Here is a 113,729-nt window from a genome sequence, read left to right as displayed (position 1 = left end):
CAAACGGTACGTCTGCAAATAATTACGTTTCAGTGTTAGGTCATTCGTGTTGATGCGCATAACTTTTTAGCTTTGTTACGTAAAGCTAATCTGTTACCGAATTATCTAACCTTTACAATTGCGAGGAACGAAGCAATCTCCCGATTGGCAGAGCGGCTTGCAACGTGTCTTTTCATGCGTAGAGATTGCTTCGTTCCTCGCAATGACGTGGTGGCTAACAGAAAAGGCTTCACGATTAATCGCGAAGCCTTTTCTGTTGAAATTTATTTTACTCCCGCTACAAGGGGGAGTGAGGGCAACTATAATCCCTCCGTGCCTGGCTCATGCCCTACCATGCGGCCTGTTGTGCGGCCATGCGGGCGGCTTTCAAAATCTGCACGGGCAGGACCTTCTGATGGGAACTCGTGCTGATTTGGCGGCGTTACATCATTCTGTTCGCTGTATGATGCATCGTTACCATCCTGCTGTTGTTCCTGCTCGTTTTGCTGGCTGTAGCCCGAGCCTTCCTCGCGGCTTTGGCCTTCTTCAGGTGTTTCGTTCGGATTAAATGCTGGATCGTATTCCGGGTTTCTTTCGTTAGTTTCCATGGTTTTAGTTTTTAATTGTTACCTAATAAGTACCAAAAACAGTACCAATCTTTCAGATAATTTAATTATTGGTCAGATTCCGCACCTTAACGGTTTCGTAATCTGACCAATAACTGGTTAAATTACACTTGGCCTTGCCGAATCGCCGCCTTCTGTGTCGTCGAGTAAATTTTCATCCTCTTCGTCAGCCAGGTCGCTATCACCGCTTGCAAGATCATCGTCGTCTTCTACCAGGTCAACATCGTCGCTGATAAGATCGTCGTCATCTTCCGTGATTTCGTCTCCCGTAGCTAAAGAGCCATCGGTATCCACATCATCTTCGGTTTCCAGGCCATCTTCTTCGTCTGTAGCAATTGATGAAGTGTTGCTGTTTTCCTGCGTGGAGGGTGCAGAGCCGGACCCGTAATTTTGGGTTTCATCCTGGGCATCCCAGGCATTTTCATTGTTAATGTTCATTGGATTTTTAGTTTGTTTTGTTACCTAAATAACCCAATAATTAACCTTATGTTTTGAAATTTATCTTAATAAGAAATAAATTATTGTTGCAGAATTTACCATCCTCGTTCGCAATCGTTGGAAAGCCGAGGAAAACAGCGGTAAGGACAACGCATGATAAGCGGTTGAGGTTGAATTGCGTTATGCGCTCACCATACAAAGTTCCTTCAGCTTAGCTACCGTATAGTCCACCTCATCCTTAGTGTTATATTTTGAGAAGGAGAACCTAACCGATGGCCTATCGGCACTGGCACCTATGGCGGTAAGTACGTGCGAGCCGATATCCGAGCCGGAACTGCAGGCACTGCCGCCCGAAGCCGAAATGCCGGCAATATCCAGGTTAAACAGCAGCATATCAGCCATCTCCATTTCGGGGAAGGAAGTGTTCAGTACAGTATACAGGCTTTTTGAGGGATCGGTTTCGCCGTTGAAGGCTACACCGGCAATTTCCTGCTGCAGCCTGGCCATCATATAGCTTTTCATATCTTGTATATAAGTCTGGTGAGCGTCCATTTCGCTATAGGCCAGCTCCAGCGCTTTTGCAAGGCCGGCTATGCCGTAAACGTTTTCGGTGCCACCGCGCATGTTGCGTTCCTGTGCGCCGCCGTATATCATCGGGTTAATTTTCACTTTGTGGTTCACGTGCAAAAAGCCCACGCCTTTTGGGCCATGCAGCTTGTGGGCCGCGCATACCATAAAGTGCAATTTAAGCTTGCTCAGGTCATGTTTATAGTGACCCATAGTCTGAACCGTGTCACTGTGGTAAATAGCGTTATATGCTTCGCACAGGTCGCCTACGCGCTCTATATCGGTAATAGTGCCCAACTCGTTATTGGCATGCATCAGGGATACAAAGCTGCGCTCGTTATCCTTCAGCAAAGTTTCCAGGTGATCGTAATCAACGTTGCCTTTACAATCTACATCCACATAGCTCAGCTTGATGATGCCCGACTTTTCCATCGACTGCAGGGTGTGGATCACCGCGTGGTGCTCCAGCTTGGTAGTAATGGCGTGGGTAAGCTTATGATCGATAATACCACAACGGATGGCAGTGTTATCCGCCTCGGTGCCACCGCTGGTAAAGAAGATCTCCGCAGGCGATGTGTGCAGCAAGTTAGCTACGGTTTTACGCGAACGCTCTATTAGCGTGCGTACTTCGCGGCCATGGGCGTGTATAGAGGATGGGTTGCCAAACTGGTTTTCCATCACCTTGTACATTTCCTTTAAAACTTCAGGATCGAGGGCGGTAGTGGCTGCATTATCGAAGTAAACGCGCATAGTGGTAAGTGGTGAATGGTGAGCAGTGAGTGGTTGTCTTTCGGACTCACGCTAATCGTTTAAATTTAATATTTCTTTTATATCCCTGATGATCTTTTCGGCCAGGTTATTCGCTACCGTTTCTGAATTTGCTTCAGAATAGATGCGGATAATGGGCTCGGTATTCGACCGGCGCAAATGTACCCATTCTTTGTCAAATTCTATTTTCAGGCCATCAATTGTTGAGTGCGGCTGCTTCTGGTATTTTTCTTCTACCTTCAGTAACAGCGCGTCGATATCCATTTCGGCGGTAAGCGTAATTTTATTTTTAGAAATAAAGTAGCCGGGGTACGAAGCTCTTAAAACAGACACCGGTTTTCCAAATTTGGCCAGGTGGGTTAAAAACAGGGCTATGCCCACCAGCGCATCGCGCCCGTAATGCAGTTCCGGGTAGATAACCCCGCCATTGCCTTCGCCGCCTATAACGGCGCCAACTTCTTTCATTTTGTTTACTACGTTTACCTCGCCAACGGCAGCGGCATGATATTCGCCACCCTCCTTCTCAGTAACATCGCGCAGGGCACGGGTGCTGGACAGGTTTGATACTGTATTGCCTTTGTTATTCTTCAACACATAATCCGCCACGGCAACCAGCGTGTACTCCTCGCCAAACACGTTGCCATCCTCGCAAACAAAGCAAAGGCGGTCAACATCCGGGTCAACAGCTATACCCAAGTCAGCATTTTTCTTGGTCACTTCCTGCGACAGCGCTACCAGATTCTCGGGCAGCGGCTCGGGGTTGTGGGGGAAATTGCCATCAGGCTCGCAATATAATTCGTGCACGGTATTTACGCCCAAAGCTTTTAATAAAGCCGGTACAAATATGCCGCCTGTAGAGTTTACGCAGTCTATCACCACCTTAAAATCGGCGGCTTTAATAGCTTCTACATCTACCAAAGGCAGGGCTAAGATCTTATCTATGTGCTTTTGCAGGTAGCTGTCGTCCTTAGTCACTTTACCAAGGGAATCTACGCCTGCGTATATAAAATCGCTGTTTTCGGCAATTTCCAAAACTTCTTTGCCATCGGCATCGCTAATGAATTCGCCATCAGCGTTCAACAGTTTCAAAGCGTTCCATTGTTTGGGGTTGTGGCTGGCTGTAAGGATGATACCACCGGCAGCCTGCTCATCGGGCACGGCAACTTCAACAGTTGGCGTGGTGGATAACCCAAGGTCTATTACATCAATTCCTAAACCTTGTAAAGTGCCGATAACCAGGTTGTTCACCATATCGCCGGATAAGCGTGCATCGCGGCCAATAACGATCTTTTTAATACCCGAGCGTTTAACCGCCCAGCTGCCATAAGCTGAGACGAATTTTACAATATCCAAAGGAGTTAAGCCATCGCCTGCCGCCCCGCCAATGGTGCCTCTTATGCCCGAAATTGATTTAATGAGTGTCAAAATGTGCTGTTATTTAGGCTGCAAAAATAAGTTATTTAACCCATAGCAATGTAAACATACGGTAGTTTTAAGGATGAATTTATAGCTATATTTGACGCAAAGCATGAGAATATTATTATACATTATCTATTTTGAACTTGCGCTCTGCATTCTATTACCTGTGTATTTAATATTTGCTCAAAACTTGGGATTAGGTGTTTTTGGAGTGGGCTTTATCTTCCTGATTACATTTGCTTACTATTTATTGTTGCTTAAATTTACGCTGTCCGCTCTCAAAAAAATTGACTCATCATCTAAAATTGTAGGGTTTAGCATTTTAAACGTCGTGCCCATTTTGGGGCATCTTTATTTATTGGACATAATATAAATCACTAACTATCAAGAGCCAATGCCCGATTTCCTTTTACAGCTCGACAGGCATTTATTTTACTTCATCAACCACGACCTATCCAACGCTTTCTTTGATTGGATAATGCCTTGGATGCGCAACCCTAAATTTTGGGTCCCGCTGTATGTCTTCATCATCGCTTTCTGCGTTTATCGCTATAAAAAACAAGGCGCTATACTGGTGCTGATGCTTGCCTTAGCAGCCGGCTTCGCCGATTTTACCAGCGCAAGCCTCATCAAAAAAACGGTGCAGCGCGCCAGGCCCTGCCGGGATGTAATTACCTCCCAAACCGTCATCAGCCGGGTACCCTGCGGCACAGGCTACAGCTTCCCCTCTACCCACGCTACCGACCATTTTGCCATGGCCGCGTTTTTGTGCCTGGCGTTTTTCAGGAAATGGAAATGGATAGGCATTGCCGTTATTTTTTGGGCGTCAATTATCTGTTTTGCGCAGGTTTATGTTGGGGTGCACTTCCCGGTAGATGTGACGGCGGGTGCAATTTATGGTGGATTAGTGGGCTGGCTATTTTTTGCCGGGTTTAAAAAATGGCAGCCGGATTTTGTGCCCTAATGCCGATGAAATCCGCGGTTTTTGGGCGATGAATAACAACCCTAAAAATGTGCTCTAAATGTTTCTAAAAGGCAATAATAATGACCCTAAATTTGGTTCATTATTGTAAATACACGGAGATTTCAGCAAGTAATTTTGGCCTAAGCTCCACGCATTTTATCCAACAGCTCACTCAACTGGCCTGCTTCTTCTTCGGTGAGGTTATCCTGCAGCATGTCTTTTGTTTTAAATTCCTTGTCCATTTTAGATAGGATCTCCAGCCCCTCATCGCTGATGCGGATATCAACGGCGCGCCTGTCCTTACTGTTGGTGCAGCGCGATACCAGGCCCTTTTGTACCAGCCTGTCTACAATGCGCGATGCATCCGACATTTTATCTATCATACGCTCCTTTAGCAGGTTAACTGTGGCAGGTTTTGGGTATTGGCCACGCAGGATGCGCAATATATTAAACTGTTGCTGGGTTAAATTGTACTGTTCAAATTTTGGGCGCGAAAGATTTGTTATCCAGCCGTATGTATACGACAGGTTGATAACCGCTTTGTGGTAATTATCCTCAAAATTCGTGCTCTTTATATCTTCCTCTATTCCCATTTTAACGCAATACCTTGATTTTGATGCAAATATAAATATTTATTCTTCGTTTTGCTCATTCCCCTCTTCCCTGCCGTAATTCCAGGGGCAGTGCAGGCATTTGTTTTTGCAGCAATACCCCCGTTTAAGGTGATATTCTTTTGTAAAAACAAAGTTGCCATCCTCATTTATGTAGTAATCTACGTTTTCCTGCAGCATTAGTTCAGCAATTTTACAAAAATATCATTTTTAAAATGATCGCGAAGGTGTTTGCCCTCGCCGTGCAGTGTCCAAACTTGTTTTGGCTGGGTTTGCTGGATGGTATAGAGGATGTCGTTCCAGTCGGCATGGTCGGATATAAAGAGGGTATCCTGCGGGTTTACCTGTAAATTCTTCCATCCCGAAGCAAATAAACGCTTCACGCCGGTTGCCCGCAAATAGCTATCGAACGTAAATGGCGGTACAATGTATACCCATTCCTCCTGTGTTTTCATCAGCTTGCGCCCGTAGATCTGGTGTTTGCCCAGGGCGAAGCCCATTTTTTCGTAAATAGCATTGATAGGCATAATGCGGTGATGCACCAGGATCTTTTTCTGAGGCGCATGATCATTTATCATCCTGATCAAACGCTGGCTTTTGCCGAGGCTGTAGGCGCCCAACAGGACATTCATCTTGATGTCGTTCAATTTTTTTATCTCCTCCACCGGATCCGGGTGGGCGGTGTTCGGTTCGGCAAAGGTGCTTTCGGTGATCAACACATCGGCTTTTACAAATTGCATGGGCTCGCAGGTGCTGTCGGGCTGCAGCTTGTAATCACCGGTGTATAAATATCTCGCGCCCTTGTATTCCATCAGTACCTGTGCCGAACCGGGCATATGGCCCGCGGGGATAAAGGTTATTTGCACGCCCCCAATTTCAAAGGAGGCGTTATAAGCGGCAGTGTAAATTACCCTCCCGGCACTTTTGCCGTATCGCAGCTGCATAAATGCTATGGTGGCTGCCGTGGCGTATACATTAGTATTCCCGCTAACGGCGTGGTCGGCATGGGCGTGGGTTATTACCGCTTTGGTTACAGGTTGTTTTGGGTCGAGGTAAAAATCGCCATAGGAGCAATACAGCCCTTTAGGGTCGAAAGAAAGAAAATCGTCTAAGATCATTCGCTTTTAGCAAGAGACAAGTAAAGTTTATGCAGGTTGAGCACCTGTGGTATCACCAGTTCGGTATCGTCGTTAATAATTACATCATTGGCCATATCCAGTTTTTGCTCCTCGCTCATCTGACGACTGTTGCGTTTTTGCACTTCTTCCAGGCTTACGTTATCGCGCAGCATCACACGCTGAAGGCGCATTTTTTCAGGTGTGGAGATCATTAAGGAGCGGTGGCACATTTTGTAGGAGTCGCTCTCGAACAGCAATGCGGCCTCTTTTAATACATAAGGCACATCTTTTCGTTCTTTAAACTGCTGTACCCATACCTCAAAAGCACGGAACACCGCCGGGTGCACCAATCTGTTCAGTTTCACCAGTTCCTCTTCGTTATTAAAAACAATGCCTGCAATATGTTTACGGTTGAGGGTTCCATCTGCCAGATAAGATTCGGCACCGAAGGTTTTTTTGATACCTGCTACCAGAATAACATCTTTCACCATTACCTTTTTGGCTTCGTCATCAGCGTAAAATACGGGAATACCCAATACCTCAAATATTTTGCAAACCGTGGTTTTTCCGCTGCCTATATTGCCGGTTATACCTACTTTAAACATTACTTTTTAACGATGAAATCCACATTTTGCGGTTCTATTTTTACTATTTTACTGTATGATGGCAGATGGAGAAGCCTTACGGTTAACACCCGGTAGCCTTGCTTCCACTGGTCGAGATCGGCCACGGCCTCAAAATCATCCTCGTTCATATCGGGGTAGTCCTTTAACGAAGTGGTGAACGTAACCCGTACCTTTTGAGGAAAGATCTTAACATCATAAAAATTATGATTGTTTATCAGCTTCACGGGAATCTGCATAGTTTTCTCGGTAAATTCATCTACCGGGATATTTACTATGACGCTTTTGGGCAGCACATTGAGGTTACCTTCGCCTGAAGGTACCAGGTTTACCCGCGACCTAAAGCTTTCGCTAACATCATTTAAAATAACCGAATCGGTCCGCCATGACGAGATCTTAGCCAGCACTTCGGCAGGGCCGCTGATGGTAACATACGCCGGCCGCATGCGTATAGCGCCCGATTGCGCAAACTGCCGCTGGTAGTGCAGGTTGGTTATTAATTTTACAGGCACGCGCTTGGTAAGGCGGTTAGAAAAATCGAAGTAAAGCGTATCGGGCGTAAAGGCAACAATTTGATGGTTGATGTCCTTCTTATCGTTTATCTGGTTTAGCTGGGCGCTTAAAACCACGTAGTTTTTATTTTCGAGGGTGCTAAGGTCAACGGGAACAGCCTTGTTCTCGCCGGCCATCTGCGTAAACAGCATCTCCCAGCCGGTGCCTTGCACCGTTGCGTTTATGGTATCAGACTGCAGGGAATGAAACGCGCGGCGCTGCGGAGTGTTCTTGAAATTAAGCACCCGCTTAACGTTGTACTTGTAGGGGTTTGACAAAACCGTAAATAACCAGGCAAGTAAAGCTATCACCAGGCAGGTTACAAAAGCGGATAACCGCCTGCGCTCAATTGCCGATAATTTGATTATTGCCATTTTTTTGGAGGTAAAAGGTAAAAGGCTAAAGGACAAAGGTAAACTTTGTAAAACAAAAGAAGGCGAAAAGAAAACCTTTCGCCTTTTACCTTTGTCCTTTTACCCGCTTTTTAGGCTTTTTTCTCTACCGCAGGAGTATTTAACGCTTTAGATTCTTCTAAAGAGATGGCCGATTTGCTGAAACGGATGCGGCCACCGTTCTCTACTTCAATTAAAAAGGTAGTATCGGCAACTTCGTATATTTTACCGTGGATGCCCGATGTGGTAATTACCTTATCGCCTTTTTTAAGCTCTTCTACGTATTTCTTCTGATCTTTTGCTTTTTTCATTTGCGGGCGTATCATGAAGAAATAAAACACAACGGCAATTAAGCCGAACATAATGAACTGCGGATTTATGCCTAAAATAGTTGGGGCTGCTGCCTGTAAAAAAATAGTTGCTGTCATTTTTAAGTTTATATATTAATTAGTTTGTTACCTCGCCTATAAGGTGAACCATGCTTTGCGCAGGGTTGGTATTGGCGGTAACGGTTATCTGTTTATCCTGCAGGCCCATTTTGCCTATGCTACTAAAAGTTACTTTTACAGCACCGTCTTCACCCGGCTGGATGGGTGTTTTTGGCCACTCGGGTTTTGTACAGCCGCATGTTGCTATGGCATCTTTTATAATCAACGGCGATTTACCGGTGTTGGTAAATTTAAACTCGTAAGTTACCTTATCGCCCGTTTTAATTTTGCCAAAATCGTGTGTTTCTTTTTCAAACTTCATTACCGGCGCGTTGGTAGCGCTTACGTTATCAGCAGTGGCTGCACCGCCGGTTTTGGTTGATGAATTACATGCCGACAATAACATCCCGGCAACAATGGTACATAAGATCAGTTTTTTCATGATATGGTTATTCTATTAATCCTCTGCCTATTTTCTTTACTTTATTCTCGGCTTTTAGCTCAAACAAAATCTTGTCTAATATACCGTTTATAAACGAATTACTTTTAGGTGTACTAAACTCTTTGGAGATCTCCAGGTACTCGTTAATGGTAACCTTAACCGGGATGGACGTAAAATTAATAAATTCTACAATAGCCATCTTCATTAACAAGGTATCCATCATAGCTATACGGTCAGGCTCCCAGTTTTGGGTTTTCTGCGCGATGAGTTCCTGGTATGGGGTATCAAACCTGATAGTTTGCTCAAACAGGTTTACTACAAAATCCCTGTCCTCTACCCAGTTGCCGCTAATTTCGGCGAGGTGATTCTCTTTAGGATCATCGAAGGCAAAGTTTTTAAAGGTTTTTGCAATAAGCGCCTGCAACACCTCTCTATCTACCGGCCAGTAAATAAATTTGTCTTCAAATACCTGCTCGGCAAGCGATGATTTCAGGATAACCTTTTTGAAGATGAATTTAATGATGTCTTTATCGGTACCGATGGTATCATCCGTCTTCGCCAGGTAATCGGCGTAATCCGTAGAGTTTTTCAGCGTAGTGAACAGCGATTTTGCCAGTTCGGGATCAAAAGACCATTCTACTTTATACTTTTTTAAAGCGATCAAATAGTCTCTGTTATCGCCAAGAGAAGTGTAAAACTTGTTGGTTAATATTTTAAGGTTGGGGTTTAAGTCATCTGCCGTTGGCAAATGTTTATTTGCCCTATCTTCGGCATCGCGCGAAGCGTAATCAATAACCTCGCTGATAAGAGACAGCATCCAGATGTACATTTCAAATACCTGGTCTATACTGCTTAATAGCTGTTTTTCGTGATGCTTAATGTCGCGTGAGTTTGATTGGTGGTACGCATACAATGATTGTAATACTTTTACCCTGAGGTGCCTTCTGTTTAACATTTGTAAGAACGATTATGCCCCGATAAGCCGGGACTGTTTATGATAATAATTAATAGGTTGACTTTACTTTTTTTATATCTGCAATACGTTTTTCGGCAATTTTGTTTGCCGCTGCCGTGGTAGAAATTTTTTCCGCTTTCGACATCTGTAAAACATTGCGCGTTGCTTCGTAAATATTCTCGGTAAGCTGCATGGTTCGCTTTTTACTGAAGCCCATCAGTTCCGAGTAGCAATTGATGATACCACCAGCGTTTATTACGTAATCGGGCGCAAACAGGATGCCTTTATCCAGCAGCATTTGTCCGTGCAGGGCCTCGTCCTGTAGCTGGTTATTTGCCGAACCTGCTATAATAGGGCATTGCAGCTTGGCAATGGTTTGGCTGTTGATGGTAGAGCCTAAGGCACAGGGCGCGTAGATATCGGCACTGATATCAAATATCGAATTGTTTGATACCGCTTCAGCACCGTATTTTTTTGATACCTGGCGGGTACGCTCGTCATTAATATCGCTGATGTAAACCTTGGCATTCTCCTCGCGCAGCAATTTCACCAAATGCTCTCCTACGTGGCCTATACCCTGTACGATCACCGATTTACCGGTTACGTTATCGTTGCCATAAAGTTCTTTTATACAGGCTTTGATACCCATAAAAACGCCTAAAGCCGCAATGGGTGCCGGGTCTCCGCTGCCACCCATAGTTTCGGGCACACCGGTAACGTGCTGGGTCTCCATACGGATGTATTCCATATCGCGCGGGTTGGTGCCTACATCCTCGGCAGTAATAAATTCGCCGTTGAGGTTTTTGATGAACCTGCCAAATTTGCGCAATAAGGCTTCAGTTTTGTCTTTACGGGAATCGCCAATAATAACAGCCTTACCCCCACCGAGGTTTAAACCCGCGATGGCCGATTTATACGTCATGCTTTTAGAGAGGCGCAGCACATCCTGCAGGGCTTCCTGCTCGGTTTTGTAGGCCCAAAAGCGGGTTCCGCCCAAAGCAGGGCCCAACGTGGTATCATGAACAGCGATGATTGCCCTCAACCCGGTATCCGGATCGCTGCAAAACACAACTTTTTTGTGGCCGAGAGCGTCGAGCTGGTTAAAAATACTATCGGTTGGTTGGTGCAAAGGCATTACAGAACGGCAAAAAATTATTCGTTTTTCAGTCCTGCAAAAGTAGCGGTTTTTTTAATAGGGACAAAGTATATTAGTCCGAAGTCGGAAAAGTCCGGAAGTTGGAAAGATAAAAGCTTACCGAAAGAGAAAAATTAAAACAAATTTGAAATTCAGGACATTTGTCTGTACCTTAGGAGACATAAAGCAGAGAGGCGAATATGAGTGAGCCAAAAATATTTAAAATAGATAATCTCGGATACGAGGCATCTGAAAGCGATAACGTTTTCAATTTTTTGTTAGCAGATGCGGGTATTGCCTATCAACGCACACCGCCTTCAACAGAAAACATCATCGATAACATCCGCGATGGCATCCCCAAGCTGGCCATTGATACCGTTTTAGCAAAAACCAGCATCTCGCGTACGCAGCTTTCTAATATCCTGCATATCAGTACCCGCCAACTCAACCGCTACGAGAAAAACGAGCGCCTCTCTCCCGAGCAATCGAATTTTTTGTACGAGTTTACACGCATTTACACCCGCGGCCTGGATATTTTGGGCGATGCCGCAACCATTGATGCCTGGCTGGCCCGCCCTAATATGGCTTTAGGCGATGTATCCCCCATAGAATTACTGGATACCGGCGAAGGTGCCCGCATGGTGAATGATCTGCTCTCCAACATCGAATACGGTTTTTATTCGTGATATTTTACCGGATAACAAGGGAGAAATACGCCCGCGACCTGAGCGGCAAAGGTGGCTTGCTTTCTGCAGCTCGCTGGCATAAGCACATCCCGGTGATTTATACATCGGTTAATTCATCAACTTGTATTTTAGAGAAACTGGTACACCTGCATACCCGAGAGATACATAACGACCTGGTAACTATAAGCATTATTGTACCCGATGATGCCGCCAGCGAGCGGATCGACATAGCACAATTGCCTGTTAACTGGCGCAAATACCCCGCGCCTGCCATATTGCAACGCATTGGCAACGCCTGGCTAAAATCAAAGGGCGCTTTACTACTTTATATCCCGAGTGTGATAGACCCGCTTGCCAAAAATGTTTTAATAAACCCTTTGCACCCCGAAGCCGCTTCATTAAAAATTGGCGATATACAGCCCTTTAGGTTTGATAAGCGATTGGTAAAATAACGCCATGCTAACGCCATCTTTCGTTTTTTATCCTTCTATCCTTATTCCCTTTTCTTTACTTTTGGGCGTTAACCAATGAAAGCACTCGCGTATCTCAATAAATTCTTTTATAAATACCGCTGGCGGCTGGTGCCGGGTGTGCTGTTTGTTATTATCTCAAACATCTTCGCGGTATTGCCTGCGCAGGTGGTCAGGGTAGCGTTTGATTTGGTTACCGAGAACATTAGCACCTACCAGCTTTTTACAGGCTTTAACCGCCAGGAGATGATCTACGATATCTTTGGCTCCAGCCTGCTGTTGTTCGGCTTGTTGGTACTTATACTGGCTTTATTGCGGGGTTTGTTCCTGTTTTTTATGCGGCAGACCATCATATTGATGTCGCGCCATATCGAATATGATATGAAGAACGAGATCTACAATCATTATCAGCGCCTATCCCTTGCCTTTTACCGCCGCCACAACACCGGCGACCTGATGAACCGCGTTACCGAGGATGTGAGTCGTGTGCGCATGTACCTGGGGCCGGGCATAATGTACAGCATTAATACCGTCATCCTTTTTATACTGGTTATTTACGCCATGCTGACGGTGAACGTGCGGCTGGCCATATTTTCGGTGTTGCCGCTGCCCGTTTTGGCGGTTATTATTTTTTATGTGAACACTATTATTGAGCACCGCAGTGAGCAAATCCAGAAACGGCTCTCAGGGCTATCCAGCTTTGTGCAGGAGAATTTTTCGGGTATCCGGGTGATCAAATCTTACGTTCGCGAGGGTTTTGTGCGCGAGCGGTTTGCCGCCGAAAGCGAAGACTATAAAACGCAAAGCATGGCCATGGCTAAAGTGCAGGCGATGTTCTTCCCATCCATGCTGCTGCTCATCGGCCTTAGCAACGTGATCACCATGTACATTGGCGGTGTTGAGGTAATGAAGGGCAATATCACCGCCGGTAACATCGCCGAGTTTATTGTATACCTTAATATGCTTGCCTTCCCGGTGATATCGCTGGGCTGGGTAACCTCGCTGATACAGCGTGCAGCAGCATCGCAAAAACGCATCAACGAATTTTTGCACGAAGAGCCCGAGATACAATCGCCCAAAGCTGCCCCGCATACACTGGCAGGGAAAATTGAGTTCCGCGACGTATCTTTTACCTACCCCGATACCGGCATACAAGCCTTAAAAAACGTGTCGTTTATAGCTCACCCGGGCGAAATGGTGGCCATCATTGGCCGCACGGGTTCGGGTAAATCAACCATCGGCAACCTCATTATGCGGATGTACGACAGTACCGGCGGGCAGATCCTGATAGACGATAAGCCATTAACACAGCTCGACCTCGATAATTATCGCTCGCAAATTGGCTTTGTACCGCAGGAGGTTTTCCTGTTCTCGGATATCATTTCGCACAATATCGCCTTTAGCGCCGATGTGCTGGATATGCCGCGTGTAGAACAAGCCGCCAAGGATGCCGCCGTTTACCAGAATATTATGGAGCTTGAAAAAGGCTTCGAAACCTTGATTGGCGAGCGCGGCGTTACGCTAAGCGGCGGGCAAAAGCAGCGCGTAAGTATTGCACGGGCTATTGTAAAACAGCCACAGGTGTTAATATTTGATGATTGCCTTTCGGCAGTTGATACCCGTACCGAAGAGGAGATCTTAAGCAACCTGGGCCGCATTATGCAGGATAAAACCAGTATCATCATATCGCACCGCATCTCTACCATCAAAAATGCCGACAAGATACTGGTGATAGATAACGGCGAAATTATTGAGCAAGGCACCCACAACCAGTTGATGGAACTGAAGACCGCCTACTTTGAGCTGTATGAGAAGCAATTACTGGAAGAAGAAGAGCAGGCATAAGCGCCCTATCAGCCAATCTTCTGCACATTGGCCGCTGCCACGCCTTTTGGCCCGGTAGTGGTTTCGTAACTTACCCGGTCGCCTTCTTTTAATATTTTGGCGTAGCTCATCTCTATCGCGCTGAAGTGCGCAAAAATATCTTCCCCGCCCTCATCGGGCGTAATAAAGCCGAAGCCTTTGGTATCGTTAAACCATTTTAGTGTCCCGGTTGCCATATATTTTAGTCGCTTGCTTTAGTATTTCAGCCAATCGTCAAGCTTGTCGGCTGCTTCAACATTATCGGGAAATTCGCCCCATAAAACCTTTTTCGGCCAACGAAAGTTATCCTTGTACCTTATAAATTCTACAGCAGCCGATAGGTCTCTTGTTTTCGCCAGGTAACATTCTTCGTAACTATTCTTTAAAACTATCAACTTGCTTAGCTTATTCCAATTTTCTTTAAAAGAATAAGCTGCTATTATTTCGAGCAAGGCTTCATAGCCCTTCAGGTTTCGGAGATTTATACATAAATAAATCTTGTTGCGCGGATGGATTAAATCATCACCCCCCACTAAGCTACAATAAAATATTTCACCGCTGTCAGCTTTACAAAAAGCCACAATTATACCATCATACCAATCTATCGTTATTACCTCCTTAAAAGCCATTTTGCAAGTATAGGCAGTTAAGATCGCCATTAAGAATTAAAGCCAGATACCCTTTAACTTTAACAATCACCATACATATATAGCAAATAATAGTTTTAATAAATATTCAATATTGTTACAATTAATAGTTGCGCTTTAAAAATTTAATTATATTTATCCCAACCAAAACTATTACGATTACGATTTATGGGAGATTTTGACAACAGAGAGCGTGAAGAAGTGTACTCGAAAAAGGTGAGAGCCGGGAAGAGAACTTATTTTTTTGACGTAAAGGCAACCCGGTCTAACGATTACTATGTTACTATTACGGAGAGCAAAAAACGTTTGGAAGACGGGGTTTTTATAAAACACAAAATATTTTTATACAAAGAAGATTTTGAAAAATTTGCCGAGGGATTAAAAGACACGGTAGACTATATAAAAGACCACCAGGAAGTTGTAGAGAAACGGTACGAATTTAGCGAGAGCCCTGAGGTGGCCAAAGCCGATGAAGATTTCTCATTTTAAGAACAGGCCTCAATTTAAACCTGAATATTACAAGCAAAAGTACCCCGCCCAAAAGGCAGGGTATTTTTGTTTTATGGCTTTAAGGGACCAGTGGACTATTTAGCTTAAATGAACCGTTACCCATTAACGATGCCATGGTTAGGCCACCGAAAATAATGAACAAGAACATTAAAGCGTATAAGATCAACACAATAATGGTTGTGACACCCCATAATTTAAAAAACGATTTCAGCTTGCCGAAGGCGGCATTGGTTTTAATTGAATCGTTATACAAAATGCCTTCCTTCACCGTAGTGCCAAACTTGTATAAGTACAGCGAAAAGAAGAACGTTACTACCGCCATTATCACATAAACAACAGTAATTACAATTAGCAAAACGCGTAAAAATGGGAACATGCCCGCCATTGGAAAACGCTGCATATTGCTAAGGTTATTCGTCGATGATATTGCGACAAACATAATCAGCCCGGTAAAAACAAAGCCAACAATCCCCAGGAAAGTTGCCCATTTACCTGCCTGTACGAGGTATAATTTTGATTCTTCGGAAATAATAAGCGGTTGTTCGGGAAGGGGCTCCAGCGTTTCGTCGGCAGTTTCCATTGTGAGGGTTTAAGTTAAATTTCTTAAAACTACACAAAAGCAGTAACTAAAACTACAGTAACACCCCCTTCATAAACATTACCGCTACGGTAAAGTAGATGATAAGGCCGGTTACGTCTACCAATGTGGCTACAAAAGGAGCGGAAGAAGTTGCAGGGTCGGCGCCTACTTTTTTGAGTAACAAGGGCAGCATAGAACCTGCTAACGAGCCCCAAAGCACCACCCCTACCAGCGAAAAGCCAATAGTGAACCCTACCAGGATCCAGTGCGGACCGTAAAGGGTGCTGAAAAGGCTGAAGACTGCTATGCGGAAAAAACCGATAATACCTAAAGTTATACCCAGCATTAACCCGGACAAGATCTCGCGGCGCATCACGCGCCACCAATCGGCGATGGTAACCTCGCCCAAGGCCATGGCCTGTATTATTAAGGTGGAGGCCTGCGAACCGCTGTTGCCCCCGCTGGAAATGATAAGTGGGATAAATAATGCGAGCACCACCGCTTTTTCTATGGCGTGCTCAAAAAAGCCCATGGCGGTGGCGGTTAGCATTTCGCCCAGAAACAGTATAACCAGCCAGCCCACCCGTTTTTTTACGAGGCGGAACAGGTTGATGTCCAGGTAAGGCTCGTCCAAAGCCTCGGTACCCCCAATCTTCTGAATGTCTTCGGTGTATTCTTCGTTGGCTATCCAAAGGATATCGTCAACGGTAACAATGCCTAACAATATATCTTCTTTATCGGTTACCGGCAAAGCGGTACGGTTATTCATCCTGAACACGTTAATGGCATCTTCCTGCGGGTCGCTGGCGCTCAAGGCTATCAGGCGGCCGTCCATCAGGTCGCTCACCTTGGTTTCGGGTTTCACCAGCAAGATCTCGCGGATGCGGATATCGTCAAGCAGTACGCCGTTCTCGTCTATCACATAAATAACATCGATGGTCTCGGAGTTTTTACCATAGCGGCGTATGTGCGACAGTACGCGGGTAACATCCCATGTTTTTTTAACAGCGATATAATCAGGCGTCATCAAACGGCCAACGCTGTCTTCTTCGTAACCTAACAGGGATAGCGCCTCCTTGCGGTCGGCTGGGCTAAGGTGAAGGATGAGGTTTTTTACCGCGTCGCCATGCAATTCGGCAAAAAAAGCGGTACGGTCATCCGGCGGCAGGGCGTTAATGATCTCGCCAACCTTTTGCCCGGTAAGTTTTTTAATAATACGCTCCTGCGTAGGAAAATCGAGGATACGGAAAACATTTACCGCCCGGTTGAGCGATAAGATAGCAATAAATTTGGGGCCGTGCTCGGGCAGTTCCCCTATAAGTTCTTCTACGTCAGATATATTGAGATTATTTAAATATTCCTGCAGCTGCGTGGTGTCCTCCTGCTCCAGTAACAATTCTATTTGCTCAACCATCTCTTCCATAAAAAACCCTCTTGCTTACATCTTTTTAACTTGATTTATGCCTTGTGCCGGCGCAGGCAAAAGTCGTTTATTTTTTCAAATTACAAGGCTTTTTTTCTGTTATCTTTGCAGCCGATTTAGAAAGTTCATAGTCAATGGTTCATAGTTCATAGCCGAAGCTTTTTTGCTATGAACCATGATCTATCAACCATGAACAAATAAGACTTAAAAAACAAGAAATGGGTTTACAATGTGGTATAGTGGGTTTGCCAAATGTGGGGAAATCAACACTTTTTAACTGTTTATCAAATGCAAAGGCGCAGGCGGCCAACTTTCCGTTCTGTACCATCGAGCCCAACGTGGGCGTAATTACTGTACCGGACGAGCGCTTAACCAAGCTTACGGAGATAGTGAACCCAAAAAGCATCGTGCCAAATGTTATCGAGATAGTAGACATTGCCGGCCTTGTAAAAGGCGCCAGCAAAGGCGAAGGCTTGGGTAACCAGTTTTTAGCCAATATCCGTGCGACTAACGCTATCATCCACGTTTTACGCTGCTTTGACAACGATAACGTGATCCACGTAGATGGCTCGGTAGACCCGATCCGCGATAAAGAGATCATCGATACCGAATTACAGTTGAAAGATCTGGATTCGATAGAAAAGAAGATCTCCAAAATTGAAAAAATGGCCAAAACGGGCGGCGATAAGGAAGCTAAAAAGGCTTACGATGTGCTTACCATTTACCGTAACCACCTGCTGGAAGGTAAAAGCGCCCGTACCGCCCCTGTTGCCGAAGAGGACCAGGAATATATTGCCGATATATGGCTGCTTACCGCAAAACCGGTAATGTACGTTTGTAATGTGGACGAAGGCTCGGTTGTGAGCGGCAATGCTTATGTAGAGCGCGTAAAAGCGGTTGCTAAGGAAGAGAACGCCGAAGTGCTGATCATCTCGGCACAAATCGAAGCGGAAATAGCCGAAATGGAATCGTACGACGATCGCCAGATGTTTTTATCCGACCTTGGCCTAACCGAATCGGGCGTAACGCAGTTGATCAAAGCGGCTTACCGCCTGCTAAACCTGGCCACCTACTTTACCGCAGGTGTGCAGGAAGTACGTGCCTGGACCATTACCAAAGGCTTTACGGCGCCACAGGCGGCAGGCGTTATCCACACCGATTTTGAGAAAGGCTTTATCCGTGCCGAGGTGATTAAATACGAAGATTTTGTAAAATACAATGGCTCGGAAGCTGCTATAAAAGAAGCAGGCAAAATGGGTATTGAAGGCAAAACCTATGTGGTTGCAGATGGGGATGTGATGCACTTTAGGTTTAATGTTTAGGCTTGCCAGCCTTCTTTAAAGAAATATCGAACACCGAATTTTGGATAATGAATGATGAAGTAAATTACTTCGGAGTTCGGTGTTCAGTATTCGGTGTTCGGCGTTTAAAACGGTAAATTGTCTGTCCGCATGGCAAGTTAACTCACCCCCTGCCCCCTCTCTGCTGCGCAAAGAGGGGGTTCTTTTTTTGTTTTTTTCACCCTTTACCCTCTTTGCGCAGCAGAGAGGGTCGAACAGCAGAGCGCATTCGGGGTGAGTCAACTCGCGACAAAGCAAATCCGCCAGCGTTACTTGTAAGAAAAAAATCCAACACCGGATTTTAAACTTACCCAACCTAAAAAATATTACCTTTAACAAACTACGCTTATGTTATGAAGAAAGTACTTTACTTGTTTTTTGCCCTTTTTATCCTGAGTGCCTGGAACAACCCGGATGATCCAAAGAGAAGGTTTGTTGACGTAGCCGGAATAGATTCCACGATAAAACCCGGCGATAATTTCTTTCGTTTTGTAAACGGCCGCTGGTACGATACCGCAAGAATTGCGGATGATCAAGCCGGCGTGGGTTCATACTCCTTCCTTAACATCCCGCAAAAAAAATTGCTGCAGGCTATCCTGGATAGCGTTTCAAAAACCAAAAACGCTATGGGAAGCGTCGACCAAAAGGTTGGCGATTTTTACGCATCGGGGATGGATACCCTAACCATCAACAAACGTGGATACCAGCCTGTTGCGCCAATACTTGCACGTATAAATGCCATCAGCAGTGTTCCGTCGCTCATGAAATTTGTTGCGGATGAAGCAAAAACCGGCAATTCCTCCATCATCGGCTTCAATATTTCGCCCGATAATAAAAACAGCGGCATCAACATAGCCCATGCTTACCAAAGCGGCACAGGTTTACCTGAAAAGGGTTATTACTTTAAAACGGATTCTTCTACGCTGCACGCTCAGCAAGCTTATAAAAATTATATCAGCACGCTGTTTCAGTTAACCGGCAGTACCCCTGCCGCCGCAACCAGGAATGCAGCTGTTTGTTACAGCATCGAAAAACAAATTGCAGCATCGCATAAATCAAATATTGAGTTAAGAGATATCAATGCCAATTACAATAAAATAGCTATTTCATCCCTCCGCAAAACCCAGGCTAATATAGGCTGGGCAGCTTTGCTTGCCAACTTAGGTGCAAAAACCGATTATATTGATATGGCGCAGCCTGCTTATTACATTAAGTTAAATGCACTGTTGAGATCTGTTCCCATAAACGACTGGAAAACCTATTTAAAAGCCAATACCCTCATCAACTACGCCGCAACATTGAGCAAACCATTTGTGAACGCTTCTTTTGAGTTTCGTAAAGTACTATCAGGCCAGGCCACGCAAAAATCGCGCAGGCAGATCATCACTGATGATGTAGATAACTATTTGGGCCAGGCATTGGGGCAACTGTATGTGAAAAGGTATTTTAACGAGGACGCAAAAAAACGTGTGCTTGTGCTGGTAAATAACCTGCAAAAATCCTTCGAGAACAGGATAAACAATCTCGACTGGATGAGCGATAGCACCAAACAAAAGGCAAAAGAAAAACTATACGCCATCACCAAAAAACTCGGCTATCCTGATAAATGGCGTAATTACGACAGGGTGACTATCAACAGGAACAGGTACTTTGAAAACGTACTGTCGCTTAACCAAAACGACTACCAGGTTCAACTGGCAAAATTGAACAAGCCGGTTGATAAAACGGAGTGGGGCACAACGCCATCTACGGTTACAGCTTACTACAATCCATCTTTTAATGAGGTTGTTTTCCCGGCGGGGATACTGCAATTCCCCTATTTTGATTTTTCGGCAGATGATGCCATAAACTATGGCGGCATAGGGATGGTAATTGGCCATGAAATGACGCACGCCTTTGACGACCAGGGCGCACAATTCGATAAGGATGGTAACGTAAAAAACTGGTGGACAAAAGAAGATTACCAAAAATTCAAAGAGAAAACAAGCCAGGTATCAGCCTTATATAGTTCGTTTACCGTGTTAGATACCGTACATGTGAAAGGCGCTTTGACTCTGGGTGAAAACACTGCCGATAACGGCGGCATTGCTATAGCTTACGACGCTTTTAAGATGACAGAGCAAGGAAAGGGCAATGTTAAAATTGACGGCTTTACCCCCGATCAACGCTTTTTTCTGTCGATTGCCCGCATATGGCGTGTAAAAACAAGGGATGCGTTCCTTCGCACCTATGTAAATACTAACCCGCATTCGCCGGCCATGTGGCGTGTAAATGGGCCTTTGATGAATTTCGAACCGTTTTACCAGGCATTTAACGTAAAGCCGGGCGATAAAAATTACAAGCCCCAAAATGAAAGGATAAAGATTTGGTAGTACACCCTCGCGTAGTAAATAGGTTAGATATTGCTAAGGCAGTTTGTAACTATTTCTATAGTGCCGCAGTCTTATAAAAAATACTGATCGATGAGATATTTAAGAATAACTGTTTGCATGGCTTTGCTGTGCCTTTTTGGGTTGAGCGTTTACAGCCAGCCAAACGATGCCCATAGTTTTTCGCTCATCGTATCTATCGAAAAAAAGCAGCCGGCCGAGGCTGCAACGGTAAAATTGCTCAAAGCAAATGCCGTAGTACAAACCACCATTACCAACCTTAAAGGCGTTGCCAGTTTTAGCAATATCAAAACCGGCGATTATACTTTTTTGGTGAGCTATACCGGCTACAAGCCGCAAACCACCCGTGTTTATCATTTCCCGGGCAGCATCAGCCAGGATACTATTACCCTGCAAGCAGCAAGTACGGGCCTGCAGGAAGTAAGCATCACGGCTAAAACGCTGCCCGTACAATACAAACAGGGCAAGGTTATTTTAGATGTAAATGCATCGGTTACCAATACCGGCTCTACCGTGCTGGAGGTTTTGGAGCGCTCGCCGGGCGTAACGGTGGACCGCAATGGCGGCATCGCCCTAAATGGCAAGGCAGGCGCACAGGTAATGATAGATGATAAGCTCACCTACCTCTCGGGTACCGAATTGGCCAACCTGCTGGGCAGTATGAGTTCTACCCAGGTATCGCAGATAGAGCTGATAGCCAACCCTACCGCCCGGTACGATGCCAGCGGCAATGCAGGTATCATCAATATCAAAACAAAAAAGAACACTGTTAAGGGCTTTAACGGATCGGTAACCGCGTCGTTCGGGCAGGGTGTTTATTCCAAAAGCAATAACAGCCTTACGCTGAATTACCGCGTTGGCAAATTCAATACCTTCCTCAATTACAACGCCAACTATAATACTAATTTCTTCAGCATATACGCCCTGCGTAAATACTATAATAGCAGTAACCAACTAACGGCTATCCTCGATCAGTTTTCCTACTCGCCCGGCAAAGCCTTCAACAATACGGTAAAAACAGGGATGGACTATTACCTGAACGATAAAACCACCATAGGGATAGTGCTAACGGGCACAACGGTTAAACGCAACAACAGCAACCGCGCCAATGCCGACTGGCAAAGCCCGCAGGGCGTGGTAGATTCATCTATATATACCACCAACACCGGTAAAAACCGCTTTAAAAACGGTGCCATCAATCTCAATTTAAGGCACAAGGTATCAGCCTCGCAGGATCTGGCGATTGATGCCGATTACCTGCACTACAGCATCAGGGCAAACCAGGATTTTAAAAATGAGCTGAGCGGGCCCAATGGTTACGAGGAGATCTCGCGCGGTAACATTCCAACTACCATCAGCATCGGCTCGGCCAAGGCGGATTACACCATTAAAGTGAATAAAACTGATGTGCTGACTTTTGGCGGCAAGGCATCATTCAGCAATACCGATAACCTGGCCGATTATCAAAATCTGATAGGCGGCAATTGGGTGGATGATAACATCAAAAACAACCACTTTATTTATAAAGAGAAGATAAACGCGCTTTACTCATCGTATGATACCAAGCTCGGCAAGGTGAGCGGGCAGTTTGGTGTGCGCTACGAGCATACAGGGTATGATGCCAGCCAGTTGGGTAATGCCATACAAAAGGATTCCTCTTTTTCGCGCTCTTACGGGCAGTTTTTCCCGAGCGGTTATTTAAGCGTAGAGGCAGATAGCTCCAACAGTTTTACGCTTACGGCCAGCCGCAGGATAGACCGCCCGCCGTTCCAAAACCTTAACCCCTTTTACCTCATCATTAATAAATACACCTACAGCACCGGCGACCCTTACCTGTTGCCGCAATTCAGCTGGAACTTTGAGGTGAGTCACCAATATAAAAACCTGCTGCGCACGGCGGTATCATACAATCGTATCAAAAACTATTTCTCGCAGATCTTCGTGGCCGACCCGAATAACGACGCTATCCTGCTCTACACCCAGGGCAACGTGGGCAGCACCTATAATGTAGGGGCGTCGCTTACCCTAACCACCTCGCCGGTTAGCTGGTGGAGCTTAACCACGCAGGCACAGTACAACCATAAACAACTAAAAGGCTTTAACGGCAATACCTATACTACCGAGATAGACCAGCTTAACCTGAACGCCAACAACCAATTCAGCATCGGCAAAAAGTATACTGCAGAGCTATCCGGCTTTTATACCACCCGCGCCCGTAACGATGTGGCCGAACTGCTTTACCCAACCGGGCAGATGTCGGTAGGTATCTCGCGGCCGGTATTCGGTAAAAAAGGAACATTGAAGTTCAGTGCCCGCGATGTGTTTTACACCAACGCCATGGAAGGCTTCACCACCTTCCCTAATGCTACCGAATATTTTTTATTGCGAAGGGATAGCCGGGTGTACAGCATCTCGTTCACCTACCGCTTTGGCAAGCAATATAAAACCGTTAAACGCACCGGCGGCAGCGCCAGCGATGAGATAGACAGGGTTGGGAATGGGTAAATTGTCTGAATCAGAATTTACAGAATGGTTTATCTTAGTCGTCATGCCGAATTTATTTCGGTACCCCACGCGGCAGGTATACAACATGCTAAGTGGACACAAAGCATTCTCGATTGCATCATTGTTACTTTGCATGTGGGGTCCTGAAACAAGTTCAGGATGACGTAATAAGTGAGGACAGCCATTAAACAAATTCTGCACATTCGTTAATTCCATAAAATTCGAGTTCAGACATTCCGCTTGCAGAATTATCCTATATTTGCGCAGATTTCGTTTCCGTAGTTCAATGGATAGAATTATGGCCTCCGAAGCCGTCGATATGAGTTCGAATCTCATCGGAAACACAAAAACGCCCTGCTAAATTTTTAGCCGGGCGTTTTGCTTTAATAATGAGTTGATTTTTAAATCTGTAGAAACTTTTACAGCTACCGTTTGTATTTTAAGTATAAAAACGCTTAGCTATGGATAACGCAACTATCAACCACCTCAACATCCCCTCCTTAAGTATTATAACGGATAAAGGCCGAACCCTTAATGTGTATTTTGAGCCCATGAACGCAACCCTGGCCGATTGCGAAAACTGCCCCGTGTATGCCATTTACCGCGCTAAGGATAAAAACGACAGTATTTTTAACCACCTCAGCATTCCCGGCGAAATTGGCGACAACATCCCCGGCCTGGATAACATCAACCAAAAAGACTACCTCGGCGAGATCAACTTCACCGCAAGCGGGCAATGGGAATACGATGGAGAAAAACTGTCTATTTTAGAGCAGCAACAGGTGGCAGAGCATATACAAGCGCGGTTTAATTAGGCGCTGGCCACCAACCTGCTTACACTGCGGTAAACATAGTTATTGAAAATATGCCTGCGGGCAAATCTACCAGGCGAATCGGCATTGATGAGCTTTACATAAACCGCTTTGGGTACATCAAAGTACTCATATTCGCTGCCATCTAAAAAGCTCACCTTAAGCACCTGCGATTTATATTCAAAATCGGCAATGTTAGATGATGTAGTAGTAAGGGTATAATCGGCAATAGTTTGGTTACGGGTTTCGGGTGCAATGCTTACCAAAAAGTGGTACGCCTCGATGATGGTTTTGCTTTTTTCTTCCGCAGCTTCCTTTTCCTCAGCACTATGCTGAAATTTATCGGGGTGCCAGGTTTTCATCATACTGCGGTAAATGGTTTTTAATTCCTGCAGTTCCGCAGCTTCGTTAACGCCCAAAAGCTTCCTGTAATCTACTATTTTTTTCATGCTAATTTTTATTCGTATGCTTATTAACGTTGAAAATGAAGCAGATATAGCTAAGCACCATCGCGGAAAATATGCCGCAAAGGTACGGTTTTAAAATTTGCTGTGCAATGGTTCGCGGGATATTGTATTGAGAGAAAGATTCCGCTTTTAACGGGTTTAATAATCGTAAACGTGTTCTATCGTTATCTTTTTGCCCAGCAAATCCCTTAAGACAACACCTAAGTTTTTAACCGTGGTGACAATGGCTATACGGTTTAATCCAGGCCTGGTGATAATGGGTTGCATAAATATTACCCGGAGATCTTTAGCAGGATTTACCAGTTTTGTGCTCAGCACCGTAAGCATAATAGCGCCATTGTTACCGGCAATCTCTTTAAAATTTATACCCAGTGAGGCCAGTTTACAAACCGCGGGATTAAAATCGGCGTAGCGCGGCAGGTTCATTAATACCGAGTCGCTGCTGAGCTGCCTCATATCTTTTATCTCGGGATATTCGGCCATATTTGCCGGGAAGCCGTCGGTTATAATAGCGGTATTCAACAATGCTTCATCATAGGCAGATTTGGTTGCCTGCCTTATCAGCCATCCGTAGCCGCTTTTTACCAACAGTTCGGTTGTGAGGTAATATTTACGCTCCAGTTTGCGCAGAAAATGCGGACCGAAAAAATCGGTGGTTCCCCAAAGCTCGCTTAGCTGGGCATTAAAGTTGTAGTCGTACCAGGGTGTTGCTTCAATAAAATTAACGTAGCTGCGCATATAGCGGGCATTAAACTTATCTTCTTCCGTCATATCATCAGTATCGGTAACGCGGCCAATGGTAGTTTCGTAGAACGATTTTATTCCATATTCTACCGTAGTGCTTACCCCAATCACCATGATCATGACGTGATAACCGGTGTTGAATTTGTAATTGCCTTTTATTTGATCATAAACCACACCGTAACCACCCCAAAGCTGATCGACGTGGTTGGTGTACGGAAACGATGTTGATGTATGCTGCTCAAAATAGTCGGCCTGCTCTTTGGGGCTGAAAACCAAAAACCATTCGGGATAAGTTAAAAAAGTTTGGTCGGCGGGGCGCACATCTTTTTGCGGAGTGGCTGGGTGTGGGTTTATGGTGAGCCGGGCTTTATCCACAACAAGCCCATCGCCCGCCGCAATAGTGTCCGGTTTCCTGTTTTTCAACGCGAAAACAATCCCCGCTAATACCACAGCAATTAAAGTCAATATCCGCAGCCTGGCCATAATTTATTATTTAATAAAATGCATTAAAGTATTATCCGATGGGTCCTTATACTGCAATATCCGCGCTCCGCTATCTTTAAAGCCGGATTCGTTAATAATGGCCGCCCATTCATCAGCAGATTTAAAGTTTTTAAAATCATTGGCTTCAAACTCATAGCTTTCGTTTAAACCGGCATTAAACACTGTATGCACCAGTGACACAAAGGTTGCCATCTGAGGCGTTTTCACATCATGGTCGCGGATGATGAACGAGCCTCCCGGGCGGAGAATGCGATATATCGATTGTACAAAACCATCGAGCCTGTCTACCGGGCAATGGTGCAGGCCGATATAGCAGGTAACTACATCGATGCTGTCATCGGCAATATCGTGCTTGCTTATGGCCTGGTAATCTTTAATATTGATAAAAGTACCAAGTTTACTCAATTGCGCGCGCTCCATAATATCGCCGGGGGAGTTTGTTGGAGCAATATCATTGAGCAGGAAAACAGGGCCGGTAACCTTTACCTGCTTACGCAATTGGCTGATGTACCTGCCGGTAGAACCTATCTCTACATAACCATCAATCTGCTCTTTCCCGCCCAACAGGCTGAGGGTTTGGCGGGCTATTTCCTTCTTCTGCTTTTTAAGGGCAGGTAGCGCGTAGGTTAATTCTGATAGGAAAGGTTTTATGCCCGGTAGCTTGCTCTGCACCGACCTGTAAATTGCCTCGTCGGTGTTGTTGGCCGCCGTTTCTTCTTTTATCAGCTGATGAAATTTATCTTCGGGATAAAGATGGAAGATCACCTGCAAAAACCGGTAAAAATCGTCGCTCCATTTGGTATCGTTAAATACCGCTTTAAATTCTGATGCATCAGCCATTGTTTTGTTGGTTTAATGGTTTGTAATAAGTATCCCAAAGTGTATTCCTGAATTTGTTATCCGGGTCCAGCCTTGCCTTCGATTCAAATAATTTATGCGCGTTTGGGTATGCTTTAAAAAATTGCTCTGCTGTGGGGTGTATTTGGTAGGGCAGGTAATATGCTCCGTTCACGGCAATCACCGCCTCGGCAAGTTCCCTTGTCCAAACGGCAACGGCGTGTTTGGCTGCAGCATCTGTACGTTGCTTGTAATATACCACAAAGGCAAATACTTCCTCACGCGCCCAGGCCATGTAAGTGCCGGGATCGGCCCTGGCATGCCGCATGGACACATTCAACACGTTTACATTATAGCGGATAAAGATCTCTGCCATTGCCGCCTCAAATTCCTCAAAACGCTGCACCGGTACAAAATATTCCAGTAAAACGTAGGTGCTATCGGTACGCGAGCGCGGCTCCAGTTCTGCAACGTCGTAACCTGCCTCGTAATTGCGCCAGTGTATTTTCTTTCCTCTAAAAAGCAGCGGATCTATCAGGTACTCCCTGCGCCACTTGCCCAATGGGGTTTCGGTGAACGACCATAAAAAATAGCGTTCCAAAGGATACGATTCCTTCAAGGGCATCAAGCGGGTTTTCACTGTTGGTTTTTCATCCGTTTCTACCCAGGTTACTGCTCTTAGTTTTTTGTACCGGGGCGGATAAATATCGCCGTTATGGAACACCGCCTTACCGTTATCCCTGATGTTTTTAAAGAAGAAGTCTTTATACTCCGCAACGTCCATTTTTTTATCAATGCGTTTTATGGCTACGTTATCAGCAAGCTCCAGTTCGGCCTGGGTAATTATACCAATAGCGTTGTATCCGCCAATCGCGCCAAAAAATACTTCGGGGTTCTCCTGTAAACTGGCATGTACCAGCGAGCCATCTGCCAGCACTACATCTATCGAACGGACCGATAACACCACCGGGCCCAAACCCATATAGCGGCCATGTGCGTTCACACTTAGCGCGCCGCCCACGGTAAAATTGGCGTAGGTTTGCATGATCTTCACACTCAGATCGTGTTCATCAATATATTGCTGGATATCGCACCAGCGGATGCCAGTTTGTACTTTTATCAGTTTGGCTTCCCTATCAAACTCAAGTATTTTGTTTAGCCCGCGCATATCCACATGAACACTGTTGGGGCTTGCGGTTTGCCCACCCATGCTAAAACGCCCACCACCAACGGAGATACTGCCGCTTGTCTCTTTTACAATTGTGCAAAGCTCCTCAACCGACGCAGGGCGAACAATGCGCGATACCAGCACAGGGTTTAGCCGGGTTACATCATCAATAATACGCTCATCAGTTTTAAGGTGGGGGATCTCGATCCCGGCATCATTCTTCAAATAATCTGCAGCCGCGCCTGGCACCGAGCCGTACCTGTTGAAGGAGTAATTACCTTTTTTGAACCCCAGGCACCAGATAAGCCATAAGGGACCAATTACAGGTATCAGAACAGCAAGCAGCCAGTAACCAGATCGGCTCTGGTCGTGCAGGCGCTTTATGGATGTGGCCGCCACTATCCAAAATAAAAGCGGGTATAAAACCCAGGTAGCACCGTAGCCTATTGTAAAGGCGAGTAAATTGTACAGCACATAAAACGTACACCAGTAAAACAGGGCGGCAAGCCAGTAAACCCCTTTAGAAAGGCGGCCGTTAAAGGTAAATAGCAGGTAGGTAACCGGTAGTTTTTGTTGTAATCGCATTTATAATAAGCTAAAGCTAAGATATAATTTTGTTTGAACTACTGCGTGTTAGCCGTGTTTTTTACCCCAAACCATCGGTGCAACAAAAAGTAAATTACAATATGCAACCTTGGCAAACGTTTTATATTTTTACGAAAACCCTTATTCATTATGAAATTATTAAGATCAAGTATCCTTGCGGCTGCTATTTTATCGGCAGTTGTTTTGTTCCCGGCCTGTAAAGCCAAAAAAGCGGTAGTTGCCCAGGCGCCTGCTCCGGTAGCCGAGCCAGCTAAACCCGCACCCGTAGAAACACCGAAACCTGCCCCGCCTGTGACCGAGACCCCGGCACCCGCCCCTGCCCCACCGAATTACAATTTCAGCAATATTCAGTTTGAGTTTAACTCGGGGATCTTAAAAACAGATTCGTACCCGGTTTTGGATAAAGCGGTCGCAGAAATGAAGAAAGACCCATCGGTGAAGTTTATATTGAACGGAAACTCATCTGCCGAAGGTACCGATGCACATAACCTGGAGCTTTCTGTAGAGCGCGCCACCGCTGTTAAACTGTACTTAACAAACAGCGGTATCAGCAGCGATAACCTGGCTGTAAAAGGCTGGGGTGAAAGCAAACCCATTGCCGATAATAAAACCGAAGAAGGCCGCGTGCTTAACCGCCGTGTGGAGATAAAGAAACAGTAATATTAAACTCCATTAATACCAACAAAAAGGGAGCCTTACCGGCTCCCTTTTTTGTTTCGCTTAGCTTAAAGCGCTCACCAGGTATTCCCTGCAAACTTTCACTTCCTTAACGGCATCCGAGCCGGCGGGGATATTATATTCCAGCTCTATAGTGGCGGGGAATTTATATTTATTGGCCTTCATCAGCGCTAATACTTCTTTTATCGGTGTATCGCCCGTACCCCATGGGGCATTGGGGCCGTTGTTAAATTTACGATCCTTAATGTGCATGCTTACTATCTTGTTGTGATATTTTTCGATGAACGGAACCGGGCTGCTGCTGGTACCGGATGAGTAGTGCCCGATATCCAGGTTAATGCCGTTATATTCCGATTGGCTCAATGCGGTATCCCAAAGCGTTGGCGTAGCCTGGGTGTGCGCATGGTAGCCCACCATCATTTTATGTTTGGTGGCCAGGTCGCCAAGGCGTTTGGTTTGCTCATCATCCGGCAGTTCTACCGTAACATGGCTTACGCCTAAGGCTTTACCTGCTTTAAAGGCGTATTCTATTTCCGCGTCGGTATTCTTTTTACCCAGGGCGTTCGGTTTCCAGGCGTAGATCTTCACACCCGCATCCTTATACATTTTGCGCAGCTCAACAAACTTATCCATTGGCGCGCTGGCACGCCATTCGGCCAAACGTTTAGGCAGATCTGCGTTGGCGGCTGTTTCTTCGGGTGTTTGCGGCCTACCATAGGCTCCGGCCCTTTTTGGAGCACCGGCATAGGCTTCGGCAGCATCGCCCATCAGTTCTATGGCGTTGATATTACAGTCGATGCAATATTTCAGCAGGTCCTCGGCCGTGCCCGGCATACTGCGAAACGAATAGGTGATCACACCTATCTGCACGCCATTTACCAGCGAGTTCGGCTTATCGGCACTGTTTAGTAAAGCGCCTGCAAATGAATGCTTCGACAATAATAAAAGGCCCGTTGCAGCAATAGCGCCGCTGCCAATAAACCGGCGCCTGCTTAGGTGATGCTTTTCCATAAAATTTAAAGGTTGTTGGGTAATAATCTTGGTTAAACCAAAGTTATTAATTTAATGATACCGGCAAACTTTGTATTAAAAGTGTTACCGGGACACATTGGTGTTGGGGAATGGAGATTAGTGAATAGAGAGTGGTGAATGGTTGAAATAAAGCGTAAAAAAATGCAAATTTTAGAATTATCGGTTGAATCGCAAACGCTCGCTGTGCTATTGTGTCCAGGAGTTCCGGGTGCGCGCAGGGTGTCTATCTTTTTAAAATTGGACGATTAGACATCGCTATTACCTATAGAAAATTGATTGACAGTTGAATTGCCCAAACTAAATAGCTACACACCGTTTAATTATTATACCTTTACGGCTTACGCATGGAAGAAAGAAAATATTTAACAACCTGGAAGCGGTACATCCCGGTTATCCGTCTGCATCTTAAAAAGAGCCTTAACGAGGAACAGAGCTTCAAATTGAATATAACCGATTTTGAATCGGCGGGCGACCGCGGCAAATCCGGCTATACCTTTAATTTAAGCATGGAAAATGGTAAGGTGATCAACAACATCAGCGGATCGGCCGTAGCGCGCGACCTTTATGAGGCCCTTAAAGCAGATGAAGCCATCAAAGCTTTTCTGCAGGACAGGAACATCAAAATATCCGTAGGGAAATCTTTCCTGCTGACCATTAAAACTACTCACGTTTCGAGCTATAAAACAGAAACGCCCCAGGAATAAGGGGCGCTTTTATTTTATCGGCAATTGATTTAGCGGAGATATTTTACCAGCCGCCCTATATGCTATTGGGCTTGTGGCAGCAATATTTCAAAATTAGCACCCTGATTTGGGTGCGAATAGATCCGCATTTCGCCTTTAAGAGTATCTACCAGGTGCTTTACCAGCGCCAGCCCGAAACCATAACCTTGCTCGCCGCTGGTGCCATCAGTAGAGGTGGCCCTGCCCGCAAGAATGGTATTGATGGCGTCCTGGCTCAACCCTACGCCGGTATCGGTTACATTTATCTGCAGCAGGTTTTGTGTTTCCTCTATTTTCAGGCCAAGGTCTACGGTTATTTTACCGTTCACCGGGGTAAACTTCATGGCATTGGAGATGAGGTTACCCGTTATTTGCAACAGTTTGCTTTTACTGAAAGGGATAGTATCCGAATTTACCGACGTGTTTATTACAAAATCGATGTTCTTGTTTTTGGCCTGCGGGGTATAAAGTTTTTCCAGCTTATCTTTAAAAACCAGCAGGGTAAATTCATCGGTTTTCAGGTCCCTGGCCTTTGGCAGATCGGTGCTTAATATTTCGTCGGCCAGTTCAAGCAAAGAGCGCCCGCTCCGTTGTATCAGGTTTATAAACTCCAGCACCTCGTCTATCTCGTTCTCCTGGCCCTGCTCGCTTATTACCTGCGCCAGTCCTATAATGCCACCGAGCGGGCCGCGTATATCATGCGCTACCTTCTTTTTGGTTTCGTTGGCCTCGTGCAGTTTGTTTTTTAGCCCGATAATGGTTTTATGCGCCGTTAAGCGGTTCACTATTTCGCCGGCAATTATTTTCAGCAATTCTATCTTCTCTGGCGAAAGTGTTTTCAGGTCACGGTCCAGCACGCAAAGCGCGCCCAGGTTGTGGCCCTCACTGGTTTTCAAGGGGATGCCGAAGTAGTATTTTAGCTTCGGCTCGTCAACCACGTAAAATTTATCATTAAAGCGGTCGTCGCTGGTTAGGTCTTCTACTTCAAAATGGGGCTCGGGTACCGATATGGTGTACTGGCAAACCGAATCTTCGCGGGGCATCTGGTCGATATCCAGGCCATGGTTGGTAACGGTCCACTGTGTGAAGGAATCAATAAGGTTAACAAGCGAAATGGAAGTGCCGGCAACCGTTGCGGCTAATTTGGCCAGGTCTTTAAATGTATCCTGGAAGCTGGTGTAGTCAAGGTCGTAATCGGACAGGCTGATGATCCTGCCCATTTCATTTTCGGGGATCGGGTTGGTATGCATATATAAGAGTTGGGTCTGCGGCTATTTACGGATTTTTATTTTTTGCGGATGTTAATTTAACTTCAAAAAATAAAAAAATGCACCCATTTGTCTAAAAGCAATATTGCACCCTGTGAACGAAAAAAAGCAAAAAAAAGAGACGCGAAGTATCGCGTCTCTACGAAGACCATCCTCTGCCCGGATATTATTTCTGCAATTCGGGCATCAGTTCGGTGGTGATACCAATCCGGTTCCATCCGTTGATAGCAATGATGGCCATCAACACTTGTGACAAATACACTTCGTCGAACAAAGCTGCTGCCCGGTTATACGTTTCGTTTGACACGTGGGTACCGGCTATCAGCGTAACTTCTTCGGTAAGGGCCAGTATGGCCTGCTCTTGTTCATCAAAAAAATTGGTTTCGCGCCATGCGTTAAGCGCGTAGATGCGCTGTTCGGTTTCGCCGGCTTTGCGGGCATCGCGGGTGTGCATATCTATACAAAAGGCACAGCCATTTATTTGCGATGCGCGGATCTTGATGAGGTCTTTATGTTTGTGCGAAACGGTGGTACTTTCAACATATTTTTCTAATGCAAGCATGGCACGGTATGCTACGGGTTCGGCGGTGTTTAATTTCAATCTGCTCATTGTCTTATTGTTTTTGTTAAGACAAAGTTGCGGATTAGCAGCCCTCCGAAAAATGAACTGAGTTTAAGAAAAGCAAGGGATTACGAATTTCACGAATTGGGCGAATTACACGAATTTTAACTGCGGGTTTGATCTGTTTACCGGTTGACTCAGCCCGGGTACGCTACGCTGCCCAAGCCTCTCTACCTGCGGTAAAGAGGGTAAAAAAAGAAATTTCCTAAACCAACTCACCACTTACACCTTCTTCGCCCTTAACCTGCTCAAAAATTGCGGTGTAAAACCCAGGTACGATGCCAGCATATATTGCGGTATGCGCTGCACAAAAGCTGGGAAAAGCCCGGTAAAGAACCGGTAACGTTCTTCATCGTTTTGGTTGAAAATATAGCCCACCCGCCGCTGAGCCGCGATAAAGGATTTTTGCATCATAATGCGGAAGTAGCTTTCCAGTGCGGGGATCTTTTCGAACAGTTCCACCCGGTCGCGTTCGTGCAAAAGCAGCACGTGCGTTTCTTCGATGGTTTGGATATAGGTAGTTGCGGGGATCTTATTGAGCAGGCTATCCTGGTCGGCAATCCACCAGCTTTCCAGCGCAAACTGGATGATCTGCTCGTTTAGCTTTTTGTTTACAAAATACTGGCGCAGCAGTCCCTTCAGCACAAAATAATTGCCGGGGCAGTGATAGCCGGGCTCCAGTATCATGGTTTTCCTTTTAAACTTCTTCAGCTCCATGCGGCCGCAAAGCAATTCTTCCTCCGCAGCGGTTAGCGTAACGTAACGTTTAATGTGGGCAAGTAATTCGGGATACATGGTAAACGAAGATACAAGATTATGGCAGCTTATATCCAAACCTATACATCACCTTTTTGCCGGTTTGCACTTTCTCATCCACTACCACACCGTCAACAGTTTGCACGGTGGTTAACTGGCTTGCCGGGTTGGTTTGCGGCAGTTTTACATCTATCCTCAACATCACCTCTTGTCCGGATGGCAGCTCGACAACTTTTTCCCATTTGCCGGTTGCATCTTTAACGGTTTGCACAGTATTACCTTTATCGGTGTAGCCAATTTCGGCAGTGGTGCCGGCGGGAATGTCAGCTGAATATTTTACCGTGTACGAATCCTTTTTGGAGATGCTTAGCAACCCCTTGTTCATATCGTAAACGGTGTAGCTGCAGCCTGTCATTAAAAATGCAAGCACACACAGGTAGATGGTGTTTTTCATACCAACTAATATAGGGGGCGTATGGATGCTATCAAAACTTATCGCAAAAACATTACATCATTGATGGCGCCACCCCGAACGCTTTTTTAAAGCTGTATGAAAAATGCGAGAGGTTCTCAAAACCTACATCTAAATACACCTCAGATGGCTTGCGCCCTTTTTGGCTAATGAGGTAACGCGCCTCCATCAGGCGTTTCTGCAGCAGCCATTGCCCCGGCGATGTGTGAAATACCTTCTCAAAATCGCGCTTAAAGCTGGCCAGGCTGCGACCGGTAAGCATAGCAAATTTAGCGGCGGGTACATTGTACATATAGTTTCGGTTCATGAATGATTCCAGGTCGATCTTACCGGGCTCGCTAAAATCGAACAGGATGCCCTTCAGTCCCGGGTCGTGCCGCAGCAAGAGTTCTACAGCCTCCCGTGTCTTCAATTCGGCAAGGGGCGCGTTTGGCTGAGCAGATTGGTTAAAGTATGGCAGCAGCGAATCGAAATACCCCTTCAGATATGGATCGGGCTGCAAAATACGATAAGAAGGGCCTGTATAAGGCTCTACTTGTGCCAGCTTATTCTCGGCGCTGTAGCGGCGCAGAAAAGCCTGATCTAAGAATATATTAAGCGATTTAAATTCGCCACCCGGCGGCGGTACCTTAAGCGATTTAACCAGTTGATTGCGGCGCACCAGCCCTATGGTGCCTGCTTTGAATTTTATTGTACCAGTATTGGTTAGCAAATGCGTTTCGCCCGAAACCACGCAGCCGAGGGCATGTTCGTAAACAAACTGCTCGTTACCCCGCTGTTTTTCGTACACGCAGGAATAGAGCAGATTGTTGAGCTGGATATGGCCTTTATCGTCCATCATAGTGGCGTTAAATATATTCAATAATTATTTTAGCTGGCTCATCATAACGGTATCAAAGGTTCTATCGGGCAACCACTGTTTTAAAAACAGCAACAAGCTGGCCATATACCCGCCATGGTAACGCGTTTTTGGTTTTTTTGCTTCTATGGCTTTACGCACAAGCGCTGTGATAACGCCAGGATCGGCTTCGTTTTTCTTTGTTTTTGCCGTTATCTGTGCCGATAAATCCACCATACCTTTGTACACACCACCGCCCGATACTTTGCGCAGGTTGTCGGCAGCAATATCGCCCCATTCGGATTTTACGCCGCCTGGTTCAATTACTACCACGTCGATGCCGAATTGTGCTATTTCGTTCCTCAGGCTATCACTCAGCCCTTCCAGCGCGAATTTACTGGCATGATACCAGCCGCCCAGCGGTGTGGCCAGCTTGCCGCCAATAGAGGTTACATTAATAATGCGGCCAAAATTTTGCGCACGCATATGCGGAATTACCAGTTGTGCCATACGGGCCGCGCCAAATACGTTAACTTCTATCTGCTGGCGTGCATCGCTCATAGGCACATCTTCTACCGCGCCATAAGAGCCATAGCCGGCGTTGTTTATCAATACATCAATCCGGCCTTCGGCCTTAACTATTTTATCAATAGCACTCACCATCGATGCATCGTTTGTTACATCAAGCGCTAAAACCTTTACGCCCAACTGGCTGATATCTTCCATCTTGTCGGTACGGCGGGCTGCGCCGTAAACGATGTGCCCATCGTGCAATAATTCTTTCGCGAAATCTTTACCCATACCTGCAGACGCGCCGGTGATCAGTATTACTTTTTGTGTGGTTTTCATCTGTTTTAATTTTTATAAAGCCTTTGAGCTTTGTATAAAACAAATGTCGGGGTAAATTAAGGGCGTAGTTTTGGCAGGAAGCTCAAGTTTACTTTGGTATAAAGCTCAGATAAGTTTTTATATCACCTTGTGGGGCTGGCTAAAAGCATCCAATTCCTGGTAATTAAGTTCGAGTGTATCTTCGATACTTTGCTTTGTGGGCCTTATGTAGATAAAGTACAGGATAATGGCCCCGGAGATAACCAGGAAAAACAACTGCCCGGTTATCAAAAAAGCGACTATACCCAAAAGCGACGGACCCTCCAGCGCGGCATACCGGATGATGAGAGCGGTTTGATAATCGATGAGTTTGATCTTTAAAGATGCTGCCTTGCTGATCTCGTTCAGCTTTTTCTTAAACAGCACATTACTGGCAACAAAACCGCCTGCAGCAATAAGCGGTACAATAAAAATAAGCGGGTCGCGGGGGTTGCGTACGTTTATCATTATTTTTTTGCTTTGTACAAGCGCCACAATAGCAAAAAGCACCTGCCCTGCTACCAATGCAAAATGAATAATAGAGAGCGTTTTTAAATATTTAGCGGGCGTTTGTTCAAAATTAGGGTTAGGTGCCATGATAAGGTTATTTAAGCTGTAATATACACAATTATTCCCTGCACGAATAAATTACAAGCTATTTATGCGAAAGCAAGCCCTCATTATCTTTTAGGGCCACCCCGGAGATCTTCCTGCTTAAGGCTTCCTGTATCAGGTAAAATAATTTATCGGCAGCAACGGCAACAGGCAGCCCCTCGGGCCGGATGTTAGAAATGCAATTGCGCGAATCATCGGTCAACCCCGGCTTAGGTTGGTAAGTTAAGTAAGCACCCATGCTATCGGCGGCGCTGAGCCCCGGGCGTTCCCCAATTAATATTACTGATAGCGAAGCACCTAATTCTGCACCAATGCAGTCTGCAATGGCTACCCTGCCCTGTTCTACCAGGCAAAGCGGTGCCAGTTTTACTTTGGCGGCAAGTAATTTGGGGATAAGCAGCCTTAACAGTTCGACAGCATTTTGGTTAATGGCGGTTGCCGAAAGCCCATCGGCCAGGATCAGTACGATGCCGTTGTTCTCTACCTGGTCGGCAAGGCGGTTTATGGATAGCTCATTCAGCAAGCGGCCAAGGTCGGGGCGTTGCAGGTATTGCTCTCGGCTGGTGGCCTGGCTGTGCAGGTGTACTACCGGCAGGTTAAACTGCATCAGCTCATCGGCCAGTAATTCGGCATCCATCACCGAGTACACCGCATCGCGCGCGTGCGCATGCGCCAGTTTAAAATCTAACGACTGGGCCGTTGGGATGCTGGTGCCCGTAGCGCCAATGGCTATACGCGCCTGGGTAAACTCCTTTAAAAAACTCAAAGGTTCGCCGGGGCTTGGTTTATGCCTTATTATTTTAGCCACAACGAATTGGTTTTGTTTAACAATGCCTCCGGGCCGCCCTTTGCCGGGTTGCCGTGCTCATCCATTATCCCCTGCCGCAGCAGCCATGCCTCAAACTCGGGCGCCGGTTTTAAACCAAGCACTTTACGAAGGTACAAGGCATCGTGGAAAGAGGTGGACTGGTAATTCAGCATAATATCATCCGAACCGGGTATCCCCATAATAAAATTACAACCTGCCACACCTAAAAGGGTGAGCAGGTTATCCATATCGTCCTGGTCGGCCTCGGCGTGGTTGGTGTAGCAAATATCTACACCCATAGGCAGGCCAAGCAGCTTGCCACAAAAGTGATCTTCTAAAGCGGCGCGTGTGATCTGTTTGCCATCGTACAAATATTCGGGGCCAATAAACCCAACTACCGAGTTTACCAGCAGCGGTTTGAACTTTTTGGCCACGGCATAAGCCCTTGCTTCGCAGGTTTGCTGATCTACCCCATAATGCGCGTTGGCAGATAAACAGCTACCCTGCCCTGTCTCAAAATACATTACATTATTGCCTACTGTGCCGCGGTTAAGGGATAAAGTGGCCTCATAAGCTTCCTCCAATAACGATAAACTGATGCCGAAACTTGCGTTTGCCTTCTGCGTGCCGGCGATAGATTGAAAGCAAAGATCGATGGGTGCACCCTTGTTCACCAGCTCTAACGTGGTGGTGATATGGCTCAGCACACAGGATTGCGTGGGGATCTCGAATTGCTCCCGCAACTGGTCTATCAGCATTATAATTTTCAGCACTGCCGCCGGGCTGTCTGTTGCCGGGTTAATGCCGATGCAGGCATCACCGCTACCGTAAAGCAAGCCCTCAAGTAAACTGGCGGCGATCCCTCGCGGGTCGTCGGTTGGGTGATTAGGTTGCAGGCGGGTGGCAAAATGGCCCTTCAGCCCTATAGTATTACGAAATTTAGTAACCACTTCGCATTTTTTTGCTACCGCGATAAGGTCCTGGTTACGCATTATTTTAGATGCCGCAGCGGCCATTTCGGGCGTTAAGGCGTTCTCGATACTTTTTAATACAAGGGTATTCGTTTCATCCAATAACAACCAATCGCGTAGCCCGCCAACAGTGAGATGGCTTACGAGTTTAAAGGCTACAGCATCATGATTATCGATAATAAGCCGTGTTACCTCGTCTTCCTCATAGGGAATAACCGCCTCATTCAAAAAATCAGTCAGCAAAACATCCGCTAAGGTGATCTGGGCTGCAACGCGTTCTTCGTAACTCCCTGCACTTAAGCCCGCCAATACATCCCCCGTTCGGTGGGGCGAGGCTTTTGCCAGCAGTTCCCGCAGGCTGTCAAACCTGTAAACTTTGCCGAGGATGGTGTGCTGGTACATTTTAATTTTGAAGGATGGAATTAGTGAATGAGTGATTTTGAGTTACTGCTAACTGTCTACTGCAAACTGGCAATTGGCGCGTTCAGCATTTCATCGTCCATAATTTTGGTTTTGTGTTTGCCCATCGGTATAAATATGCCAAGGGCAATGGCCAGCCCCGCATAAAATATTAAGCTCACCCCCAAATTATAATACATAATGGCCAGCAGGCACACTGCCGATATCAGCAGCGCTATAGCCGGGAAAACCGGGTAAAATACCGCTGCGAAAGGTCGTTCTAAATTTGGTTCCTTTTTGCGGAGCCTGAACAGGCTGATCATGCTCATCATATACATTACCACCGCCCCCATTACCGATAAGATGAGGATTTGGCTGGTAGTGCCGGTAAACAGCGCGATAAAACTGATAAGCCCGCCAACAATGATGGCCCAATGGGGTGTTTTAAACTTAGTATTTACTGCTGCTAATCCCCGGGGCAGATAACCGCTGCGCGCCATGGCAAATACCTGGCGCGATGATGCCAGTATAGTACCGTGGATAGAGGCGATCAACCCGAACAAGCCGATACTGGCAAACAGTTGGGTTAGGCCGCTACCTTTACCCAATACAACACTGATAGCCTCGGGCAGGGGGTAATCCAGCTTGCTGAGCTTACGCCAATCGGTAACGCCGCCGGTTAATATCATCACACCTAAAGCCAAAAACACAAGAGTGGCAAGGGCATAAATATAGCCTCGGGGGATGTTGCGTTTGGGGTCTTTTACTTCCTCGGCAACCATGGCTACGCCTTCTATGGCCAAATAAAACCATACGGCGAAAGGCAGCGCCGCGAAAACACCGCTCCAGCCAAAGGGCATAGGGTTACTTAAAAAGTTATCCATTTTAAAATGCGGGCCCACCACTCCCATAAACAACAGCAGCTCGCCCACGGCTAAAATGGTGATGAACACCGAGAAAGTTGCAGACTCCTTCACCCCCGAGATATTCAACAGAATAAACACTACATTAAAAGTAAGCGCCGAAGGCAATACCCCGATAGCAGGGTGTAAAAAATGAACATAACTCCCTAAAGAAAAAGCTATGGCGGGCGTAGCGAAGAGGAAATCTATCAGCGTAGCATAGCCGGCTATCAGGCCGCCTATAGGCCCAATGGCCCGGTAAGCATACGCAAACGCACCGCCGGCGTGGGGTATAGAAGTAGTGAGTTCGGTATAGCTAAAAATGAAGGTGATGTACATTAATGTTACGATGAGCGTGGCTATCAGGAAACCGATGGTACCCGATACTTCCCAACCCAAATTCCAGCCGAAGTATTCGCCGCTGATAACCAAACCCACGGCTATAGCCCATAAATGCACGGGCTTTAGCACCCGTTTCAGTTGTTTCGAATCGATGTTTTCCACGGCGGTAATTAATGTGCCTTTAAGGTACAGATTAAAAACGTGAGCTGAAAATTTTGCGCTTCAAATAGTCGAAACAGAGGCATCTGTTATCCTAATCTAATATTAAAATAACCATTATTTAATATTGAGACGATTTTTTAACTTTGCAGCCCTAATTAACGTGATAAAAAAATAGTGCTGCAAAATAATACCCGTACAATAAAGGAAATTTGGGTGGAAGCCCTTCAATCGCCCAAAACACGCTCAAAAATTTTACTGGCTTCTATTGTTACCATCATTATGTTATCGGGTATGCCCTTCTTTTTTGGCCATATCGAAAAAAGGAACGGTGTTGTATTAAATGATTGGGTACTGGCCTATCTGCCGGCCTATAATGTGTCGCTCCTGATCTTCGGGCTTATCTGGGGTATGGCGGCCCTCATTGTTTACCGGGCGCTTTATAACCCTAACATCTATATCAAATACGCCTGGACGCTGTTTTTTGTGAACCTTACCCGAATGATCACCATAACGATTTTCGCGCTGGATCCGCCGCATGGTATGGTTCATTTGATAGACCCCATAACGGGCATCTTCTATGGCAACGCGGTGATCACCAAAGATCTTTTCTATAGCGGCCATACTTCTACCATGGTACTCGTTTTCCTTTGTCTTGATAAGCGGAACGATAAAATAATCGGCTTTATCGCCATCATTTGTGTGATGGTGCTGTTATTGATCCAGCATATCCATTACACCATTGATGTACTGGCCGCACCGGTTTTTGTATACATTATCTATCTTATTACCACCTATTTTCTGAAGCTGGAGAGCCCCGCCAAAATTAGCGGCGACGAAGCTTAAAAAAGCTTGCGGTTAGCGCATAATATCTTAAATTTATAGTTCGTTACTACCACTATAAACGGCTATCCTATGCTCAAAAAATTCATCCTTATTGCTTTGGTATTTACTGCCACTTATGCTAACGCGCAACAAAAAACGCCGCGCCAATTGTTCCCGGGCTTGTTTGAAGCGGTGCAGTCGTCAGATATCTTCCCCGATAATAAAACCTTTGTAGATTGTACACCCAAGTACGAGCCGGGCCAGATCATGAAATCTTTTAACGAGCAAAAGGGCAAAACCGGTTTTAACCTCAGGGAGTTTGTGCTGTTTAACTTTACGCCGCCGGCCTCGCCTACCCATGCCTTCCAAACCAATATCGAAGAGGGCATCCGCAAACATATTGATACCCTTTGGCAGGTGCTGCAGCGTAAGCCTGATGCCGGCTCAAAGCTGTCGTCACTTGCAGCTTTACCCAACCCGTACATCGTACCGGGCGGTCGTTTCCGCGAGATCTATTATTGGGACAGCTACTTTACTATGCTGGGCCTGCAGCAAAGCCACCAGGAAAAGGTTATTGGCAACATGATAGATAACTTTGCGTACCTGATAGATACCTACGGCTTTATCCCTAACGGCAACCGGGCTTATTACCTCACCCGCTCGCAGCCGCCTTTCTTCGCTATGATGGTGAACCTATTGACCAAGAGCGAGGGTAATGCCATCCTTACCAAATACCAGCCGCAACTTATTAAAGAATATAACTACTGGATGCTTGGCGCTGCTACGCTTACCAAAGGCAAAGCCACACACCGCGCCGTGCGGATGCCGGATGGTACCCTGCTTAACCGCTACTGGGATGAAAGCGACGAACCGCGTGAGGAATCGTACATAAAAGATGTAGATGCCGCCAAAACCACCACAAAAGCGCTGCCTGTTTTTTACCATCATATTCGCGCAGCAGCAGCTTCGGGATGGGATTTTAGCAGCCGCTGGTTTACCGACCCTGCTAAAATTGGCACCATCCAAACTACCGATCTGGTACCTGTCGACCTCAACTGCCTGATGTATAACATGGAACTTACCATCGCCCGCAGCTACCAGGTAAAGGGCAATAAGGTGCAATACCTTTTGTATACCGCCAAAGCCGCCGCGCGTAAAAAGGCCATCCTGAAATATTTTTGGGACGAGAAAAACGCCTGGTTTAACGATTACAACTGGACGAGCAACCAGCGCAGCGCCATTCCAACCCTTGCCGCCGTTTTCCCTTTAGAATTTAAAATTGCAACCACTGCGCAAGCCAAAAAAATTGCCGACGGCCTGAAAGCCAACTTCCTGAAACCGGGCGGACTGGTTACCACCCTCAACTTTAGCGGCCAGCAATGGGACGCGCCGAACGGATGGGCACCCCTGCAATACATGGCCATCGACGGGTTGGAAAACTACGGGCACAGCACGCTCGCCAAAGACATCGCCACCCGCTGGATGAACCTCAATATCCGCGTGTTTAAACAAACCGGCAAACTGCTGGAAAAATACAACGTAGTTGATACCAGCCTCACCGCCGGCGGCGGCGAGTACCCCCTGCAAGATGGCTTCGGCTGGACCAACGGGGTGCTGTTAAAGCTGATGAACAGGTATAATTTTGAGGAGAAGAAGGGGGAGTAATTAGGCATTTCCGTTGCTGGTGCGCTAAGAAAAAGTTTACAAAAGTTTACATATTTCGGATGTAAACTTTCTTAAAGTATTGATAATCAATAGATTGAGTTATTACAGGGTTAACATGAGATTTAGAGGTTAGAGGTTAGAGGTTAGAGGTTAGAGGTTAGAGGTTAGAGGTTAGAGGTTAGAGGTTAGAGGTTAGAGGTTAGAGGTTAGAGGTTAGAGGTTAGAGGTTAGAGGTTAGAGGGCAATGCAGAATAAGGCACCTTGTTTTGAATTCTGAAAATTTCTTTAATTTCTTAGAATTCGAGTTCAGACAATGGCGATGCCTGCGGCCCGGGCTTTCCGTTGCAAATCCTCGCGCTGCCGCACATTTCCGGCCCTTCGCTGCGGGTTTTCCACTGCAATCCCTATCGCGAAGAACTATAAAGATAAACGCTCACCACCACGTCTTTGCGAGGTACGAAGCAATCTCTACGGTGGACAAGCCGGCCTTGCATAGCCTATCTGCCTATCGGGAGATTGCTTCGTACCTCTCAATGACGCGCGGAGAGAGGGAATCTCCCCTTACTTCACCGTATAAGTAGCCTTATTCACCCCCACCCCGGTTATTTTTAACGATTTCCAATTAGCGGGCAACTTGCTTTTTATCTGTACGATACCCGTTGGTGTAATATCCAAACCGCCAAAACCCATCAGCATAGCCTGTATAATACCGCCTGCGCCGGTTGCGAAGTAGGGATTGGTGCCGCCTTTGGTTTCTGCTATCACGCGGAAGGGCGGGTTGAGATTTGGCTCGTAAGCATCTTTAAACCAGTGATAAGCCTTTTCGCCGTTACCAAGGCGGGCGTAGATGAGGGCAAAAACGCCCTGCGTCATGGCTGGGGTACCTTCGTTGGGTACACGGGTTTCGTAGTATTCCAGGTCTTTTTTTATCTGCGCCGGGTCGGTGATGGTTTTTAGGGGATAGGCCAATAAGTTTACGTCGGCCTGTTTGATGCCTTCGCCTTTGTATTGGGCGTGCTCCTGCGTTACACCGTTATCCATTTTTAGGATGGGGATGTTATTGGCAACATTCATCCAATCAGGATTAGCGGTTAGACCCAATATTTGGGCGGCTGCGGTCGCATTTTTCAAGTTCACCTGCGCGGCTGCGTTGGTGAATGCATTGTTATCAATATTCTCGGCCCATTCATCTGCAGCAACCACGTTCTTGATATCATAATGACCGGCGCCGTTGCGCTCTACCCGGCTTGCCCAAAAATCGGCAGTGGCTTGCAGCAGCGGCCAGCCCCTTTCGCGCAGCCATTCTTTATCCTGGGTTACACAATAGTAATTCCATGCGGCGTTAGCCACATCGGCGGTAATGTGGTGCTCAAAGGGGCCGCTTAAAGCCCAAACAGGTGTTTCCTCTACCCCGCTGTCGGCACTTTCCCAAGGGAACATCGCCCCTTTATAACCATGCGAAAAGGCATTCTTACGGGCATTCTCCAAACGCTCAAAACGATATTCCACCATCGATTTGGCAATTTCCGGGTGCAGCACCAGCATAGCCGGGAACATCCAAAGATCGGTATCCCAAAATACGTGGCCATTGTAACCCAGGCCAGAAAGGCCCATTGGTGACGGCGACAAAGCTGTTCCTTCTCGTGAAAAAGAGTATAAATGATAAAGCATGCTATGCACATCCTGCTGTGCCTGCGCGTCGCCTTCTATCTGGATATCGCTTTTCCAAAGCTCGTCCCAAGCCTGGTTATGGAATTTGATCAGCCTGTCCTTGCCTTCCAGCAGGGCAAAAATGGTTAAGCGTTCGGCCTCGTTTAATGGATCAGGATGGTGTGCCGAAGTGATGGACGAACCCGTTACGCCGTAGGAGTACGTTTGCCCGGCGCCTACCTGCCGGGTAAACTTCATCAGATGCATATTGTTATCCCACATCTCGTGAATCACGCGCGGCTCTTTGCCATGCTCCTCATTAAACAAAAACGAGGTGGAAGCGCAAAGCTGTAGTTTGCCCGTCGGGCTTTTGGCTGTAGAGGTTAGCAGGCTGATGGTTACATGCGGCCGGTCTATCTCGTTATAATAATTCTCTACTTGCTTCAGGGCATCCGGCGCTTCCATTACGCTGGCCGCGGTGATGCTGATGGGCTTTTTGGCGGTAACAGCGACATCCATTAATACGGTAAAGGGAAGTTGCCTTAAAGAATAATAGGTGTATTTGATGCTTGCTTTATCGCCATAATCAAAGGTGGTGGTCATGGCGGCGTGCTGCATATCCAGCTCCTGCTTAAAATTACTTACCATTTTGGCATCCAGGCGTTTGCCATCAACCTCCAGGTACATATTCAACAAGTTAAAACTGTTTAAAAAGTTGCTTACCCGGCCCCGACCGTATTGGTCGTAAGCACCGGCCAGCACCACATTTTTTACTTTAAACGGTTCGGGCGAGGATACCACGCCTATCATTCCGTTGGCAACGGTGATGCCGTAATAATTGGCAGGGTCTATCTTGTCAGCCTTGATCACCCATGGGTTTTGTGCATACGACCCAAGCGATGCCGACAGGCTGATCAACAAGCTAAACAGCGTAATTTTTCTCATAAAAATGCGGACTATTTTATCTTCAACTGCAACTTTTCGCTCACTAAAGCACCAATTTTGCGCCCCTGTACGTTCCCTATATCGCAGGCAATTTTATAATGGATGCCGCCGTAAACACGCGACATGGCAGCCTCCTGCGCGGCAGCCCTAAACGAGGTAAACTTGCGCGGCGCAATCCCAAATTCCGACTCCGAGGAATCGGTATACGCGATATTATCGCCAAAATCATGGGTCAACACTTCGGCAGCTGCTGCCGAGATAACCGCGTGCCCGCTAATGTATTCGGGGAATGGCGGGGTTTGGATATACGGGCGCCAGTCGGAATCCAAAACCTTGGTGATCACTGTCTCCGGGCGCACGCTGTTTGCTTTGTATTTCACATACCAGCAATTGATAAAGGCATCAAACAAAGCGATAGAAGTTTCCGCGTAAACGGCCACAGTGGTGTTAAAATCCGCTTTTTTTAACCGGGAGCCCACAGCGGCTATGTTCATCCAATGGCCACCGGGCGAGAATTTTTTTGTTGCAAAAGATGCGTGGCCTATCACATTCAGTTTAAAAGCGTTATCGTCCCAAAAATCGGCCATGTGCTTTTGCTCGGTATTGAGGCTGTCTACCAAAGTTTTCACCTCTATTACATTCTTGTAAAAGGTGCTGTTTTTATCCGTCATGTTATAAGGCGGAGGTTCAGGTGCGGGTATTTGCGAGGCAGAATCCAGCACCATCGGGCGGATCTCTCCCCAATGCGGCTCAAGCGCCTGGGCGTACATGGGCGGCGTAGGGATCCAGCGGCCATCTTTACGGGTAACAGTATACTTACTTGCCGAGCGGGTTTGGGCGTAATGATCCTTCTTGCTCCATTTCATGATGTATTTGGCAACCGTATCGGAGTAAGCAACGGTGTTTTCAAATACGTCAGACGGCATCCCGGCATCTTTGGCTTTTTGTTTCAGTTCTTCAACATACGTGGACATGCTGCCCTCAGGGAAGGTAACGGCATTGCCCACAAAACAGAACGATAATAACGAGGCAAACTGGAAATCTATTACCTTGTCTTTCGGCGGGGTTGGCGCGGCGGGCAGGTGTTTTATCTGGCCGGATAAGGAGCGGAAATGTGTTGGGTCGCCTGCGGCAATTACCTGGTAAGCGGCAATATTTGCATAGGCGTAATTCCGCGACGCGATAACCGGCGGAAAATTATTTTCGAGCACAATGTCGTTCAGTTTTTTTACCGTGGCACGGTACAGTTCGGGGTCGTGTGTAACCTTTTGATAGTCAGCCTTCTTGCAGGATGCAAAGGTTAAAATTGCACCGGCAAGCAATAACAGGAAACGGTTCATAATAGCGTATTGGTTTAAGAAAACACCCGGCAAATATGTAGCGGATTTATATTGGTTTTTCTTTGTTTACAGGCTAATATAGGGTTTTTATGGCAATTGGCGGGTATAAAAACTGTTTGATTTTAACTGCCTGAATTAATTACTTTTGCATCACAAAAAAGCGCATCCGCTTATTAAATTTTATCTTTTGTTATTGATCTTTTTATGAAGAAACCGGCTCTGTTAGTACTCGGCATATTGTTATTGGCCTTTATCAGCATCTATTTTATCATCCCGCAAAATATTACCGCAACAAGTACGGTTACGGTTGACGCCATCGATGGGAACGTGTTTAAATTCCTGGTGAAAAAAGATGCATGGCCTAAATGGTGGCCCGGCGATCACCTGGCGACAGACAGCAACTCGTTCACCTACAACGGTACGATGTATACCATTAAGAAGGATGCAAACAGCTACATCGAAATAAATATTAACACCCCCAAAGTAGAACTGGATAGTAAAATAAATTACCTGGCGGCAGATGACGGCTCTACGGTAATAACCTGGGAAGCCTTAAAACAAAGCAGCCTTAACCCGTTTGAAAGAATAACCGAATTTGTGCGGATAAAAAACCAGCAAACGGAGATGGACAGTATCCTGGCCCACTTTAAACAGTTCATACAAAAGGATACGAATGTTTACGGCTTGAGGATAAAAATTATCAAACTAACAGATAATAATATGCTTGTTACCAATTTGATAGTTAAAACTATCCCGCAGGCAGATGTGATAAATGCCATAGTTGCAGACCTGCATAAACAAATAGCGGCGCAAAAGGCTACCGAAACCAATAAGCCGATGCTTAGCATCAACAAAACCGACTCCAATGAATACGATATAATGGTTGCTATTCCCATTAATAAGGCTATAAAACCGGCGGGCAATTCAGTTATCAATCATTTAGTGGTTGGCGGAAACAGCATGGAAACCGAAGTAAAAGGCGGCAGGCATACCATTGATAATGCTTTTGCACAATTAAGGAATTTTCAGAAAGATTATAAACTTACCGGTGTAGCCATGCCTTTTGAGCTGATGATCACTGACAGAAGCGTAGAAAAAGACACTGCTAAGTGGGTTACCAAATTATACTGGCCAATACTTTAAGTTACCTGGTTACAAGCAGTATTTTCCCATCGTAGGTAACAATAATATACCCTTCGCCTGCGCTGGTTTTAACCGGTTGCGGACTGGTGATTTCCTGGAAGTTGAACAGGGGGTTCACCCAATATTCGGGCTGCGAGAGTTGTTTGCGCTGCTTATCGTAATGCATGGTTACTATACCCAAGGCATCATATTTGCCCTCGTAGGGCACCACACCCCAAAAGTTGCCGTTCAGTAAAACATCACCCTGTTTATTATGAAGTGGCAAGACAGAACGGATCGGCGCCTGCTGATACAGGTACGGTAGTTCGGTTGCGGCTTTAGCATGCAGTACATCGCTGATAAACACGCTGCTGAACTGGTTAGCAACCAAACGCCTATCATCGCTTATTTTGTCTTTAAAGATCTCGCCGGTTGTTTTATCGGCCATTTTTTGAAAACTCAAAAACTCTTTTTTCAGATAAGGTAATTCCTGCTCGAGGTCGTTCTTTGGCCGGAAGGGATAATATTTGCCTTTATAAAAGTACGATAGCACCAGGTCGTTCTTTCCGTCCTTATCCAGGTCCTGGTTGTAGCCGTACAGGGGTTGTGTGGCAGCTACATTGTACTTGCTGTTTCCTCCCCAGTTACCTGCTACCAGGTCGGCTTTGCCATCGCCGTCAACATCTGCAATTGCTGCAGATTGCCACCAGCCTTTTGCATCATCAAGCACCGGAGATGAAAATTTAACCAGCGTTTTACTCTTGTTGAGGAAGATCTGTACCGGGCTCCATTCCGATGCGACGATGATATCCTCCGTACCATCGTGGTCAATATCGTTAGCCGAAATATCCGTGATATAAGGGATGCCGGTGAGCTGCACGAAACTGTTTTTTGGCGCCATTGCGAAAACCCCGTTACCTTTGTTCAGCAGCACATCGCCACCGGCGGGCGCGGTATAATCTACAAATGATACCGCCGGGGTAAAAAACAGGTCCTTTGATCCATCGCCATCAAAATCATAAACAAATATTTTGGCTACAGCAGCATCCAGGTTTGGTAATGCTTTATATTCAAATTTAAAGTTGCCTTTATTAATGTACAAGCGTGGCTGCACCCTTTTGCCGGGATCGGCAAGGGGATGATTGGCGCTCATTACCAAAAGATCGGGCAGGCCATCATTATTTACGTCGGCCCATTGTGCTTCGGTATCGCCATGATCTTTAAACGCGGTAAAGGCATCAACCGTAATTTTGGTAAACCCGCCTGCTTTGTTCCCGGCCAAAATGTATTTTTCGTCGCCCGCTATACCGCCTACGTAAATATCATCCAATCCGTCTTTATTGATATCGGCAACGGCAACCGGAGGGGTATGCGGCAAATAGGTATGCGGCAACAGGTTATAATAGTTAAAATCGGGGGTATCGTATTGTTGCAAAGTGGCCAGCACACTTGCTTTTACCGGCACGCTTGTAAACTGAGACTTGCCTTTTATGTAGCCGGTGATGAAAGCCACCATATCGGTGGCAGACTGCGTTTGTGCTTTGCTGTAGGTAATCAGCGTTTTTTTATTGGGACTGAAGTTTTTGATCACCTGGTACGAATTATCAGGCCAAACCACCATCAGTTCCACAGGCTTATCGCCCGGCAGAAATGTGAATGTTAGATTATTATTCTGTGTAGCCTCGTAAGCTGTGCTTGTTTGGATCTCCTGGTGATCGAGTTCTTTTGTGGAACGCAGGAAGAATTTGGTACCGATACCATCCGGGTTTAAGCCGGTGTATTTTACGCTGAAATTGAGGTATATGGGCTTAGCTTCTCCCTCTTTTACATTCTCCATCGTCATGTTTTGGTAAATGAAGGCCGGGGCATCCATATTATTGGTCACCATGTCCAGGTCGCCGTCGTTATCCAGGTCTATAGCCACCGCTCCGGCAGATACCGAAGTATCGCGCATATCGTTGCCCTCAGATATATCTGTAAACTTTAGCTTATCGCCGCCGTGATACAGGTAATTATGCACCTGCCCATCGGGCATCAGGTTTATTTTTTCCTTATCAAAAAAGCGGCTGGTCTTAAAATCTTTGATCACGTTAGGGTCGCCCAGATATTTCAGGTAATCCATATCGTTCAGGCGCTTTTTGATGCCGTTGCTAAAGAACATATCCTTACGGCCATCCATATCAAAATCCTGCACCAGCGGCGACCATGTCCAGTCCGTTGCCGACATGCCCGCATACAGGCTCACATCTACAAACTTATTGCCGTTACCCACATTCAGTTGCAGGCTATTTTTTGAATACTGGTAATAATACCCGGCATTTACCTCCTGGTTGTAAATATCCAGTGGTTCGTCATTGATAGTGGATTTCAGCACCTTCATGTCCTCGGGGAGCATATCTGTACTGATCACATCCAGATGCCCGTCTTTATTCACATCGCTGATGGCGTTCCCCATCGAAAACAGGCTGGTATGCCCAAACGCGCTTTTCAGCTCTTCTTTAAAAGTGCCGTTGCGTTGGTTTACGTAATAGTAATCCTGTTCGAAAAAATCATTGCTTACGTAAATATCGTCCCAGCCATCGTTGTTGAGGTCGCCTATGCTTAGGCCAAGCCCATACCCTATCGGTGCAGAATAGATCCCCGAGCCTTGCGTTGCATCTACAAACTTCCCGTTATCGTTTCTGAACAGGTGGTCGCCTGCATCGTGGCTATATTTAAAGCGCTGGGTGCTGTCGCCGTAGGTATCGTTACTGTGTACCGATGAAGTAAGCAGGAACATATCCAGGTCGCCATCCTTATCATAATCAAAAAAGCTGGCCTGGGTAGAGAAGCCCGAAAAATCGAGCCCGTATTTAGCTGCCGATTCGGTAAAGGTCAGGTCGCCGTTGTTAATGTATAGCTGGTTTTTACCTTTAAAGCCCTTAAAATTGGCTACTACGCAAACGTAAATATCTTTAAGGCCGTCGCCGTTGATGTCTACTACGGTAACACCCGTCTTCCAGTTGCCTGTGCCCTTTAGCCCTGCTTTTCGGGTTATGTCTTCAAATTTAAGCCCGCCTTTGTTAAGGTACAGTTTGTTTTCGCCCTGGTTGCTGGTGAAGTACAGATCTTCCAGCCCGTCGTTGTTAAAATCGGCGGAAGCAACGCCCGCACCGTTGTAAAAGTACAGGTAGTCCAGGATGTTAACCGAATCGCTTACGATGTTATGGTTGATGAAATCTACATGGCTATCGCCGGTTGCTACCAGTTTAAAAATACCGTCGCCTACTTTCTTTTTTTCGCAGGAATTGAAAAAAGCAATGCAGGCCAATATAGCGCAGCAAACCGCCACGGTAGATTTTATTGCGATGCCCGATCTATTAGGTAAGCGTTTATTACGCTTTGCTTTTTTCATTTTATAAATATTCCGGGGTTTCCACGGTTAGTTCGCTCACTTTATCGCCTGTATTGAGCGTGCTTGCAGGTTCAAACAACATTACATGTACTTCTTCGGCAGCTACCGGCTTATGCTCGGTGCCTTTGGGGATGATAATAAAATCGCCCTGCGTTAGCTCCACAATTTCATCGCGCAGGTGCATTTCAAACGCGCCGTTTACCACTAAAAACATTTCGTCCTCGTTATCGTGCTTATGCCAAACAAACTCGCCCGCAAACTTCACCAGCTTTACGTGCTGGCCGTTAAGCTCGCCCACAATTTTGGGGCTCCAATGTGCAGTAAATTGCGAAAGCTTATCGTTGATGTTTACCTTTTGTACGCTCATAACATGCCGCTAACACTTAATGCAATTTATATGCTTTAAGTTTATCATCATTCAATCCAAATAAAAAGTATTTTTCGCCCCTGCTGTTTTTTATCATCAGCGATGAGCGTATTTGCCCGGTTAGGTTTATACCGCTTTGTGCAGGCGAAATATACACAAATCCGCTTTTAGTATACTTATAAATTTGCCCATGGCTGGCATCCAGGCGCCCAACCTCGGGTTTAAAGCCATAAAAGTTACCACCTAATATAATAGATGGCACACCGCTATTATCCAGATCATCGCATAATATGGTATTTACGCTTGATAATTGCGCGTTATAAGGCAAAGCCTGCACCGCGAATTTGCCACCCTCGTTAAGGAATACTGCCGAAGCAAGGTAAGTCATCTCATGCATTTCTGCCCCTTCCAACTGGTCGTCGGGGAAGATCTCGTTAAATGGTTTTCCGGCGTAGTCGTTGTATTTCAGGTACTTCTTTTTAAGAATCGGCATTTGGCCAACCAGATCGGGCTTCATGTGGAACACGTAGGGTACATGGTCGGTTTTATACATCGATGTAACGCATTCCTTAGTACCATTCTTGTCAAAATCCTTGATGTATATTTTCATCGGTTCCTCAAAGGACGCCTTGAATTTTATATTGAGGCCAATATTACCCGCAATAATATCTTGTTTGCCATCGCCGTTTATATCGGCAATTTGCAGGCTGCTCCACCAGCCTTTGTACTTATCCAGCTGCTTATCTTCGGTGAATTTGCCTTTATCATTCTTAAATATCCTGATGCCCATCCAGTTGCCGGCTACCACCAGGTCGGGATAGCCATTGCCATCCATATCCGCCCATTGGGCCGAGGTAACCATACCAAGCTTTGTATCGGCACCTAAAACCTGTGCCGATACATCGGTAAAATGCCCATCTCCATTGTTATGGAACATATAGGATTTTGGCGACACCCCGTAAGTGCCGGGCACGCTTCTGCCGCCGATGAACAGATCGGGGTGCCCGTTTTTATCATAATCGCAGGCCATTACTACCGATGCGTTTACGGGGGCAGCCAGCGACTTTTGCGCATTGCGGTGCAGGTTACCTTTGCCATCATTTTCGAAGAACCGGGGAAAGTAAACGGGCGTTTCGGCCTCGTCTTCGTTACCCCCTACGCCTATGATCAGGTCTTCATCGCCGTCGCCATCGAAATCGCCGAAGGCTGCTCCCGCGTTTTCCAGGTAACTTTGTTTACCCAGGTCCTCGGGCACGTAAAGATGAAAGCTGCCATTTTTTTGCTGAATGTAGATAGATGCCGGATTGTCTTTTGAACTGCCGAAGTAAAAATCTTCGAGGCCATCTTTATTAAGGTCACCCTTTGCCATATAGGGGTTATCGGTAGAGAGCATCTGAAGCATCAGGCGCTCGTTATCAAAATCAATAAAGCCATTTTCGATATGGGTGGGCACCGAATCGAAAAGCGTTTTGGCCACATCGGTAAACATGGGCTTCAGCGTTTTTTTAGTGAAATCATAGGTTAATTTGGCATCAGCAAATTTATAGGTATAAACTTTATTGCTTTGCAGGTTTTTAGCCACCTGGTATTTACCACCCGGCCAAATCACCTGTATCGAATCTACCTTACTTTCCTTACCCAAGCCAATGGTGATCAAATTTGGCGATGTGCTGCTTTGGAACCCACGGGTTGGCTGCTGGTAATACACCAGGGCCTCGCCTTTGGCAAACACTTTTATAGTACTGCCCACGCCAAAGCGGTTTTGCCCCTCGCCTTGCAGCTTGAGTTGTATAAAATTATTCTTTAATGTTTCCGCATTGTTTTTATAGATGAACAACGGTGAGTTTACGTTATTTACAATCAGGTCGTTATCGCCATCGCCGTCCAGGTCGCCATAAGCAGCGCCATTGCTAAAGGATGGGGCATCCAAACCAAACTCTTTTGCCTTGTTGGTAAAAGTAAGGTTGTGGTTATTGGAGAATGCGTAGTTGATAAGCGGTGTAGACACCATCTTATCTGTAAAATCTTTATAATCGAAGGTTTTCTTTTGGGCTATTTTATCCATGTTTTCGCGATTGCCCAAAAATTCGATGTAGTCCTGGTCGGTAAGGTCTTTATATATGCCGTTGGATACAAAAATATCTTTCCAGCCGTCGTTATCCATATCAAAAAATAGCGCGCCCCAGCTCCAGTCGGTTGCGCTTACACCTGCGTTAAAGGCCACTTCGGAGAAAGTTCCGTCGCCATTATTTAACTGCAGGCAGTTTTGCATGTATTGGTTAAAGTAACCATCGTGCTGTTTTAATTTTATTACGTCGAAGGATTCGAACGAGGTCATTTTCTTCAAACGCCTGTCGCCTTCCGGAAGCATCTCGGTTGTAAAAATGTCCAGGTTGCCATCGTTGTTTATATCAGCAATGTCTGATCCCATCGAAGCCAGGCTGAGGTGCCCGGTTTCGGCTTGTATGTCTTCCTTAAAAGTTCCGTCCTTTTGATTAATGTACAGGTAATCACGCTCAAAAAAATCGTTTGATACGTAAATATCCGGGTAGCCGTCGTTGTTAACATCGGCCACAGACACGCCCAGGCCAAAGCCGATATCGCTGCTGAAGATGCCCGCGCCTTTGGTTACATTGGTAAAATGGCCGCCATCGTTACGGTATAATCGCGCACCGCCCAGTTCATCAACCACCGCGCGCAGATTTTTGCTGAAATCAAAAGAGCCGATGGGCCTAAAGGAGTTGTTCAGCACAAAGCAATCCAGGTCGCCATCGTTATCATAGTCAAAAAATATGGCCTGGGTAGATAATCCGTTATCCACCAGGCCATATTTTGCGGCTTCTTCTTTAAAAGTGCCGTTGTGTTGGTTTATAAAAAGTTCGTTGCCTTTCCTGTCGATAATATTACCGCTATGGCAAACGTAAATATCCAGCCAGCCATCGCCATTAATATCAACCATGGTAACACCGGTGCTCCAGTATTTGGTGCCTTTTACGCCAGCTTTATCGGTAATGTCTTCGAATTTCCAGTTGCCTTTGTTAAGATACAGCTGGTTGCCTCCCTGGTTTGATGACAGGTATACATCATTTAGCCCATCGTTATTAATATCGCCAATAGCAACACCCCCACCATTGTAATAGTTGCGAAACGTAAATACGTTGGTGCGATCCTCTTCGTTTAGCTGGTTTACAAAGTTTACGCCCAAACTGCCATTATCCTGCAAAGAAAACAGCGGGTCATCAACGCCGCTTTTGCGGCAGGATAACAAGGATATAGCAATAAAAAATAGTATTAGTGGTGTTTTTTTAACCATTACAGGGCGCAGAAAAAACAAACGTAGCGAATTACTTCGCTACGTTCAAAATCAAATATAAAACCAAAAATTTGTTTTTTATTAATAACCCGCGTTCTGTTTCAGGTTAGGGTTGGTATCAACCGCACGCTGAGGAATAGGGTATAGTGTTTTAGTTTTATCAGTAGCCAGAGGGCGCTGATCAACCGGATCGTTAAATTTCCCGAAACGGATCAGGTCATTCCTTCTCCAGCCTTCATAATATAACTCGCGGCCGCGTTCTGCCAGCATTACAGTGGCATCAACAGCACTTACCGCGGTTGCACCACGTGGGGTACGAACAGCGTTTACAATGCTTACTGCTGTTTGGCCAAGCGGATCGGTACCACCACGCATAATAGCTTCTGCTTTCTCTAACAATACGTCGGCGTAGCGCAAGAATACGTAATCGTTGTCTGCGTTATCATCGTTCACGGTACCTGCAGCAGTTGGGTGAGGGAAGTATTTAAACACCCTGATGCCTTGTGCTTCTGTAGAGAAATTTAAATTAACATTTTCTGTAAATATAAGCGGTTTGTTATTACGTTGAGTTAAAGCTACGCCGCCCGGGCCATATTGCTGGCCAATTGCAAAACCTGCCCTTAAACCAACTTTATCAGTTAACCCTGGGTAAGCAACGCCGCGGCGCTCATCTGATGCCTCAAATGATTTGTAGAAATCGGCCAACGTGGTAAAACCGTTCCAACCATCGGGGGTTTGTTTGTAATGTAAACCCATTCTCCAACGGTTTCTGGCATTACCAGGTGCGCGCGTTTCTGTATTGTAAATACCAAAAATATTCCCGTGAGATTTTTCAGAGTTATCCCAGGCAAAATCCTGAAAATATTTACCTGCCGGTTCTAACGTATAACCAGCCGTAGTGATTTTGTTGGCATACTCAATAACCTTATCCATATCTGCTTTAGCAAAAGTGAATGGTCCACCTACAGTAGTTGCACTATAAACTGCCCTGTTAAGGTAAATTTTTGCCAACAACGCTTGTGCAGCTGCTTTGCTTGCCACGCCTATGTTTGGCGCAGTACCTAATTTCGATTCAGCAAACTCCAGGTCTTTTATCATAAAATCTGTTGCTTCTGTACGGGTCATTACAGTCGGGATAGACGAGTTTGGCGCATCCGGATCGCGGAATGGCTGCTGTCCGTATAAATCAACTACCTGAAACATAAAGTAAGCACGCAGAAAGCTTGCCTCCGCTTTGATCTGTTCGTCTGTTGCCCTTTTGATTACCTGTGATGCGCGGAATACGCCAATGTTTAATTGATCCCAGGTATCGTTTACCTGGCCGTGTGATGGTGTCCAGGTGTGGGTGTGTAATTTACGCCAGGCACCAAAATCGCCCCAATCGGTACCACGTGTTGGGCCCATCATTTCATCTGTTGGGTGCTCTTGCAACGCATAAGTATTCGCTTGATCTGCTTGCCCGTTCAATTGCGAGTAAACGCCGTTCAAATCCGCCGAACTCAATGCTCCCCCTGCATCCACGGATTTTGAGCCGTACACCTTCTCATCTAATTTTGCACAACCTGTTGCAGCTAAGAATGCCATGCCGCAAATTGTTGCCTTTAATGTTATATTTTTCATGCTCATATTTTTTTTAGAAACTTGCGTTTAAACCGAATGTGAATGTACGTGCGCTTGGGTATGATGTATAATCGATACCACGTGATGGCACACCGTTTCTTTCTTTATTTGTATTAATTTCTGGGTCAAGGCCGCTGTACCCAGTTATCAATAATAGGTTTTGGCCGGTTACCGATACGCGCAATGATTTAAATACGCTTGCTTTAACAGGGAACGTGTATCCTATTACCGCATTGGCTAACCTAATGAAATCACCTTTTTCAACAAACCGGCTTGATACTTCACCAGAGTTAAGTGCGTTTTCGTTTGTAACAGCAATTTCTTTCGTTACGTTACGCCCACTAACAAGGTTGCCTTTGTAGAAAAATGCGTTGGCTGTGTTGTTGTAGATATAGAACCCTGTTGCACCATTTACGAAGAAACTTGCGTTCCAGTTTCCGTAAGTAAAGCTATTGCTGATACCTGCAAGGAAAGTTGGAAGCGGGCTGCCATGGGGAGTTAAAGCATCGATACCATCAGGGTAGATACCAAAACCATCAGCATCTAAGCCATTGTACTGAGATACGTTGAATGTATAAAGCGGGTAGCCGTTACCAATAAATTGTGAGTAGGCACCAGATAAGCCCTGGCCATCAATGTTACCGGTGATTACGTTACGGTTACCAAAGTTCTCAACACGGTTTTTAACAAAAGTCATGTTGTAGTTAATATCCCAGGTAAAGCCTTTTGCACGTGAAGATTGTACAGCGGCAAAGTTCAAACCAACTTCCACACCAGTATTCCTTACGTTACCCGGCAGGTTAACCCAGTACCTTGTATCGGCAGCAGGCTGCGCCAAATCCTGTAAGAACAACAGGTCTTTTTGCGATTTGTTGAAGTAATCGATAGTACCTGATAAACGTCCTTTCATTAAGGTGAAATCTAAACCTGCACCATAAGCAGTTTGGGTTTCCCATTTAAGGTCGGGGTTTTCCGCATTCACCTGGCTGCTTGATGTTCCGTAGTAATTGATTTGCCTTAACCTTTTTGAAGCATAAGAAGGGTAATCCTGGTTACCTGTTTGGCCATAGTTTAAACGTAAGCTCAAATCATCAAATATGCTTTTAGGAGCCCAGCTCTCGCTGCTGATACGCCATTTTGCTGCCGCTGCCGGGAAGGTGGCGTATTGGTTGTTTACACCAAAACGAGACGAACCGTCTCTACGTACTGTACCGGTTAAGATATAGCGGTCTTTGTAAGAGTAGTTAACACGTGCAAAGTATGATTGCAGTTTGTAGCTGCTACTATCACCCACAGGATAGGCTAAACGGTGGGTGTAACCATCGTAGTCAAAATAGTCTTTTACAAATTCCTTTTTGTTTGCTGTACCCCAACCTATATCGCTACGGTTAAAGCTTTTGTAAGTGGCATACGAGTAACCAACTAAAGCAGTAACAGTGCTGTTGTTAGAAAACTTCTTATCGTAGTTTAACGTATGCTCTGTGGTAGTACTTCTAAGTTGATTGTATTGCAAAACTCCACGGCCATTGCCAGTAGCAGAAGGTATAGGCAAATCCCTTACGTTCCCGCCATCAGTGAAGCCAACGATGGTAGGATCGAAGAAAGTTTGCCTTAATCCGTCAGACCTGTCAACGCCTATGTTGCCTTTGTAAGATAAGCCTTCTACCAACCTTAAGGTTAGCGATAGGTTATTAAGGTAGCGGTTAATGTTATCCGTATCATCAATTTGGTTTAACATTGATACGGGGTTGCGGAAGCTGTTACCGGTTGGGAAACCGGCAGCATCATAACCGTTAAGGTTATAATATCTGCCTTGTGCATCATATACCGGTATAGTTGGGTTGGTTTGCAATGCAGCACCAATTAAGCTACCATTGAACCCTGCGTTGTTGGTAATAGGAGCAAACCTGTCTTTTACGTTTGAATATAACGAAGTAAGGTCAAATTTAACCCTTTCGCCAAAAAACGACTGAGAGGCGTTTATACGGGCATTAAAACGGCGAAGGTCTGTGTTTTTAACAATACCTTGTTGTTTATCATAACCTGCAGATGCACGGTAGTTACCCGTATTGCTTGCACCGCCAAATGCAAGGTTGTAATTTTGAGATACAGCTGTTCTCAAAATTTCTTTTTGCCAATCGGTATTGCCACCGTAGTCAACTGCAGCCGGGTCAGAACCTACGCTTTCTACGCCCTTTAGGAAATCTTCGCGGCCAAGCAGATCGTAAGTTTTTGCAGCTTTAGAAACGCTCGTGCTTGCGCCGAACTGAATACCCTGGCCTTTACGGCCCTTACGTGTAGTGATTAAGATTACACCGTTAGCACCACGTGAACCGTAGATGGCCGAAGCAGATGCATCTTTTAATACAGAGATGTTCTCAATATCAGCAGGATTTATAAATGCTAAAGGGTTACGGGCAGATGAACTACCTGCACCAGCATCCGTACCACCAGAAGTACCGCCGTTATCCAAAGGCACACCATCCACTACATACAGCGGGCTTGTACCAGAACGGATAGAGCTTGCACCACGGATGTTGATAGTAGCACCGGCACCAGGCTCACCGCTTGAAGGGGTTACCTGTACACCTGCGATACGGCCCTGTAATAACTGCTCAGGCGTTGCAATAACACCTTTGTTGAAATCCTTAGGGCTTAATGATGCTACCGAACCTGTTGCATCCTTAACACGTGTGCTACCGTAACCAATTACAACAACCTCGTTTAGTGAAGTGCTGGAGGACTCAAGGGTTACCGCCAGGAATGTTTTACCATCCAGGTTTACTGTTGTTGATTTGTAGCCAATGTAATTGAATACCAAAGAAGTTGTACTTGCCGGTACAGACAACCTGAAAGTACCGTCGACATTTGTTTGGGTACCGATACCGCCACCGGCGCCTACGGTCACGCCTATGAGAGACGACCCGTCTTTTTTGTCGGTTACTTTACCTGTTATCACCTTATTTTGAGCAAACGCAGGCTCAAAAAAGAAGCAGGTTAAAGCAAGAAAACATAATGTGAGTAAGTGTTTAAATTGCATAGTTTGTGGTTTAATTAAAATTGGTTATATAAAAGTTCTTGTACATGGTTCCCGTTAAATTAAAAACGCGCCGCTAAACATATCGGCAGTTCCGCTTTAAAACATTTGTGCTTAACGCACGGCAATCAAAAAAATTTAATACTAAGGGTTTTTATATTGGTCTATACCGGCCAAATTGGGCCTGGCGATAAATAAATCTCCAAGCAATTAACTTGTTAAACGTTATTCATCTATACAAAGATGTGTGTACTGAGCCTCAATCCCTACTCATTTGAGGCATTTACAAAAAAATATAGATTAATTTTTTGTTAAACAGCTGTTCTTCAGATTATTAACTAGAAAAAACAGGCGAAAAATATAAGTGCTTTTTATGCTTTTTATGCTTTTTAAAGCTATTGGGGTTAAAATAGTACATTAAATAGTTTTTAAAGTGCCAGATATGGCTTTAAACACACGTTTACCTATTCAACCGAATCAACGGCTTTTATATCCATGATGCGGTGTTCAAATTGTTCGGGGTTTTTTGATTTCGCCTTTATACGCATTTTGTACACATAAATGGTATTAACCGAATATTCCAGTATTTTGGCAATCGTTTCGTTATCGTTTATACCCATCCTTATCAATGCAAATATCCTGAGATCGGTATTCAGCACCTCATGCTCCTGGGGCCATATCTGGTCTTTCTCTTCAAACTGCGAATTAAATACCGATATGAAATTTGGGAAGATCTTTAAAAAGATATGGTCGAAACTGTGATACAGCACTTCCCGCTCCTTTTTAATATTTATATTATTGACAATCAATCTTATATCGTCGTACTTTTTGATGGACAACTTGGTATCTACAGACATCTTCAGCTTTTCGAGCTTTAATATATAGCCCGATATGATCTTAAAAAACTGCCCTATGTATTCCTCCTTGATATGCGCGTCTTCTATCAATTTGTAATTTACCTGCTTTAGCTGCACGTTTTTATCTTCGATAATGCGCTCCTTGTGCTTAAGCTTGCCTAACTGCTTGTATATCATTATTAAAAATAATATTACCAGCGAGGCCAGGGCGGTTATCGCCAGCAAAAACACCAGGATCCTGTTCTTTTCGCTTTCCGAGTGGCTTAGTTCTTCGGCAGCTACAAGCGGCAAAATGGCCCCTATCTGGATCTTACGTTGCCTCGCTCCGTAAAAATCCGCATCGGCCTTGGCCAATTGTACAAAACTGTAGGCATCTTTTATGTTACCGGTTTTGTAAAGCTGTTCGGCCAGGGTAAAAAGCGCAACGGTTTCCTTCGTAGACGACTTAATATCGGCAATAGCCGATTGAATTAAAAGGTTGATACCTTCTTCCTTCCTGTCAGAATTAATGTATATCTGCCCAAGGGAACAACTGATCATGGCGCGCAGGTGCATAGAAATAGGCACACCGGGCCTCACTAATTTGCTTAATTCCTGCGAACCGTTGTAATTATCGTTAGCGCCTACGTGCCCAAGCCCCGAGTAGTAGATACGATCGACCGAGCCCACCTTACTGAGTTTAATGGCCGAATCTATGTAAGCGTTACTGGCGGTAAGATAATCGGGCGAAAAGTACTTGTCGCTATTATACTTTGCCAGATCGCTGTTGCAGCGGTACATAATAAAATAGTACTCCACCTTCATGCTATCATTAAGCAATTTGGGATTTACCCGTTTCATGCAGTCAAAGGTCTCTTTAAACATGCCCGACGACAGCAGTATAAACCCGAGCTTTATTTGGCTGTAATACGCGCGCGACATATCGTTCATACTCACGCTAAGGTTTTTAAGCTTATTTACATACACGTAAGCCGAATCGTACTGGTACGATTTATACTCATCATATAGTTTAAGGCAAATGCTGTACTGCCCTTCGTAATCTATCTTGGAAATTTGTTGATGAAGGCGGCTAAGGTTTTTAATGCGGAGTTGTTTGGCACTATCGTAAACATCCTTTTTAGCTATTTGGGTCTTCAATTCGGCAATCAGGCTGTCTTTATCCGCCGAAAAGGCGGATACCACATTAAACAACATGAAGAAGAATAGTAAAAATAGCCTCATAAATTGGTTCAATAGCGGATTAAAGTTAATAACTAAAAATTAAACCCTAAACAAGTTCATAGCCATCAGGGTGTTTTTGCTATAATGGTTATGAATTTTAATTTTTATTAGCGAGTCCTTAACGCGTTGTTGTTTAGGGTTTCGAATTTTACAATTAAGCAAATCGGTTTTGAGGGCAATAACCACTAAAAGCCCGCAGTTTTTTAAACTGCAGGCTGGGTTTTTATAAGATCAGTATATTTCTTAGTAGCTAATGGCAAACTGTCCGTCGCTATTCTTAATTAAAACGCTCTTTACGCTTTCACCTTCAACCGGGTTTGACAGGCCCGTCGGGTCGAAACGTGAGATAGGCACCATCAGCGCGCTAAAATCGTCGGTAGCTTTAAACTGCTTGCCGTTTAACTTAATGGCCGTTGCATTAAAACCATGCAATACCAATTTTATGTTGTTGAACTTAGATTTTGCAGAGCCCTCCGGTTTACCAAAAGTGATGGCTTTTTTTACCGCATCGTAAACAATGGTTCTTTTGTAGAAATCGCCTTTTTCGTAGTCGTAGCTTTCGCCATCATCCTCGTAATAAAAAAACTTGTTGTTGATATCGCCTTTGTAAACATGTACCGTTAAGGTATCGGTTGGCTTTTCGGCAGTTGTTTGTATCAGCGATTGCATTGGGATAATGCTGCTTTCCTTTACATATACCGGCAATTTGCTCATACCCAAATCAATATTGAGTTTGGTATTGCCCTGCTGCACTGCGCCGGTATACATATCGTACCATTTACCCGCCGGGAAGTACGCCCTGCCTATCTGTGTTTGGCTATCAAACGGTAACACCAAAAATGCCTGGCCAAACATGTACTGATTTTCGTAGGTACCGTTGTACACATTTTCATCATGCGTATAATCAATAGCCAGCGAGCGCATAATTGGTTTGCCATTCTCTTTAGCCTCGTAAAACGATGAATACAGATACGGCAATAATTTATAACGCAGGTTGATATAATTACGGGTTATTTCCAAAACTTCCTCGCCATAAGCCCATGGCTCGGATGATTTGGTATTGATTTGGGTGTGGTTCCGCATGTACGGGTTAAATGCACCAATCTGCATCCAGCGGGCATATAATTGTGGCGACGCGCCGCCTGTAAAACCACCAACATCCATACCTGTGTAAGGTACGCCGCTTAGCCCAAGGCTGTTCATAAGGCGGATGCCTGCCATCATGTGGCTGTCTTCGGCGCGGTTATCGCCTGTCCACATGGCGGCAAAGCGCTGTAAACCTGCATAGCCCGAGCGGGTTAACACAAAAGGGCGCTTGTTGCCGCCCAAAGCCGCGCGGTACCCTTCGTAACTGCTGCGGATCATCTCCAGGCCGTACACGTTATGTATTTGCAGGTGCGATGCGCCTTTACCTTCGTAATTAAAGAAGATATTATCCGGCGCTTTTTGGCCCCATGTGCTAAATTCGTTCATGTCGTTCCAAATTCCGCTTACGCCATCTGCAGCATATGCCTTCAATTCCTTCGCCCAAAATTCGCGGCCCTTAGGGTTTGTAAAATCGGGGAAGTTACACCAGCCCGGCCAAACCTGCCCGGTATAGTTGGTACTGTCGGGGTATTTGGCAAAGATGTCTGCAGCGATACCACGGTCGTAAACGCCGTAGCCCTTTTCTTCTTTTACACCCGGGTCAACAATAAGGGTTACCCTAAAGCCCATATCTTTCAACTTTTTGGTTAAACCAGCGGGATCGGGGAAACGGCTTTTATCCCAGGTAAACACTTTATACTTATCCATGTAGTGGATATCCAGCGTAATACCATCTGCAGGGATCTTTTTCTCGCGAAGGGTGTTGGCTACGCGGTACACTTCGGTATCTGGGTAATAGCTGTATCGGTTCTGCTGGTAACCAAGGCTCCACAATGGTGGCATTTTTATACGGCCCGTAAGCCAGGTGTACGATGTGATGATATCCGCCAGTTTGCTATTGTAGATGAAATAATAGTTCATTTCGCCACCTTTTGCAGCAAACGATGAGAAACGATTGTTACTGGCACCGAAGTTAAAATCAGACTGCCAGGTGTTATCCATAAAAATACCGTACTGCACATTGTGGTGCACGCCTATATAGAACGGGATGGTAGAATACAAAGGATCCTGCCCGGCAGAATACGCGAATACATCGCTGTTCCAATGCGTATAAGCATTCCCGCGGCGATCAAGCGGACCTGTCTTTTCGCCAAGGCCTATGAAGTGTTCGCCATCCTGCATGTGCTTGTAGGTAGTAACATTTTCGCTCACCCACGAGGTGCTTAAGCCGGCTTCATCCTGGTTTATTACCTCGCCGGCTAATGTTGTGAAGGTAATGGCGTATGGGTTCTTTTTGATGTTAACCTTCAGCGAATCGGTAGTAAGGTTTATCTCGTTATCGTTTTGGGTAACCGTTACTTTGGTGGTTTGTGGTTTAGCAATAACGGCGTACGAAAAATCTTCTGCTAATTGCTGTTTATCCATACGTACCCTGATAATGTTGGGGCTGTATACGGCAACTTTTATAAAAGCATTCTCGGTTTTAATATCAACTTCCTGGTTGTTTACCGTCACACTGGTAACTTTACCAACTCTTTTTAACAGGGTTTGGGCGGAAGCCAGTTGAGTGCAGGCCGCAAAAAATACAGCAAGGGCAATACAGCGGTTAATGATCTTCATTCTCTTCGGGAAATGGTTTAGTATATAATTGGATGCGGCAGGGTTGATTGCCGTTTTTAAATGTATCGCAGGCAAACCCACGGCACTATTTATTGGATGAAATTATAATACATTTATGGCATGACGCACCGATATTAATCTTTTTGAATTTTTTATAACACAAAAACCCTCTAATTTTAATAATTAGAGGTTTTTTGGCATCTAAACAGCCCGAAAATATAAGGGTTAATATAGACGGGTTTTGTTAAAAAAATATCAATAATTGGCAAGTACCATAATATTATCGCTGATGGGGCTTATCTTTTCCAGTCCGTTTAAAAAGCCGAGGCCCACCACAAAGGTAAAACCGGCTACTACCCCACCCATATCCTGTATCAGTTCGCTGGCTGCGGTTACGGTGCCGCCGGTGGCTAAAAGGTCGTCGTGAATGAGGATGCGGTCGCCGGGTTTAAAAGCATCTGTGTGGATTTCTATGGTGGCGGTGCCGTACTCCAGTTCGTAAACCTTTTGCGTTACGGTATGCGGCAGCTTACCTGCCTTTCGTATGGGTAAAAAGGGTACGCCCAGCCTGGTGGCCAGCGTTAAGCCGAATAAAAACCCACGGCTTTCCACACCCGCAATGGCATCTATTTTAGCATCCTTCAATCCTTCCGCAAAGGCATCAACAATGCTATCGCATAGCGAGGGGTCCTTCAGTATCGGGGTGATATCTTTAAATATGATGCCGGGCTTAGGGAAATCATGGATATCACGAATGGCGGCTTTTATTTGTTGCTGTATCATTTATAGCTTAATATGGTTCAATTTTACGCAAAAAACTCCCTTGAATTTCTATTTTATTACCAAATAAGGAGTTATTTTTTGCAAAATCTGGTTGTTTAAAATGGCGATGTTCTTTAAATCCGCTACCGATGTAAAATTACCATGCTGGTTGCGATATTCGATGATAGCGTTCACCTGTTTGTAATCGAGGTAGGGCATCAATCTTAATTTATCAAAACTAATGGTGTTGATATCTATCTTCCTGATCCGCGAAGCATCAACTTTTAACTGGTCTTTTATCTCTGCATACTTCAATTCGTCCAGGCCGTACACCTCCGTTAGTTGTTCTTTATTTATAAAACCACCCAGGCGTTCCCGGTAGTAAATAATGCGTTTGGCAAATGCCGGGCCGATGCCATCCAGCGAGGTAAGTTTTGCAGAATCAGCAGTATTAAGCTCAACAAGCAAATGCTTAACCTCCGTTTCGGGTAAATCGATGTAAGGCTCCAGCGCTTTATAATCCGCATCGGTAATGCCGTATATTTTTTTCAGATCGGCCGACTTGTAAAATCTTCCTCCTTTTGCTTCGTAGTTTTTCAGGATGGAAATTTGCTTATCGCTTAGCCCCAGCAGTTTCCATTGTGCGGCTGGCAGGTTATTGGGATTGAATTTAAAAAGCGTGCGGGTTGGCGGCTTTTGCGAAGCCGGGTTGCTATAAGCCCGTGCGCCGCCCGGATTGGCTTTATTGAGCTGCGCCAGCGCCGTATCAAATTCTTTAGCATTAATTGTATTATCTTTGTGGTACCATTGATAAACGTAGGGCGCAGCTAAAACTGCAATTATCAAAATAACCAGCACAAGCATACCGTTCCATTCTTTTTTGGTAAGGGATAGGTAATTTTTTAACTGCGCTTTCATAACAATGCTTTACAACCGTTAAAGTAATAATTTTACAATCATTTAATCCGTTTATTAAGGATGAAAGTTATAACCACCGAGGAATTTGCCAAAGCAACAAAACTGGACAAACTAAAGATGCCCGGCTTGGCCTCCCTGCTGATGGAACTGATGAAAATTAATCAGGTGAACGATCTGTTTGCCCAGGCCCAGCCCAAACAAGGCCCCGAGTTTGTTGATGCTATTTTAAAAGGCTGCGGTATAGAAATAGATTTTGACGAACGCGAACTGCGCCACATCCCCAAGAATGGCGCCTTTATAGCCATTGCCAACCACCCTTACGGCGGTATTGAGGGTATGGTGCTGCTGAAGATCCTTTGCATGGCACGGCCCGATGCAAAGTTGATGGCCAACTTTCTGCTGAAAAAGATCCCTAACCTTGCCGACTACTTTGTAGCCGTAAACCCCTTTGAAAATGTGGAGCACTCCTCCAGCATTAGCGGCTTAAAAAATACGCTCGAACTGCTGAATAGCGGCACGCCTATAGGCATCTTCCCGGCCGGGGAGGTATCTACCTTTAAGATGGAGAAAAAAGAGGTTACCGACCGCCTGTGGCACCCCGTAGTGGGTAAGATCATCGCCAAAGCTAAGGTGCCCGTGGTACCTATCTATTTTCATGGTAATAATGGCCTGCTGTTTAACTTGCTTAGCCTCATTCACCCTGCCCTGCGTACTGCCAAGCTACCATCCGAGCTATTTAACAAACAGGGGCATACCATTAAACTGCGCATTGGCAAGCCCATTAAGGTTGCCGATATACCCGATAATACCAATAGCGCAAAAGTGCTCAATTACCTTCGCGCAAAAACCTATGCCCTTGGTGCGGGGTTAGACGAGGAGAAAAAAATCTTCAACCCGCGCAACCTTTTCAAGATAAAACAACTGCCCGAGGCCATTGTGCCCGAAACCCTGACCGATAAGCTGGAAGCAGAAATCGCCCCCCTGCGCGAGCATTATAAAGTATGGACGGAGAAAAACTACGAAGTGTTCATCGCCCCCACTTCCGAGATACCGTGTACTATCCGCGAGATAGGCCGACTGCGCGAGGTTACCTTCCGCGAGGTTGGCGAGGGTACCAATAAAGCTACCGACCTGGACGAGTACGATATTTACTACCATCACTTGTTCATCTGGGACATGGAGGCAAAGATGATCGTTGGCGCTTACCGCATTGGCTTGGGCGATGAGATCTTTTACAGTGTGGGCAAAAGGGGTTTTTATGTAAACGAGCTGTTTAAATTAAAAGAGCAATTTACCCCCATATTGAAGAAAAGCCTGGAATTGGGCCGCTCGTGGATCCGTAAGGAATACCAGCTAAAGCCCCTGCCCCTCTTCCTGCTGTGGAAAGGCATCCTGAAGTTCCTGATGGATAACCCGCGCTACCGCTACCTTATCGGCCCGGTGAGCATCAGTAATTCCTTTTCACAGTTCTCCAAATCGCTTATTGTGGATTACATCAATCGCAACCATTTCGACCATGAACTGGCGCAATATGTAAAACCCCGCAAAAAATTCAAGGTGAATTTTGAGAACATTGATACAGACCTGCTGATGAGCGGCGGCGACAGTTTTAAAGGCCTGGATAACCTGATATCGGAAATAGAAACCCACAATATGAAGGTGCCGGTACTCCTTCGCCAATACATCCAGCTCAACGCCAAGATCATCAGCTTCAATATCGATCCTAAGTTTTCGGATTGTTTGGATGGGTTCCTGGTATTAGATCTGGAGAAAGTACCGCAGGATATATTGGAGAAATTGGGGAAGAATTTGTAACCGGGATTAAACCGATTTTTGCGATTTAGGATATCTCTCTGCCGCGTCATTGCGAATTATCAACAAGTAGAGCAAAATGTAAAATGGCTCTGCCTGCCGCTCCGTCCCATGAATGGGACGGCAATGAAGGTGTTTTGTTTGCAAACTCTTTGAGATTGATACAACAGCCGTAATGCATTTTGCAATTACGAATCAGCGCCGCACCTTCATTGCCGTCGGTTTTAACCGACGGATAAATGCGATATGTTTTGGCTTTAGCCGCAAAAGACATTGTTAATTTTTGGCCGAAGCTGGCTTATGCTACCTCCTCCGTCCTATAAATGGGACGGCAATGAAGGTGGGGCAACCCACAACTTTGACTTTCCAATATCCCGCATCTATCCCGCATCCCACCTTCATTGCCGTCGGTTTCAACCAATTGTTGCTAACATGACGGATGACTACTATTTCCTGTAAATTAAAACCAAAATTAGGGGCATAATCATTATAAATACAGCTAAAACAATTGTGAACAATTTATCTAAGAAGCTATAATTCCAATCCTCGTTTATAAAAACCATGTCTTTAAACCACAAGTAATAGTCTCTGCCTTGCGCCAACAGACTTAATCTTTTAAAAGCATAATCCAATAGTGCAATTACCATCGGGGTAAGCGCGGCTCTCAAGGCCAGGTACCAGTCTTCATCATTAAACTTTAAGAATTGCAGCATAGCAATGGCAGCAATAAATAAGCCTGCCACAGCATACCACTTATAAGGGCTGCTAAACCATTTATCGTACTTGTTGTAAAGTAGCAAGAAGTTAACTGCGGTTGGCACGGCCAAGCCTATAACGACTTCCCCTTCTTTCATTAATACTTCCACCCAAACCTCTTAAACAAACTATACAGCACCCAAATAGGCGTGATCAAAACCAGTTGCCCATCATCCCTAAAAGATGCTTCGTTACCTTCTTTTTTGCCGCCAATGTATTGGCCCAGCCAGGCGATAGCTAAAAACAACGTGCCCATCCAAATAAGTGGGATACCACCGGCATGCTCCCAAACCGCGAGCTGGGATACACCATAGCTCAGGGCGAATAATACCAGCAGCATAGTATATGATAGTATTGGCGATAGCTTGAGGGTGTAATAAACACAAAATGCGATGAGGAATGATGCCCAGTTAAACATTTCGTTGTAGCTCTTTAAAAAAGCGAAGTGTGGAAAAGGAATCGCCCAGGCTATGCCCAGCGCCCCAAACAACATCAATGGTACGCATATAAAATGCAGCAGTCGGTTGGTTGCGTTTCGGTGACTTGCATTAAGCCGGTTAAAATAAACATCCACAGGGCGCTCGTCCTTTTTGGGGAGCACGGGTCTTATTGTATTGGGTTTTGGTTTCGCCATAAAATAAAAAAGCCCTCCCCGTTGCAGGAGAGGGCTCAAATTTAAGCTTTATTATTTTGCAAATGCTACCGAGCGGGTTTCCCTTATTACGGTAACCTTTATCTGGCCCGGGTAGGTCATTTCTGTTTGGATGCGGTTGGATATATCTGCCGCCAGTATTTCGCTTTGGGCATCGCTTATCTTTTCACTCTCTACCACAACACGCAGTTCGCGGCCTGCCTGTATCGCAAATGTTTTCTCTACACCAGGATACGATAATGCAAGCTCCTCAAGCTCTTTTAGTCGCTTGATGTAACTTTCTACCACTTCGCGGCGTGCGCCCGGCCTTGCGCCTGATATAGCATCACAAACCTGTATGATTGGCGACAGCATCGAGGTCATTTCCACCTCATCGTGGTGGGCACCAATGGCATTACACACTTCAGGGTGTTCCTTATATTTTTCGGCTAACTGCATACCCAAAATAGCGTGCGGCAGTTCCGGGTTATCATCAGGTACTTTACCAATATCGTGCAGTAAGCCTGCGCGTTTGGCCAGTTTTACGTTCAGACCCAATTCTGCTGCCATGGTAGCGCAGAAGTTGGCTACCTCGCGCGAGTGCTGCAACAGGTTTTGCCCGTATGATGAACGGTAACGCATCCTGCCTACCATCCGGATCAGCTCCGGGTGCAGGCCGGTGATACCTAAATCAATAACGGTACGTTCACCTATCTCTACAATTTCTTCTTCTATCTGCTTGCGGGTTTTGGCAACCACCTCCTCGATACGTGCCGGGTGGATACGACCGTCGGTAACCAAACGGTGCATAGCCAAACGGGCAATCTCGCGGCGTACCGGGTCGAAGCCGGAAAGAATGATGGCCTCGGGGGTGTCATCCACAATGATTTCTATACCGGTTGCTGCTTCCAGCGCGCGGATGTTACGACCTTCACGACCAATGATACGGCCTTTAATTTCGTCATTCTCAATATTGAAGATAGATACCGTATTCTCGATAGCGCTTTCGGTAGCGGTACGCTGGATGGTTTGGATAACGATCTTTTTAGCCTCTTTGGTAGCGGTAAGCTTGGCTTCGTCTACAATATCCTTTATCTGCGCCATCGCCTTGCTGCGGGCCTCTTCGCGCAGGTTATCAATCAGCTGGTTCTTGGCATCTTCGGCGCTTAGGCCTGCAATGGTTTCCAGTTCGGAAACGTGCTGATTTTTCAGGTGCTCTACTTCTTCCTGTTTTTTGGCCAGGATATCGGTTTGGGCTTCCAGTTTTTTACGCGCGTTATCCAGTTCAGTCTCCTTTCGGTTCATGTTCTCCAGCTTCTGGTTAAAAGATTGCTCTTTTTGCTTGATGCCGTTCTCGCGCTGGTTAAGCACGTTATTTTTGGCGTTTACTTCCTGCTCGTGCTCGGCTTTTAACTGAAGAAATTTCTCCTTGGCCTCTAACTGGCGGTTCTTTTTAAGGATCTCGGCGTTATTTTCAGCGTCCTTTAATATCTTCTTTACTTTATTCTGGGCGTTTACTTCCTGGTCTTTAAACAGCTTCCGTAAAAGGAAGCGGCCTATGACGATGCCCGTCGGTACCCCTACAAGGAGCCCGATGATCAGGTACAAAAATGTGTTCATTTCTTAGGTTATATAAATAAAAAAAACCGCAACTAAACTTCTAAGTGTTCATGTATTGTTAAAACTTCTGGTCGGATGGCTCGGGATCACGGGTTACCGTAAATTACACGATCAACGCATGCCTCTTTGATCCGAAGATATTGAAGCGTTAAGTTTTTAATAGTGAAAACTTAAAATTTAACTGCGGTTAAATCTTAAATGGCTCTGTTTAGCTGAAAGGTAAAAGGTTAAAGGCAAAAGGTATTAATTCTTTTGCTTCGTGCTTTTGGCTTCTTGCTATATTTAAAGAACGTTATTGTTTAGAAAAAAAATCGGTCAGCAGATGATCTAAATGATAAACCTTTTCCGTCACTTCAGAATCATCCGATGTAACTTTCTTATCCGCTTTTAATGAGGATGTTGCGTAATGCAGCACACACATCGAAAGCAGATCCTGTTTATCCCTAACCGCATAGTTCTCCTGGTACTCCTTTATGCGGTCGTTGATCAGCTTGGCTGCCCTTCTTATTATCTCTTCTTCTTCCATATTCACCTTTAAGGGGTAAACACGGTCGGCAATATTTATTTTTATTGAGATTTCTCCCATTTGAGCTTTTCACTTTTCGTACTACTTTTTCAGCAATACAATACACTTATCTATTTCCTGCACAAAGTCGTTAATTTTTTGCTTAATGTCAACACTTTTTTCATTTGTTTCTGAAAAAGATTTTGCCAGTTTCAATACACGAAGCTTTTCCTCCAGGTCTTTCGTCTTGTTTTTGCTGGCATCAAGCGCCGCGTTAAGGGCATCGCTTTCCAGTTTAAGCAGGTCGTTTTCTTCCTGTAGCGCAGCACAAAGCTCTATTAACCGCTCGGTTTTGTATACAACTTTTGTTAATTGTTCTGCTACTGAAGGCATTTCTTAATTAGTGGTTTATTGAATTAGTGAATGACAATTAATGAGTGAATGAGTGATTTAAGGAATTAGTGAGTTAGCGAATGAGTGATTTAGTGGATATTTAAAACTCACTCAGTCATTCTCTAATTATTCACTCCTTCACTAATTCAATCCGGCACTCATTATTTCCTGATCTCCGCTCCTGCTTCTTTGTCTAAATTATAAATTAATTTCTGCATCGTGGCATCAATTGCCTTATCAGTTAAAGTTTTCTCGGTATCCTGCAAAATAAAGCTGAGGGCATATGATTTTTTGCCTGCCGGGAGTTTATCGCCCACGTACACATCAAATACATTCACTTCTTTCAGCAGTTTTTTGTCGGTTTTTAAAGCGATCTGTTTTAACTGCCCAAAGGATACCGATTTATCAATCAGCATGCTCAAATCGCGCCTTACGGCAGGGAACTTGCTTACTTCCCGGTACACAATTACGTTCTTACGAACCAGCTTCAATAGCACATCAAAATCGAAATCGGCATAAAAAACTTCCTTATCTACATCGGCCTTTTTAAGGGCTGCTGCCGATACCGAGCCAAAGCTTACCAGTACTTTATTACCGCGCAGGTATTGCAGCCCGTAAGCTAAACCGTTCGCTGTGGCTTCCTCGGTGGTGTAGTCGGTTATGCTTAGTTTTTTCAGTATACCATCAACCACCGCCTTTAAATTGTAGAACGATGCTGCTACCGCCTTCCCGTTCCATTGCTCGGTTTTGAAAGCGCCGGTTAGGAAGATAGAGAAGCGCTGAGCCTCTACATATTTCTCATCCACAAAGCTGTAGATCTTGCCAAACTCGTATAGTTTCAAATCCGAAGCACGTCGGTTTTGGTTGTAGGCGACAGATTCCAAACCCGAATACAGCATACTCTGGCGCATTACATCCAGGTCGCTGCTCAGCGGGTTTAATATTTTAACTGCATGCTCCAAATCGTCGGAATAAGCCGATTTGGTGAGCGAGTTGTTCATGATCTCGTTGAAACCATTGGCGCTCAGCAAGTCCGATATCGCGTTTTGCACGGTATCTTTTTCGGGCCGGATGGAGTTGTTTAAGGATGCGCGAATCTGCGTCGGGATCTCGATATTGTTGTACCCGTAAATGCGTAGGATCTCTTCCACAATATCCACATCGCGCGTTACATCCACACGGTAAGGGGCCACTTTTAAGCTTAAACCCTCTTCGGTTTCCGTTACAATGGTAATATCCAGCCCGGTAAGGATGGCCTTGATGGTATCGTGACCGATAGCTTTGCCAATGAGCCTGTCGATGGTTTTATAAGTTACTTCGATCTCAAAAGGCGCGACCGGGTTAGGGTAATTATCGAAAATTTCCGACGATACCACACCGCCCGCCACCTGCTGTATCAGCAAGGCTGCACGCTTCAGGGCAAACACCGGCATGTCCGGGTCGGTACCGCGCTCAAAACGGAAGGATGCATCGGTTTTTAAGCCATGTCGTTTTGCTGTTTTACGTACCGATACCGCGTTGAAGTAAGCACTTTCTAAAAAGATGCTGGTAGTAGCAGCGTTCACACCGCTTTTTGCACCGCCAAATACACCAGCAATACACATCGGCTCTTCAGTGTTGCAGATCATCAGGTCATCGGCCGATAGTTTCCTATGCACATCATCCAGCGTTTTAAATATGGTGCCTTCGGCTGCGGTTTTAACTACAACCTTGTTGCCTGTAATAGCGGCTGCATCAAAAGCGTGCAGGGGCTGGCCCAGTTCGTGCAGTACATAGTTGGTAACATCTACCACGTTATTAATGCTCCGCACGCCAATAACCGCCAAACGCTCTTTTAACCATTGCGGCGATTCTTTTACTTCGATACCCGAAATGGTTACACCGGCATACCTTGGGGCAGCCTGTTCGTTCTCTACCACAACCTCAATAGGGCTGCTGTTGTTATCAACCTTAAAGGCAGACACATCCGGTTTGGTTATCCCTATCTTCAAGAACGCGGCGATATCACGGGCAGTACCCAGGTGCGATACCGCATCCGCACGGTTTGGCGTAAGGCCAATCTCGTACATAAAATCGTCGTTCAGTTTAAAGTACGCCTTTGCGGGGGTACCCACGGGCGCATCAGCATCCAATACCATAATACCGGCATGATCGGTACCCAGGCCTATCTCGTCTTCGGCGCAGATCATCCCTTCGGATACCTCGCCGCGTATTTTGGATTTGCTTATTTTAAATGGTTCGCCGACGGTTGGGTGCACCGTTGTGCCTACGGTAGCCACCACCACCTTTTGCCCCGCTGCCACGTTAGCAGCGCCGCAAACAATATTAAGAGGTTCTGTGCCACCAACATCTACTTTGGTAACATGCAGGTGATCGCTGTTGGGATGATCCACGCACTCCAGCACGTAGCCGATAACCAGCCCTTCCAGTCCGCCGGGTACAGCCTGTACCTTCTCGAGGCTCTCCACCTCCAAACCCGTACCGGTGAGTATCGTAGAGATCTCTTCGGGGGTTTTAGCTGTATCAATAAATTCTTTAAGCCAGTTATACGATATCTTCATTATAGCAGAATGATAATCGGCAAAGATACAATTTAGGCAGAAAGGAGGAAGGAATTTAGATGTACGAATTACGATTTTAGATTTAAAAAAAACGCGTCATTGCGAGGTACGAAGCAATCTCCCGATATGCAAAGCCGGAATGCTTAGCTTAGAGATTGCTTGGTACCGCGCAATGACGCGTGGAAATTATTTATCCTATTTAAATACTAATCCTCGTCTTTGCTATCACCGTCATCATCCAGGTTGAGGGTGTAGGCAGATTCGGCTGCATCATAGGCGCGCTGCAATGGGCCGCTTTCGTCTATTTCGCCAATGGGTTCGTTGGTTTCATCGAAACCATTCGAGTGAATATCCTGCTGACTTGCCTGATCTTCGTTTTCGGTTTGGCTAAGCTGGTCGTCTTGTTGCAATTGGTCGTCTTCGGGCTCTATCATGGTGTTGTGTGTTTTTGATTTGTTTCTTTACAACGTTTAAGATACAGCGTTGTTTGTAAATAAAACTGTAAATTGGTCATAAATGAGCGCTCAACCAATTCATAACATCACAGCCGAACGGGCAATGGATCTTATCGATTCAGGCCTACCACTGATAGACGTTTACGTATCTGGCGAATTAAAACTTCCCGGCTCAGATGATTGGGATAAGACAGTGGTTTTTGAAAATTGCATTATTGAACGTTTCGAAGCGATTATGGTTCAATTTAGTCGACCCGTAAAATTTATAAACACTCATTTCAAAGACTGTCAGTTTATTTTTTCTTATTTCTTACAAGGCCTTAACATACAAAACTGCAGTTTCGACAAGGCATTAGACTTTTCTTCCGGCGGCCACAATAAGCCAGGTTATCCGATTTCTGTTATGAATAACCATTTTACGGATTTTGTGAACTTTTTTGATTGTCAATACGAAGCTGAAGTCGAGGTGATTGGGAATGACTTTGTAAAAGGCACAAATATCGGATGCAAAAATCAACTCTTATCTTTTGTTGTCGCCCCTCAAATAATGAATAACACAGGAAAAATTGATTTAGAAGAAACCGAATGGGTTCGCCCTTCTTAACAATCCGAAATCGAAAATCCGAAATTCGAAATCCCTACAGCATCCCCTCATCCCCAAAGCTGAAGTACCCGTTATCCGTCATGATCACATGATCCAGCACGTTAATATCCAGCAGTCTGCCGGCCTCCACCATCTTTTTGGTGAGGAAAATATCTTCGCGACTGGGTTTTAAGTTACCCGAGGGATGGTTATGAATGAGCACAATACTACTTGCCTGGTGCTGTATGGCCACGTGGTAAATAATACGCGGATCGGCAACAGTACCGTTAAGGCCACCCTTGCTGATGAGCTCCTTGCCAATTACTTTTGAGGACCGGCTCACCAGTATTATCCAAAATTCCTCATGGTTAAGGTCCATCAGGTGGCGGCGCATTACGTTGTAAATATCGCGGCTGCAGGTGAGGGTTTCGGGTGCTTTTGTTTCTGTTTCGCCACGGCGACGGCCAATTTCCAGCGCGGCGATGATGCTGATGGCTTTGGCCTCGCCAATGCCCTTGAATTTAGAAAGCTCGCTGATGCTGGCTTTACCGAGTTTATTCAGGTCGTTCTCGTAATGGTGCAGGATGCGTTTGCTGAGTTCCACGGCGGTTTCGTTACGGCTGCCACTGCCAATCAGGATGGCTATCAATTCGGCATCGGTAAGTGCGCGGCGGCCCTGCCCGCTTAGCTTTTCGCGCGGGCGGTCTTCCTCGGCCCAGCTTTTTATGCTTAAATTGTTACCGTATTCTTCCAAAGGGGTAGCTTTTGTGAGCCTAAAATAGAAATATATCGCAACAAAAAAGAATGGAAAAAGCGCACCGCTCCGTCCCTTAAAAGGGACGGCAATGAAGGTGGATTTGGTTACCATCATCCCCGGCTGCATTGCCGTTGGTTTCAACCAACGGATAACGTCTCTTAAAAGAGACGGCAACGAAAGTGTGTTTCAGCTGTTCTCTCCCCCACCTTCATTGCCGTCGGTTTCAACCGACGGCAATGAAAAAAGGGGTAATGCTTAGTGCACTACCCCTTTTTAATATATCGTATTAAGCGATTAGCTTAAAGCGTTTACAAATTTAGTAAGCTTAGATTTGTTGTTAGAAGCTTTGTTTTTGTGAATAACGTTCTTTTTAGCCAAACGATCTAACATAGAGATCACTTTTGATAATAAAGGAGCAGCATCAGCCTTAACGGTAGTGCCTCTTAATTTCTTAATAGCGTTCCTGGTGGTTTTTGCCTGGTACCTATTGCGCAGACGCTTCGCAGCGTTTGACCTGATTCTTTTTAAGGATGATTTATGATTTGCCATCGTACAGCTTGTTATTCTTTCTTTATTTTTAGAGGTGCAAATATAGGTTGATAAAATTTAATTTGCAAACACATTGTATATATTTTTTGATGATGGCTAAAAGATGAAGGAGAAAGGGGGATTAACGTCCGCCCCGTCCGCAAAATTCCGCACCTGAAAACGAACGGACAGAGGGCTGTTGATTGGTGATTGGTTGATTAGGTAAGTGGTTTTATGTGTAGAAAAAAGGGATGGCAAATATTCTAACTACTCACTATTATGGCGTTGCCTTCGGCCCGTGCTTTCCAGGGCTGCGCTGCGCTCCGGCCATTTTCCCTCGCGCATGCCTCCACACAATGGCTGCCCCTTCCAATCACTAATGCATTTTGTCTGAACTCGAATTAAACGAATTCATGAATTTTTGGAATTTGTTAAGGCGACGGCTATCTCCTCGCTTGTAATTCTGTAAATTCGTCAAATTCGTTTAATTCGAGTTCAGACAACCTTGATGAAGCGCTCCCTCCTACTCTTTTTAACCGCCTGTACCGTCCTCACCATCTGCACTTCATGGGGTTTCTTCGCGCATTATCGCATTCACCGGCTCGCTGTTTTTACGCTGCCCAAGGGGATGTCGGGCTTTTACAGGGCCAATATCAGCTATATTACCGAGCACGCCGTAAGCGCCGATAAAAAGCGCTATGTAGATTCGCTGGAAGCACCGCACCATTTCTTCGATGCCGACCATTACGGCAAACAGCCCTTTAAAGCCATGCCCCAGCACTGGATAGATGCCGCCGCCAAGTACAGCAGCGATACGCTGAACAAATACGGCACCGTCCCCTGGATCATCAACGCCAACTACTACTGGCTGGTAAAGGCCTTTAAACGGCATGATACTACCGCCATCCTCACTATATCCGCCAATTTGGGGCACTACATATCTGATGCACACACGCCCCTGCACCTCACCGAAAATTACGACGGGCAGCTAACCGGCCAAACCGGCGTACATTCGCTATGGGAAAGCCGCCTGCCTGAGCTTTTCAGCAATAACTATAATTACTATGTAGGCAAGGCCCGCTACATCAGCAACCCGCTTGCAGAGGCCTTCAGCATTTGCCGCAGCAGTTTTAAAAGCGTGGATAGTGTGCTGCGCTTCGAAAGGATCTTAAACAAGCGCTTTACCGATAGCACCAAATACGCCATGGAGCAGCGCGGTACGCGCATGGTAAAAGTATATTCACCGGCCTACAGCAAAGCCTACCATAAAATGCTGACGGGCATGGTGCAGCGCAAAATGAGGCAATCCATACTAAGTGTAGGCAGCTTTTGGTTTTCGGCCTGGGTAGACGCCGGCCAACCCGACTTAAATAAGCTGATAGAGAAGCCCCTTACTTTGGAGGAAGGACGAAAGATAAAAGAGGAGGAAGCTTTGTATAGGGCCGGGAAAGTGTTAATTTTAGAGAAATAGTTTACCACATTGAAAACCGGCTACCTTACATTCCTTATAGCGCTATCTGGTTTATGCGCTCACGCCCAGGACACCCTAAAGATAAAGCATACAAAAACGTATAACGCCGTTTTTAAAACCGTACATGCACTGCCGGAAGTAAAAGAATTTCTAATAACTGCAAAACATAACGATCCGGTCGCCATAATTAACGGCCCCAACGCTACCTGGCGAAATTATTGGGAGGTGCAGATAGGTATCGGTAATTCAGACATGCTGCGCACTAATTTCCACCTTTTTGTTGACCCAAAAACACTAAATGTTTATTATTTAGACAATTACGACAACGGCGACGGGCTTGATTTTAAACTGATTACCCTACGGCAATGGCGCAAATGGCGGACCACCAAAGCCTGGCAAAAAATGCACAAGTATAAGAACGGGCAATTGGTAGTTGAAATACAAAGAAAAGGAGCCTAACTGTTAAACAATTAGGCTCCTGATATATTCTTTGGTATTATTAACAGAATAAACTTTTCTGCTTACCCCAACAAATTCTTCCAGCTCACCAACTCACCTATGATCTTATCCAGGTCATCGGTTGCAACACGTTCCTGCGCCATGCTGTCGCGGTGGCGGATGGTTACGGTGTTGTCTTCCAGCGTTTGGTGATCTACGGTGATGCAGAACGGCGTACCAATCGCATCCTGGCGGCGGTAGCGTTTGCCTATGGCATCTTTTTCCTCGTATTGCAGGTTAAAATCCAGCTTCAGCTTATCCATTATCTCGCGGGCTTTCTCTGGCAGGCCGTCTTTTTTGGTCAGCGGGAAAATGGCTGCTTTAACCGGGGCCAGGCAGGGGTGCAGGCGCAGCACGGTACGGCTATCCTGTTTCTCCTCGGTGCTCAGGTCTTCTTCCTCGTAAGCGTTTATCATGGTCAGCAAAAACATCCTGTCCAAACCTATCGAGGTTTCGATAACGTAAGGGATGTAGTTACCAAAAGGCTTGCCTGTTTCCGGGTCAACCTCCGGGTCGAAGTACTGCATTTTCTTGCGTGAGAATTTCTCGTGCTGGCTCAAGTCGTAGTTGGTACGACTATGAATACCTTCCACCTCTTTAAAGCCGAACGGGAAATCAAATTCGATATCATAAGCGGCGTCGGCATAAAAAGCCAGCTTGGTATGCTCGTGGTAGCGGTATTTGGCTGCATCGGTACCCAGGGCAAGGTGCCATTGTAAGCGGGCAGCCTTCCATTTTTCAAACCATTCTTTTTGTGTGCCGGGGCGTACAAAGTATTGCATCTCCATCTGCTCAAACTCGCGCATGCGGATGATAAACTGGCGGGCAATCACCTCGTTACGGAAGGCCTTACCTATTTGCGCAATACCGAAAGGAATTTTCATCCTGCCCGATTTTTGCACGTTCAGGTAGTTTACAAAGATACCCTGCGCAGTTTCCGGGCGCAGGTAAATGGTATCAGATTCATCGGCAATGGCGCCAACCTGCGTGCTAAACATCAGGTTAAACTGGCGCACATCGGTCCAGTTGGCAGTATTGCTGATAGGGCATTTTATATTTTGCTCGATGATCAGCTCCTTTAAACGCGGCAGGTCTTCGGCTTTTAAAGCCTTATCCATCTCCAGCTGCAGTTCTTCCGCTTCGCTGGTTTTGCCTTCTTCGTCCAGTTTGGCTATGCGGTCTTCCAGCAATTGATCTGCACGGTAGCGTTTGTTGCTGTCCTTATTATCAATCATCGGGTCGCTGAAGCCGTCTACGTGGCCGCTTGCTTTCCAGATGGTGGGGTGCATAAATATGGCAGAATCCAGGCCCACAATGTTATCGTGCATTTGCACCATGGCTTTCCACCAGTAGGTTTTAATATTGTTCTTCAGTTCCACACCGGCCTGGCCGTAATCGTAAACAGCGCTAAGTCCGTCGTAAATTTCGCTGGACTGAAAAACAAAGCCATACTCCTTGGCGTGCGATATAACATTTTTAAAAAGTTCGTCGGTTGAATTGCTCATAATGGAGGCAAAGATAGTTTTTTTTGGAATTTCGAATTTCGAATTTTCAATTTCGGATTTGAATGGGGAGTTAAAGAGAAAAGTAGTGTATCTAAAAGGATATTGCATTATAAAGAACATCTTCTGCACCAGGGATTGTAAGGGTTTAGCCCGAAGGGCCGTAGCGCAGCGAAGCCCTGAAAAGCCAGGCCCGAAGGGGGTGCCATAATTTATAGTTGGATATTTAATGAACATCATTAATTAAGACCACCCCACTCCCCGCCCGCACTTCAAAGCTATTCACTAATTCAACCACTCACTAATTATGGCGTTGCCTTCGGCCCGGGCTATACGCTGCAACTCCTCATTCCGCCCCCACTGATAGAAGTGGGGACTCCATTCCGGGGTTTCCACTTCTATCCCTAACGCAGCTTAACGTTTTCTTCTTTCTCATATCTCATATCTCAAATCTAACTTCTACTTTTACCGCCATGAGCATTTCGGTACAGGCTTTATCAAAAACTTACGGGCAGCAAAAGGCTGTGGATGGCATCACGTTTAATGCGGAGCCGGGCGTATTGGGCTTTTTGGGCCCAAACGGCGCGGGCAAATCCACCACCATGAAAATGCTTACCTGCTTTATTCCGCAAACATCGGGCACGGCCACGGTTTGCGGTTTTGATATCAGTAAAGAACCGTTGGAGGTAAAGCGCAACATAGGTTACCTGCCCGAAAGCAACCCGCTGTATACCGAGATGTATGTAAAGGAAAGCATGGCCTTTGTCGCCGGCATCCATAAACTGCACCAACCCCAAAAACGTATTGCCGAAGTATTGGAGCAAACCGGCCTTGGCCCCGAGCAGCATAAAAAGATAAACCAGCTCTCTAAAGGCTACCGCCAGCGCGTAGGCCTGGCGCAGGCTATCCTGCACGATCCGCAGGTGCTGATACTGGATGAGCCCACCTCCGGCCTGGATCCTAACCAGCTCATTGGCATCCGCCAGCTCATTCTCGACCTCGGTAAAACAAAAACCATCGTACTCTCCACCCATATTATGCAGGAAGTTGAAGCTGTTTGCAACCGGGTTATCATCATTAACAAAGGCAAAATAGCCGCAGATGATACCCTGCAAAACCTCCGTAAAAAAAACGGTGATAAAACGCTGGAGCACATTTTCATAAGCTTAACCAACAAATAAGCGGCAAAATAAACCAATAAAAATCAGCTACTTAAATACCTGTCTTCGTCTTTCTGAAAGATTGCATGTAACGTTCCTTTCACGAAAGCGTCTATCAATCGCAGCACAGCAGACGGTACCCTGCAATGTTGTACAAACATTTATTACAATTTAAATTTTATCATGAAAAAAGTACTTTTACTATTAACCGTGTTGTGCGGTTTATCTATTGGCGCATTCGCGCAATCATCAACCGAAGGTGGCAAATGGAACATTGGTTTAGATGCAGGCCTGCCACTGGGTAGCTTGGGCGACCTATATTCATCTTCTATAGGCGCTTCTGTTAAATATGAACACCCAATCGGAACATCTACCTTTTTAACAGGTTCGGCAGGTTACCAGCGCTTTTTTATTAAAGGCGATGTTAAAGATGCGCTGAAAGCTTTAGGTATCGATAAATCTGGTGTTGGCATTATCCCGGTAAAGGCTGGTTTAAAACACTATTTTAACGACGGCTTTTTTGCAGAAGCACAAGCGGGCGCAGCCTTCTCTACCGAAAGTGGCGGCAGCACATCATTTGTTTACGCTCCGGGTATTGGTTACACTTTCAAAGGCGGCTTTGAGGCTGGTGTACGTTACGAAGGTTTTTCGGAAGACGGCAGCAACTCTGGCATGGCAGCACTGCGTGTTGGTTTTAGGTTCTAAGAAACCCAACTTTATACAGAAGGCCCGGGGTTAAGCCTTCGGGCCTTCTGTATTTACAAGAAAACTGTACCCGCTTAATTTTTTTAATTTTAGGCGTATCTTTCAAATAACTTAAAGTAATACCATGAAAAAAATTCTGTTGGCTATCCTTTTTGCCGGAAGCACCGCAGCTACTTGTTTAGCGCAAAAAAACAGCGATGCCGGCAAATTTAGTATCGGGCTGGAATTAGGTTTACCAACCGATGACGGGGTTTTATTTGCTACGCGAGCCATTGGCGGGTCTTTAAAATATGATATCCCGATAAGTACCGGTACGTTTTTCACCCTGTCTAGCGGCTATACATCGCTGAGGGGTAAAGATGGGTGGCCGGCCGTTGGGTTTATACCTTTAAAAGCGGGGCTTAAATATTATTTGTATAAAGGCTTTTATGGCGAAGGACAAGCAGGCGCGGTATTATGTACCAAAAGCGGCGGTGGTACCGGTTTTGTTTATGCCCCCGGTGTTGGCTATAGTTTCCCCGGCGGCTTTGATATTGGCGCACGTTACGAAAGCTGGTCGCAATACGATACGATAAGCCAGGTAAGCCTTCGTTTAGGTTTCAGTTTCTAAGCAAACACAACTTATATACAAGGCCCGCGAATATTTTCCGGGCCTCTTTGCTTTTACGATATTAACAAAATATATGTATTATTTAAACTTTATTTTATAATATTTTGAAATAAGATATATTATTATTTAGATTAGCTGAAATAAACCCATAAACCACTTATCTCACAACAATGAAAAAAATCCTTTTAGCGATCCTCTTCGTAGGAAGCTCTGTGGCTACTTGTTTAGCCCAAAAAAGCAACGATGCATCTAAATTCAGTATTGGCCTCGAAGCAGGTATCCCTACCGGCTCCTTCGGCGATTTTTACAACCTTGCTATTGGCGGATCATTAAAGTATGATATCAACATCAGCGAAGGCACTTATTTTAACATCTCAGCAGGCTATACAAGTTTCTCGGGTAAAAACGGCATTCCCTCTACCGGCTTTATACCTGTAAAAGTGGGCGTTAAAAATTACTTTAGCGAAGGTTTTTATGGCGAGGCCCAGGTAGGTGCTGCTAAATCTACCGAAAGCGGTGGCGGTACTGCATTTGCTTACGCGCCGGGTATCGGTTATACTTTTGCCGGTGGTTTCGATATTGGGTTAAGGTACGAGGCATGGTCGAAAAATGGTACTATAAGCCAGTTTGCTACCCGTATAGCTTACAGTTTCTAAACTCAGGAAAATTTAATAGTGAAAAAGTCACGGGAGGTTTTCCGTGACTTTTTTTGTTTTGCTAATAGTTTGCAAAACAATCCATTAAAATTTCCGCGAAACAATCCCTGCTGTTCCCGGTTGTGCTGCTACATTTAACTAACTACAAAATGAAAAAAGTTTTATTAGCGATCCTTTTAACAGGTGCTTCAGCAGCTACCTGTTTAGCCCAAAAAAGCGGCGCCGGCAAGTTCAGCATCGGCCTGGAATTAGGTACACCTACGGGCGATATCAGCAACTTTTATAACCTGGCCGTAGGCGGATCGGTAAAATATGATGTACCTATCGAAACTGGCACCACCTTTAATGTATCCCTTGGCTATACCTCATTGCAGGGTAAGCACAATTTTGGTTCTACCGGTTTTGTGCCGTTAAAGGCCGGGCTTAAACACTATTTCGATAAGGGCTTTTACGGCGAGGGCCAGTTGGGCGCAGCATTTTCTACCGAAGATAACGGGGGCACCTTTTTCGCGTATTCACCAGGTATAGGTTACACTTTTGCCGGTGGCTTTGATATCGGTGTGAGGTACGAGGCATGGTCAAAAAACGGAACAATAGGGCAATTTGCAACCCGGCTGGCATTCAATTTTTAAGCTTACTCATAATATTCCTAAAAGGTCCCGGTTGTTCCGGGGCCTTTTTTTGTTTTGTTTTATTTGCAGCGTAGCAAATATGTAAATGGTGCATTATAATTGTAATTTCGGCGTTATTAGCCCAAAGCAATACCGGCACCTCAAATGAAGAAACTGTTACCCATATTATTCCTGTTTTTATATACCATGGCACATGGGCAAAGCGCGCCTAAAAGTGCATTCAGCGCAGGGCTCGATCTTGCTATCCCTACCAATAGCATCTATAACGTTGGCCTGGGTGCTTCGGGCAAGGCAGAGATACCTGTTTCCAGTGCAGCCAGCTTAACAGTTACCGCAGGCTATACCAGCCTTTATTATAAAAAATCGCTGATAGGCAGTAGCAGATCGCAGGATGCTGCGGGGTTTGTACCGCTAAAGGCCGGCGTTAAATATTACCTGAGCGAAGGCTTTTTTATAGAAGGAGAATTGGGTACAGCTATCGAAACCAATTACTCGAAAAACAAACTCTTTGCATTTGCGCTTGGCCCGGGCTTTTTGCTGCCTATAAGCAAAAATACAGCTATCGAACTTGGCTTCCGGTACGAAAACTGGGGCAGCGGGCGCGTTAGGCAAACAGGTATTCGCGTAGCATATCATTTTACGTGGTAAATTGTAAATTCCGAACCAAACAACGATGTTTCCCATATTAAAGAAAGAAATAACAACTTACCTCAGCTCACTGGTTGCTTATGTTACCATTGGCGTGTTCTTACTGGTTTTAGGCCTGTTTTTGTGGGTGTTCCCCGATACCAGTATACTGGCCTACGGCTACGCCGGGCTGGATAGCCTGTTTAGCACCGCGCCCTACCTGTTTATGTTTTTGGTGCCTGCCATTACCATGCGCTCGCTGGCAGAAGAACGCCGTGAAGGTACTTTCGAACTATTGCTTACCCGTCCCTTAAGCGATCTGCAAATTGTATTGGGCAAGTACTTTGCCGGGGTGGTTGTAGTGCTTTTCGCGCTGGTACCCACATTGGTTTATTACTATAGCGTTTATACCCTTGGGGCACCGCAGGGTAATATCGATAGCGGCGCTGTTATTGGTTCCTATATTGGCTTATTCCTGCTGGGTTCGGCATTTGCCGCTATTGGTCTGTTTGCCTCCTCGGTAAGCAAAAACCAGGTGATAGCCTTCACCATCGCGGTTTTCCTGTGCTTCTTTTTTTATAGTGGGTTCGATTCGCTGAGCGGCTTATTATCGCTGCAAACCTTAGGCATCCAAAGCCTGGGCATTACCGAGCATTATAATTCGGTAAGCCGTGGCGTGCTGGATACCCGCGACCTTATATACTTCCTGCTGCTGGATGCCCTTTTTATTTTGCTTACCCTTTTTGTATTGCACCGCCAGCAGCAAAAAAAGTTTATCAATACGGCATTTCTGAGCACCCTGGGCATCTTATTCGCTTTAACTCTATTTACCCACCGGTTTTTCACCCGGTTCGATTTTACCAAAGAAAAACGCTTTACCATATCCACCGTTAGCCGCACAGTATTGGATAGCCTGCCCGCTCCTGTGAACATTACCGTTTACCTACAGGGCGAAGGTTTTCCCGGGGGGATTAAAAGATTGCAAACCGCCACCAAAGATATGCTGAGCGACCTGCAGGCATACAGCCATAGCAAACTCACTTTTGTGTTTGTAGACCCGATTAAAGGCCTCTCGCAGGACCAACAGAAGCAGGCATTTGAAAACCTGTCGGCACAGGGCATAGAGGCACAAAACCTCAGCGTAAAAACCGACGATGGCGTACAATCCAAGGTGATGTTCCCCTTCGCGCTGGTAACTTCCGGCGATAAAGCCATCCCGGTAAAGCTGTTGGAGAATCAAAGTAACCTCAATACTACCCCCGAAGAAAAGTTAAACGCATCCATCCAAAACCTGGAATATGCTTTTACATCGGCCATCAAAAAAATAACCACCGGCGGCAAGCAACGCATCGGCTTTACCGAAGGGCATAAAGAATTAACCGATCTGCAGCTGAACGATGCCATGCGCAATCTGTCAGACGGTTATTTGGTCGGGCGGATAGACCTGGCAACCATCCCTTTTGATAGCCTACGCAAAGTGGGTTTGCTGGTGATTGCCAAGCCCGATAAAGCCTTCACCGAACTGGAGAAATTCAAAATAGACCAATACCTGATGCGTGGCGGTCGTGTGCTTTGGGCCATAGACCAGGTGAGTGCGGAACTGGATAGCTTAAAGGGCAAAGGCAACCAGGCGCTGGCTTTTAATAAAGAACTGAACCTGGACGACCAGCTTTTCCGTTACGGCATCCGCATTAATTATAACCTCATCGCGGATATCAACAGTTCGCAGATCCCGGTAACCACTGGCGACGTAGGCGGCACGCCGCAGATCCAGCTGCTTAACTGGCTGTTTTACCCGGTGTATATCCCGCAGTCAACCCACCCTATTGTAAAAAACCTGGATGGTATTACCAGCCAGTTTGCCAGCACCATTGATGTTTTAGATATTAAAAATGTAGAGAAAACGGTGCTGCTGAACACCTCTCCCTACAATAAAGAGATAAAAACGCCGCACCTGTTATCCCTGATGGCCCTGCGCGATGAGCCGAACCCCAAAGAGTTCCAAAGTCCGCAAAAAATAACCGGGGTGTTGCTGGAGGGTAAATTCGTATCCGATTTCCGCAACAGGCCGGTGCCCGATAGTTTGGGCGAAAAGATTGCAGTATTGGGCGAAAGCAAACCTACCAAGATGATCGTACTGAGTGATGGCGACATCCTGCGCAACCAGGTTGGCGCCGATGGCTCGCCCTACCCGCTGGGGTACGACCGGTACACCAAGCAAAGCTATGGCAACCTAACGCTACTGATGAACATTGCCGATTATATGGCGGATGACTCGGGGCTCATCTCCCTCCGCAACAAAGAGATCCAGATCCGCCTGCTGGACAGAGCCCGCATCCGCAGCGAAAAGCTGCAATGGCAACTGGTAAATAACATTGTGCCCATAGCAATAGTGTTAATATTCGCTATTTTTCAACATTATATGCGTAAACGAAAGTATGCACATTAAATTTTATACTTTTGAGTTACTAAACGAACTAACCCATTATGAGATTCATAGTTTCCACATCAACCTTACTCAAGCAACTGCAGTCTGTAAGTGGCGCGTTAAGCAATAGCACCGTTTTACCTATACTGGAAAACTTTTTGTTCGAGATAAAAGACGGAAACTTAACCATTTCTGCAACCGACCTGCAAACCAGCATGACCACCTCTTTAGCTGTAGAAGCCAAGGAGAACGGCCGCATTGCTATACCATCGCGCATATTACTGGATACGTTGAAATCCCTACCAGAGCAGCCTGTTTCTTTCTCTGTTGATGATAAAACTTTTGCCATTGAAATAAGTGCTGGCGACGGTAAATACAAGCTAAGCGGCGAAAACGGCGAAGATTTCCCGAAGATCCCTGTTGTTGAGAACGCTTCATCGGTAAACCTGCCTGCATCCGTATTGGGCGAGGCGATCAACAAAACCATTTTCGCGGTAAGTAATGATGAGCTTAGGCCGGCTATGACGGGTGTTTACTGCCAGCTGAGCAGCCAGCACCTTACCTTTGTAGCTACCGATGCCCATAAGCTGGTACGTTACCGCCGTAAAGATGCCAAAGCGGATAGCACTACAGCATTCATCCTGCCGAAGAAAGCGTTAACCCTGTTAAAATCGGCCCTGCCGGATAGCGATGTTAATGTATCGGTAGAGTATAACAGCACCAGCGCGTTCTTCAAATTTGGTAACATAAACCTGGTTTGCCGCCTGATAGATGAGCGCTACCCGGATTACGAAGCCGTTATCCCTAAAGAAAACCCCAACAAACTGGCTATAGACCGCCTTTCGTTATTGGGTACCCTTAGCCGTGTGGCCATCTACGCTAACAAAACCACCCACCAGGTAAGGTTAAAAATTAGCGGCAGCGAGCTGAATATCTCATCAGAAGATATTGATTTTGCAAACGAGGCACACGAACGCTTAAGCTGCCAGTACGAAGGCGACGACCTGGAAATTGGCTTTAACGCCCGTTTCCTGATAGAGATGCTGAAGAATCTGAGCTGCGAAGAAGTATCCTTAGAAATGTCGACCCCTAACCGTGCAGGTTTATTACTGCCGCAGGGTGGCGATGAGAACGAAGACGTATTGATGCTGGTAATGCCGGTAATGCTTAACAGCTACGCATAATATTGGTTAGAGGATGGCATAAAGATCAATTGGTGGTTGCTTAAGGGCAAAAACCTGGTAGCTACTCCAACCTCTAATCAACCCAAAACAGAAAGTCCGGCCATTAAAAGCCGGACTTTTTTGTTCCATAGATAACAAAACCTGCGGTTATACAGTTATTATTGCATCTGCTAATTTGTATGAATTTTAAGTTACCTGTTTTAATTTTGGCGCTGTTGGCTTTGGGTTTATCCTCCTGTAAGGTAGGCGATGACACCGTACCGGCCTCTTCTACCTTAACCACCACCTTAAATGTAGTGAACGCCACTACCGATACGCTTAACTATTATCTTAACGGAAGCAGGGTAAACACGACCTCATCGCTATATCCTTTTGGCTACACCGGTTACATCCCCGTAAAATACGCCGACCAGAACTACCAGTTTAAGCGACTGGGCAGCAGCGATGTGTTATTTAACCTGCCGCTTGCGCTTGATACCAACAAAATTTATTCGGTATATATTGCCGGTGAAGCTGCCGATGATACCTTTACTACGCGCGATACGCTGGTTTCGGATACAGCCGGGCGGGCGAAAATAAGATTCGTAAATGCATCCCCCGGCTCGGGCGACCTGGACGTAAAAATAGATTCTCTGAATTTTAAACTGCGGGCATATAAATCAACTTCGGTATTTTTACCGATAGGCGTTGGTATAAAGCATGTACAGGTGTTTCGTGCGGGTACCACCACTGCCATTGCCGATACCACGCGAACGCTTACAGCAGGCAGGATGTATACCTTATTTGCGAAGGGCAAATTAGCGGGTACGGGCGGTTTAAAATTTGGCACCGGGCTGGTGGTTAATAAGTAGTTTTGATAAAACAATGATCAGTAATCATAAAAGCGGCATACTAAAATACCTGTGTTTGTTTATTGTAGGGGTGCTTATAGTGCCGCAGTTTTTGTCCTGCGGCAAGGATAATAACACCACTTCGCTGGGTACCGATAATGGCTACCTCAATATTGTAAACCTCAGCCCCAATATAAACCCGGTAAACCTATATGCCGAATTTATAAAACAAGGCGCAACAACCTACAGGTACCCCAACGCATCCGGGTATTTTTTAATGAATATTAACGATACCCCACTGCAAATACGCCCGGCGTTAAGCAATACCAGCAGCCAAAGCAACCTGCTCACGCTGGATAGATCGCTAAAAAAAGACGTACGCTATACCTGGTTCCTAACGGGATTACGGTCAGATAGTTCGCTCACCTACATCTTCACAGTAGATTCGGGCAGCGTGCCTGGTGTGGGGCGCAGCAAGGTACGGCTGGTGAATGCGTCGCCGGGCAGCACCGGTTTAAATATCACCGCAAACGATACTGAACTGTTCTCCAACATAGCCTATAAAGGTGTAAGCGACTATAAGGAAGTTACCGCTGGCGGCTACAACTTTAAGATCAGCGCTACGGCCGCGCCATCAACCATATTAACCACACTAAAAAATACCACCGTGCTTGATGGTAAACTTTATACCATTTATGCCTACGGTTTACCCAACCGCACAGATACCGCCGCATTCAGCGCCGGCGTTATTTTAAATACTATTCCGGATAAAAAGTAATAATAAAGCGCTTTTTAGCTTTATCTTGCTATTTTTGGTTAAAATTAAAATGCTTTGGAAATAATACACAGCCTGATAGACTTCATCCTGCACATTGATAAGCACCTTGCCGAAATAACCAGCCAATACCAGGGCTGGACCTACCTCATCCTTTTCGTGATCATTTTTGCCGAAACCGGTTTTGTGGTTACCCCCTTTTTGCCGGGCGATTCACTGCTGTTTGCAGCCGGCGCATTAATAGCGGGCGGTGCATCTGGCTTAGACATCCATCTGCTGGCCGTTATTTTAATTGTAGCGGCTTTTGCAGGCAACACGGTAAACTACATGCTGGGCAGCTATTTGGGGCCCATGGTTTTCAAAGAAAAGAACAAAATACTGAAACTGAGCTACTATACACAAACCAAAGCATTTTTTGATAAGCACGGCGGTAAAGCCGTAATCTTCAGTCGGTTTATGCCCATTATACGTACCATAGCCCCGTTTGTGGCCGGTGTTGGCCGTATGCCCATCGGGCGTTACAGTTTGTACAATATTATTGGCGGTGTTTCGTGGATAGTGCTTTTCCTTTACGGCGGTTACCTCTTCGGCAATGTGCCTTTCTTTAAAAAGAACTTTTCACTGGTTGCTATCGGCATTGTGCTGTTATCTATTCTGCCCCCTATTTTCGCTTTCGTCAAAAGCAGGATAAGCAAAAGTAAACAAACCGCTAAACGCTCTTTATTTCACTGAAGGGACGAGACGTTGTTGGGTTGCGTTTGCTTCGGTGCCAGCAGCTAACTTAATTTATCAAAAAATACCCTGATTCTCGTTTTTTTTAACGTAATTCAAGCCAGGAACAAACCTGACTTATTACATGAAAAAAACCTTACTTATTACAGTATTAACCCTTTTTACAACCATTGCAGTACTGGCGCAGAACGACGACCCGCTGATAATGGAAGACTTTGCCAAAGGCATTAAAGGCAGCAACACCTTCGCGTTTAACGATCACCTGAACGTGATGCAGGTAACCACCGACGACGACAAGTTTGACCTGGTTGCCGTGAACGACAAATTAGAAATAGTTTGGAGAACATCCTTAGCCGGCTACGGCATCAAAACCGATAAATTCCAGAACAAGATAGTTGCGCTGGCATCGTCAGACCACAGCTTTTTCAAGGGTACCACCAACACCTTCCTGGCCTATGTGATAGACCCGGCCAACGGTAAGGTACTGGCCGAAAAGGTTGTTTATAAATCCACCAACGACCTTGTTGAATTTCCGCAGATGTACACCGGCGATGGCGCGTTTTTTAAACTGGCCGTGCGCCAAAGTGGCTTCGCGCGCAAAATACACGTGGGTATCCCTATTTACAGCTTGTTTACTATGAACAGCTACACCCGCGAGTATAACGAGACCCGCAACCTGCAGGTGATAGAATATAACGACAAGCTGGATTCCATCAGTGCCTTTAAACCGGTAATTTCTAACGGTACCTTTATTTCGCTGGCCTGGAACAAACATGCCGATATGTTTATCGGCTGGCTAAACGGCCCTACTATTGAGGTGTATAAATACGATGCCGGCAAAACCAAACCATCAAACATGTTAACCGCCGACGTAGTTTTTAAGGAAGATAAAAGCATTATACCAAGCGAGCATTTTATGCTGAAACCGTCTGATAACAGCAACGTGTTGTACTACAGCATGATCTACGTAAACGAGGATAAAGACGGCGAGCTTGGCATTGGCAAACTTGATTTTGCCACCAACAAAAAGCTTTACGTTGCGCAGGCATTGGATAAAGCCACGCTTAAAGCCATCAAAAAAAGCTTTGTGCCGGTAAATAAAAAGATAGACGATGTAGATATGGGCTATGGAAAAGGCATGAAGCTTTTGTACATGGACGAGCTGGACGGTAAAGTGGTAACCGCCATAGCATCGCACAGTACGCGGGCCAGCGCTATCAGCAACGGGGTTTTTATGATAGAGAACTCCATACTGATAAACGCGTACGATCAAAATCTCGCTTTAAAATTCCAGAATGTGCTCCCTACCGGTTACATCTACCCCAGCAGACATTTAAAAACCAGCTTTCATTTCAACAAGAACAAGCTTTATATGGTATCTAACGCCAAAACCGGCATGACCACCCTCAGCGGCCTTTTCAGTATACTGGACATTGGTAACGGCCAGTGGGATAAAATGGAATATCTATCTAAAAAGCACATCAGCAACAGTGATTACTCCGATGGTTCTTCGGTACTGTGGTTTAGCAACAACTTTATTGTGCCCTACCTGTCGCCAAAAATGTTTTCGGCAACAAAAACCGACGTAACCCTGCAGCTGAACAATTACTAAGAGCAATTATCCCAATATTAACAAATAGCCTGCCCAAAACGCAGGCTGTTTTTGTTTAAGCTACTAAAACAATTACCGCCTAAACTCCTTTTGAGTTTAATATGCAAATACATTTACATGTCAATAAAACTTAAAGATCAGCCATTTTATGTACAGGCAACGGCGGTGTTGTTTGGACTGGTATTGGTAGTATATATTTTAGCTACCCTGGTAGATATACTGGTGCCACTTGCCTTTGCCGCATTTTTGGCGGTTTTGCTTAATCCACTGGCCAACAGGCTGCAACGACACGGGGTTCCTAAAGTATTATCCATAGCAATTGCCATGTTGATTGCCGTATTGGTGGTTGCCGGGGTGTTCTATTTCTTATCTTCCCAGATCGTTCAGTTTGGCGATTCGTTGCCCATGCTGAAAAAGAAATTCGGCGAAATAACTATCAACCTGAAAGATTGGGTGCAGTCAACTTTTGGTGTTGCTATTGCCAAGCAGGACCAAATGATAAAAGACGCGCTGAACAACAGCCAGTCTATGCTGGGTAAAACCGTTGGCGGCGTGTTGGGCACCCTTGCCATTGTATTTTTATTGCCGGTATACATCTTTTTTATGATGTTGTACAAGCCGCTTATCCTTAACTTTTTATACGAAGTGTTCGCCGAGGAAAATTCTAAAAAGGTAAGCGAGGTACTCAGCGAAACCAAAGGCGCCATACAAAGCTATATAGTGGGTTTGCTGATAGAGATGATCATTGTAGCTACCATGAACTCTGTAGCCCTATTACTGCTTGGCGTAAAATACGGTATACTGATAGGTTGTATTGGTGCCATATTGAACCTGATCCCCTACCTGGGGGGCATTATTGCCATTGCGCTGCCTGTACTGATGGCCACGGTAACCAAAGACGGCTACTCCACCCAGTTGGGCGTTATCATAGCCTATATCGTGATCCAGTTTATTGATAATAATGTATTGGTGCCGCGCATTGTATCCTCCAAGGTGCAGATAAACGCGCTAATGTCGATAATAGTAGTGCTGCTGGGTAACCAGCTTTGGGGCCTCTCGGGCATGTTCCTCTCTATACCGTTTGTAGCGGTACTCAAAATAATTTTCGACCGGATAGACGACCTGAAACCATGGGGTAAATTACTGGGCGATAACATCCCAACCCGCCACATGGGCGATATCATTAAAAACCGGCGAAAGCGAAAAGCCGTAATGCCGGAGGCGGAGCAATAATTTTTGAGATAAAGGACTAAGGAGAAAAGACGAAAGAAAAAAGGACTAATGTAATAAAAAACGCCGCGGTGATTAGCCGTGGCGTTTACGTTTTATTATGATGGTCTTTCGTCTTTAATCTTTCAGTCTTTAATCCAAAAATTAATGATTAGTTGGCGCGCCACCTTTGTTTAAGGTACCGTTGGTAAACAGCAGCGGGCTCACTTTAGTGGGATCGCCCTGGTAAACCCAAACAATATTGCCAATATATTTCAGGAACGCATTGCTTACATCATTCACCGATAGCTTCTTAACATCATCAACAAGAGTGATAGAGCGCATCCAGTTATTGTGCAAAACTTCGTTGCTTATTAATGCCCCGGCCTGTGCCTGGTTGGTTTCGTTTTTGTAGTAGAAGCCGGTGAGATAGGTCACCTTCATATCGGCTACCTCCTCTGGCTTAAAACCATCCGTTTTTACTTTATCAACCAGTTTATCAAACACGGCAATATATTTATCGGGCTGGGTTGTTGACACTGAAAACCTTGCTGTAGCTGTGTTACCGGTATTAAACCATGCCTGCGGCGCATAAGATAAACCGTTGTTGGTACGTACCTCTAAAAAGTGCCTGTTGGCAAATATGCGCATAGCTACGTTAAATGCGTTATAATCTGGTGTACCCGGTGCCGGGCCGCTGGTGATACCTTCCACATAATTAGTGGCGAGGTCGCGCTTTTGCGCGGCGAAAGTGTTTTTATACACCTTGAAGAATGATTTTTTTGCTTCGAACGGCGCGCCTGCTTTTACGTTGGCCAGCAAAGCAGCTACTTTAGCCTCAATATCTGCCTGCGGCAAATCGGCCACCACTACGATCACCATCCTCGATTTGGTTAGGATCTTATTATAGTAAGCCTTGGTTTCGGCGGCGGTAAGTTTCGACAGGATATCTACTGTACCATCCGGGTCCTTAGCGTAATCCCTGCCTGCAAATGCTACCCTGTCGGCATATTTATCAATAGCGGCATCCGGCTGCGCATCGTTAGATTTAAGGTTGTTTATCGCATCCTGTTTAATACGCTCAAACTCTTTAGCATCAAAAGCCGGCTGGGTGATGGCTTCGGCATATAATGGCCACACCACGTCAAAATCAGATTTGATACAGTTCATCCTGATGAGCGCATACTCTTTGGTATCGTAGCCCCAAAGCTCGGCGCTTACTTTATCCAATGCGTTTTTAAAATCGTTTTTCGAGCGCTTAAGGGTTCCGCATTCGGTTAAGGCATTTATAGCCATACCCTCAATGCCCATTTTTTCGGCAGGATAGTTTTGTACGCCGCCTTTTAGGGCTATCTGCACTTCCACAATATCGTTTCCGCTTGGCTGTACAATTACCTTTACGCCGCTAACGGTTGTTTCGTAAGCCTTTTTCTGGGCCATTGCCGGGCTGGCCTGGTATATAGCTACCAATACAAGCAGCACAAATAAGTTTCTCTTTTTCATCTTTAATGTGTTAAAGGTTATTTAGTGGCAACAAAAAATGTTTTGGCATCGGTTGCTTTTGCGGTCTCGGGGTTGATAATTAAACCGGCTACCGAAGGCTTACCGGTAATATAAGTACTTACATATTTGGCAATATCGGCACGGGTAACCTTTTGATAATTATCGGTGATATTGGTACCATAATCCAGCGAGGTACTGCACCACCAAAAGCTAAGCTGGCTTGGCAGGCTGCTTGGTTTTTCCATATTGCGGGCGTGGCTGCGCAGCAAAATGCCTTTAGCATCGGCCAGTTGTTCGTCGGTGAAATAGTCGGGTTTACTAAACTGGCTTATCTGGTTCACTGCCTCGGTGTAGCATTCCTTTAATTTATTAGGGTTAGGCACAATAAAAAAGGTTACATCGCCGGTGTAGTAAGTAGTGGTATAGCTTAAACTTGCCGATGATGCCAAACCCTTATCAACCAATGCCTGCTGCAATTTGCTGGAGTTTAGGCCAACAATGTAAGAAAATACGTCTGCCGCAACCGTAGCTGCCGAATCTGTTTTATAGGCCGGCCCCTGCCATGCAAACTCCATGTATGGTGTTTGGGCAATGGTGCTTTCCTTTACAAAAGCCGTGCTTTTTTCCAGCGGCTTAAACGGTGGTATAGGGTATTTTTCGTGCGGGTTGAAGCCACTGCTTGCCCAATCGCCATAAATGGCCTCAGCAAGCTTAAACGCATCTTCGTGCTTTACATCGCCGCAAATGGTTAGCAGGCTGTTGTTTGGGAAGTAGTATTTATCTTTAATGATCATCATTTTCTCGGGCGTAGCCGTGTTAATGATCTCGTGTACGCCGATAGGCATTTTTCGGGTGATGAGGTCGCCCCATAGTGCTTTGTTGGTTTCGTAGTACAGCTGAAAATAAGGGCTGCTCTCGGCACGCTGAAACTCGCCATCTACAACGGGGCGCTCTTTGGCCATATCCTCGGTGCGATAGATAGGGAAACGGATGGCGGCATTCATAAATTTAAGGCCGGCGTTAAGGCTGTCCTTGTCAAACGTAAAGTAGTAGTTTACACGTTCTACGTTGGTAGTACCATTCCAGATAGCACCAAGTTCCTGTGTGCGTTTCAGGAATTTCTCCTGGGTAGGGTAATCCTTATTGGCTTTAAAAAACATGTGTTCGAAAAGGTGCGAGAGGCCGCTGTACTCGGGGCCTTCGGTATAAGCACCGTTCTTTACAGCAATTTCGATGGTTGCCAGCGGTACTTTACTATTTTCGATAACAACAACTTCGAGGCCGTTTGGTAGTTTTTTCCAGAAGTAACCTTCGGGCAGCTTGGGTTGGGCGATAGCACAAAGGGAGCACAAAACCCCGGCGGCGCTAAACACTAATTGCTTAATAAGTTTTGGAGTCATATTTATGGTAATTGTGAACCATAAATATATTGTAAATAAATTTTAAACTGAATTTTTAGTTATTATTTAACAAATTGCCGGGTAAGTTGTAGCCTCACTTATATCCTCTCTAAAGGAGAAGACTAAAAATCTAAATAATCCCTCTCCTTTGAAGAAGGGTATGGTAAGAAAGGAAATCGCTTTTAGAATTTTTACAGGCTTATTCGGTAGTGATGGGTTTAAAATCACCATGTTCGGGCTTGTTCGGGCTGTTCGCGCCCCATGTCGAACGCGAACAAGCCTAAAAGCATTTGAAATTATTGCCAAAGAGGCTTCGTAACTATTACTTAAATTTAAGCGTTACTTTTTTGCCCGATACATTTTGCAGGAAGGGCAAAAATATCAAGCGGGCGTTTTCCTGCGCCTTACCAAGCAAATTCATTTCGCCGGCGGTGTTAAGCATTTTCTTTTCGGCTATCTTATACACATCCTCCACCATCGTTTTCGCCTTATCAGGAAACCATATACCCGATACATCATACACGCGCGACTTCTGATGATCGAGCTTTACATAACAGATCTCGGGTTTTGGCAGGGTAAGCCAAATGCTGTCCTTACTTTGCGTGATATCTTCCTTTTTTACTTTGGTAAGATCGATACAGGCGGTTACCTCCCCTACTGCCACAAACAGCACACGCGCATCGGGCAGTATGGTATGCAATTCCTTTTTCTCCACCACATCCTTCATCGAATATTTCACCAGTTCCAGCTTACCCATGGCGGTGATCTTTGATACCATAATATCCTGGTTTACCTCGGTTTGGGTAGCAAATTGTTTTTTAAGGTAAAAGAACAGGAAGATAACGGAAGCTATGAGCACCAGAAAAAAAACCATGGTGATAGAAACGCGGGACCGAAAAGCCATAATGTGTGATTTACTATTGCTACAAAAAAAAGCAGCGATAGTTTGCACCACCGCTGCTTAAATAATTATGTGGTTACACTTACGCGTAAGTAACGTTTAACGTAATGGGCACGCTCAAAGCTTTTGATACAATGCAGCCTGCTTTTGCGCCTTCGGCAACTTCTTTAAATTTAGCTTCGTCAACACCGTCAATTACAGATGCTTTCAGTTCCAGGTGGATGCCTTTAATTTCAAGCGCCTGCATATCCAGGTCGAGGATAGCATCGGTAGTCAGGTCGCCAGGGGTGATGCCGGCTTGTGATAAAGCCGCGCCAACCGCCATGGTAAAGCAGCCTGCATGTGCAGCGGCTATCAGTTCTTCGGGGTTGGTACCTACACCATCCGCAAAGCGGGTTTTAAATGAATATTGTGTTTTGTTAAGAACGGTGCTTTGGGTAGTGATCTCGCCCTGCCCTGCCTGCAGGGTGCCATTCCAGTGTGCGTTTGCTGTACGTTTCATGATAGTTTTGTTTTTATAAGTTCTTACGAATGTAGCAATATGTTGTATTGATTTAAAATATTGGGTGTTATGGTTGTGTGAAGCCTGGAATGTTCAAAATGTGGTGTCATGTCCGCCCGGCGAGTCGACTCACCCCCAGCCCCTCTCTCCTTCGGAAAGAGGGGAGTTTTTTTATTTTCTTCACTCTCTTTACGAAGCAGAGAGGGTCGACCAGCGTAGCATAGTCGGGGCGAGGCTCCTTACCACTTTGCCCGCTCGTACTGCAGCGGCCATTTCACTTCCACACCCAGCTGATGCGCAGCACGCAGCGGGAAATGCGGATCGCGCAATAATTCGCGCGCCAGCAGCACTACATCGGCTTGCCCGGTTTGGATAATTTGATTGGCTTGTTCAGCCTCTGTTATTAAACCAACCGCGCCGGTAAGTATGCCCGTTTGCTGTTTAACCGCTTCGGCAAACTCCACCTGGTAGCCGGGTTTCAACGGGATTTTCGCCCCTGCTACGTTGCCGCCGGTAGAGCAATCTATCAGGTCTATACCACTATCTATTAATATTCTGGCTAACGCTACCGAGTCTTCTATCGTCCAGCCGCCTTCCGTCCAATCAGTTGCAGAGATGCGTACAAACAGCGGATATTCTTCCGGCCAAACCTCTTTAACAGCTGTAATGATCTCTAACAATAAACGTGCGCGGTTTTCCAGCGAACCACCATATCCATCGGTACGATGGTTGCTTAGCGGCGATAAAAATTCGTGGATAAGATAGCCGTGCGCCCCGTGCAATTCTATTACCTTAAAGCCTGCGGCCAATGCACGCACCGCGGCCGCCTGGAAATCGGCAATTACTTTAGCGATGCTTTCCCTGTCTAATTCTTGCGGGGCTTCTTCAGCGGGGGTAAAAGCTACAGGACTCGGCGCAAGCGATACCCAGCCGTTTTCGGCGGTGGAGGAGATTTGTTTACCACTTGTCCAGGGCAGATCGTGGCTGGCTTTGCGGCCGGCGTGCGCCAATTGTATCCCTGCAACAGCACCTTGCTCGTCTATAAAATTGGTGATCTCTTTTAACTTGGCTATGTGTTCGTCTTTCCAAATGCCCAGGTCGCCATAAGAGATGCGTCCTTCAGGCGATACGGCAGCGGCTTCGGTAATAATAAGCCCCGCACCACCAACAGCGCGGGCACCTAAATGCACCAGGTGCCAGTTGGTTGCAAAACCATCCGTGCTCGAATATTCGCACATGGGCGATACTACGATACGGTTTTTAAACTCAATACTTTTTATTTTTATGGGAGAAAATAGATGCGGCATAATGTTCCTTTTTTTACAAATATGGCGAGTAAGAATTGCAGCTGTCTCACGGGTTTGTAAAATAGGTCGCGCGCTTAGGTATTACTTACTGATGAAAATCCGGCACCTTCCAGGCTGTTACAACTTAGGATGCCGAATTGCCTTCTCCAAATTTTGCCGTTTCTTTTTTACTTTTCACCAGTAGCACCTCATCGTTCTCAAGCAGCAAATAGCCTTGCTCGTAACAGAAGAAATAGCGCGCCCCCGCCTGGGTTTTGTAGCTGCTGGTAAAGTATTCAAAATCGAAGCCATTCTTCAACAATTTCTCCCGCGTGGTTTTGGTTTTACCGCTTGGGTTCAGTTCTTCTATAATGCGGCGGTTACGGCGCAATATGTTATTGATGTTGCGTACCAGGTTATAGCTATTGCTATTGAGCTGGTTATTATAATTATTGCGGCACAGGTCGTTACAGAATTTTTTATCCGCACGGCCATGTAAGGGTGTCCCGCAATCTAAACAGTTTCTTTCTGCATTCACCTGATAAAGATAGTTGATTATTTATCCGTTTGCAAACGCTTGCAAACGGATATTGTCGTTTATAAGCATTTATTACCCGACTAAAATTCCGCCCCGCCGCAACTTTGTATCATCAATTAATCGGATACCATTTAATAATTACAAAGATGACAACATTGAAAAACAGCGTTAGGCTGATCGGCAACCTGGGCATGGACCCCGAAGTGAAAACATTTGATAATAACCGCAAATTGGCACGCTTATCCATAGCCACCAACGAAAGCTATAAAAACGACAAGGGCGAAAAGGTAACCGAAACCCAATGGCACCAGATCGTATTTTGGGGAGCGCAGGCCAACCTGGCCGAGAGCTACTTAAAAAAAGGCGACTCGGTGATCATAGAAGGCAAACTGGCCAGCCGCAATTATAACGACAAAGACGGTGTAAAGCGCTATGTAACCGAGATGGTGGTGAATGAGTTTGTAAAGATGGGCATTAAGGGGTAAGATGCCGGCCGTTGGTTGAAACCGACGGCAATGAAGGTGGGTACGGGTGGGATTGGTGTTGAGTGTAAGAATAAGTATTGCCCGAACCCCACCTTCATTGCCGCCTCATTATCAGACGGAAAGCCGGTTGAAAAGTAGAAAAATGGCTATGATAACAGCCATAAACCCGCCTTCATTGCTGTCCAATGTGTGGGGCCGCGTACTACGGCGTAGTCACCGCCACAGGTAACACTTTGCCGTTAAAAAACCGATGCCCGGTAACCGCAAAATCGGCGATGTATTTGCCCATTTCAAATGCCATTACCGGCGATTCATACCCGGGGAAGGCCTGCTCCAGCATTTCGGTCTGTGCCGAACCCAGGGCCAGGCAGTTTACCTTGATACCCTGTTCTACCAGTTCCTGTGCCAGGCATTCGGTTAGCGTATGCAGGGCAGCCTTACTTGCCGAATAGGCTGCTAAGCCCGGGAACTTGGCACTACCCTGGAAGGCACCCATGCTTCCTATGTTGAGGATATGTGAACCTTCGGTCATAAAGCCCAGCAATGCCTGGATAATGCGCACGTGGCCTATGTAGTTGCTTTGCAGCATTTCTACAAAGTCGGTTTCCAAAAGCTGGGCAAAGGGTTTGTTGATCAGCACACCGGCATTGTTTACCAGCACATCTATCCTGCTATCAAAGTTAGCGGCGATAAATTGCTGAAGGCCGGCATAATCATCATGCACAATATCAAAAGCGATGGCAAAGATCTCGCAATCGGGGTTGAGGCCTTTTGCTATCTCGAGCAATTTCTCCAGTTTATCCTGCGAGCGGGCCAAAGCCATAACCTTATGCTTGCCCGATAATATGAGTTCTAATACAGCTTCAAACCCTACGCCGCTGCTGGCGCCTGTTATAATAATGTTCATGAGCACCTTAACCCCCTTAAGGGGGAATGATAAATGTTATTGCAAATTTAATATTAGTATTTAAACCACCAATTTCTGCTCCACCGGATGCTTAATGAGATACAACCCATCGGTGATGAGTTTTTTGTATTCAGGCTCCGTTGCTGCTTTATCCTCTAAAAACCGTCGAATCTCAGCAGCCAGGGCAGGTTCTGTATCTTCATGATCCAGTAGTTCCAGTATTTCCAGCGCGCAGAGCCAGTCATCATGGTGGAATTTTTGCAGCATCAGCCATACGTTGCCCAGGTAGCCAAAATCCTGCCCTTTATGCCTGCGGTTGCGCACCTGCTGGTATAGTTTGTGCAATTGCCGGGTGCGTTCGTCGTATTCGGGGTGATGCGTACCGGTTGCAGATTTGTAGGCGATCTCCAAAAAAGCGTCCTTATCCGCCGCGCCGCAAAAAACCGAGGTGATCTTTTCTCCCACTGCCATGTCATAAACACCCCATGCCGGGTCGAACAAAATATCACCTGCATCATCCTTCACCGTACAATTTGTAAAGGTGATCAGCTGCAATTTACCTTCCTCAGCATACATACTTTTCACCTTTCCCGAAACGGTAATGCCGCTTTCAAATTGTATCGTAGCATTTTTGCCAGCTTCTATACCGGCCGCTTTTAGCTCATCAATAGTGAGATCTTCAAGTGGTTTTTCAAATCCTTTTAATCTGCCTACCGGCGAGCTGAAACCATCCTTGTGGTAATTTTTACCATGCCCCTTAAGCTGTTTATTGCTTAGGGACAGCGCCGTTGGCCCTGTGGTTTTCAGGAAGGAAACATTGCCTCCGCTATCAGCTTCCAATTGGGTGAAAGTGCCCGAAACCTGCAGGCCCGAGCTATATACCGCAGTACAGGTATTTTTACTGTCAATAGCTTTTTGCAACCCGTAAACGCCTCCCCGCCTGAACGACATCGTCCCGGCAAATTGCTCCAGTACATCAATCAGGTTCTGAAAATCGGATGTTACAAAAAGCTGCGGCTGCGTTTTGGTAATATCGTAACTGTATTTTACGGCATCAATGGTGTAAGGGAGTTTTTTCACCTCTTCCAGCATACAACTGGCACTCTCGCCGATAGATGAGAGCAGGCCCGCGCCATAAATTTTCGGCTCATCCAGGCTGCCTATTAAACCGTACTCCACCGTCCACCAGTGCAGGCGGCTCAATAAAGCCATTTCAGATGGTTCGCCCATGTTATCCTGACGCCAGGCAACCAGTTCTTCGGCTTTTTTTATTTCGGCTTCATCCGCATCAGGCATTTCTTTTAGGATAGACAGCGCCCTTATGGCCTCGTACAGTTCAAAATCCTGCGCGCTAAACATGGCCTTTGCTCCTATCGATCCAAAGTAGCTCAAGTACTCGTGGTAATCCTTATCAGCGATAATAGGCGCGTGCCCGGCAGATTCATGGATGATATCCGGTGCGGGGGTGTATTCTATATGCTTTAACTGGCGGATATCCGCGGCTATCACCAGCACGCGGTAGGCCTGGTACTCCATAAACGCAGCAGGCGGTATAAAACCATCCACGGTAACGGCACCCCAGCCAATTTTGGCCAAAGCATTGTTCATATCCTGCAGATCGGGGATCTTTTCGATGGTAAGTCCCGCCTTTTGCAAACCCGGGATATAAGGATAGTAGGCCACATCCTTTAGGTAACTGTAGTTTTGCCGCATTACGTAGCGCCACACAGCATGATCTACCGGGGTGTAATGCGCGTAGTTTTGATCTACAATAAATTGCTTTAAATGCGCGGGTAGCGCAGCAACCTGCGGGTTATTAAAATCATTAAATCGGCTCATGTGGAAGCAGGTTTTAAACTGGTTTCTGATACAGAAACAGCAAATAACCGATTATGATTTGATAGATTTTTGTTTCGGAATATAATATTTTTTAAAGGCAATGCCCCCGAATTAAATTCCGCGGATTTACCTCAAGGGACGGGCTATTCCTTAATTTCGATATTGCCTTTGGGCAAACCTTCCTCTAACCGGCTTGGGCGCAAAACGTAGTAAACGCCCAGCAAAGCCACCGTAATAGAGATGAGGTAAAATGATATTGGCAGAAAAACAGCGAGGTCCAGATCCATCGGGAATACGCGGCTTAACTGCTGGAAAACGGTTTCGCGGATCCCCGCGCCGCCCACACTGATAGGGATGATTGTGGCCAATGCCGAGATCAGGAACGACAGCAGATAAGGGGAAAATTTACCATGAAAGTCCTGCCCGAAAAGGATGCAGATAATACCTATAACCTGCAACGACTGTACACAAAGCGCCTTTAAATGCCCCTCGAAAAAGTAACGGGTATACTCACGGAAGAATTTATAAGCCACGCCGTAATAAATAATAGATGCGATAGTAAATATGCTTAATGGGATGCCGATATGGATATCTATTTGCGGTATCAAAAATATCAGCGCCACGGTGATAAGGCCGATAGCCCATAGCCCGCTAAGCCTATCGAACATAATGGCCCAGAAAACTTTTTTGGCCGGCAGTTTATAGTTCTTATTAAGCAGGTATATTTTATAGCCATCGCCGCCTATACCGCCCGGCAGCAGAAAGTTATAGAACAAGCCCAGCAGGTACAGCCTGAAGTTAAAGCGCGGATCGAGGTTTAATTTGATGGATTTGAAATAGCTGGATAAACGCCAGGAAGACATCACCATAGAACCGAAATAGCAAAGAAGAGCAACAAGCATCCACCAATAATTGGCGGTTATCAGCCTCATCTTTACTTTTTGTAAAGGCACTTTGCTGAACACGTAATACAACAGCGCAAAGGTAACGGCAAATTTAAGCACCAGCTTGGTTACGCTCCACAGGGTATCTTTCCACGTTTTGGGCTTGATAGCCCTTTCCGTTTCCTCTACCTCAGTTTCAATCAAATCTTTCATTCGGGTGCAAAGCTATGTTTTTTTTGGATTACACCGATTTCACAGATTTGATTTCACAGATTTTAACAATTATCATTTTGTTATCCCATTATCAAATCGGTGTAATCATTCCTTACAATCGGTGTAATCATAATTGAAAATACTATTTTTGCGGCAAATTTTTATCGCTATGGGTAAGGTACAAGTAGGGTTAGTGCAGATGACCTGCACCGCAAACAAACAGGAAAACCTGGATAAAGCTATTGTTAAGGTACGCGAGGCTGCCGCTAAAGGCGCGCAGATCATTTGCTTGCAGGAGCTCTTTACATCGCTCTATTTTTGCGATGTAGAGGATTACGACAACTTTGCACTGGCCGAATCAATTCCCGGTCCTTCTACCGACGCTTTATCGGCTGTGGCTGGTGAGCTTGGCGTTGTGATCATTGCTTCCCTTTTTGAGAAACGCGCGCAGGGTGTTTACCATAACACTACCGCCGTTTTAGATGCTGACGGCCAATACCTGGGCAAGTACCGCAAAATGCACATCCCGGATGATCCCGGCTTTTACGAGAAATTTTACTTCACCCCCGGCGACCTGGGCTACAAAGTGTTCAAAACCAAATTTGCCACTATAGGCGTACTCATTTGCTGGGACCAATGGTACCCGGAAGCAGCCCGCATCACCGCTTTAATGGGTGCGGAGATCCTCTTTTACCCTACTGCTATAGGTTGGGCAACCACGCAGGATGAGGCTACCAACGTAGAGCAATATAATGCATGGCAGACCATCCAGCGCTCGCACGCGGTTGCAAACGGCGTTTATGTAGTAAGCGTGAACCGCGTAGGCGAAGAAGCCGGCGTAAAATTCTGGGGTGGATCGTTTTTTGCCAACCCCTTTGGCGCTGTAATGCATCAAACTACTACTGATGAGGAAGAGGTTGTGGTAATGGAACTTGACCTGGACAAATCTGATTACTACCGCAGCCACTGGCCGTTTTTAAGGGATCGTCGTATAGATTCGTATCAGCCAATAACAAAACGTCTTATTGACGGCGACTAATTAACCAAAGACTTCCCCACCACGTCATTGCGAGGTACGAAGCAATCTCTACGCCGGACAAGCCGCTATGCGAGTCGGCCTTGCTTATCGGGAGATTGCTTCGTACCTCGCAATGACGGTTTGAAATAAAATTTATAATGAGCACCACCAACATACCAACCGGACTCCACTTTCCCGCCGAATGGGCAAAACATACTGCTACCTGGCTCAGCTGGCCGCATAAGGAAGCCTCATGGCCGGGTAAGATCGACCTAATATACGGCAAGTACGCCGAGTTTATCAAAATCCTCACCGAAGGCGAGATAGTGCGTATCAACGTATTGGATGCGCAAATGGAAGCTTTTGCCAAAATGCAGCTGCAGTTGGTAGGTTCCGATCTGAGCAAGGTAGAGTTCTTACAGTTCCCCACCAACGATGCCTGGTGCCGCGACCACGGGCCTGCCTTTTTGGTGAATTACGAAACCAAAGAGAAAGCGATTGTAGATTGGGGTTACAATGCCTGGGGCGGTAAATATCCCCCGTTTGATCTGGATGATGTTATCCCAACCAAAATTGCCAACCACTTTAACCTGCCGGTTTACCACCCGGGTATTGTGATGGAAGGCGGCTCGGTTGACTTCAACGGCGCGGGTACTTTACTTACCACCACCGCCTGCCTGCTCAACCCCAACCGCAACCCGCACTTAAACCAGCAGCAAATAGAAGGCTATCTGCAGAACTACTACGGCGTAGAGCAGATCCTATGGCTGGGCGATGGCATCATCGGCGATGATACCGACGGGCATATTGACGATATTACCCGTTTCGTAAACACCGATACCGTGGTTACCGTTGTGGAAGAGAACAAGCACGATGAGAACTACCACATCCTGCAGGAGAACCTGCAAACCCTGAAAACCATGCGCCTGCTCAATGGCAAGCAACTGAATATAGTGGAACTACCTATGCCAGATCCCGTTATTTACGACGATCAGCGCCTGCCTGCCTCTTATGCCAATTTTTACATTAGCAATGCGGCGGTTGTAGTGCCAACATTCCGCAGCAAACATGACGATAGAGCATTAGATATTATCCAAAATTGCTTCCCCGACAGGAAAGTTGTGGGCATCGATTCTACCGATATCATTTGGGGATTAGGGAGCTTCCACTGTTTGAGTCAGCAGGAACCGGCGGTGTAAGCTATTGTAAAACGTAGTACCAGGGAATGTTTAGCAATCCTTTTTTAAGCTGAACCTTAACGGTTTGGCCTATTTCTAATTCCTCGTAATAAATCTTTCTAACTGCTATGTGCTCAGTTTCATTACTGGCTACCCAGGAGGCCACATCAATATGATAGTGAGGTCCTTTTCCGCTGGTGGTATACTTTTTTAGCACCATCGGCTGAAGTAAATTCGGTACCGATGAATCAAATTGACAATTAACGGTTATCACAATTCCGATGCTGTAAATGAATGTCAAAAATATGATCAATAACAATTGATTTTTTATTGAATCGCCAGCTTTATTAAAGCCGGTGAAATAAATGAGTAAAAACATTAGGACCATTATTACTATAAGTGGTAACAAAACACTTTTTTTCGACATAATGTTATAGTCCAGGCTAATTACAACCATCATAATTACAGGAACAAAAAAGCCCAGGGCTATTCCGTGATACTCGCTTTTCTTATTTGTCCAAGCCATCTTTATTATACCCGGGCTGCATTTCATCAAAATAATACCCAGTAACGGGTATAGTAAACCAATAAGCGCACTTAAATTAGTTTTTCCTAAAAAAATACTCAGAAAACCTAATAGAAAACCCCAAACGTTGTAAGCTAACGCTAATTGTTTCCACTTACTAATTCCACCACTTACATACTCTTTTTCCATGTTGATTGTATAGGTTGCCGAATATATAATTCCTAAAACTAATCGCCTTTACTTTTTCACCGACAATTTATCCATACTTACCGACTTCTTTATTTACATCGCCTATTAGCCGTTTGCATATACCAAATGTTACATTAGTTTTGGGTAACAATAAAATTTAACACGTCATGAACATCAATATAGACCAAAAACCTAACAAAGCCAATGGCAAAGTTATGTTAGGAGTAATCCTGCTCCTTGTAGGCGGCTTTTGGCTGCTGCGGCAATTAAACGTATATCTCATTCCCGATTATATCGACCTTAATCCTTTGTGGCTGGTATTTATCGGTCTTTGGATTGGCTCGCGCAACAATTTTCAGAAAGCAAACTGGGTTATCGTCACCGGGCTTGGCTTAATATTTCTGGTAACCTGTAACATCGATAATTCCGACGGCTTTATCTGGCCTATCGCTCTTATCGGCCTTGGTTTCTGGATCATCATGCGCAAGAAAAAAACAGGCGATCATTTAGGCGATGCCGACTACTGGGATAAGAAATATAAAACAGGCGTAGCCGATACCGATAAACCCCTTGCCGATTTTGGCGACACCACTTATAGTTCTGCTACAGGCGTGCCTCCAACAGACAGCAATACCACCGGTACTACGCCCCCGCTATCGCACGATGATATTTTAGATGCTACTGCCATATTTGGCGGGGTTAACAAAAGCATTTTCTCTAAAAGCTTCAGGGGCGGCGATATTACCAACATATTTGGCGGTACCGAGCTTGATTTTACCCACGCCGATATCAATGGCAGAGCAGTGATAGATATCACCCAGGTATTTGGCGGCACCAAGATCATCGTACCATCCAACTGGCAGGTAATTGTAGATATGAGCGCTATTTTTGCCGGTACTGATGATAAACGGATGAAAAGCGTACAAACCGCAAAAAGCGACAAGGTGCTGATCATCAAAGGTGTATCATTATTCGCCGGATTAGAGATCCGCAGCTATTAATTAACAGACAATTTACTCTATCCATTTACATAAAATTTGAACAACATGAATTGGTACGTAGCAAAATTGGTTTTTAGGGTGATAAGCGGCAACGGCGACCATAACGCCCAGTTTGATGAGCAACTGCGCTTGATAAATGCCGATACCGAGCACCAGGCTTTCCAGAAGGCCAGCAACATTGGCCACGCCAACCAGGATAGCTTTGTAAACGTGCAAAAGCAAACCGTTAAATGGCAGTTTATTGATGTTGCCGAACTGAACGTTTTAAGCGGCCTGGCCGATGGCACCGAATTATATTACAACATCCACGAGGCTACCGACCCAGACCTTTATATTGCCTGGGCACATCATAAATCGGCGCTGTTGGGCGTAAAGAATTAAGGAAGGCCGAAAAGATTCCCCTCTTGAGAGGGGTTAGGGGTGTGTTAGCCCGCATGCAGAAACACACCCCTGCCACTACACATTTCCGGCGCGCCCCCTCTCAAGAGGGGAAATAAAAGCATAACAGTAACATACATATATCTAAACTACCAGTTTTGGCTTCAGAACAATTATCAGGAAAGAAACTATTTGGAGCATTCGCTATATGCGGGGCGGTTTGGGCCGCCCTGCAAGCGTATTTGCTGCACAGTTTTGGCTTTGTTTGGATGGTTGCCCTGGCCGATGCCGGTATCAGCACTATACTGCTTTCGGTAGCCTGCTGGCTCATCAACAATAACCTGCGCTACTACCAGCCCGACCGTGGCAGCTACATTTACCTGCTGGTGTGGTGCGGCGCACTTGCCGCGGGCTGCGCGGCTGCCTGCCGTTACATCATACCTTTTTTCGGCTTCGGCGTAGTGTATGATAATTTCCTCAAACAATCTTTTATAATCCGACTATTTACCGACTTTTTGGCTATCGGCTGGATGGCGATGATCAGCGCCCTGTTCTACTCGCAGATAGACCATAAAAAAACCGAACAGCGCAAAACCGAAGCCGAAAAGCTGGCCCGCGATGCCGAACTTTATAACCTGCGCCAACAACTGCAGCCTCACTTTTTATTCAACAGCTTAAACTCCATTAACGCCCTAATCGGCTTTAAACCCGATGAAGCGCGACGGATGATCCACCAGCTATCAGACTTTTTACGCGGAACCTTGAAAAAGGACGACCAGCTATTAGTGCCCCTGAGCGATGAGCTCACCCATTTAAACCTTTACCTCGAAATAGAGAAGGTACGTTTTGGCCATCGCCTTCAAACCGAAATAAGCTGTTATGAAAAATGCGGCAAAGCCTTGTTACCTTCGATGCTGCTACAGCCTTTGGTAGAAAATGCCATAAAATTTGGTTTGTACGATACCACCGGCGAGGTAACCATCAGTATCAGTGGCGAGTTGGAAGATAGTTACCTGGTGATGACCATACAAAACCCCTACGATTCGCAAACCTCCAGGCCGCGCAAGGGCACCGGTTTTGGGCTTAGCGGGGTACAACGCAGATTATATTTGATATTTGCACGCAACGATTTGATGGAAACCCATGCAAATGATAATATATTTACAACCATTATAAAAATACCGCAGTTATGACACGCGCTTTAATTATCGACGATGAGCCATTGGCACGTATGGTTGTATTAGAATATTTGCAGGCTTTTCCGCAGATAGAGGTTTTACAGGAATGCGGCGATGGCTTCGAAGGCCTCAAAGCCATTCAGCAGCACCAGCCCGACCTGATATTCCTGGATGTACAAATGCCCAAAATAAATGGTTTTGAGATGCTGGAACTGGTGGATAACCCGCCTGCCGTAATATTCGCCACGGCTTTTGATGAGTTCGCCATAAAGGCTTTTGAAGCCCATGCCCTGGATTACCTGCTGAAGCCCTTTAGTAAAGAACGTTTTGTTAAAGCGATAGATAAATTCCTGTCGCACAGTAATACCGCGCCTGCCGCTGCAAAAACTACCGAAACACTGCTGGAAATAGCCGCCCAATCGCCTGCACAAAACGAGCGTATCGTGGTAAAAACAGGCACCAAGGTAAAGATCATATCGGTACTGGATGTAGAATACCTGCAAGCCGATGATGATTACGTAAGCGTAATTACCGCCGAAGGGGCCTTCCTGAAAAATAAAACCATGGCCTTCTTCGAAAAGACACTCGATCCAAGGCACTTCGTTCGCGTACACCGCTCCTACATAATCGCCATACAACAGATAACCCGTTTAGACCCCTACGAGAAAGACAGCCACCTGGCCATCCTTAAATCGGGTGCTAAAATACCTGTGAGCAAAACCGGGTATGTGAAGCTGAAGCAAGTGTTGGGTATATAAAAAATTAGGGTATGGATCACAAAACAAGCTGGACTCCATCGCCTGACGATAATTTAAAAGGCCTTACGGATAAAAATGCCATAAATGAGATTGAAGCCCGCGGTATAGCGGCTGCCGAACTATTTATTTTGCAGATGGATACCGACATTGTGATATCCACGTCACTTATCCTGGAAGTTCATAAAATAGGTTTCAGTGAACTTTATGAGTGGGCAGGCAAATGGCGAACGACAGAAGTGCTGGTCGGACAGCTCAACCCGCCCGCTCCCCCTCAAATCCTACAATTATTATATCAATTTATCGATAACTTAAACTACAAGCTCGATACGTTTATCGCTGCAGATGACCATGTTGATAATTTAGTGTATGCCCACTACGAGTTTATCCGTATTCACCCATTTAACAATGGAAACGGAAGAACCGGTCGTTTATTAATGAACTTAGTAGCTTTGAAACTTGGTTATCAGCCCTTGCAGTTATACCATCGGGAGGGTGAAAGCAGAAGAGTTTATATTGATGCGATGAAATCTGCGGATAAAGGGGATTTTGAACCGCTAAGAAATTTAATTGCTAAAGAATTGCTTCCCTTCTAACTCCGCGTCCTGGAGTAACGATACCACAATTTCCTTTACACGAGATTTTTCAACTTTTTGATCTTCCAAAGCCATCGTAGAAAATACGGTGTCAGTAAGGATTTTGGTTAAAAAACTCCTTTCTCGCAATTGTGGATATTTATCGTAAAATTTCATTATAGTCAAATATACATATTCTTTAAATGCTTACATAGCGCCGCTGTTGTAAAATTAGCGTTGATTGCCTCAAATGCTAACAACTTTAAGTTTCGTAAAAACCATCTAATTGATTTTTAATATATTTATAAGTCTTATTTAAAGAATAAAAATCCGTTTTATTTAAAATATTAGAATTTAATTCTGTTTTGTTTTATTAAAACTAATAACTTAGTTATATTTGGGTAACCAAAACCCTAACTATGCCTAAGTTATTTTTCGTTCTGCTGATCTCTTTTTTATCAATTACAAAACCTTCCGGCCTGCCCGATAGTAAACGCGCCAGCGATGCGCGCGCAACCCTTTGGCCAAAGCTGCAAAGGGAACTGAGCGATGGCGGTTTTGATAGTAATTACCGCATTTACCTGCGGATATTTAAACAGACCGATCAGTTTGAAGTATGGGTAAAAAAAGGTGCCAAATACGCGCTGTTTAAACGCTACGATATATGTTATTATTCGGGCGGCCTCGGCACCAAAACAAAACAGGGCGATGGTAAAAGTCCCGAAGGTTTTTACAACATTACCGCCAAACAATTAAACCCGGGAAGCAATTACCACCTGGCCATTAACATTGGCTACCCTAATCAGCTGGAACAGCAAAAAGGCTACACCGGCAGCGCCATTATGATACACGGGCATTGCGCATCCATAGGCTGTTACGCCATGACGGATGCCCGTATAGAAGAAATTTACACTCTCGTTTACAAAGCCCTTGCGGCGGGGCAGCAAAAGATCAACCTGGATATTTTCCCATTCCAGATGGATAAAGGGCACATGGAACTTTTTGCATCATCGCCCTACCTCCCCTTTTGGAAAACCATGAAGCCCGGGTTTGATCTGTTTGAGAAAAACCGCGTGCCGTCGGTGGCAAGAGTGGTGAGGAAAGAATATAGTTTCGGAAAATAAAAAACTTTGTCATTGCGAGCGATAGCTCGGCAATCGCGAATAAGCAGAGTGGATTTGCACAGCGGCTCTGCTTATTCGCGGTTGCCACGTCGCCGCTACCCCACAGTCCCGCGCTGCTCCTTACAGCAATGACATAGTGGCGAACCGATAAGGAAGGTAATTAATAGGCTATATCAGCAACACCTTCCACGCATCCTCTACCAAACCATTATCCAACAAATGTTTTGCGCGCAGGTGCAGTTGCAATTCCCGGGTTTGGCTGTCGCCGATAGTGGCATCAAACAGTTCTTTGATCTCATCGCTTTGGGCTAAGGCGTCTATCTCTTCATCTGTTGGCAAAGCTTCTACATTACCCAACTGCCCAAGGTTATTGCCGGTAAGTACTTTAGAGTTGCGGATGGCATAAGGGATAGCGTCCACCCCAATGCCGATGGTACGCACGGGCTTGGCTACTTTAAACAGGTTATCGGCTGTAACACGGCAGTACCAATCGCCGCCCAGGCGGGCTACAAGATCAATTTTCTCCTGGTCTATTTTGCCGGTATCATCCAGCACATCTTCGTTTATGTGGATCAGCTTTATTTCGGCGAGCACTAAATTACCGGCGCCCGGGCCATCTCCAAGGCTGATCACCTCTCTCACCACGCACTCAAACTGCACCGGCGATTCGGCCACCCGGGGAGGTTTCACCAGTTCGGAAGCCAACGGTGTTAAGCCAGATTTAATAAACTCATCCACCCCGGCAGGGTATTCCACGCTGGATAGGGACACCTGCTGCACAATATCATAATTAACAATATTGATCACACACTCGGGCACCGCATGTATATTCTCCAGCGTATGCTTGGTGGTATTATCCCTCACCCTCCGCGCAGGCGAAAACGCGCATATGGGCGGGTTAGTGCTAAATAGGTTGAAAAAACTAAACGGGCTAAGATTAACATTCCCCTCCGCATCCACCGTGCTGGCCAAACAGATGGGGCGTGGCGCAATGGCGTAGTGCAGGTAGTTCTGCAACTCAAGGGGCGATAAATCGGAGGTTTTGAGGGTTAGCATGGCTTTTCATCTCAACACCGTCTTTGCGAGCGAAGCGTGGCAATCATCGGTAAGCAGGTCTACAATGCAAATCGGCTTTGCAAATCGCATACTTGTCCTGCCGATGGTTGCCACGCTTCGCTCGCAATGACGTTACGGTTAGTAATCTTTTTTATTTTTTTAATGCGAGTATCGAAAACTCACTCTTACTCTTTTTAATAATATTCCCTAACATACCCAGGCCGGTAATTTCCATTTCCACCAAGTCGTTCGGTTGCAGCCATTGGGCTTGGTATTGGGGGTCGTTCAGTAAGCCCGTGCCGTTCAGTTCCAGGAAACAGCCGGTGCCAACCGTTCCCGAGCCTATTACATCGCCGGGCAGCACATCGCAACCGTAGGCGCAACGTTCTATGATCTCGGCGAAGGTCCAGTCCATATCGGCCATGTTGCCGCTGCTAACCTGTTTGCCGTTCACCACGCACTTCATCTGCAGGTTATAGGCGTTACCCGTATGGCCGGGTTTGGGTGAGGTTTTATATTGCTCCAGTTCATCGGGTGTAACCAGCCATGGGCCAATTACGGTAGAAAAATCTTTGCCTTTTGCCGGGCCCAGGTTCAGCAGCATTTCCTCCATTTGCAGGGTGCGGGCGCTCATATCGTTCATGATCATGTAACCGGCAATGTAATTGTCGGCATCGGCGGCTTTTATATTACGCCCTTTTTTGTTGAGCACCACGGCAACCTCCAGTTCAAAATCCAGCTTTTGGAAATGATCGGGCATACACTCAATTTCGCCGGGACCCTGGATGGCGTTATGATTAGTGAAATAAAATATAGGGTACTGGTCAAACTCGGGGATCATATCCACCTTGCGGTTGCGGCGGGCAGCGGCCACATGCTGGCGAAAAGCATACCCGTCGCGACAACTTGTTGGGTGCGGTACGGGTGCTATCAGCTCATAAAACAGTTCTTCCTTGCCTTGCATTTTACCGCTCAGCAGGTCTTCGTTTACGCGTTTGGCATGCTCCATCAGTTCGTCGCCGCCCCATAAAAACTCATTCATGTTATCGGGAATGAGCTTATCGCAGGAGTTGAGGTTATAAATATGCCCTTTAATGTATACGCCCAAATGTTCCCGGTCTTCGGTTTTATAGGATACTAATTTCATAGGTATGTTGGTTTATCAGGTTTGCTTTTTTTGAGGCTGCGTGCCAGGAAGATATTTACCACGTAAATAAAAACAGCTACTGAGCTTACGTCCACAATCAAATTACTAAAATTAAAACCCAGCTGGTTTTGGTTTACATAGGCTATCTTACC

108 protein-coding genes and 1 tRNA gene (1 of these 109 running past the window's edge) are annotated in these 113,729 nt (G+C 45.7%); 42 read left to right on the top strand and 67 right to left on the bottom strand.

What is annotated here, in order from left to right:
• Positions 1-299: 299 nt before the first annotated feature.
• The 4 genes from IDJ77_RS10590 to glmM all read right to left on the bottom strand — a co-directional run bounded on the left by IDJ77_RS10590 (position 300) and on the right by glmM (position 3,803).
• Positions 300-587 (bottom strand): hypothetical protein, encoded by a 288-nt coding sequence (locus IDJ77_RS10590; protein WP_191188905.1) that lies wholly within the window; start codon positions 585-587, stop codon positions 300-302.
• A gap of 117 nt (positions 588-704) precedes the next feature.
• Positions 705-1,043 (bottom strand): hypothetical protein, encoded by a 339-nt coding sequence (locus IDJ77_RS10585; RefSeq protein ID WP_191188904.1) that lies wholly within the window; start codon positions 1,041-1,043, stop codon positions 705-707.
• Between the two features lie 180 nt (positions 1,044-1,223).
• Complete coding sequence (locus IDJ77_RS10580; protein ID WP_191188903.1) at positions 1,224-2,360, bottom strand: cysteine desulfurase family protein; 1,137 nt, start codon at positions 2,358-2,360, stop codon at positions 1,224-1,226.
• 51 nt (positions 2,361-2,411) lie between these two features.
• Positions 2,412-3,803, bottom strand: coding sequence for a phosphoglucosamine mutase (gene glmM / locus IDJ77_RS10575; RefSeq protein ID WP_191188902.1), 1,392 nt, complete (start codon positions 3,801-3,803; stop codon positions 2,412-2,414).
• 388 nt (positions 3,804-4,191) lie between these two features.
• On the opposite strand from glmM, the gene IDJ77_RS10570 reads away from it, so the two are divergent.
• Positions 4,192-4,761: a phosphatase PAP2 family protein gene (locus IDJ77_RS10570; RefSeq protein WP_191188901.1), complete on the top strand. Its 570-nt coding sequence runs from the start codon at positions 4,192-4,194 to the stop codon at positions 4,759-4,761.
• A 140-nt stretch (positions 4,762-4,901) separates the two neighbouring features.
• Here the strand turns inward: IDJ77_RS10570 and IDJ77_RS10565 are convergent, their stop codons facing one another.
• From IDJ77_RS10565 to IDJ77_RS10525, 9 genes are all read right to left on the bottom strand, one after another.
• Positions 4,902-5,354 (bottom strand): MarR family winged helix-turn-helix transcriptional regulator, encoded by a 453-nt coding sequence (locus IDJ77_RS10565; RefSeq protein WP_191188900.1) that lies wholly within the window; start codon positions 5,352-5,354, stop codon positions 4,902-4,904.
• A gap of 39 nt (positions 5,355-5,393) precedes the next feature.
• Positions 5,394-5,552, bottom strand: coding sequence for a DUF5522 domain-containing protein (locus tag IDJ77_RS10560; protein WP_191188899.1), 159 nt, complete (start codon positions 5,550-5,552; stop codon positions 5,394-5,396).
• Positions 5,552-6,490 carry an MBL fold metallo-hydrolase gene (locus IDJ77_RS10555; RefSeq protein WP_191188898.1) on the bottom strand — a complete coding sequence of 313 codons (939 nt, stop codon included), beginning with the start codon at positions 6,488-6,490 and terminating at the stop codon, positions 5,552-5,554. The genes IDJ77_RS10560 and IDJ77_RS10555 overlap by 1 nt, the downstream gene beginning before the upstream one ends.
• On the bottom strand, positions 6,487-7,095 hold the full coding sequence (gene coaE / locus IDJ77_RS10550) for a dephospho-CoA kinase (protein WP_191188897.1): 609 nt from the start codon (positions 7,093-7,095) through the stop codon (positions 6,487-6,489). The genes IDJ77_RS10555 and coaE overlap by 4 nt, the downstream gene beginning before the upstream one ends.
• Positions 7,095-8,039, bottom strand: a complete 945-nt coding sequence (locus IDJ77_RS10545; RefSeq protein WP_191188896.1) for a CdaR family protein — start codon at positions 8,037-8,039, stop codon at positions 7,095-7,097. The genes coaE and IDJ77_RS10545 overlap by 1 nt, the downstream gene beginning before the upstream one ends.
• Before the next feature lie 110 nt (positions 8,040-8,149).
• A complete protein-coding gene (gene yajC / locus IDJ77_RS10540; protein ID WP_191188895.1) occupies positions 8,150-8,485 on the bottom strand; it encodes a preprotein translocase subunit YajC in 336 nt (111 codons plus the stop codon).
• A 19-nt stretch (positions 8,486-8,504) separates the two neighbouring features.
• Complete coding sequence (locus IDJ77_RS10535) at positions 8,505-8,927, bottom strand: DUF1573 domain-containing protein (RefSeq protein WP_191188894.1); 423 nt, start codon at positions 8,925-8,927, stop codon at positions 8,505-8,507.
• Positions 8,928-8,934: 7 nt separating this feature from the next.
• Entirely contained in the window at positions 8,935-9,882 is a 948-nt protein-coding gene (locus IDJ77_RS10530) for a transcription antitermination protein NusB (protein ID WP_191188893.1), read from the bottom strand.
• 49 nt (positions 9,883-9,931) lie between these two features.
• Positions 9,932-11,017, bottom strand: a complete 1,086-nt coding sequence (locus IDJ77_RS10525) for a Glu/Leu/Phe/Val family dehydrogenase (RefSeq protein ID WP_191188892.1) — start codon at positions 11,015-11,017, stop codon at positions 9,932-9,934.
• 200 nt (positions 11,018-11,217) lie between these two features.
• On the opposite strand from IDJ77_RS10525, the gene parS reads away from it, so the two are divergent.
• The 3 genes from parS to IDJ77_RS10510 all read left to right on the top strand — a co-directional run bounded on the left by parS (position 11,218) and on the right by IDJ77_RS10510 (position 14,018).
• On the top strand, positions 11,218-11,703 hold the full coding sequence (gene parS / locus IDJ77_RS10520) for a type II RES/Xre toxin-antitoxin system antitoxin (RefSeq protein WP_191188891.1): 486 nt from the start codon (positions 11,218-11,220) through the stop codon (positions 11,701-11,703).
• Positions 11,700-12,155 carry an RES family NAD+ phosphorylase gene (locus IDJ77_RS10515; RefSeq protein ID WP_191188890.1) on the top strand — a complete coding sequence of 152 codons (456 nt, stop codon included), beginning with the start codon at positions 11,700-11,702 and terminating at the stop codon, positions 12,153-12,155. The genes parS and IDJ77_RS10515 overlap by 4 nt, the downstream gene beginning before the upstream one ends.
• 75 nt (positions 12,156-12,230) lie before the next feature.
• Positions 12,231-14,018: an ABC transporter ATP-binding protein gene (locus tag IDJ77_RS10510; protein WP_191188889.1), complete on the top strand. Its 1,788-nt coding sequence runs from the start codon at positions 12,231-12,233 to the stop codon at positions 14,016-14,018.
• Positions 14,019-14,026: 8 nt separating this feature from the next.
• Here the strand turns inward: IDJ77_RS10510 and IDJ77_RS10505 are convergent, their stop codons facing one another.
• Both IDJ77_RS10505 and IDJ77_RS10500 read right to left on the bottom strand, forming a co-directional pair.
• Complete coding sequence (locus IDJ77_RS10505) at positions 14,027-14,233, bottom strand: cold-shock protein (RefSeq protein WP_191188888.1); 207 nt, start codon at positions 14,231-14,233, stop codon at positions 14,027-14,029.
• Between the two features lie 18 nt (positions 14,234-14,251).
• A complete protein-coding gene (locus tag IDJ77_RS10500) occupies positions 14,252-14,665 on the bottom strand; it encodes a hypothetical protein (RefSeq protein WP_191188887.1) in 414 nt (137 codons plus the stop codon).
• A gap of 186 nt (positions 14,666-14,851) precedes the next feature.
• On the opposite strand from IDJ77_RS10500, the gene IDJ77_RS10495 reads away from it, so the two are divergent.
• A complete protein-coding gene (locus IDJ77_RS10495) occupies positions 14,852-15,172 on the top strand; it encodes a DUF3276 family protein (protein WP_191188886.1) in 321 nt (106 codons plus the stop codon).
• 79 nt (positions 15,173-15,251) lie between these two features.
• Here IDJ77_RS10495 and IDJ77_RS10490 read toward each other — a convergent pair whose 3' ends face one another.
• Together IDJ77_RS10490 and mgtE are read right to left on the bottom strand one after the other, a co-directional pair.
• Positions 15,252-15,773: a DUF5362 family protein gene (locus IDJ77_RS10490; protein WP_191188885.1), complete on the bottom strand. Its 522-nt coding sequence runs from the start codon at positions 15,771-15,773 to the stop codon at positions 15,252-15,254.
• A 52-nt stretch (positions 15,774-15,825) separates the two neighbouring features.
• Positions 15,826-17,196: a magnesium transporter gene (mgtE, locus tag IDJ77_RS10485; protein ID WP_191188884.1), complete on the bottom strand. Its 1,371-nt coding sequence runs from the start codon at positions 17,194-17,196 to the stop codon at positions 15,826-15,828.
• 218 nt (positions 17,197-17,414) lie between these two features.
• Between mgtE and ychF the strand changes: the two genes are divergently transcribed.
• The 5 genes from ychF (at position 17,415) to IDJ77_RS10460 (ending at position 24,246) form a co-directional block, all read left to right on the top strand.
• Positions 17,415-18,518, top strand: a complete 1,104-nt coding sequence (ychF, locus tag IDJ77_RS10480) for a redox-regulated ATPase YchF (protein WP_191188883.1) — start codon at positions 17,415-17,417, stop codon at positions 18,516-18,518.
• 371 nt (positions 18,519-18,889) lie between these two features.
• Positions 18,890-20,908, top strand: a complete 2,019-nt coding sequence (locus IDJ77_RS10475) for a M13 family metallopeptidase (RefSeq protein WP_191188882.1) — start codon at positions 18,890-18,892, stop codon at positions 20,906-20,908.
• Between the two features lie 90 nt (positions 20,909-20,998).
• Positions 20,999-23,431, top strand: a complete 2,433-nt coding sequence (locus IDJ77_RS10470; protein WP_191188881.1) for an outer membrane beta-barrel family protein — start codon at positions 20,999-21,001, stop codon at positions 23,429-23,431.
• A gap of 272 nt (positions 23,432-23,703) precedes the next feature.
• Positions 23,704-23,775: transfer RNA gene (locus IDJ77_RS10465), tRNA-Arg, on the top strand.
• A 117-nt stretch (positions 23,776-23,892) separates the two neighbouring features.
• Positions 23,893-24,246, top strand: coding sequence for a hypothetical protein (locus tag IDJ77_RS10460; RefSeq protein ID WP_191188880.1), 354 nt, complete (start codon positions 23,893-23,895; stop codon positions 24,244-24,246).
• On the opposite strand, the gene IDJ77_RS10455 is transcribed toward IDJ77_RS10460, so the two are convergent.
• From IDJ77_RS10455 to IDJ77_RS10445, 4 genes are all read right to left on the bottom strand, one after another.
• Entirely contained in the window at positions 24,243-24,692 is a 450-nt protein-coding gene (locus IDJ77_RS10455) for a KTSC domain-containing protein (protein WP_191188879.1), read from the bottom strand. The genes IDJ77_RS10460 and IDJ77_RS10455 overlap by 4 nt on opposite strands.
• Positions 24,693-24,848: 156 nt before the next feature.
• Positions 24,849-25,937: a hypothetical protein gene (locus tag IDJ77_RS10450; RefSeq protein WP_191188878.1), complete on the bottom strand. Its 1,089-nt coding sequence runs from the start codon at positions 25,935-25,937 to the stop codon at positions 24,849-24,851.
• Positions 25,938-25,943: 6 nt separating this feature from the next.
• Complete coding sequence (locus IDJ77_RS27630; protein WP_224751039.1) at positions 25,944-26,798, bottom strand: methyltransferase domain-containing protein; 855 nt, start codon at positions 26,796-26,798, stop codon at positions 25,944-25,946.
• Positions 26,791-28,548 (bottom strand): FAD-binding protein, encoded by a 1,758-nt coding sequence (locus IDJ77_RS10445; RefSeq protein ID WP_224751038.1) that lies wholly within the window; start codon positions 28,546-28,548, stop codon positions 26,791-26,793. The genes IDJ77_RS27630 and IDJ77_RS10445 overlap by 8 nt, the downstream gene beginning before the upstream one ends.
• Before the next feature lie 150 nt (positions 28,549-28,698).
• Here IDJ77_RS10445 and IDJ77_RS10440 point away from each other — a divergent pair, with 150 nt between their 5' ends.
• Positions 28,699-29,229: an OmpA family protein gene (locus tag IDJ77_RS10440; protein WP_191188877.1), complete on the top strand. Its 531-nt coding sequence runs from the start codon at positions 28,699-28,701 to the stop codon at positions 29,227-29,229.
• 60 nt (positions 29,230-29,289) lie between these two features.
• Here IDJ77_RS10440 and IDJ77_RS10435 read toward each other — a convergent pair whose 3' ends face one another.
• Positions 29,290-30,258, bottom strand: a complete 969-nt coding sequence (locus tag IDJ77_RS10435) for a sugar phosphate isomerase/epimerase family protein (RefSeq protein ID WP_191188876.1) — start codon at positions 30,256-30,258, stop codon at positions 29,290-29,292.
• 365 nt (positions 30,259-30,623) lie between these two features.
• Between IDJ77_RS10435 and IDJ77_RS10430 the strand changes: the two genes are divergently transcribed.
• The gene (locus tag IDJ77_RS10430) at positions 30,624-30,983 is read left to right on the top strand and encodes a hypothetical protein (RefSeq protein WP_191188875.1); all 360 of its coding nucleotides are present in this window, start codon (positions 30,624-30,626) and stop codon (positions 30,981-30,983) included.
• A 62-nt stretch (positions 30,984-31,045) separates the two neighbouring features.
• Here IDJ77_RS10430 and IDJ77_RS10425 read toward each other — a convergent pair whose 3' ends face one another.
• From IDJ77_RS10425 to eat, 10 genes are all read right to left on the bottom strand, one after another.
• Positions 31,046-32,251 (bottom strand): GAF domain-containing sensor histidine kinase, encoded by a 1,206-nt coding sequence (locus IDJ77_RS10425; RefSeq protein ID WP_191188874.1) that lies wholly within the window; start codon positions 32,249-32,251, stop codon positions 31,046-31,048.
• 184 nt (positions 32,252-32,435) lie between these two features.
• Complete coding sequence (locus IDJ77_RS10420) at positions 32,436-32,879, bottom strand: carboxymuconolactone decarboxylase family protein (protein WP_191188873.1); 444 nt, start codon at positions 32,877-32,879, stop codon at positions 32,436-32,438.
• A gap of 234 nt (positions 32,880-33,113) precedes the next feature.
• Positions 33,114-33,686: a Crp/Fnr family transcriptional regulator gene (locus IDJ77_RS10415; RefSeq protein WP_191188872.1), complete on the bottom strand. Its 573-nt coding sequence runs from the start codon at positions 33,684-33,686 to the stop codon at positions 33,114-33,116.
• 19 nt (positions 33,687-33,705) lie between these two features.
• Positions 33,706-34,101, bottom strand: coding sequence for a hypothetical protein (locus tag IDJ77_RS10410; RefSeq protein ID WP_191188871.1), 396 nt, complete (start codon positions 34,099-34,101; stop codon positions 33,706-33,708).
• 52 nt (positions 34,102-34,153) lie between these two features.
• Positions 34,154-34,960: a helix-turn-helix domain-containing protein gene (locus IDJ77_RS10405; protein ID WP_191188870.1), complete on the bottom strand. Its 807-nt coding sequence runs from the start codon at positions 34,958-34,960 to the stop codon at positions 34,154-34,156.
• Between the two features lie 24 nt (positions 34,961-34,984).
• Entirely contained in the window at positions 34,985-35,806 is an 822-nt protein-coding gene (locus IDJ77_RS10400) for an oxidoreductase (RefSeq protein ID WP_191188869.1), read from the bottom strand.
• Positions 35,807-35,923: 117 nt separating this feature from the next.
• A complete protein-coding gene (locus tag IDJ77_RS10395; RefSeq protein ID WP_191188868.1) occupies positions 35,924-36,421 on the bottom strand; it encodes a hypothetical protein in 498 nt (165 codons plus the stop codon).
• A gap of 58 nt (positions 36,422-36,479) precedes the next feature.
• Positions 36,480-37,247, bottom strand: coding sequence for an ethanolamine ammonia-lyase subunit EutC (eutC, locus tag IDJ77_RS10390; protein WP_317174327.1), 768 nt, complete (start codon positions 37,245-37,247; stop codon positions 36,480-36,482).
• Entirely contained in the window at positions 37,235-38,620 is a 1,386-nt protein-coding gene (locus tag IDJ77_RS10385) for an ethanolamine ammonia-lyase subunit EutB (RefSeq protein WP_191188867.1), read from the bottom strand. The genes eutC and IDJ77_RS10385 overlap by 13 nt, the downstream gene beginning before the upstream one ends.
• Before the next feature lie 56 nt (positions 38,621-38,676).
• Complete coding sequence (eat, locus tag IDJ77_RS10380) at positions 38,677-40,023, bottom strand: ethanolamine permease (RefSeq protein WP_317174326.1); 1,347 nt, start codon at positions 40,021-40,023, stop codon at positions 38,677-38,679.
• A gap of 174 nt (positions 40,024-40,197) precedes the next feature.
• Here eat and IDJ77_RS10375 point away from each other — a divergent pair, with 174 nt between their 5' ends.
• Both IDJ77_RS10375 and treA read left to right on the top strand, forming a co-directional pair.
• Positions 40,198-40,866: a phosphatase PAP2-related protein gene (locus IDJ77_RS10375; RefSeq protein ID WP_191188866.1), complete on the top strand. Its 669-nt coding sequence runs from the start codon at positions 40,198-40,200 to the stop codon at positions 40,864-40,866.
• 69 nt (positions 40,867-40,935) lie between these two features.
• The gene (gene treA / locus IDJ77_RS10370; RefSeq protein ID WP_191188865.1) at positions 40,936-42,510 is read left to right on the top strand and encodes an alpha,alpha-trehalase TreA; all 1,575 of its coding nucleotides are present in this window, start codon (positions 40,936-40,938) and stop codon (positions 42,508-42,510) included.
• A 561-nt stretch (positions 42,511-43,071) separates the two neighbouring features.
• On the opposite strand, the gene IDJ77_RS10365 is transcribed toward treA, so the two are convergent.
• Together IDJ77_RS10365 and IDJ77_RS10360 are read right to left on the bottom strand one after the other, a co-directional pair.
• On the bottom strand, positions 43,072-45,105 hold the full coding sequence (locus IDJ77_RS10365) for a glycoside hydrolase family 65 protein (protein ID WP_191188864.1): 2,034 nt from the start codon (positions 45,103-45,105) through the stop codon (positions 43,072-43,074).
• 11 nt (positions 45,106-45,116) lie between these two features.
• Positions 45,117-46,445, bottom strand: coding sequence for a vanadium-dependent haloperoxidase (locus IDJ77_RS10360; RefSeq protein WP_191188863.1), 1,329 nt, complete (start codon positions 46,443-46,445; stop codon positions 45,117-45,119).
• 204 nt (positions 46,446-46,649) lie between these two features.
• Here IDJ77_RS10360 and IDJ77_RS10355 point away from each other — a divergent pair, with 204 nt between their 5' ends.
• Entirely contained in the window at positions 46,650-47,588 is a 939-nt protein-coding gene (locus tag IDJ77_RS10355) for a hypothetical protein (protein ID WP_191188862.1), read from the top strand.
• Position 47,589: 1 nt separating this feature from the next.
• On the opposite strand, the gene IDJ77_RS10350 is transcribed toward IDJ77_RS10355, so the two are convergent.
• The 9 genes from IDJ77_RS10350 to IDJ77_RS10310 all read right to left on the bottom strand — a co-directional run bounded on the left by IDJ77_RS10350 (position 47,590) and on the right by IDJ77_RS10310 (position 65,762).
• Positions 47,590-50,961 carry an FG-GAP repeat domain-containing protein gene (locus IDJ77_RS10350; protein WP_191188861.1) on the bottom strand — a complete coding sequence of 1,124 codons (3,372 nt, stop codon included), beginning with the start codon at positions 50,959-50,961 and terminating at the stop codon, positions 47,590-47,592.
• 1 nt (position 50,962) lies between these two features.
• On the bottom strand, positions 50,963-51,328 hold the full coding sequence (locus tag IDJ77_RS10345) for a cupin domain-containing protein (RefSeq protein WP_191188860.1): 366 nt from the start codon (positions 51,326-51,328) through the stop codon (positions 50,963-50,965).
• 16 nt (positions 51,329-51,344) lie between these two features.
• The gene (locus IDJ77_RS10340) at positions 51,345-54,641 is read right to left on the bottom strand and encodes a VCBS repeat-containing protein (RefSeq protein ID WP_191188859.1); all 3,297 of its coding nucleotides are present in this window, start codon (positions 54,639-54,641) and stop codon (positions 51,345-51,347) included.
• Between the two features lie 81 nt (positions 54,642-54,722).
• Positions 54,723-56,261, bottom strand: a complete 1,539-nt coding sequence (locus IDJ77_RS10335; protein WP_191188858.1) for a RagB/SusD family nutrient uptake outer membrane protein — start codon at positions 56,259-56,261, stop codon at positions 54,723-54,725.
• Between the two features lie 13 nt (positions 56,262-56,274).
• The gene (locus IDJ77_RS10330; protein WP_191188857.1) at positions 56,275-59,301 is read right to left on the bottom strand and encodes a SusC/RagA family TonB-linked outer membrane protein; all 3,027 of its coding nucleotides are present in this window, start codon (positions 59,299-59,301) and stop codon (positions 56,275-56,277) included.
• A gap of 461 nt (positions 59,302-59,762) precedes the next feature.
• On the bottom strand, positions 59,763-61,376 hold the full coding sequence (locus tag IDJ77_RS10325) for a DUF6377 domain-containing protein (protein WP_191188856.1): 1,614 nt from the start codon (positions 61,374-61,376) through the stop codon (positions 59,763-59,765).
• A 243-nt stretch (positions 61,377-61,619) separates the two neighbouring features.
• Complete coding sequence (locus IDJ77_RS10320) at positions 61,620-64,082, bottom strand: glycoside hydrolase family 31 protein (RefSeq protein WP_191188855.1); 2,463 nt, start codon at positions 64,080-64,082, stop codon at positions 61,620-61,622.
• A 255-nt stretch (positions 64,083-64,337) separates the two neighbouring features.
• On the bottom strand, positions 64,338-64,865 hold the full coding sequence (locus IDJ77_RS10315; RefSeq protein ID WP_191188854.1) for an adenine phosphoribosyltransferase: 528 nt from the start codon (positions 64,863-64,865) through the stop codon (positions 64,338-64,340).
• Positions 64,866-64,913: 48 nt separating this feature from the next.
• The gene (locus IDJ77_RS10310; RefSeq protein WP_191188853.1) at positions 64,914-65,762 is read right to left on the bottom strand and encodes a helix-hairpin-helix domain-containing protein; all 849 of its coding nucleotides are present in this window, start codon (positions 65,760-65,762) and stop codon (positions 64,914-64,916) included.
• A 60-nt stretch (positions 65,763-65,822) separates the two neighbouring features.
• Between IDJ77_RS10310 and IDJ77_RS10305 the strand changes: the two genes are divergently transcribed.
• Positions 65,823-67,577: a lysophospholipid acyltransferase family protein gene (locus IDJ77_RS10305; protein WP_191188852.1), complete on the top strand. Its 1,755-nt coding sequence runs from the start codon at positions 65,823-65,825 to the stop codon at positions 67,575-67,577.
• A gap of 46 nt (positions 67,578-67,623) precedes the next feature.
• Here IDJ77_RS10305 and IDJ77_RS10300 read toward each other — a convergent pair whose 3' ends face one another.
• The 8 genes from IDJ77_RS10300 to IDJ77_RS10265 all read right to left on the bottom strand — a co-directional run bounded on the left by IDJ77_RS10300 (position 67,624) and on the right by IDJ77_RS10265 (position 74,474).
• Positions 67,624-67,848, bottom strand: coding sequence for a hypothetical protein (locus tag IDJ77_RS10300; RefSeq protein ID WP_191188851.1), 225 nt, complete (start codon positions 67,846-67,848; stop codon positions 67,624-67,626).
• Positions 67,849-68,020: 172 nt separating this feature from the next.
• The gene (locus IDJ77_RS10295; RefSeq protein WP_191188850.1) at positions 68,021-68,428 is read right to left on the bottom strand and encodes a hypothetical protein; all 408 of its coding nucleotides are present in this window, start codon (positions 68,426-68,428) and stop codon (positions 68,021-68,023) included.
• Positions 68,428-68,964, bottom strand: coding sequence for an Mpo1 family 2-hydroxy fatty acid dioxygenase (locus IDJ77_RS10290; protein ID WP_191188849.1), 537 nt, complete (start codon positions 68,962-68,964; stop codon positions 68,428-68,430). Before IDJ77_RS10290 ends, IDJ77_RS10295 begins: the two co-directional genes overlap by 1 nt.
• Positions 68,965-69,015: 51 nt before the next feature.
• A complete protein-coding gene (gene rny / locus IDJ77_RS10285; RefSeq protein ID WP_191188848.1) occupies positions 69,016-70,581 on the bottom strand; it encodes a ribonuclease Y in 1,566 nt (521 codons plus the stop codon).
• Positions 70,582-70,873: 292 nt separating this feature from the next.
• Positions 70,874-71,167, bottom strand: coding sequence for a cell division protein ZapA (locus IDJ77_RS10280; RefSeq protein WP_128531644.1), 294 nt, complete (start codon positions 71,165-71,167; stop codon positions 70,874-70,876).
• A gap of 21 nt (positions 71,168-71,188) precedes the next feature.
• A complete protein-coding gene (locus tag IDJ77_RS10275) occupies positions 71,189-71,479 on the bottom strand; it encodes a hypothetical protein (RefSeq protein ID WP_128531645.1) in 291 nt (96 codons plus the stop codon).
• A gap of 161 nt (positions 71,480-71,640) precedes the next feature.
• Positions 71,641-74,040, bottom strand: a complete 2,400-nt coding sequence (gene pheT / locus IDJ77_RS10270) for a phenylalanine--tRNA ligase subunit beta (protein ID WP_191188847.1) — start codon at positions 74,038-74,040, stop codon at positions 71,641-71,643.
• Between the two features lie 206 nt (positions 74,041-74,246).
• Positions 74,247-74,474, bottom strand: coding sequence for a hypothetical protein (locus IDJ77_RS10265; RefSeq protein WP_191188846.1), 228 nt, complete (start codon positions 74,472-74,474; stop codon positions 74,247-74,249).
• An 82-nt stretch (positions 74,475-74,556) separates the two neighbouring features.
• On the opposite strand from IDJ77_RS10265, the gene IDJ77_RS10260 reads away from it, so the two are divergent.
• Positions 74,557-75,099, top strand: coding sequence for a hypothetical protein (locus IDJ77_RS10260; protein WP_191188845.1), 543 nt, complete (start codon positions 74,557-74,559; stop codon positions 75,097-75,099).
• A 34-nt stretch (positions 75,100-75,133) separates the two neighbouring features.
• Here the strand turns inward: IDJ77_RS10260 and radC are convergent, their stop codons facing one another.
• Positions 75,134-75,832, bottom strand: a complete 699-nt coding sequence (radC, locus tag IDJ77_RS10255; protein ID WP_224751037.1) for a RadC family protein — start codon at positions 75,830-75,832, stop codon at positions 75,134-75,136.
• Between the two features lie 91 nt (positions 75,833-75,923).
• On the opposite strand from radC, the gene IDJ77_RS10250 reads away from it, so the two are divergent.
• Entirely contained in the window at positions 75,924-76,094 is a 171-nt protein-coding gene (locus IDJ77_RS10250) for a hypothetical protein (RefSeq protein WP_191188927.1), read from the top strand.
• Positions 76,095-76,129: 35 nt separating this feature from the next.
• Here IDJ77_RS10250 and rpsT read toward each other — a convergent pair whose 3' ends face one another.
• Positions 76,130-76,384 carry a 30S ribosomal protein S20 gene (gene rpsT, locus IDJ77_RS10245; RefSeq protein ID WP_191188844.1) on the bottom strand — a complete coding sequence of 85 codons (255 nt, stop codon included), beginning with the start codon at positions 76,382-76,384 and terminating at the stop codon, positions 76,130-76,132.
• 487 nt (positions 76,385-76,871) lie between these two features.
• Here rpsT and IDJ77_RS10240 point away from each other — a divergent pair, with 487 nt between their 5' ends.
• Both IDJ77_RS10240 and IDJ77_RS10235 read left to right on the top strand, forming a co-directional pair.
• A complete protein-coding gene (locus tag IDJ77_RS10240; RefSeq protein WP_191188843.1) occupies positions 76,872-77,834 on the top strand; it encodes a zinc dependent phospholipase C family protein in 963 nt (320 codons plus the stop codon).
• 9 nt (positions 77,835-77,843) lie between these two features.
• Positions 77,844-78,293: a hypothetical protein gene (locus IDJ77_RS10235; RefSeq protein WP_191188842.1), complete on the top strand. Its 450-nt coding sequence runs from the start codon at positions 77,844-77,846 to the stop codon at positions 78,291-78,293.
• A gap of 62 nt (positions 78,294-78,355) precedes the next feature.
• Here the strand turns inward: IDJ77_RS10235 and IDJ77_RS10230 are convergent, their stop codons facing one another.
• Entirely contained in the window at positions 78,356-79,837 is a 1,482-nt protein-coding gene (locus tag IDJ77_RS10230; RefSeq protein WP_191188841.1) for a glycine--tRNA ligase, read from the bottom strand.
• A 470-nt stretch (positions 79,838-80,307) separates the two neighbouring features.
• Between IDJ77_RS10230 and IDJ77_RS10225 the strand changes: the two genes are divergently transcribed.
• From IDJ77_RS10225 to IDJ77_RS10165, 13 genes are all read left to right on the top strand, one after another.
• A complete protein-coding gene (locus IDJ77_RS10225; protein WP_191188840.1) occupies positions 80,308-81,015 on the top strand; it encodes an ATP-binding cassette domain-containing protein in 708 nt (235 codons plus the stop codon).
• Between the two features lie 162 nt (positions 81,016-81,177).
• A complete protein-coding gene (locus IDJ77_RS10220) occupies positions 81,178-81,699 on the top strand; it encodes an outer membrane beta-barrel protein (protein WP_191188839.1) in 522 nt (173 codons plus the stop codon).
• Positions 81,700-81,823: 124 nt separating this feature from the next.
• Positions 81,824-82,309: a hypothetical protein gene (locus IDJ77_RS10215; RefSeq protein WP_191188838.1), complete on the top strand. Its 486-nt coding sequence runs from the start codon at positions 81,824-81,826 to the stop codon at positions 82,307-82,309.
• Positions 82,310-82,479: 170 nt separating this feature from the next.
• Positions 82,480-82,965, top strand: a complete 486-nt coding sequence (locus IDJ77_RS10210; protein ID WP_191188837.1) for a hypothetical protein — start codon at positions 82,480-82,482, stop codon at positions 82,963-82,965.
• A 149-nt stretch (positions 82,966-83,114) separates the two neighbouring features.
• Positions 83,115-83,597 carry a hypothetical protein gene (locus IDJ77_RS10205; RefSeq protein ID WP_191188836.1) on the top strand — a complete coding sequence of 161 codons (483 nt, stop codon included), beginning with the start codon at positions 83,115-83,117 and terminating at the stop codon, positions 83,595-83,597.
• 144 nt (positions 83,598-83,741) lie between these two features.
• Complete coding sequence (locus IDJ77_RS10200; RefSeq protein WP_191188835.1) at positions 83,742-84,245, top strand: hypothetical protein; 504 nt, start codon at positions 83,742-83,744, stop codon at positions 84,243-84,245.
• Between the two features lie 25 nt (positions 84,246-84,270).
• The gene (gene gldG, locus IDJ77_RS10195) at positions 84,271-86,673 is read left to right on the top strand and encodes a gliding motility-associated ABC transporter substrate-binding protein GldG (RefSeq protein ID WP_191188834.1); all 2,403 of its coding nucleotides are present in this window, start codon (positions 84,271-84,273) and stop codon (positions 86,671-86,673) included.
• Positions 86,674-86,711: 38 nt separating this feature from the next.
• Positions 86,712-87,836 (top strand): DNA polymerase III subunit beta, encoded by a 1,125-nt coding sequence (dnaN, locus tag IDJ77_RS10190; RefSeq protein WP_191188833.1) that lies wholly within the window; start codon positions 86,712-86,714, stop codon positions 87,834-87,836.
• A 179-nt stretch (positions 87,837-88,015) separates the two neighbouring features.
• On the top strand, positions 88,016-88,687 hold the full coding sequence (locus tag IDJ77_RS10185) for a DUF4397 domain-containing protein (RefSeq protein WP_191188832.1): 672 nt from the start codon (positions 88,016-88,018) through the stop codon (positions 88,685-88,687).
• 13 nt (positions 88,688-88,700) lie between these two features.
• On the top strand, positions 88,701-89,444 hold the full coding sequence (locus IDJ77_RS10180; protein WP_191188831.1) for a DUF4397 domain-containing protein: 744 nt from the start codon (positions 88,701-88,703) through the stop codon (positions 89,442-89,444).
• A 54-nt stretch (positions 89,445-89,498) separates the two neighbouring features.
• Entirely contained in the window at positions 89,499-90,173 is a 675-nt protein-coding gene (locus IDJ77_RS10175) for a DedA family protein (RefSeq protein ID WP_191188830.1), read from the top strand.
• A 124-nt stretch (positions 90,174-90,297) separates the two neighbouring features.
• Positions 90,298-91,785: a hypothetical protein gene (locus tag IDJ77_RS10170; RefSeq protein ID WP_191188829.1), complete on the top strand. Its 1,488-nt coding sequence runs from the start codon at positions 90,298-90,300 to the stop codon at positions 91,783-91,785.
• A 117-nt stretch (positions 91,786-91,902) separates the two neighbouring features.
• Positions 91,903-93,018 (top strand): AI-2E family transporter, encoded by a 1,116-nt coding sequence (locus tag IDJ77_RS10165; protein WP_191188828.1) that lies wholly within the window; start codon positions 91,903-91,905, stop codon positions 93,016-93,018.
• Between the two features lie 141 nt (positions 93,019-93,159).
• On the opposite strand, the gene IDJ77_RS10160 is transcribed toward IDJ77_RS10165, so the two are convergent.
• From IDJ77_RS10160 to IDJ77_RS10135, 6 genes are all read right to left on the bottom strand, one after another.
• A complete protein-coding gene (locus IDJ77_RS10160) occupies positions 93,160-94,497 on the bottom strand; it encodes a M16 family metallopeptidase (protein WP_191188827.1) in 1,338 nt (445 codons plus the stop codon).
• 17 nt (positions 94,498-94,514) lie between these two features.
• Positions 94,515-95,897: a M16 family metallopeptidase gene (locus tag IDJ77_RS10155; RefSeq protein ID WP_191188826.1), complete on the bottom strand. Its 1,383-nt coding sequence runs from the start codon at positions 95,895-95,897 to the stop codon at positions 94,515-94,517.
• 322 nt (positions 95,898-96,219) lie between these two features.
• Complete coding sequence (locus tag IDJ77_RS10150) at positions 96,220-96,801, bottom strand: DUF4230 domain-containing protein (protein WP_191188825.1); 582 nt, start codon at positions 96,799-96,801, stop codon at positions 96,220-96,222.
• Between the two features lie 79 nt (positions 96,802-96,880).
• Positions 96,881-97,300, bottom strand: a complete 420-nt coding sequence (locus IDJ77_RS10145; protein ID WP_191188824.1) for an OsmC family protein — start codon at positions 97,298-97,300, stop codon at positions 96,881-96,883.
• Positions 97,301-97,539: 239 nt separating this feature from the next.
• The gene (gene namA, locus IDJ77_RS10140) at positions 97,540-98,607 is read right to left on the bottom strand and encodes an NADPH dehydrogenase NamA (protein ID WP_191188823.1); all 1,068 of its coding nucleotides are present in this window, start codon (positions 98,605-98,607) and stop codon (positions 97,540-97,542) included.
• 124 nt (positions 98,608-98,731) lie between these two features.
• Entirely contained in the window at positions 98,732-99,124 is a 393-nt protein-coding gene (locus IDJ77_RS10135) for a hypothetical protein (RefSeq protein ID WP_191188822.1), read from the bottom strand.
• Between the two features lie 146 nt (positions 99,125-99,270).
• Between IDJ77_RS10135 and IDJ77_RS10130 the strand changes: the two genes are divergently transcribed.
• The gene (locus tag IDJ77_RS10130) at positions 99,271-99,609 is read left to right on the top strand and encodes a single-stranded DNA-binding protein (RefSeq protein ID WP_191188821.1); all 339 of its coding nucleotides are present in this window, start codon (positions 99,271-99,273) and stop codon (positions 99,607-99,609) included.
• 202 nt (positions 99,610-99,811) lie between these two features.
• Here IDJ77_RS10130 and IDJ77_RS10125 read toward each other — a convergent pair whose 3' ends face one another.
• The 3 genes from IDJ77_RS10125 to IDJ77_RS10115 all read right to left on the bottom strand — a co-directional run bounded on the left by IDJ77_RS10125 (position 99,812) and on the right by IDJ77_RS10115 (position 103,452).
• The gene (locus IDJ77_RS10125) at positions 99,812-100,516 is read right to left on the bottom strand and encodes an SDR family NAD(P)-dependent oxidoreductase (protein WP_191188820.1); all 705 of its coding nucleotides are present in this window, start codon (positions 100,514-100,516) and stop codon (positions 99,812-99,814) included.
• A 60-nt stretch (positions 100,517-100,576) separates the two neighbouring features.
• Entirely contained in the window at positions 100,577-102,355 is a 1,779-nt protein-coding gene (locus IDJ77_RS10120) for an aromatic amino acid hydroxylase (protein ID WP_191188819.1), read from the bottom strand.
• A gap of 143 nt (positions 102,356-102,498) precedes the next feature.
• The gene (locus tag IDJ77_RS10115) at positions 102,499-103,452 is read right to left on the bottom strand and encodes a lysylphosphatidylglycerol synthase transmembrane domain-containing protein (RefSeq protein ID WP_191188818.1); all 954 of its coding nucleotides are present in this window, start codon (positions 103,450-103,452) and stop codon (positions 102,499-102,501) included.
• Positions 103,453-103,621: 169 nt separating this feature from the next.
• On the opposite strand from IDJ77_RS10115, the gene IDJ77_RS10110 reads away from it, so the two are divergent.
• The gene (locus IDJ77_RS10110) at positions 103,622-104,491 is read left to right on the top strand and encodes a carbon-nitrogen hydrolase (protein WP_191188817.1); all 870 of its coding nucleotides are present in this window, start codon (positions 103,622-103,624) and stop codon (positions 104,489-104,491) included.
• 137 nt (positions 104,492-104,628) lie between these two features.
• A complete protein-coding gene (locus IDJ77_RS10105) occupies positions 104,629-105,669 on the top strand; it encodes an agmatine deiminase family protein (RefSeq protein ID WP_191188816.1) in 1,041 nt (346 codons plus the stop codon).
• A 1-nt stretch (position 105,670) separates the two neighbouring features.
• Here the strand turns inward: IDJ77_RS10105 and IDJ77_RS10100 are convergent, their stop codons facing one another.
• Positions 105,671-106,363 carry a hypothetical protein gene (locus IDJ77_RS10100; RefSeq protein WP_191188815.1) on the bottom strand — a complete coding sequence of 231 codons (693 nt, stop codon included), beginning with the start codon at positions 106,361-106,363 and terminating at the stop codon, positions 105,671-105,673.
• 167 nt (positions 106,364-106,530) lie between these two features.
• Here IDJ77_RS10100 and IDJ77_RS10095 point away from each other — a divergent pair, with 167 nt between their 5' ends.
• The 6 genes from IDJ77_RS10095 (at position 106,531) to IDJ77_RS10070 (ending at position 111,374) form a co-directional block, all read left to right on the top strand.
• Positions 106,531-107,364: a LiaF transmembrane domain-containing protein gene (locus IDJ77_RS10095; RefSeq protein ID WP_191188814.1), complete on the top strand. Its 834-nt coding sequence runs from the start codon at positions 106,531-106,533 to the stop codon at positions 107,362-107,364.
• A gap of 45 nt (positions 107,365-107,409) precedes the next feature.
• Entirely contained in the window at positions 107,410-107,745 is a 336-nt protein-coding gene (locus tag IDJ77_RS10090; RefSeq protein ID WP_191188813.1) for a DUF4288 domain-containing protein, read from the top strand.
• A gap of 155 nt (positions 107,746-107,900) precedes the next feature.
• Entirely contained in the window at positions 107,901-108,935 is a 1,035-nt protein-coding gene (locus IDJ77_RS10085; RefSeq protein WP_224751036.1) for a sensor histidine kinase, read from the top strand.
• Positions 108,932-109,678, top strand: a complete 747-nt coding sequence (locus IDJ77_RS10080; RefSeq protein WP_191188812.1) for a LytR/AlgR family response regulator transcription factor — start codon at positions 108,932-108,934, stop codon at positions 109,676-109,678. Before IDJ77_RS10085 ends, IDJ77_RS10080 begins: the two co-directional genes overlap by 4 nt.
• Before the next feature lie 11 nt (positions 109,679-109,689).
• Entirely contained in the window at positions 109,690-110,271 is a 582-nt protein-coding gene (locus tag IDJ77_RS10075; RefSeq protein WP_191188811.1) for a Fic family protein, read from the top strand.
• A gap of 398 nt (positions 110,272-110,669) precedes the next feature.
• The gene (locus IDJ77_RS10070) at positions 110,670-111,374 is read left to right on the top strand and encodes a L,D-transpeptidase family protein (RefSeq protein WP_191188810.1); all 705 of its coding nucleotides are present in this window, start codon (positions 110,670-110,672) and stop codon (positions 111,372-111,374) included.
• 168 nt (positions 111,375-111,542) lie between these two features.
• Here the strand turns inward: IDJ77_RS10070 and IDJ77_RS10065 are convergent, their stop codons facing one another.
• The 3 genes from IDJ77_RS10065 to IDJ77_RS10055 form a co-directional block, all read right to left on the bottom strand.
• On the bottom strand, positions 111,543-112,430 hold the full coding sequence (locus tag IDJ77_RS10065; protein ID WP_191188809.1) for a flavin reductase family protein: 888 nt from the start codon (positions 112,428-112,430) through the stop codon (positions 111,543-111,545).
• A gap of 151 nt (positions 112,431-112,581) precedes the next feature.
• Positions 112,582-113,577, bottom strand: coding sequence for a fumarylacetoacetate hydrolase family protein (locus IDJ77_RS10060; RefSeq protein WP_191188808.1), 996 nt, complete (start codon positions 113,575-113,577; stop codon positions 112,582-112,584).
• A protein-coding gene (locus IDJ77_RS10055; RefSeq protein ID WP_191188807.1) for a hypothetical protein crosses the window boundary here: on the bottom strand, positions 113,574-113,729 show its 3' portion. Its footprint extends 135 nt past the window's final position; 156 of the gene's 291 nt are visible here — the last part of the coding sequence; its start codon lies beyond the right edge, outside the window; it ends in the stop codon at positions 113,574-113,576. The genes IDJ77_RS10060 and IDJ77_RS10055 overlap by 4 nt, the downstream gene beginning before the upstream one ends.

This window comes from Mucilaginibacter pankratovii (assembly GCF_014773265.1).
In the GTDB taxonomy this organism is placed as follows: domain Bacteria; phylum Bacteroidota; class Bacteroidia; order Sphingobacteriales; family Sphingobacteriaceae; genus Mucilaginibacter; species Mucilaginibacter pankratovii.
This window is presented reverse-complemented; position numbering and strand designations above follow the sequence as displayed.

Excerpts from the sequence above, each read along its gene's own strand:
- IDJ77_RS10535 (WP_191188894.1), bottom strand. The coding sequence starts at position 8,927 with ATGAAAAAACTGATCTTATGTACCATTGTTGCCGGGATGTTATTGTCG.
- IDJ77_RS10335 (WP_191188858.1), bottom strand. The coding sequence starts at position 56,261 with ATGAAAAATATAACATTAAAGGCAACAATTTGCGGCATGGCATTCTTA.
- IDJ77_RS10475 (WP_191188882.1), top strand. The coding sequence starts at position 18,890 with ATGAAGAAAGTACTTTACTTGTTTTTTGCCCTTTTTATCCTGAGTGCC.
- IDJ77_RS10425 (WP_191188874.1), bottom strand. The coding sequence starts at position 32,251 with ATGCATACCAACCCGATCCCCGAAAATGAAATGGGCAGGATCATCAGC.
- IDJ77_RS10310 (WP_191188853.1), bottom strand. The coding sequence starts at position 65,762 with ATGAAAGCGCAGTTAAAAAATTACCTATCCCTTACCAAAAAAGAATGG.
- IDJ77_RS10230 (WP_191188841.1), bottom strand. The coding sequence starts at position 79,837 with ATGAGCAATTCAACCGACGAACTTTTTAAAAATGTTATATCGCACGCC.
- IDJ77_RS10360 (WP_191188863.1), bottom strand. The coding sequence starts at position 46,445 with ATGAACCGTTTCCTGTTATTGCTTGCCGGTGCAATTTTAACCTTTGCA.
- IDJ77_RS10165 (WP_191188828.1), top strand. The coding sequence starts at position 91,903 with ATGTCAATAAAACTTAAAGATCAGCCATTTTATGTACAGGCAACGGCG.
- IDJ77_RS10505 (WP_191188888.1), bottom strand. The coding sequence starts at position 14,233 with ATGGCAACCGGGACACTAAAATGGTTTAACGATACCAAAGGCTTCGGC.
- IDJ77_RS10065 (WP_191188809.1), bottom strand. The coding sequence starts at position 112,430 with ATGCTAACCCTCAAAACCTCCGATTTATCGCCCCTTGAGTTGCAGAAC.
- IDJ77_RS10395 (WP_191188868.1), bottom strand. The coding sequence starts at position 36,421 with ATGGCACCTAACCCTAATTTTGAACAAACGCCCGCTAAATATTTAAAA.
- IDJ77_RS10280 (WP_128531644.1), bottom strand. The coding sequence starts at position 71,167 with ATGGGAGAAATCTCAATAAAAATAAATATTGCCGACCGTGTTTACCCC.
- IDJ77_RS10440 (WP_191188877.1), top strand. The coding sequence starts at position 28,699 with ATGAAATTATTAAGATCAAGTATCCTTGCGGCTGCTATTTTATCGGCA.
- IDJ77_RS10170 (WP_191188829.1), top strand. The coding sequence starts at position 90,298 with ATGAAAAAAACCTTACTTATTACAGTATTAACCCTTTTTACAACCATT.
- IDJ77_RS10330 (WP_191188857.1), bottom strand. The coding sequence starts at position 59,301 with ATGCAATTTAAACACTTACTCACATTATGTTTTCTTGCTTTAACCTGC.
- dnaN (WP_191188833.1), top strand. The coding sequence starts at position 86,712 with ATGAGATTCATAGTTTCCACATCAACCTTACTCAAGCAACTGCAGTCT.
- IDJ77_RS10450 (WP_191188878.1), bottom strand. The coding sequence starts at position 25,937 with ATGGCCAGGCTGCGGATATTGACTTTAATTGCTGTGGTATTAGCGGGG.
- IDJ77_RS10215 (WP_191188838.1), top strand. The coding sequence starts at position 81,824 with ATGAAAAAAATTCTGTTGGCTATCCTTTTTGCCGGAAGCACCGCAGCT.
- IDJ77_RS10420 (WP_191188873.1), bottom strand. The coding sequence starts at position 32,879 with ATGAGCAGATTGAAATTAAACACCGCCGAACCCGTAGCATACCGTGCC.
- IDJ77_RS10070 (WP_191188810.1), top strand. The coding sequence starts at position 110,670 with ATGCCTAAGTTATTTTTCGTTCTGCTGATCTCTTTTTTATCAATTACA.
- rpsT (WP_191188844.1), bottom strand. The coding sequence starts at position 76,384 with ATGGCAAATCATAAATCATCCTTAAAAAGAATCAGGTCAAACGCTGCG.
- IDJ77_RS10290 (WP_191188849.1), bottom strand. The coding sequence starts at position 68,964 with ATGGCGAAACCAAAACCCAATACAATAAGACCCGTGCTCCCCAAAAAG.
- ychF (WP_191188883.1), top strand. The coding sequence starts at position 17,415 with ATGGGTTTACAATGTGGTATAGTGGGTTTGCCAAATGTGGGGAAATCA.
- IDJ77_RS10150 (WP_191188825.1), bottom strand. The coding sequence starts at position 96,801 with ATGGCTTTTCGGTCCCGCGTTTCTATCACCATGGTTTTTTTTCTGGTG.
- parS (WP_191188891.1), top strand. The coding sequence starts at position 11,218 with ATGAGTGAGCCAAAAATATTTAAAATAGATAATCTCGGATACGAGGCA.
- IDJ77_RS10120 (WP_191188819.1), bottom strand. The coding sequence starts at position 102,355 with ATGAGCCGATTTAATGATTTTAATAACCCGCAGGTTGCTGCGCTACCC.
- IDJ77_RS10305 (WP_191188852.1), top strand. The coding sequence starts at position 65,823 with ATGAAAGTTATAACCACCGAGGAATTTGCCAAAGCAACAAAACTGGAC.
- IDJ77_RS10410 (WP_191188871.1), bottom strand. The coding sequence starts at position 34,101 with ATGAAAAACACCATCTACCTGTGTGTGCTTGCATTTTTAATGACAGGC.
- IDJ77_RS10585 (WP_191188904.1), bottom strand. The coding sequence starts at position 1,043 with ATGAACATTAACAATGAAAATGCCTGGGATGCCCAGGATGAAACCCAA.
- IDJ77_RS10570 (WP_191188901.1), top strand. The coding sequence starts at position 4,192 with ATGCCCGATTTCCTTTTACAGCTCGACAGGCATTTATTTTACTTCATC.
- IDJ77_RS10315 (WP_191188854.1), bottom strand. The coding sequence starts at position 64,865 with ATGATACAGCAACAAATAAAAGCCGCCATTCGTGATATCCATGATTTC.
- rny (WP_191188848.1), bottom strand. The coding sequence starts at position 70,581 with ATGAACACATTTTTGTACCTGATCATCGGGCTCCTTGTAGGGGTACCG.
- IDJ77_RS10090 (WP_191188813.1), top strand. The coding sequence starts at position 107,410 with ATGAATTGGTACGTAGCAAAATTGGTTTTTAGGGTGATAAGCGGCAAC.
- IDJ77_RS10565 (WP_191188900.1), bottom strand. The coding sequence starts at position 5,354 with ATGGGAATAGAGGAAGATATAAAGAGCACGAATTTTGAGGATAATTAC.
- IDJ77_RS10250 (WP_191188927.1), top strand. The coding sequence starts at position 75,924 with ATGAAGGTGGATTTGGTTACCATCATCCCCGGCTGCATTGCCGTTGGT.
- IDJ77_RS10510 (WP_191188889.1), top strand. The coding sequence starts at position 12,231 with ATGAAAGCACTCGCGTATCTCAATAAATTCTTTTATAAATACCGCTGG.
- IDJ77_RS10075 (WP_191188811.1), top strand. The coding sequence starts at position 109,690 with ATGGATCACAAAACAAGCTGGACTCCATCGCCTGACGATAATTTAAAA.
- IDJ77_RS10265 (WP_191188846.1), bottom strand. The coding sequence starts at position 74,474 with ATGATAGAGCCCGAAGACGACCAATTGCAACAAGACGACCAGCTTAGC.
- IDJ77_RS10445 (WP_224751038.1), bottom strand. The coding sequence starts at position 28,548 with ATGCGATTACAACAAAAACTACCGGTTACCTACCTGCTATTTACCTTT.
- IDJ77_RS10185 (WP_191188832.1), top strand. The coding sequence starts at position 88,016 with ATGAATTTTAAGTTACCTGTTTTAATTTTGGCGCTGTTGGCTTTGGGT.
- IDJ77_RS10220 (WP_191188839.1), top strand. The coding sequence starts at position 81,178 with ATGAAAAAAGTACTTTTACTATTAACCGTGTTGTGCGGTTTATCTATT.
- IDJ77_RS10345 (WP_191188860.1), bottom strand. The coding sequence starts at position 51,328 with ATGAGCGTACAAAAGGTAAACATCAACGATAAGCTTTCGCAATTTACT.
- IDJ77_RS10225 (WP_191188840.1), top strand. The coding sequence starts at position 80,308 with ATGAGCATTTCGGTACAGGCTTTATCAAAAACTTACGGGCAGCAAAAG.
- IDJ77_RS10320 (WP_191188855.1), bottom strand. The coding sequence starts at position 64,082 with ATGAAGATCATTAACCGCTGTATTGCCCTTGCTGTATTTTTTGCGGCC.
- IDJ77_RS10490 (WP_191188885.1), bottom strand. The coding sequence starts at position 15,773 with ATGGAAACTGCCGACGAAACGCTGGAGCCCCTTCCCGAACAACCGCTT.
- namA (WP_191188823.1), bottom strand. The coding sequence starts at position 98,607 with ATGCCGCATCTATTTTCTCCCATAAAAATAAAAAGTATTGAGTTTAAA.
- IDJ77_RS10180 (WP_191188831.1), top strand. The coding sequence starts at position 88,701 with ATGATCAGTAATCATAAAAGCGGCATACTAAAATACCTGTGTTTGTTT.
- IDJ77_RS10100 (WP_191188815.1), bottom strand. The coding sequence starts at position 106,363 with ATGGAAAAAGAGTATGTAAGTGGTGGAATTAGTAAGTGGAAACAATTA.
- IDJ77_RS10435 (WP_191188876.1), bottom strand. The coding sequence starts at position 30,258 with ATGGAAAAGCATCACCTAAGCAGGCGCCGGTTTATTGGCAGCGGCGCT.
- IDJ77_RS10350 (WP_191188861.1), bottom strand. The coding sequence starts at position 50,961 with ATGAAAAAAGCAAAGCGTAATAAACGCTTACCTAATAGATCGGGCATC.
- IDJ77_RS10110 (WP_191188817.1), top strand. The coding sequence starts at position 103,622 with ATGGGTAAGGTACAAGTAGGGTTAGTGCAGATGACCTGCACCGCAAAC.
- IDJ77_RS10400 (WP_191188869.1), bottom strand. The coding sequence starts at position 35,806 with ATGAAAACCACACAAAAAGTAATACTGATCACCGGCGCGTCTGCAGGT.
- IDJ77_RS10105 (WP_191188816.1), top strand. The coding sequence starts at position 104,629 with ATGAGCACCACCAACATACCAACCGGACTCCACTTTCCCGCCGAATGG.
- gldG (WP_191188834.1), top strand. The coding sequence starts at position 84,271 with ATGTTTCCCATATTAAAGAAAGAAATAACAACTTACCTCAGCTCACTG.
- IDJ77_RS10460 (WP_191188880.1), top strand. The coding sequence starts at position 23,893 with ATGGATAACGCAACTATCAACCACCTCAACATCCCCTCCTTAAGTATT.
- IDJ77_RS10580 (WP_191188903.1), bottom strand. The coding sequence starts at position 2,360 with ATGCGCGTTTACTTCGATAATGCAGCCACTACCGCCCTCGATCCTGAA.
- IDJ77_RS10560 (WP_191188899.1), bottom strand. The coding sequence starts at position 5,552 with ATGCTGCAGGAAAACGTAGATTACTACATAAATGAGGATGGCAACTTT.
- IDJ77_RS10125 (WP_191188820.1), bottom strand. The coding sequence starts at position 100,516 with ATGAACATTATTATAACAGGCGCCAGCAGCGGCGTAGGGTTTGAAGCT.
- yajC (WP_191188895.1), bottom strand. The coding sequence starts at position 8,485 with ATGACAGCAACTATTTTTTTACAGGCAGCAGCCCCAACTATTTTAGGC.
- IDJ77_RS10205 (WP_191188836.1), top strand. The coding sequence starts at position 83,115 with ATGAAAAAAGTTTTATTAGCGATCCTTTTAACAGGTGCTTCAGCAGCT.
- IDJ77_RS10240 (WP_191188843.1), top strand. The coding sequence starts at position 76,872 with ATGAAGCGCTCCCTCCTACTCTTTTTAACCGCCTGTACCGTCCTCACC.
- IDJ77_RS10275 (WP_128531645.1), bottom strand. The coding sequence starts at position 71,479 with ATGCCTTCAGTAGCAGAACAATTAACAAAAGTTGTATACAAAACCGAG.
- IDJ77_RS10365 (WP_191188864.1), bottom strand. The coding sequence starts at position 45,105 with ATGAGAAAAATTACGCTGTTTAGCTTGTTGATCAGCCTGTCGGCATCG.
- IDJ77_RS27630 (WP_224751039.1), bottom strand. The coding sequence starts at position 26,798 with ATGGCTGATGCATCAGAATTTAAAGCGGTATTTAACGATACCAAATGG.
- IDJ77_RS10555 (WP_191188898.1), bottom strand. The coding sequence starts at position 6,490 with ATGATCTTAGACGATTTTCTTTCTTTCGACCCTAAAGGGCTGTATTGC.
- IDJ77_RS10130 (WP_191188821.1), top strand. The coding sequence starts at position 99,271 with ATGACAACATTGAAAAACAGCGTTAGGCTGATCGGCAACCTGGGCATG.
- IDJ77_RS10200 (WP_191188835.1), top strand. The coding sequence starts at position 83,742 with ATGAAGAAACTGTTACCCATATTATTCCTGTTTTTATATACCATGGCA.
- IDJ77_RS10470 (WP_191188881.1), top strand. The coding sequence starts at position 20,999 with ATGAGATATTTAAGAATAACTGTTTGCATGGCTTTGCTGTGCCTTTTT.
- IDJ77_RS10210 (WP_191188837.1), top strand. The coding sequence starts at position 82,480 with ATGAAAAAAATCCTTTTAGCGATCCTCTTCGTAGGAAGCTCTGTGGCT.
- IDJ77_RS10060 (WP_191188808.1), bottom strand. The coding sequence starts at position 113,577 with ATGAAATTAGTATCCTATAAAACCGAAGACCGGGAACATTTGGGCGTA.
- IDJ77_RS10340 (WP_191188859.1), bottom strand. The coding sequence starts at position 54,641 with ATGGTTAAAAAAACACCACTAATACTATTTTTTATTGCTATATCCTTG.
- pheT (WP_191188847.1), bottom strand. The coding sequence starts at position 74,040 with ATGAAGATATCGTATAACTGGCTTAAAGAATTTATTGATACAGCTAAA.
- IDJ77_RS10415 (WP_191188872.1), bottom strand. The coding sequence starts at position 33,686 with ATGTATCCCGAATTACTTGCCCACATTAAACGTTACGTTACGCTAACC.
- IDJ77_RS10355 (WP_191188862.1), top strand. The coding sequence starts at position 46,650 with ATGAAGAAACCGGCTCTGTTAGTACTCGGCATATTGTTATTGGCCTTT.
- IDJ77_RS10295 (WP_191188850.1), bottom strand. The coding sequence starts at position 68,428 with ATGAAAGAAGGGGAAGTCGTTATAGGCTTGGCCGTGCCAACCGCAGTT.
- IDJ77_RS10080 (WP_191188812.1), top strand. The coding sequence starts at position 108,932 with ATGACACGCGCTTTAATTATCGACGATGAGCCATTGGCACGTATGGTT.
- IDJ77_RS10525 (WP_191188892.1), bottom strand. The coding sequence starts at position 11,017 with ATGCCTTTGCACCAACCAACCGATAGTATTTTTAACCAGCTCGACGCT.
- IDJ77_RS10145 (WP_191188824.1), bottom strand. The coding sequence starts at position 97,300 with ATGAAACGTACAGCAAACGCACACTGGAATGGCACCCTGCAGGCAGGG.
- mgtE (WP_191188884.1), bottom strand. The coding sequence starts at position 17,196 with ATGGAAGAGATGGTTGAGCAAATAGAATTGTTACTGGAGCAGGAGGAC.
- IDJ77_RS10500 (WP_191188887.1), bottom strand. The coding sequence starts at position 14,665 with ATGGCTTTTAAGGAGGTAATAACGATAGATTGGTATGATGGTATAATT.
- IDJ77_RS10155 (WP_191188826.1), bottom strand. The coding sequence starts at position 95,897 with ATGACTCCAAAACTTATTAAGCAATTAGTGTTTAGCGCCGCCGGGGTT.
- treA (WP_191188865.1), top strand. The coding sequence starts at position 40,936 with ATGCTCAAAAAATTCATCCTTATTGCTTTGGTATTTACTGCCACTTAT.
- IDJ77_RS10495 (WP_191188886.1), top strand. The coding sequence starts at position 14,852 with ATGGGAGATTTTGACAACAGAGAGCGTGAAGAAGTGTACTCGAAAAAG.
- IDJ77_RS10115 (WP_191188818.1), bottom strand. The coding sequence starts at position 103,452 with ATGAAAGATTTGATTGAAACTGAGGTAGAGGAAACGGAAAGGGCTATC.
- IDJ77_RS10530 (WP_191188893.1), bottom strand. The coding sequence starts at position 9,882 with ATGTTAAACAGAAGGCACCTCAGGGTAAAAGTATTACAATCATTGTAT.
- IDJ77_RS10300 (WP_191188851.1), bottom strand. The coding sequence starts at position 67,848 with ATGTCTTTTGCGGCTAAAGCCAAAACATATCGCATTTATCCGTCGGTT.
- IDJ77_RS10545 (WP_191188896.1), bottom strand. The coding sequence starts at position 8,039 with ATGGCAATAATCAAATTATCGGCAATTGAGCGCAGGCGGTTATCCGCT.
- IDJ77_RS10405 (WP_191188870.1), bottom strand. The coding sequence starts at position 34,960 with ATGATGGACGATAAAGGCCATATCCAGCTCAACAATCTGCTCTATTCC.
- coaE (WP_191188897.1), bottom strand. The coding sequence starts at position 7,095 with ATGTTTAAAGTAGGTATAACCGGCAATATAGGCAGCGGAAAAACCACG.
- IDJ77_RS10430 (WP_191188875.1), top strand. The coding sequence starts at position 30,624 with ATGGAAGAAAGAAAATATTTAACAACCTGGAAGCGGTACATCCCGGTT.
- IDJ77_RS10590 (WP_191188905.1), bottom strand. The coding sequence starts at position 587 with ATGGAAACTAACGAAAGAAACCCGGAATACGATCCAGCATTTAATCCG.
- IDJ77_RS10160 (WP_191188827.1), bottom strand. The coding sequence starts at position 94,497 with ATGAAAAAGAGAAACTTATTTGTGCTGCTTGTATTGGTAGCTATATAC.
- IDJ77_RS10095 (WP_191188814.1), top strand. The coding sequence starts at position 106,531 with ATGAACATCAATATAGACCAAAAACCTAACAAAGCCAATGGCAAAGTT.
- IDJ77_RS10325 (WP_191188856.1), bottom strand. The coding sequence starts at position 61,376 with ATGAGGCTATTTTTACTATTCTTCTTCATGTTGTTTAATGTGGTATCC.
- IDJ77_RS10455 (WP_191188879.1), bottom strand. The coding sequence starts at position 24,692 with ATGAAAAAAATAGTAGATTACAGGAAGCTTTTGGGCGTTAACGAAGCT.
- IDJ77_RS10260 (WP_191188845.1), top strand. The coding sequence starts at position 74,557 with ATGAGCGCTCAACCAATTCATAACATCACAGCCGAACGGGCAATGGAT.
- IDJ77_RS10385 (WP_191188867.1), bottom strand. The coding sequence starts at position 38,620 with ATGTACCAGCACACCATCCTCGGCAAAGTTTACAGGTTTGACAGCCTG.